Annotated in this window: 97 protein-coding genes and 1 pseudogene (1 of these 98 running past the window's edge); 47 read left to right on the top strand and 51 right to left on the bottom strand. The window is 74.2% G+C overall.

Annotation, left to right across the window (positions count from 1 at the left end; genetic code table 11):
• The 13 genes from betA to ACZ7MY_RS19730 all read left to right on the top strand — a co-directional run.
• On the top strand, positions 1 to 1,303 hold the 3' portion of the coding sequence (gene betA, locus ACZ7MY_RS19790) for a choline dehydrogenase (protein ID WP_499603254.1). Its footprint begins 362 nt before the window's first position; the window shows 1,303 of its 1,665 coding nt (coding positions 363-1,665); the start codon falls outside the window, past its left edge; it ends in the stop codon at positions 1,301 to 1,303.
• Between the two features lie 140 nt (positions 1,304 to 1,443).
• Positions 1,444 to 2,913: an aldehyde dehydrogenase family protein gene (locus tag ACZ7MY_RS19785; protein WP_499603253.1), complete on the top strand. Its 1,470-nt coding sequence runs from the start codon at positions 1,444 to 1,446 to the stop codon at positions 2,911 to 2,913.
• 20 nt (positions 2,914 to 2,933) lie between these two features.
• Positions 2,934 to 4,034, top strand: coding sequence for a quaternary amine ABC transporter ATP-binding protein (locus tag ACZ7MY_RS19780; protein ID WP_499603252.1), 1,101 nt, complete (start codon positions 2,934 to 2,936; stop codon positions 4,032 to 4,034).
• Complete coding sequence (locus ACZ7MY_RS19775) at positions 4,034 to 6,022, top strand: ABC transporter permease (RefSeq protein WP_499603251.1); 1,989 nt, start codon at positions 4,034 to 4,036, stop codon at positions 6,020 to 6,022. Before ACZ7MY_RS19780 ends, ACZ7MY_RS19775 begins: the two co-directional genes overlap by 1 nt.
• An 18-nt stretch (positions 6,023 to 6,040) precedes the next feature.
• Positions 6,041 to 7,036, top strand: a complete 996-nt coding sequence (locus ACZ7MY_RS19770) for an ABC transporter substrate-binding protein (protein WP_499603250.1) — start codon at positions 6,041 to 6,043, stop codon at positions 7,034 to 7,036.
• A gap of 235 nt (positions 7,037 to 7,271) precedes the next feature.
• Complete coding sequence (locus tag ACZ7MY_RS19765; protein ID WP_499603249.1) at positions 7,272 to 9,713, top strand: GcvT family protein; 2,442 nt, start codon at positions 7,272 to 7,274, stop codon at positions 9,711 to 9,713.
• Positions 9,714 to 9,773: 60 nt separating this feature from the next.
• Positions 9,774 to 11,060: a serine hydroxymethyltransferase gene (glyA, locus tag ACZ7MY_RS19760; RefSeq protein WP_499603248.1), complete on the top strand. Its 1,287-nt coding sequence runs from the start codon at positions 9,774 to 9,776 to the stop codon at positions 11,058 to 11,060.
• Entirely contained in the window at positions 11,057 to 12,289 is a 1,233-nt protein-coding gene (locus ACZ7MY_RS19755) for a sarcosine oxidase subunit beta family protein (protein ID WP_499603247.1), read from the top strand. The genes glyA and ACZ7MY_RS19755 overlap by 4 nt, the downstream gene beginning before the upstream one ends.
• Positions 12,290 to 12,301: 12 nt before the next feature.
• Positions 12,302 to 15,346, top strand: a complete 3,045-nt coding sequence (locus tag ACZ7MY_RS19750; RefSeq protein WP_499603246.1) for a sarcosine oxidase subunit delta — start codon at positions 12,302 to 12,304, stop codon at positions 15,344 to 15,346.
• Positions 15,339 to 15,932, top strand: coding sequence for a sarcosine oxidase subunit gamma (locus tag ACZ7MY_RS19745; protein ID WP_499603245.1), 594 nt, complete (start codon positions 15,339 to 15,341; stop codon positions 15,930 to 15,932). The genes ACZ7MY_RS19750 and ACZ7MY_RS19745 overlap by 8 nt, the downstream gene beginning before the upstream one ends.
• 74 nt (positions 15,933 to 16,006) lie before the next feature.
• Positions 16,007 to 16,456, top strand: coding sequence for an RrF2 family transcriptional regulator (locus ACZ7MY_RS19740; RefSeq protein WP_499603244.1), 450 nt, complete (start codon positions 16,007 to 16,009; stop codon positions 16,454 to 16,456).
• Between the two features lie 86 nt (positions 16,457 to 16,542).
• Positions 16,543 to 17,745 carry a globin domain-containing protein gene (locus ACZ7MY_RS19735; RefSeq protein ID WP_499603243.1) on the top strand — a complete coding sequence of 401 codons (1,203 nt, stop codon included), beginning with the start codon at positions 16,543 to 16,545 and terminating at the stop codon, positions 17,743 to 17,745.
• Positions 17,746 to 17,762: 17 nt separating this feature from the next.
• A complete protein-coding gene (locus ACZ7MY_RS19730; RefSeq protein ID WP_499603242.1) occupies positions 17,763 to 18,317 on the top strand; it encodes an NUDIX hydrolase in 555 nt (184 codons plus the stop codon).
• Here ACZ7MY_RS19730 and ACZ7MY_RS19725 read toward each other — a convergent pair.
• A complete protein-coding gene (locus ACZ7MY_RS19725) occupies positions 18,296 to 20,104 on the bottom strand; it encodes an AMP-dependent synthetase/ligase (protein ID WP_499603241.1) in 1,809 nt (602 codons plus the stop codon). The genes ACZ7MY_RS19730 and ACZ7MY_RS19725 overlap by 22 nt on opposite strands.
• A gap of 212 nt (positions 20,105 to 20,316) precedes the next feature.
• On the opposite strand from ACZ7MY_RS19725, the gene panD reads away from it, so the two are divergent.
• Positions 20,317 to 20,739, top strand: coding sequence for an aspartate 1-decarboxylase (gene panD / locus ACZ7MY_RS19720; protein WP_499603240.1), 423 nt, complete (start codon positions 20,317 to 20,319; stop codon positions 20,737 to 20,739).
• A gap of 272 nt (positions 20,740 to 21,011) precedes the next feature.
• Positions 21,012 to 22,118 (top strand): multiple monosaccharide ABC transporter substrate-binding protein, encoded by a 1,107-nt coding sequence (gene chvE, locus ACZ7MY_RS19715; protein ID WP_499603239.1) that lies wholly within the window; start codon positions 21,012 to 21,014, stop codon positions 22,116 to 22,118.
• A gap of 81 nt (positions 22,119 to 22,199) precedes the next feature.
• Here the strand turns inward: chvE and ACZ7MY_RS19710 are convergent, their stop codons facing one another.
• From ACZ7MY_RS19710 to ACZ7MY_RS19700, 3 genes are all read right to left on the bottom strand, one after another.
• Complete coding sequence (locus ACZ7MY_RS19710) at positions 22,200 to 23,282, bottom strand: hypothetical protein (protein WP_499603238.1); 1,083 nt, start codon at positions 23,280 to 23,282, stop codon at positions 22,200 to 22,202.
• Between the two features lie 152 nt (positions 23,283 to 23,434).
• Entirely contained in the window at positions 23,435 to 24,241 is an 807-nt protein-coding gene (dapB, locus tag ACZ7MY_RS19705; RefSeq protein WP_499603237.1) for a 4-hydroxy-tetrahydrodipicolinate reductase, read from the bottom strand.
• A 20-nt stretch (positions 24,242 to 24,261) separates the two neighbouring features.
• On the bottom strand, positions 24,262 to 25,521 hold the full coding sequence (locus ACZ7MY_RS19700) for an FUSC family protein (protein ID WP_499603236.1): 1,260 nt from the start codon (positions 25,519 to 25,521) through the stop codon (positions 24,262 to 24,264).
• Between the two features lie 168 nt (positions 25,522 to 25,689).
• Between ACZ7MY_RS19700 and ACZ7MY_RS19695 the strand changes: the two genes are divergently transcribed.
• The 5 genes from ACZ7MY_RS19695 to ACZ7MY_RS19675 are packed head-to-tail and all read left to right on the top strand — an operon-like array spanning position 25,690 to position 30,543.
• The gene (locus ACZ7MY_RS19695; RefSeq protein WP_499603235.1) at positions 25,690 to 26,961 is read left to right on the top strand and encodes an ABC transporter substrate-binding protein; all 1,272 of its coding nucleotides are present in this window, start codon (positions 25,690 to 25,692) and stop codon (positions 26,959 to 26,961) included.
• Positions 26,958 to 27,842 carry a carbohydrate ABC transporter permease gene (locus tag ACZ7MY_RS19690; protein ID WP_499603234.1) on the top strand — a complete coding sequence of 295 codons (885 nt, stop codon included), beginning with the start codon at positions 26,958 to 26,960 and terminating at the stop codon, positions 27,840 to 27,842. The genes ACZ7MY_RS19695 and ACZ7MY_RS19690 overlap by 4 nt, the downstream gene beginning before the upstream one ends.
• Positions 27,839 to 28,678 carry a carbohydrate ABC transporter permease gene (locus tag ACZ7MY_RS19685; RefSeq protein ID WP_499603233.1) on the top strand — a complete coding sequence of 280 codons (840 nt, stop codon included), beginning with the start codon at positions 27,839 to 27,841 and terminating at the stop codon, positions 28,676 to 28,678. The genes ACZ7MY_RS19690 and ACZ7MY_RS19685 overlap by 4 nt, the downstream gene beginning before the upstream one ends.
• 10 nt (positions 28,679 to 28,688) lie before the next feature.
• On the top strand, positions 28,689 to 29,888 hold the full coding sequence (locus ACZ7MY_RS19680) for an ABC transporter ATP-binding protein (protein ID WP_499603232.1): 1,200 nt from the start codon (positions 28,689 to 28,691) through the stop codon (positions 29,886 to 29,888).
• Positions 29,889 to 29,892: 4 nt separating this feature from the next.
• A complete protein-coding gene (locus ACZ7MY_RS19675) occupies positions 29,893 to 30,543 on the top strand; it encodes a DedA family protein (RefSeq protein WP_499603231.1) in 651 nt (216 codons plus the stop codon).
• 22 nt (positions 30,544 to 30,565) lie between these two features.
• Here ACZ7MY_RS19675 and ACZ7MY_RS19670 read toward each other — a convergent pair whose 3' ends face one another.
• The 7 genes from ACZ7MY_RS19670 to ACZ7MY_RS19640 all read right to left on the bottom strand — a co-directional run bounded on the left by ACZ7MY_RS19670 (position 30,566) and on the right by ACZ7MY_RS19640 (position 36,560).
• Positions 30,566 to 32,800 carry a xanthine dehydrogenase family protein molybdopterin-binding subunit gene (locus ACZ7MY_RS19670; RefSeq protein WP_499603230.1) on the bottom strand — a complete coding sequence of 745 codons (2,235 nt, stop codon included), beginning with the start codon at positions 32,798 to 32,800 and terminating at the stop codon, positions 30,566 to 30,568.
• A complete protein-coding gene (locus ACZ7MY_RS19665; RefSeq protein ID WP_499603229.1) occupies positions 32,797 to 33,786 on the bottom strand; it encodes an FAD binding domain-containing protein in 990 nt (329 codons plus the stop codon). Before ACZ7MY_RS19665 ends, ACZ7MY_RS19670 begins: the two co-directional genes overlap by 4 nt.
• A 4-nt stretch (positions 33,787 to 33,790) precedes the next feature.
• On the bottom strand, positions 33,791 to 34,351 hold the full coding sequence (locus ACZ7MY_RS19660; RefSeq protein ID WP_499603228.1) for a (2Fe-2S)-binding protein: 561 nt from the start codon (positions 34,349 to 34,351) through the stop codon (positions 33,791 to 33,793).
• An 84-nt stretch (positions 34,352 to 34,435) separates the two neighbouring features.
• Positions 34,436 to 34,594, bottom strand: coding sequence for a CGNR zinc finger domain-containing protein (locus ACZ7MY_RS19655; protein WP_499603227.1), 159 nt, complete (start codon positions 34,592 to 34,594; stop codon positions 34,436 to 34,438).
• Positions 34,595 to 34,982: 388 nt separating this feature from the next.
• The gene (locus ACZ7MY_RS19650; RefSeq protein ID WP_499603226.1) at positions 34,983 to 35,684 is read right to left on the bottom strand and encodes a type 1 glutamine amidotransferase domain-containing protein; all 702 of its coding nucleotides are present in this window, start codon (positions 35,682 to 35,684) and stop codon (positions 34,983 to 34,985) included.
• A 134-nt stretch (positions 35,685 to 35,818) separates the two neighbouring features.
• The gene (locus ACZ7MY_RS19645) at positions 35,819 to 36,268 is read right to left on the bottom strand and encodes a VOC family protein (protein WP_499603225.1); all 450 of its coding nucleotides are present in this window, start codon (positions 36,266 to 36,268) and stop codon (positions 35,819 to 35,821) included.
• 76 nt (positions 36,269 to 36,344) lie between these two features.
• The gene (locus ACZ7MY_RS19640; protein ID WP_499603224.1) at positions 36,345 to 36,560 is read right to left on the bottom strand and encodes a dodecin; all 216 of its coding nucleotides are present in this window, start codon (positions 36,558 to 36,560) and stop codon (positions 36,345 to 36,347) included.
• Positions 36,561 to 36,688: 128 nt separating this feature from the next.
• On the opposite strand from ACZ7MY_RS19640, the gene polX reads away from it, so the two are divergent.
• From polX to ACZ7MY_RS19620, 4 genes are all read left to right on the top strand, one after another.
• Positions 36,689 to 38,422: a DNA polymerase/3'-5' exonuclease PolX gene (gene polX, locus ACZ7MY_RS19635; RefSeq protein WP_499603223.1), complete on the top strand. Its 1,734-nt coding sequence runs from the start codon at positions 36,689 to 36,691 to the stop codon at positions 38,420 to 38,422.
• Between the two features lie 61 nt (positions 38,423 to 38,483).
• Entirely contained in the window at positions 38,484 to 38,888 is a 405-nt protein-coding gene (locus ACZ7MY_RS19630; RefSeq protein ID WP_499603222.1) for a hypothetical protein, read from the top strand.
• 117 nt (positions 38,889 to 39,005) lie between these two features.
• Positions 39,006 to 39,788 (top strand): VOC family protein, encoded by a 783-nt coding sequence (locus ACZ7MY_RS19625; protein WP_499515369.1) that lies wholly within the window; start codon positions 39,006 to 39,008, stop codon positions 39,786 to 39,788.
• A 149-nt stretch (positions 39,789 to 39,937) separates the two neighbouring features.
• Positions 39,938 to 41,368 (top strand): lipase maturation factor family protein, encoded by a 1,431-nt coding sequence (locus tag ACZ7MY_RS19620; protein WP_499603221.1) that lies wholly within the window; start codon positions 39,938 to 39,940, stop codon positions 41,366 to 41,368.
• 30 nt (positions 41,369 to 41,398) lie between these two features.
• Here ACZ7MY_RS19620 and ACZ7MY_RS19615 read toward each other — a convergent pair whose 3' ends face one another.
• Complete coding sequence (locus ACZ7MY_RS19615; RefSeq protein WP_499603220.1) at positions 41,399 to 41,683, bottom strand: acylphosphatase; 285 nt, start codon at positions 41,681 to 41,683, stop codon at positions 41,399 to 41,401.
• On the bottom strand, positions 41,680 to 42,417 hold the full coding sequence (locus tag ACZ7MY_RS19610; RefSeq protein ID WP_499603219.1) for a DUF72 domain-containing protein: 738 nt from the start codon (positions 42,415 to 42,417) through the stop codon (positions 41,680 to 41,682). The genes ACZ7MY_RS19615 and ACZ7MY_RS19610 overlap by 4 nt, the downstream gene beginning before the upstream one ends.
• 87 nt (positions 42,418 to 42,504) lie before the next feature.
• Here ACZ7MY_RS19610 and ACZ7MY_RS19605 point away from each other — a divergent pair, with 87 nt between their 5' ends.
• Both ACZ7MY_RS19605 and ACZ7MY_RS19600 read left to right on the top strand, forming a co-directional pair.
• Positions 42,505 to 43,794: a phosphoribosyltransferase family protein gene (locus ACZ7MY_RS19605; RefSeq protein ID WP_499603218.1), complete on the top strand. Its 1,290-nt coding sequence runs from the start codon at positions 42,505 to 42,507 to the stop codon at positions 43,792 to 43,794.
• Between the two features lie 48 nt (positions 43,795 to 43,842).
• Complete coding sequence (locus tag ACZ7MY_RS19600; protein ID WP_499603217.1) at positions 43,843 to 44,298, top strand: Crp/Fnr family transcriptional regulator; 456 nt, start codon at positions 43,843 to 43,845, stop codon at positions 44,296 to 44,298.
• Between the two features lie 18 nt (positions 44,299 to 44,316).
• Here ACZ7MY_RS19600 and ACZ7MY_RS19595 read toward each other — a convergent pair.
• Positions 44,317 to 45,089: pseudogene (locus ACZ7MY_RS19595) on the bottom strand (helix-turn-helix domain-containing protein).
• Between the two features lie 79 nt (positions 45,090 to 45,168).
• Positions 45,169 to 46,032, bottom strand: a complete 864-nt coding sequence (locus ACZ7MY_RS19590; protein WP_499603216.1) for a DUF6777 domain-containing protein — start codon at positions 46,030 to 46,032, stop codon at positions 45,169 to 45,171.
• 89 nt (positions 46,033 to 46,121) lie between these two features.
• Here ACZ7MY_RS19590 and ACZ7MY_RS19585 point away from each other — a divergent pair, with 89 nt between their 5' ends.
• Positions 46,122 to 47,432: a streptophobe family protein gene (locus ACZ7MY_RS19585; RefSeq protein ID WP_499603215.1), complete on the top strand. Its 1,311-nt coding sequence runs from the start codon at positions 46,122 to 46,124 to the stop codon at positions 47,430 to 47,432.
• Positions 47,433 to 47,728: 296 nt separating this feature from the next.
• Here the strand turns inward: ACZ7MY_RS19585 and ACZ7MY_RS19580 are convergent, their stop codons facing one another.
• The 4 genes from ACZ7MY_RS19580 to ACZ7MY_RS19565 form a co-directional block, all read right to left on the bottom strand.
• Complete coding sequence (locus tag ACZ7MY_RS19580) at positions 47,729 to 48,313, bottom strand: SH3 domain-containing protein (protein WP_499603214.1); 585 nt, start codon at positions 48,311 to 48,313, stop codon at positions 47,729 to 47,731.
• Positions 48,314 to 48,319: 6 nt separating this feature from the next.
• Positions 48,320 to 50,662, bottom strand: a complete 2,343-nt coding sequence (locus ACZ7MY_RS19575; RefSeq protein WP_499603213.1) for an FHA domain-containing protein — start codon at positions 50,660 to 50,662, stop codon at positions 48,320 to 48,322.
• Between the two features lie 92 nt (positions 50,663 to 50,754).
• A complete protein-coding gene (locus tag ACZ7MY_RS19570; RefSeq protein ID WP_499603212.1) occupies positions 50,755 to 52,230 on the bottom strand; it encodes an SDR family NAD(P)-dependent oxidoreductase in 1,476 nt (491 codons plus the stop codon).
• 174 nt (positions 52,231 to 52,404) lie between these two features.
• Positions 52,405 to 52,647, bottom strand: a complete 243-nt coding sequence (locus tag ACZ7MY_RS19565) for a hypothetical protein (protein ID WP_499603211.1) — start codon at positions 52,645 to 52,647, stop codon at positions 52,405 to 52,407.
• A gap of 144 nt (positions 52,648 to 52,791) precedes the next feature.
• On the opposite strand from ACZ7MY_RS19565, the gene ACZ7MY_RS19560 reads away from it, so the two are divergent.
• Positions 52,792 to 54,615, top strand: a complete 1,824-nt coding sequence (locus tag ACZ7MY_RS19560) for an AMP-dependent synthetase/ligase (RefSeq protein WP_499603210.1) — start codon at positions 52,792 to 52,794, stop codon at positions 54,613 to 54,615.
• A gap of 7 nt (positions 54,616 to 54,622) precedes the next feature.
• On the opposite strand, the gene ACZ7MY_RS19555 is transcribed toward ACZ7MY_RS19560, so the two are convergent.
• From ACZ7MY_RS19555 to trxA, 11 genes are all read right to left on the bottom strand, one after another.
• Complete coding sequence (locus tag ACZ7MY_RS19555) at positions 54,623 to 55,513, bottom strand: S1 family peptidase (protein WP_499603209.1); 891 nt, start codon at positions 55,511 to 55,513, stop codon at positions 54,623 to 54,625.
• A gap of 202 nt (positions 55,514 to 55,715) precedes the next feature.
• Complete coding sequence (locus ACZ7MY_RS19550; protein WP_499603208.1) at positions 55,716 to 56,633, bottom strand: lysophospholipid acyltransferase family protein; 918 nt, start codon at positions 56,631 to 56,633, stop codon at positions 55,716 to 55,718.
• A gap of 1 nt (position 56,634) precedes the next feature.
• On the bottom strand, positions 56,635 to 57,417 hold the full coding sequence (locus ACZ7MY_RS19545; protein ID WP_499603207.1) for a GNAT family N-acetyltransferase: 783 nt from the start codon (positions 57,415 to 57,417) through the stop codon (positions 56,635 to 56,637).
• A 136-nt stretch (positions 57,418 to 57,553) separates the two neighbouring features.
• Positions 57,554 to 58,105: a MarR family winged helix-turn-helix transcriptional regulator gene (locus tag ACZ7MY_RS19540; RefSeq protein WP_499603206.1), complete on the bottom strand. Its 552-nt coding sequence runs from the start codon at positions 58,103 to 58,105 to the stop codon at positions 57,554 to 57,556.
• A 14-nt stretch (positions 58,106 to 58,119) separates the two neighbouring features.
• Entirely contained in the window at positions 58,120 to 59,664 is a 1,545-nt protein-coding gene (locus ACZ7MY_RS19535; RefSeq protein ID WP_499603205.1) for an FUSC family protein, read from the bottom strand.
• 108 nt (positions 59,665 to 59,772) lie between these two features.
• Complete coding sequence (gene egtD, locus ACZ7MY_RS19530) at positions 59,773 to 60,735, bottom strand: L-histidine N(alpha)-methyltransferase (protein ID WP_499603204.1); 963 nt, start codon at positions 60,733 to 60,735, stop codon at positions 59,773 to 59,775.
• Positions 60,732 to 61,487 (bottom strand): ergothioneine biosynthesis protein EgtC, encoded by a 756-nt coding sequence (gene egtC / locus ACZ7MY_RS19525; protein ID WP_499603203.1) that lies wholly within the window; start codon positions 61,485 to 61,487, stop codon positions 60,732 to 60,734. The genes egtD and egtC overlap by 4 nt, the downstream gene beginning before the upstream one ends.
• 28 nt (positions 61,488 to 61,515) lie before the next feature.
• Positions 61,516 to 62,847 (bottom strand): ergothioneine biosynthesis protein EgtB, encoded by a 1,332-nt coding sequence (gene egtB / locus ACZ7MY_RS19520; RefSeq protein ID WP_499603202.1) that lies wholly within the window; start codon positions 62,845 to 62,847, stop codon positions 61,516 to 61,518.
• A complete protein-coding gene (gene egtA, locus ACZ7MY_RS19515; protein ID WP_499603201.1) occupies positions 62,844 to 64,121 on the bottom strand; it encodes an ergothioneine biosynthesis glutamate--cysteine ligase EgtA in 1,278 nt (425 codons plus the stop codon). The genes egtB and egtA overlap by 4 nt, the downstream gene beginning before the upstream one ends.
• 506 nt (positions 64,122 to 64,627) lie before the next feature.
• Positions 64,628 to 66,298, bottom strand: a complete 1,671-nt coding sequence (locus tag ACZ7MY_RS19510; protein ID WP_499603200.1) for an AMP-binding protein — start codon at positions 66,296 to 66,298, stop codon at positions 64,628 to 64,630.
• A gap of 33 nt (positions 66,299 to 66,331) precedes the next feature.
• Positions 66,332 to 66,715, bottom strand: a complete 384-nt coding sequence (gene trxA / locus ACZ7MY_RS19505; RefSeq protein ID WP_499515391.1) for a thioredoxin — start codon at positions 66,713 to 66,715, stop codon at positions 66,332 to 66,334.
• A 214-nt stretch (positions 66,716 to 66,929) separates the two neighbouring features.
• On the opposite strand from trxA, the gene ACZ7MY_RS19500 reads away from it, so the two are divergent.
• On the top strand, positions 66,930 to 67,889 hold the full coding sequence (locus tag ACZ7MY_RS19500) for an NADP-dependent oxidoreductase (RefSeq protein WP_499603199.1): 960 nt from the start codon (positions 66,930 to 66,932) through the stop codon (positions 67,887 to 67,889).
• 41 nt (positions 67,890 to 67,930) lie between these two features.
• Here the strand turns inward: ACZ7MY_RS19500 and ACZ7MY_RS19495 are convergent, their stop codons facing one another.
• The gene (locus ACZ7MY_RS19495) at positions 67,931 to 68,386 is read right to left on the bottom strand and encodes a universal stress protein (protein ID WP_499603198.1); all 456 of its coding nucleotides are present in this window, start codon (positions 68,384 to 68,386) and stop codon (positions 67,931 to 67,933) included.
• Between the two features lie 9 nt (positions 68,387 to 68,395).
• A complete protein-coding gene (locus tag ACZ7MY_RS19490) occupies positions 68,396 to 68,872 on the bottom strand; it encodes a MarR family winged helix-turn-helix transcriptional regulator (RefSeq protein WP_499603197.1) in 477 nt (158 codons plus the stop codon).
• A 106-nt stretch (positions 68,873 to 68,978) separates the two neighbouring features.
• On the opposite strand from ACZ7MY_RS19490, the gene valS reads away from it, so the two are divergent.
• Positions 68,979 to 71,540: a valine--tRNA ligase gene (valS, locus tag ACZ7MY_RS19485; protein ID WP_499603196.1), complete on the top strand. Its 2,562-nt coding sequence runs from the start codon at positions 68,979 to 68,981 to the stop codon at positions 71,538 to 71,540.
• Between the two features lie 651 nt (positions 71,541 to 72,191).
• On the opposite strand, the gene ACZ7MY_RS19480 is transcribed toward valS, so the two are convergent.
• Entirely contained in the window at positions 72,192 to 73,421 is a 1,230-nt protein-coding gene (locus ACZ7MY_RS19480) for a citrate synthase (protein ID WP_499603195.1), read from the bottom strand.
• 71 nt (positions 73,422 to 73,492) lie between these two features.
• Here ACZ7MY_RS19480 and ACZ7MY_RS19475 point away from each other — a divergent pair, with 71 nt between their 5' ends.
• A complete protein-coding gene (locus ACZ7MY_RS19475; RefSeq protein ID WP_499603194.1) occupies positions 73,493 to 74,683 on the top strand; it encodes a citrate synthase/methylcitrate synthase in 1,191 nt (396 codons plus the stop codon).
• 24 nt (positions 74,684 to 74,707) lie between these two features.
• Here ACZ7MY_RS19475 and ACZ7MY_RS19470 read toward each other — a convergent pair whose 3' ends face one another.
• The 3 genes from ACZ7MY_RS19470 to ACZ7MY_RS19460 form a co-directional block, all read right to left on the bottom strand.
• Complete coding sequence (locus ACZ7MY_RS19470; RefSeq protein WP_499603193.1) at positions 74,708 to 75,175, bottom strand: GNAT family N-acetyltransferase; 468 nt, start codon at positions 75,173 to 75,175, stop codon at positions 74,708 to 74,710.
• Positions 75,176 to 75,279: 104 nt separating this feature from the next.
• Positions 75,280 to 76,371, bottom strand: a complete 1,092-nt coding sequence (locus tag ACZ7MY_RS19465) for a hypothetical protein (RefSeq protein ID WP_499603192.1) — start codon at positions 76,369 to 76,371, stop codon at positions 75,280 to 75,282.
• Positions 76,372 to 76,393: 22 nt separating this feature from the next.
• Entirely contained in the window at positions 76,394 to 77,293 is a 900-nt protein-coding gene (locus ACZ7MY_RS19460) for a lysylphosphatidylglycerol synthase transmembrane domain-containing protein (protein WP_499603191.1), read from the bottom strand.
• A gap of 414 nt (positions 77,294 to 77,707) precedes the next feature.
• Here ACZ7MY_RS19460 and ACZ7MY_RS19455 point away from each other — a divergent pair, with 414 nt between their 5' ends.
• The 3 genes from ACZ7MY_RS19455 (at position 77,708) to pspAB (ending at position 80,267) form a co-directional block, all read left to right on the top strand.
• Positions 77,708 to 78,670 carry a quinone oxidoreductase family protein gene (locus ACZ7MY_RS19455; protein WP_499603190.1) on the top strand — a complete coding sequence of 321 codons (963 nt, stop codon included), beginning with the start codon at positions 77,708 to 77,710 and terminating at the stop codon, positions 78,668 to 78,670.
• Positions 78,671 to 78,780: 110 nt separating this feature from the next.
• Positions 78,781 to 79,683 carry a zinc metalloprotease HtpX gene (htpX, locus tag ACZ7MY_RS19450; RefSeq protein WP_499603189.1) on the top strand — a complete coding sequence of 301 codons (903 nt, stop codon included), beginning with the start codon at positions 78,781 to 78,783 and terminating at the stop codon, positions 79,681 to 79,683.
• Positions 79,683 to 80,267, top strand: a complete 585-nt coding sequence (gene pspAB, locus ACZ7MY_RS19445) for a PspA-associated protein PspAB (protein ID WP_499603188.1) — start codon at positions 79,683 to 79,685, stop codon at positions 80,265 to 80,267. Before htpX ends, pspAB begins: the two co-directional genes overlap by 1 nt.
• Positions 80,268 to 80,322: 55 nt before the next feature.
• Here pspAB and ACZ7MY_RS19440 read toward each other — a convergent pair whose 3' ends face one another.
• The 3 genes from ACZ7MY_RS19440 to ACZ7MY_RS19430 form a co-directional block, all read right to left on the bottom strand.
• Positions 80,323 to 80,670 (bottom strand): DUF952 domain-containing protein, encoded by a 348-nt coding sequence (locus tag ACZ7MY_RS19440; RefSeq protein WP_499603187.1) that lies wholly within the window; start codon positions 80,668 to 80,670, stop codon positions 80,323 to 80,325.
• 86 nt (positions 80,671 to 80,756) lie between these two features.
• Positions 80,757 to 81,998 carry a phosphodiester glycosidase family protein gene (locus ACZ7MY_RS19435; RefSeq protein ID WP_499603186.1) on the bottom strand — a complete coding sequence of 414 codons (1,242 nt, stop codon included), beginning with the start codon at positions 81,996 to 81,998 and terminating at the stop codon, positions 80,757 to 80,759.
• Between the two features lie 201 nt (positions 81,999 to 82,199).
• Entirely contained in the window at positions 82,200 to 82,613 is a 414-nt protein-coding gene (locus ACZ7MY_RS19430; protein ID WP_499603185.1) for a PaaI family thioesterase, read from the bottom strand.
• A 117-nt stretch (positions 82,614 to 82,730) separates the two neighbouring features.
• On the opposite strand from ACZ7MY_RS19430, the gene ACZ7MY_RS19425 reads away from it, so the two are divergent.
• Together ACZ7MY_RS19425 and ACZ7MY_RS19420 are read left to right on the top strand one after the other, a co-directional pair.
• On the top strand, positions 82,731 to 83,054 hold the full coding sequence (locus ACZ7MY_RS19425) for an ArsR/SmtB family transcription factor (protein ID WP_499603184.1): 324 nt from the start codon (positions 82,731 to 82,733) through the stop codon (positions 83,052 to 83,054).
• The gene (locus ACZ7MY_RS19420; protein WP_499603183.1) at positions 83,051 to 83,923 is read left to right on the top strand and encodes an SRPBCC family protein; all 873 of its coding nucleotides are present in this window, start codon (positions 83,051 to 83,053) and stop codon (positions 83,921 to 83,923) included. Before ACZ7MY_RS19425 ends, ACZ7MY_RS19420 begins: the two co-directional genes overlap by 4 nt.
• 30 nt (positions 83,924 to 83,953) lie before the next feature.
• Here ACZ7MY_RS19420 and ACZ7MY_RS19415 read toward each other — a convergent pair whose 3' ends face one another.
• A complete protein-coding gene (locus tag ACZ7MY_RS19415; protein ID WP_499603182.1) occupies positions 83,954 to 84,820 on the bottom strand; it encodes a Sco1979 family transcriptional regulator in 867 nt (288 codons plus the stop codon).
• A 130-nt stretch (positions 84,821 to 84,950) separates the two neighbouring features.
• Positions 84,951 to 86,486, bottom strand: coding sequence for an ADP-ribosylglycohydrolase family protein (locus tag ACZ7MY_RS19410; RefSeq protein WP_499603181.1), 1,536 nt, complete (start codon positions 86,484 to 86,486; stop codon positions 84,951 to 84,953).
• Between the two features lie 401 nt (positions 86,487 to 86,887).
• Here ACZ7MY_RS19410 and ACZ7MY_RS19405 point away from each other — a divergent pair, with 401 nt between their 5' ends.
• Both ACZ7MY_RS19405 and ACZ7MY_RS19400 read left to right on the top strand, forming a co-directional pair.
• Positions 86,888 to 88,168 (top strand): VWA domain-containing protein, encoded by a 1,281-nt coding sequence (locus ACZ7MY_RS19405; protein WP_499603180.1) that lies wholly within the window; start codon positions 86,888 to 86,890, stop codon positions 88,166 to 88,168.
• Positions 88,168 to 89,064, top strand: coding sequence for a hypothetical protein (locus ACZ7MY_RS19400; protein WP_499603179.1), 897 nt, complete (start codon positions 88,168 to 88,170; stop codon positions 89,062 to 89,064). Before ACZ7MY_RS19405 ends, ACZ7MY_RS19400 begins: the two co-directional genes overlap by 1 nt.
• A 61-nt stretch (positions 89,065 to 89,125) precedes the next feature.
• On the opposite strand, the gene ACZ7MY_RS19395 is transcribed toward ACZ7MY_RS19400, so the two are convergent.
• The 3 genes from ACZ7MY_RS19395 to ACZ7MY_RS19385 form a co-directional block, all read right to left on the bottom strand.
• Positions 89,126 to 89,560, bottom strand: coding sequence for an ankyrin repeat domain-containing protein (locus tag ACZ7MY_RS19395; RefSeq protein ID WP_499603178.1), 435 nt, complete (start codon positions 89,558 to 89,560; stop codon positions 89,126 to 89,128).
• Between the two features lie 10 nt (positions 89,561 to 89,570).
• Positions 89,571 to 90,662, bottom strand: coding sequence for a WD40/YVTN/BNR-like repeat-containing protein (locus tag ACZ7MY_RS19390; RefSeq protein ID WP_499603177.1), 1,092 nt, complete (start codon positions 90,660 to 90,662; stop codon positions 89,571 to 89,573).
• A 659-nt stretch (positions 90,663 to 91,321) separates the two neighbouring features.
• Positions 91,322 to 92,653: an NsdA family TPR-like regulatory protein gene (locus ACZ7MY_RS19385; protein WP_499603176.1), complete on the bottom strand. Its 1,332-nt coding sequence runs from the start codon at positions 92,651 to 92,653 to the stop codon at positions 91,322 to 91,324.
• Positions 92,654 to 92,935: 282 nt separating this feature from the next.
• Here ACZ7MY_RS19385 and ACZ7MY_RS19380 point away from each other — a divergent pair, with 282 nt between their 5' ends.
• The 3 genes from ACZ7MY_RS19380 to ACZ7MY_RS19370 all read left to right on the top strand — a co-directional run bounded on the left by ACZ7MY_RS19380 (position 92,936) and on the right by ACZ7MY_RS19370 (position 97,568).
• Positions 92,936 to 93,901, top strand: coding sequence for a hypothetical protein (locus tag ACZ7MY_RS19380; protein WP_499603175.1), 966 nt, complete (start codon positions 92,936 to 92,938; stop codon positions 93,899 to 93,901).
• 56 nt (positions 93,902 to 93,957) lie between these two features.
• On the top strand, positions 93,958 to 95,502 hold the full coding sequence (locus tag ACZ7MY_RS19375) for an APC family permease (RefSeq protein ID WP_499603174.1): 1,545 nt from the start codon (positions 93,958 to 93,960) through the stop codon (positions 95,500 to 95,502).
• Between the two features lie 107 nt (positions 95,503 to 95,609).
• Entirely contained in the window at positions 95,610 to 97,568 is a 1,959-nt protein-coding gene (locus tag ACZ7MY_RS19370; protein WP_499603173.1) for a primary-amine oxidase, read from the top strand.
• A 77-nt stretch (positions 97,569 to 97,645) separates the two neighbouring features.
• Here ACZ7MY_RS19370 and ACZ7MY_RS19365 read toward each other — a convergent pair whose 3' ends face one another.
• Positions 97,646 to 98,653, bottom strand: coding sequence for an aldo/keto reductase family protein (locus ACZ7MY_RS19365; RefSeq protein ID WP_499603172.1), 1,008 nt, complete (start codon positions 98,651 to 98,653; stop codon positions 97,646 to 97,648).
• Between the two features lie 204 nt (positions 98,654 to 98,857).
• A complete protein-coding gene (locus ACZ7MY_RS19360; protein ID WP_499603171.1) occupies positions 98,858 to 99,721 on the bottom strand; it encodes a DUF6528 family protein in 864 nt (287 codons plus the stop codon).
• Positions 99,722 to 99,790: 69 nt separating this feature from the next.
• On the opposite strand from ACZ7MY_RS19360, the gene ACZ7MY_RS19355 reads away from it, so the two are divergent.
• Together ACZ7MY_RS19355 and ACZ7MY_RS19350 are read left to right on the top strand one after the other, a co-directional pair.
• Entirely contained in the window at positions 99,791 to 100,333 is a 543-nt protein-coding gene (locus tag ACZ7MY_RS19355; protein ID WP_499603170.1) for a GNAT family N-acetyltransferase, read from the top strand.
• Between the two features lie 75 nt (positions 100,334 to 100,408).
• A complete protein-coding gene (locus tag ACZ7MY_RS19350; RefSeq protein ID WP_499603169.1) occupies positions 100,409 to 102,805 on the top strand; it encodes a Tex family protein in 2,397 nt (798 codons plus the stop codon).
• Between the two features lie 83 nt (positions 102,806 to 102,888).
• Here the strand turns inward: ACZ7MY_RS19350 and ACZ7MY_RS19345 are convergent, their stop codons facing one another.
• The 4 genes from ACZ7MY_RS19345 to ACZ7MY_RS19330 form a co-directional block, all read right to left on the bottom strand.
• Positions 102,889 to 104,454, bottom strand: coding sequence for an alpha/beta hydrolase (locus tag ACZ7MY_RS19345; protein WP_499603168.1), 1,566 nt, complete (start codon positions 104,452 to 104,454; stop codon positions 102,889 to 102,891).
• 63 nt (positions 104,455 to 104,517) lie between these two features.
• Entirely contained in the window at positions 104,518 to 106,098 is a 1,581-nt protein-coding gene (locus ACZ7MY_RS19340; RefSeq protein WP_499603167.1) for an alpha/beta hydrolase, read from the bottom strand.
• Between the two features lie 15 nt (positions 106,099 to 106,113).
• Positions 106,114 to 107,631: an alpha/beta hydrolase gene (locus ACZ7MY_RS19335; RefSeq protein ID WP_499603166.1), complete on the bottom strand. Its 1,518-nt coding sequence runs from the start codon at positions 107,629 to 107,631 to the stop codon at positions 106,114 to 106,116.
• 48 nt (positions 107,632 to 107,679) lie between these two features.
• Entirely contained in the window at positions 107,680 to 109,245 is a 1,566-nt protein-coding gene (locus ACZ7MY_RS19330) for an alpha/beta hydrolase (protein ID WP_499603165.1), read from the bottom strand.
• A gap of 295 nt (positions 109,246 to 109,540) precedes the next feature.
• On the opposite strand from ACZ7MY_RS19330, the gene ACZ7MY_RS19325 reads away from it, so the two are divergent.
• Both ACZ7MY_RS19325 and ACZ7MY_RS19320 read left to right on the top strand, forming a co-directional pair.
• Positions 109,541 to 111,541, top strand: coding sequence for a Xaa-Pro dipeptidyl-peptidase (locus ACZ7MY_RS19325; protein WP_499603164.1), 2,001 nt, complete (start codon positions 109,541 to 109,543; stop codon positions 111,539 to 111,541).
• 92 nt (positions 111,542 to 111,633) lie between these two features.
• A complete protein-coding gene (locus ACZ7MY_RS19320) occupies positions 111,634 to 112,971 on the top strand; it encodes an MFS transporter (protein ID WP_499603163.1) in 1,338 nt (445 codons plus the stop codon).
• Positions 112,972 to 113,175: 204 nt separating this feature from the next.
• Here ACZ7MY_RS19320 and ACZ7MY_RS19315 read toward each other — a convergent pair whose 3' ends face one another.
• Positions 113,176 to 113,907, bottom strand: coding sequence for a hypothetical protein (locus tag ACZ7MY_RS19315; RefSeq protein WP_499603162.1), 732 nt, complete (start codon positions 113,905 to 113,907; stop codon positions 113,176 to 113,178).
• Between the two features lie 385 nt (positions 113,908 to 114,292).
• Here ACZ7MY_RS19315 and ACZ7MY_RS19310 point away from each other — a divergent pair, with 385 nt between their 5' ends.
• Entirely contained in the window at positions 114,293 to 114,673 is a 381-nt protein-coding gene (locus ACZ7MY_RS19310) for a hypothetical protein (protein ID WP_499603161.1), read from the top strand.
• 78 nt (positions 114,674 to 114,751) lie between these two features.
• Complete coding sequence (locus ACZ7MY_RS19305; RefSeq protein WP_499603160.1) at positions 114,752 to 114,922, top strand: hypothetical protein; 171 nt, start codon at positions 114,752 to 114,754, stop codon at positions 114,920 to 114,922.
• Positions 114,923 to 115,035: the final 113 nt, after the last annotated feature.

Raw genomic sequence — 115,035 nt, 5'->3', positions numbered from 1 at the left:
CGCCCACTGCCTGCCGTACTTCCGGCGCATGGAGAACTGCCTCGCCGCCGACGCCGACGACGCGTTCCGCGGCCACGACGGCCCGCTCGTCCTGGAGCGCGGGCCCGCCTCCAGCCCGCTCTTCCCCGCCTTCCTGGAGGCCGTCCAGCAGGCGGGCCACCGGCTCACCGACGACGTCAACGGCTACCGCCAGGAGGGCTTCGCGCCCTTCGACCGCAACGTCCACCGCGGCCGCCGGCTCTCGGCCGCCCGGGCCTACCTGGACCCGGTGCGCCGCCGCCCCAACCTGACGGTACGGACCCGGACCCTGGTCACCCGGGTCCTGTTCGAGGGCAAGCGCGCCGTCGGCGTGGAGTACGAGCGGCGCAGGGGCGTCCGCGAGCAGGTGCGCGCCCGCGAGGTCGTGCTGTGCGGCGGCGCGGTCAACTCGCCCCAGCTGCTGCAGCTTTCCGGGGTCGGCGACGCCGCGCGGCTGTCGGCGCTCGGCATCGACGTCGTCCACGACCTGCCCGGCGTCGGCGAGAACCTCCAGGACCACCTGGAGGTCTACGTCCAGTACGCCTGCACCCGGCCGGTCTCCATGCAGCCGTACCTGGCCAAGTGGCGGTACCCCTTCATCGGGCTGCAGTGGCTCTTCCGCAGGGGCCCCGCCGCCACCAACCACTTCGAGGCCGGGGGCTTCGCGCGCAGCAACGGGGACGTGGACTACCCCAACCTGATGTTCCACTTCCTGCCCATCGCCGTGCGCTACGACGGCTCCGCCCCGGCCGGCGGCCACGGCTACCAGGTGCACGTGGGGCCTATGTACTCCGACGCCCGCGGCTCGGTGCGGATCAGGAGCACGGACCCGCGCGAGAAGCCCGCGCTGCGCTTCAACTACCTCTCCACCGAGCAGGACCGCCGCGAGTGGGTGGAGGCGGTGCGCGTCGCCCGGGACATCCTCGGACAGCCCGCGCTCGCCCCCTTCAACGGCGGCGAGGTCTCGCCCGGTCCCGGCGTCGAGACCGACGAGGAGATCCTGGCCTGGGTCGCCAAGGAGGGCGAGACCGCCCTCCACCCGTCCTGCACCTGCCGGATGGGCACCGACGAGATGGCCGTGGTCGACCCGGCGAGCATGCGGGTGCACGGCACGGAGGGGCTCCGGGTGGTCGACGCGTCCGTGATGCCCTACGTGACCAACGGCAACATCTACGCGCCCGTGATGATGATCGCCGAGAAGGCGGCCGATCTGATACTCGGCCGTGAACCGCTGCCGCCCTCGAGGACGCGGTACTACCGGCACCGCGACGTGCCCGCCAACTGACCGCGCGGGCCGCCCCGTTCACGTGGTCAGGTTGTGCCGTACACGCCGTGAGACCCCTTGACGGCCGGTGGCCGGTCGGACAGGGTGTTCCACCACAAGCAATTCGATGCGCTATGTGCAACGAAGCGAGGACTCCGCGCGTGGCAGACCTGTACCTGGACGGAGAGTGGCGCGAAGCGGCGGCCGGAGGCCGCCGGGAGATCCGATGCCCCGCCGACGGAACCCTCGTCGCCACGGTCTCCGAGGCGACCAGCGCCGACGCGGACGCCGCGGTCGCCGCCGCCCGCGCCGCCTTCGACCACGGCCCCTGGCCGCGCACCCCGGAACGCGAGCGCGGCGCCCTCCTGCTGCGCACCGCGGACATCCTGGAACGGGACGCCAAGGACGTCGCCCGCGCCGAGTCCCTGGACACCGGCAAGCGGCTCGTGGAGAGCGAGTACGACGTCGCCGACGTCGTCGCCTGCCTGCGCCACTACGGCGGCATCGCGGGGACCTCCGCCGGACGGGTGGTGGACACCGGCCGCGACGACGCCGTCAGCCGCGTGGAGTACGAGCCGGTCGGCGTCTGCGCCCTGATCACCCCCTGGAACTACCCGCTGCTGCAGGCCTCCTGGAAGGTCGCGCCCGCCCTCGTCGCCGGCAACACCTTCGTCCTCAAGCCCAGCGAGCTGACCCCCTCCACCTCCGTGCTGCTGATGCGGGCCCTGGAGGAGGCCGGACTCCCGGCGGGCGCCGGCAACCTGGTCCTCGGCGCGGGGCCCGGGGCCGGCGCCCCGCTCGCCGAACACCCCGGCGTCGACATGGTCTCCTTCACCGGCGGCCTGGCCACCGGCAGACGCGTGATGGCCGCGGCCGCCGCCACGGTCAAGAGGGTCGCCCTGGAACTCGGCGGCAAGAACCCCAACGTGGTCTTCGCCGACGCCGACTTCGAGACGGCCGTGGACTTCGCGCTCACGGCCGTCTTCCTGCACTCCGGCCAGGTCTGCTCCGCCGGGGCCCGGCTGATCGTGCAGGACACCCTGCACGACGCCTTCGTCGACGAGCTCGTACGGCGCGCCTCGGCCATCCGCCTGGGCGGCCCCTTCGACCCCGCGGCCGAGACCGGCCCGCTGATCTCCGCCGCGCACCGGGACAAGGTCGAGGCGTACGTCGCCGCCGGGATAGCCGAGGGCGCCGTGCTGCGCTGCGGCGGCACCCGACCGGCGGACCCGGCGCTCCGGGACGGCTTCTACTACCCGCCGACCGTGCTCGACGACTGCGACCAGGGCATGCGCGTCGTCCACGAGGAGTCCTTCGGGCCCGTGCTGACCGTCGAACGCTTCACGGACGAGGACGACGCCGTACGCATCGCCAACGACACCGAGTACGGCCTCGCCGGCGCGGTCTGGACGCAGGACGCCGGCCGCGCGCAGCGGGTCGCCCGCCGGCTGCGCCACGGCACCGTGTGGATCAACGACTACCACCCCTACGTGCCCCAGGCGGAATGGGGTGGCTTCGGGCACTCGGGCGTGGGCAGGGAACTGGGACCGACCGGCCTGGACGAGTACCGCGAGCCCAAGCACATCTGGCAGAACATCCGACCCAGGCCGCAGCACTGGTTCCGCGGCTGACCGCCGAAGAGAGGCCCACCGTGACCCCAGCACCGACCGACGTGCCGCAGCGGCGCGGCCCGTCCCACGACGAGGACCAGGGCCGGGACCGGGACGCGGTCATCTCCGTGCGCGGGCTGTGGAAGGTGTTCGGGCCGAAGGCCGACAGGGTCCCGGGGTCGCCGGAGCTGTGCGGGCTCGGCCGCCGCGAACTGATGGAACGCACCGGCTGCACCGCGGCCGTGCGCGAGGTCGGCTTCGACGTCGCGCCCGGCGAGGTCTTCGTCGTGATGGGCCTGTCCGGCTCCGGCAAGTCGACGCTGGTGCGCTGCCTGACCCGGCTCGTCGAACCCACCGCGGGCGACATCGTGCTGGAAGGCGAGGACATCCGCGCCGCCGACGCCGGACGGCTGCGCGAACTGCGGCGCAACCGGTTCTCCATGGTCTTCCAGCACTTCGGCCTGCTGCCGCACCGCCGGGTCGTCGACAACGTCGCGTACGGACTGGAGATCCGCGGCATGGGCCGGGCCGAGCGCACGAAGCGGGCCCTGGAGGTCGTCGAACTGGTGGGCCTGGCGGGCTACGAGGACTCCTACCCCGACCAGCTCTCCGGCGGCATGCAGCAGCGCGTCGGCCTGGCCCGGGCACTGGCCGGGGACCCCGGCATCCTCTTCTTCGACGAGCCGTTCTCCGCACTCGACCCGCTGATCCGCCGCGACATGCAGAACGAGGTCATCCGGCTGCACCGCGAGGTCGGCAAGACGATGGTCTTCATCACCCACGACCTGTCCGAGGCCCTCAAGCTCGGCGACCGCATCCTCATCATGCGCGACGGCCGGACGGTGCAGTGCGGCACGGGCGACGAACTGGTCGGCGCCCCCGCCGACGACTACGTGCGCGAGTTCGTCAAGGACGTGCCGCGGGCCGACGTCCTGACGCTCCGCTGGATCATGCGCGACCCCCGGCCCGACGACGCGCTCGACGGACCCGAGTTCGGCCCCGGCGTCGTCGTGCGCGAGGCGACACGGGCCGTGCTCGCCGCCGAGAAACCGGTCAGGGTGGTCGAGGACGGACGGCTGCTGGGCGTCGTCGGCGACGAGGAGATCCTCGCCGTCGTCGCGGGCGCGGAAGGCGGCGCGTGATGGCCGTCGTCGCCTCCGGGACGCGGGAGCGGCCCGCACCCGTGCGGCTGCGCCGGCCGGCCGTGGTGGCGGGCATCGTCGTGCTGTGGCTGGTGCTCTTCGCGCTGCTGCGCGGCCGGCACACGCTGGCCCTCGCGGCCGCCGACCTGACCTCGCTGCACCGCTGGTTCAACGACGTCAACGACACCATCGGCGCGGACCGCAACAGCAACCCGCTGTTCCTCTACTTCTTCAACGAGATCCGGCTGGTCATCGACACCCTGGTGACCTTCGTGCAGACCCTGGTCTCACAGCCGCCCGACGGCCGTCCGGTGCCGCAGATCGGCTGGCTCGGCGTCGTCGCGATCGCCGGCTACGTCTCCTGGGCGCTGGGCAACTGGCGGGTGGCGCTGCTTGCCGTGGCGGGCTTCACCTTCCTCGGGCTGCAGGGCCTGTGGCAGGAGAGCATGGACACCCTGGCGCTCACGCTGTCGGCGGTGCTGGTGGCGCTGCTGTTCGGCATCCCGCTGGGGGTGTGGGCCGGGCTGTCGTCGCGGGCCGCCCGGGTCGTGACACCGGTGCTCGACTTCATGCAGACCATGCCGACCTTCGTCTACCTGGCCCCGCTCACCCTCTTCTTCCTCATCGGGCCCGCCTCCGCCACCATCGCCACGCTGATCTACGCGGCGCCGCCCGCCGTCCGCATCACCGCGCACGCGATCCGCTCGGTCCCGGCGACCACCGTGGAGGCGGCCCAGTCGCTGGGGTCCACCGGGGCGCAGACGCTCACCAAGGTGCTGCTGCCGATGTCCCGGCGCACGGTGGTGATGGGCGTCAACCAGACCATCATGGCCGCCCTGTCCATGGTGACCATCGCGGCCCTCATCGACGCGCCCGGGCTCGGCAAGACCGTCGTCCAGGCCCTGCAGTCGCTCGACGTCGGCACCGCCTTCAACGCCGGGCTCGCCATCGTCGTCATGGCCATCGTCCTGGACCGGGTCACCACCGCGGCCGCCGCCGGGACGGAACGGGCCCAGCGCTCCGGCGGGACGCCGCGCCGGTGGCGGGGGCCGCTGCTCGGCGCGGGCGCGGTCGCCGCGGCCGTCGCGGCCTGGCTGTCCCACACCTACGTCTGGGCCGCGGAGTTCCCCGGCGAGGGCGGGACGGGCCGCGCCCTGGCGAGCGCCGCCGACACCGTGACCACCTGGGCGCAGGACCATCTGTCCGGGATCACGGGCGGCATCCGCGACGTGCTCACCACGGCCCTGCTCAACCCCTTCCAGACCCTGCTCACCGACTCGCCCTGGTGGCTCACCGGCCTGGTGCTGGTGGCGCTGGGCACCGTACTCGGCGGCTTCGGCGCCGGCGCCACCGCCGCGGTGTGCGTGGGGCTGCTGGTGGGCACCGGACTGTGGCAGGACGCGATGACCACGCTGGCCTCGACCGTCGTGGCGACGTTGCTGGTGATGCTGCTCGGCGTCACGGTGGGCGTGTGGATGGGCCGCAGCGCGCTCGCCGACCGGATCGTCCGGCCCGGCCTGGACGCGGCACAGGTCATGCCGCCCTTCGTCTACCTCGTGCCCTTCCTCGCGCTGTTCGGCGCGAGCCGCTTCACCGCGATCGTCGCGGCCGTCGTCTACGCCGCGCCCGTGACGATGAAGATCGTCGCCGACGGCGTGCGCGGCGTGCCGGAGACGACGGTGGAGGCGGCGACGGCCGCCGGGTCCGGCACCTGGCAGCTCGTCACCAAGGTCCAGCTGCCGATGTCGCGCGCCGCCCTGGTGCTCGCGACCAACCAGGGCCTGATCTACGTCCTGTCGATGGTCGTGGTGGGCGGCCTGGTCGGCGCGGGCGCCCTCGGCTACGACGTGGTGGCCGGCTTCTCGCAGGGCGAGCTCTACGGCAAGGGGCTGGCGGCGGGTCTCGCCATCGTCTTGCTCGGCGTGATGTTCGACCGGATCACCCAGGCCGCGGCCGGGCGCACCAGCAGGGTGCCCGGCGGGCGCTAGGCAGGAGGCGGAAGACACATGACAACACACCTGACGGTGGCCGGCCGGTCCACGCGCGGGCGGGCCGGGGCGGCGACGGCCACGGCCCTGGCGCTCGGCCTCGTCCTGGCCGGCTGCGGCGGAGCCAAGGTCGGCGAGTCGGAGGCCGGTTCCGGCGGCTCCTCCGGCGCGTGCGGCACCTTCAACCTGGCGGTCAACCCGTGGGTCGGCTACGAGGCGGACGCGGCCGTCGTGGCGTACGTCGCCGAGGAGGAGCTGGGCTGCACGGTCAAGAAGAAGGACCTCAAGGAGGAGATCGCCTGGCAGGGCTTCGGCACCGGCGAGGTCGACGCGATCCTGGAGAACTGGGGCCACGACGACCTGAAGAAGAAGTACGTCGAGCAGCAGAAGACCGCCGTCGAGGCCGGCCCGACCGGCAACAAGGGCGTGATCGGCTGGTACGTGCCGCCGTGGCTGGCGAAGGAGCACCCGGACATCACCAACTGGGAGAACCTCGACAAGTACGCCGACAAGTTCCGCACCTCGGAGTCCGGCGGCAAGGGCCAGCTCCTGGACGGCGACCCGTCGTACGTCACCAATGACGCGGCCCTGGTGAAGAACCTCAAGCTGGACTTCAAGGTCGTCTACGCGGGCAGCGAGACCGCGCTGATCCAGGCCTTCCGGCAGGCCGAGGCCAAGAAGCAGTGGCTGCTCGGCTACTTCTACGAGCCGCAGTGGTTCCTGTCGGAGGTCCCGCTCGCCAAGGTCGAGCTGCCGCCGTACGAGGCCGGCTGCGACGCCGACGCGGAGAAGGTGGCCTGCGACTACCCGGTCTACGACCTGGACAAGATCGTCAGCAAGAAGTTCGCGGCCTCCGGCAGTCCGGCCTACGACCTGGTGAAGAACTTCAACTGGACCAACGAGGACCAGAACCTCGTGGCCAAGTACATCGCCGTGGACAAGATGACGCCCGAGGCCGCCGCCGAGAAGTGGGTGAAGGCGAACCCCGGCAAGGTCGACGCCTGGATCAAGTAGCGCCGCGTCCCACCCCCTCGTCGTGCACCGACCCCGTGCCCGGCGGGCTGCTCCGACAGCCCGCCGGGCACCGTCGTTCCCCGGTCCCCGCCCTGCCCTCCGGGGGCCTGCGCGACGGCCTCCGTGCGGCCTTCTCCCGCCCCTGGCGGGCCTCTTGACACCCTCTCCGGCGCCCGGCACATTGAGTTGCGCAACCTGAATCATGTTGCGCTGACAGCAACTGGGAGGTGTGGCGATGACGGGACCCCGCGTGGTCATCATCGGAGCGGGCGTCGTGGGGGCGGCGCTGGCCGACGAACTGTCCTCGGCCGGCTGGACCGACGTCACGGTCGTCGACCAGGGACCGCTCCCCGCCACCGGCGGCTCCTCGTCCCACGCGCCGGGTCTGGTCTTCCAGGCCAACCCCTCCAAGACGATGACCGAACTCGCCCGGTACACCGTCGAGAAGCTGCGTTCCCTCGACGTCGACGGACGGCCCTGCTTCCTCCAGGTTGGCGGCGTGGAGGTGGCCACCACCCCCGAGCGCCTCGCCGAACTGCACCGCAGGCACGGCTGGCTGACGTCGTGGGGCGTCGAGGGCCGGGTCGTCGGACCCGAGGAGTGCGTCGCGCTCCACCCCCTGCTGGACCGCCGGCGCGTCCTCGGCGGGCTGTTCGTCCCCACCGACGGCCTGGCCAAGGCGGTCCTCGCCGTCGAGGCGCAGACCCGGCGCGCCGCCGCCCGCGGCGTCCGCTTCCTGGAACGCCACGAAGTCCTCGCCGTCACGCAGGACGAGGGCCGCGTCACCGGGGTCGTCACCGACCGCGGCGGCGAACTCGCGGCCGAGGTCGTCGTCTGCTGCGCCGGCATCTGGGGCCCCCGGATCGCCCGGATGGCGGGCATGGAGCTGCCGCTCACCCCGCTCGCCCACCAGTTCGCCTGGACCGGCCCCGTGCCCGCGCTGGCCGGCCAGGGCGCCGAGGCCGTCCGCCCGATCCTGCGCCACCAGGACGCCGACCTCTACTACCGCGACCGCCACGACCGGATCGGCATCGGCTCCTACGGCCACCGCCCCATGCCGGTCGCCGCCGACGAGATCGCCGCGTACGGCGAAACGGACGGGATGCCGTCCGTCCTGGCCTTCACCGAGGACGACTTCGCCGACGCCTGGACCGAGACCCGGTCCCTGCTCCCCGCCACCCGCGAGGCCAAGGTCGAGGAGGGCATCAACGGCCTGTTCTCCTTCACCACCGACGGCATGCCGCTGCTCGGCGAGTCACCGGGGGTGAAGGGGTTCTGGGTCGCCGAGGCCGTCTGGGTCACCCACTCGGCCGGCGTCGGCCGGGCGATGGCCGAATGGCTGGTGGACGGCCACTGCTCGTCCTTCGACCTCCACGAATGCGACGTCAACCGCTTCGAGCCGCACCAGCTCGCCCCGGAGTACGTGCTCGCCCGCGGCTGCCGTAACTTCGCCGAGGTCTACGACATCGTCCACCCGCTGCAGCCCACCGGCGCCCCCCGCCCGATCCGCACCAGCCCCTTCCACCCCCGCCAGCGGGAACTGGGGGCGTTCTTCCTGGAGGCGAACGGCTGGGAGCGTCCGCAGTGGTACGAGGCCAACGCCGCGCTTGTGGAGGGCCGTTCCCTCCCCACCCCGGACGACTGGGCGGCCCGCCACTGGTCGCCGGTCGTGGGCGCGGAGGCCCAGGCCACCCGGGAGGCCGTCGCCCTGTACGACATGACGGCGCTCAAGCGCCTGGAGGTCACCGGGCGCGGCGCCGCCGCCTTCCTGCAGCGTCTCACCACCGGCAATGTCGACAAGTCGGTGGGGTCGGTGACGTACACCCTGCTGCTGGACCACGACGGCGGCATCCGCAGCGACATCACGGTGGCCCGCCTCGGCCCCGACCTCTTCCAGGTCGGCGTCAACGGCGGCCTCGACCTGGACTGGTTCACCCGGCGGCTGCCCGGCGACGGCACCGCCGCGGTCCGCGACGTCACCGCGGGCACCTGCTGCATCGGCCTGTGGGGACCGCTCGCCCGCGAGGTCCTGCAGCCGCTCGCCGACGCCGACTTCTCCAACGAGGGACTGAAGTACTTCCGCGCCAAGCGGGCGCACGTCGGATCCGTGCCCGTCACGGCGATGCGGCTGTCCTACGTCGGCGAACTCGGCTGGGAGCTGTACACCACGGCGGACCTGGGCCTGAAGCTCTGGGACACCCTGCTGTCCGCGGCCCGGCCGCTGGGCGGCATCCCCGCCGGGCGCGGGGCCTTCAACAGCCTGCGCCTGGAGAAGGGCTACCGCTCCTTCGGCACCGACATGACCTTCGAGCACGACCCGTACGAGGCCGGCCTCGCCTTCGCCGTCAAGGAGGACAAGGACGACTTCACCGGCAAGGCCGCGCTCGCCCGGCGCCGGGAGCAGGTGCGGCGCAAGCTCACCTGCCTGACCGTCGACGACCCGCACGCGACGGTGATGGGCAAGGAACCGGTGTACGACGGCGACCGGCCCGTCGGCTACGTCACCAGCGCCGCCTACGGCTACACCATCGGCAAGGGCATCGCCTACGCGTGGCTGCCGGCGGAGCTCTCCGTGCCCGGGCGCGCCCTCGACATCGCGTACTTCGACCGGCGCGTGGCGGCGCGGGTCGCTGCGGAGCCGCTGTTCGACCCCGCCATGACCCGCCTCCGCGGCTGACGCCCCGCGGACGGCACCACGCGAGACCTCCGACGCCGCCGCTGAGAGGAAGCCCCGCGCATGAACCCGCTCACCGCCCGCCTGTCCGAGCTCGACCCCGAGGTGCACGCGGCGCTCCGCGCCGAGCTGGGCCGCCAGCGCTCCACCCTGGAGATGATCGCCTCGGAGAACTTCGCGCCCGCCGCCGTCATGGAGGCCCAGGGCTCCGTCCTCACCAACAAGTACGCCGAGGGCTACCCCGGCCGCCGCTACTACGGCGGCTGCGAGCACGTCGACGTCACCGAGCGGCTCGCCGTCGACCGCGTCAAGGCCCTCTTCGGCGCCGCGTACGCCAACGTCCAGCCGCACTCCGGCGCGCAGGCCAACACCGCGGTGCTCTTCGCCCTGCTGCGGCCCGGCGACACCGTGCTCGGGCTCGACCTCGCGCACGGCGGCCACCTCACCCACGGGATGCGGCTCAACTACTCCGGGAAGATGCTCGACGTCGTCCCGTACCACGTCTCGGCGACGGACCACCGGGTCGACATGGACGAGGTCGAGCGGCTCGCCAAGGAGCACCGACCGAAGATGATCATCGCGGGCTGGTCGGCGTACCCCCGGCAGCTGGACTTCGCGGCCTTCCGCCGCATCGCCGACGAGGTCGGGGCGCTGCTCCTGGTCGACATGGCGCACTTCGCGGGCCTGGTCGCCGCCGGGCTGCACCCGAACCCCGTCCCGTACGCCCACGTCACCACCACGACCACCCACAAGACGCTCGGCGGCCCGCGCGGGGGAGTGATCCTCACCGATGACGCGGACCTCGCCAGGAAGCTGAACTCGGCGGTCTTCCCCGGCATGCAGGGTGGTCCGCTGGAGCACGTGATCGCCGCCAAGGCGGTCTCCTTCAAGGTCGCCGCGGGGGAGGAGTTCAGGGAACGCCAGGCCCGCACCCTGGCCGGTGCCCGCATCCTCGCCGAGCGCCTGACGCGGGAGGACGCCGCCCGGGCGGGCGTCTCCTTGCTCACCGGGGGCACCGACGTGCACCTCGTCCTCGTCGACCTGCGGGCGTCCGCGCTCGACGGCCGGCAGGCCGAGGACCTGCTGCACTCCGTGGGCATCACCGTCAACCGCAACGCGGTCCCCTTCGACCCCCGCCCGCCCATGGTCACCTCGGGGCTGCGGATCGGCACGCCCGCGCTGGCCACCCGCGGCTTCACCGAGGACGACTTCGCCGAGGTCGCCGACGTCGTGGCGCTCGCCCTGCGCCCGGGGCCCGACCTGTCCGCGCTGCGTGCCCGTACCGAGGCCCTGGCCGCCGCGCACCCGCTCTACCCGCACCTGCCGCAGGACGGAGACGACGCCCGATGACCCCCCGCACCCCGGGTGCCGCGCTTCCCGAGCACCCGGACTTCCTCTGGCGCACGCCCGAACCCAGACGCGGCTACGAGGTGGTCGTCGTCGGGGCGGGCGGCCACGGCCTGGCCACCGCGCACTACCTGGCGCGCGAGCACGGCATCACCGATGTCGCCGTGCTGGAGAAGGGCTGGCTCGCGGGCGGCAACATGGCCCGCAACACCACGATCATCCGCTCCAACTACCTCTGGGACGAGAGCGCCGGCATCTACGAGCACGCCCTGAAGCTGTGGGAGGGCCTGGAGGAGGAACTGGACTACCCGATCCTCTTCTCCCAGCGCGGGGTCCTCAACCTCGCCCACAGCCTCCAGGACGTGCGTGAGGGCGTCCGCCGGGTCGAGGCCAACCTGCTGTGCGGCGTCGACGCGCAGTGGCTGGACCCCGGTCAGGTGACCGAGGTCTGCCCGATCGTCAACACCTCCCCGGACGTCCGCTACCCGGTGCTGGGCGCGACCTACCAGCCGCGGGCGGGCATCGCCAAGCACGACCACGTCGCCTGGGGCCTGGCCCGCTCGGCCGACGCGGCCGGCATCGACCTCGTCCAGAACTGCGAGGTGACCGGCATCGACGTCCATGACGGCCGGGTCACCGGCGTACGGACGAACCTCGGGCCCATCGCCGCAGGCAAGGTGGCGCTCTGCGCGGCAGGACACTCCTCGGTGCTCGCGCGGATGGCCGGATTCGACCTCCCCCTGCAGAGCCACCCGCTGCAGGCGCTGGTGAGCGAACTGCTGGAACCCGTGCACCCCACGGTCGTCATGTCCAACGCGGTGCACGTGTACGTGAGCCAGGCCCACAAGGGCGAACTCGTCATGGGCGCGGGCATCGACGCCTACAACTCCTACACCCAGCGGGGCGCGTTCCACGTCGTGGAGCGGCAGATGGCCGCCGCGCTGGAACTCTTCCCGGTCTTCGCCCGCGCCCACCTGCTGCGCACCTGGGGCGGCATCGTCGACGTCAGCCCGGACGCGTCGCCGATCGTCGGACTCACCCCGGTGCGCGGCCTCTACCTCAACTGCGGCTGGGGGACCGGGGGGTTCAAGGCCACACCGGGCGTGGGACAGGTCTACGCGCACACCATCGCCCACGACGCCCCGCACGCCCTGGCCGAGCCCTTCTCGCTCGAACGATTCACCACCGGCGCGCTCGTCGACGAGCACGGCGCGGCCGCGGTCGCCCACTGAGGAGCCCGATCGATGCTGCTCATCCCCTGCCCCTGGTGCGGTCCCCGCGACGAGGCCGAGTTCCACTACGGCGGTCAGGCGCACCTGGCCTACCCGCCGGACCCGGCGGCCCTGACGGACGAGGAGTGGGCCCGCCACCTCTTCTTCCGCGACAACCCCAAGGGCCCCTTCGCCGAGCGCTGGATGCACGCCGCGGGCTGCCGCCGCTGGTTCGACGCGGTGCGCGACACGGCGACCAACCGCTTCGTCACCGACGCGCCCGCCCCTTCCCCCTCCCGGTCCCGGCCGTCGCCGGCCGTGTCCCACGCGCGGACCGCCCCGGCCCCCGCCCTGCGGCCCGCGCGCGACCCCGGCCAGCCCTTCCGGCTCGCCGAGGGCGGGCGTGTCGACCGCGCCGCGCCCCTGACGTTCACCTTCGACGGCGTCACGTACACCGGCTACCGCGGGGACACCCTCGCGTCCGCGCTGCTCGCCAACGGGGTCATCGCCACCGGCACGGGCATCAGGCTGGGGCGTCCGCGCGGCATCTTCTCCGCCGGGGTGGAGGAGCCCAACGCCGTGGTGCAGATCGAGGAGCCCTTCCCCGAACCGATGCTGCCCGCGACGACCGTCGAGCTCCACGACGGGCTCGTCGCAAGAGGCCTGCCCGGTCAGGGCAGGCTCGCCCACGGTCCCGACCCGGCCCGCTACGACGCCGTCCACCACCACTGCGACCTGCTCGTCGTCGGCGCCGGCCCCACCGGGCTCGCCGCCGCCGCGACGGCGGCCGGCAGCGGGGCCCGGGTGATCGTCGTGGACGACCAGCCCGAAGCGGGCGGCAGCCTCCTCGGCAGCGGACACCACCTGGACTGGGTCGCCGGGGCCGAGGCGCTCCTCGCCGCGGAACCAGGGGTCCGCGTCCTGCGCCGTACGACGGTTTTCGGCCACTACGACGACAACCAGGTGCTCGCCCTGGAGCGCCGCACCCACCACCTCGGCGCCGCCGCCCCCGCGCACGTCGCCCGCGAACGCGTGCACCGCGTCCGCGCCCGACGGGTCGTCCTCGCCACCGGCGCGCACGAGCGTTCCCTGGCCTTCCCCGACAACGACCGCCCGGGCGTCATGCTGGCCGGCGCCGCCCGCGCCTACGTCCGCCGGTACGGCGTCGTCCCCGGCCGCAGGGCCGTGGTGTTCACGACCAACGACGGCACCGGGGCCGTCGTCCGCGACCTGGCCGCCGCGGGCGTGGAGATCGCGGCGGTCGCCGACGCGCGCGACGGCGCGTACGTCACGGGCACCGAGGGCACGGACCGCCTGTCGGCCGTGCTGCTCGGCGACCGCCGGATCGAGGCCGACCTGCTGCTGGTCTCCGGTGGCTGGAACCCCGTCGGCCACCTCTTCGGCCAGGCGGGCGGCGCCGTGCGCTACGACGAGGCCCGCGGCACCTTCGTCCCGGTGCCCGGATCGACCCACCAGGCCGTGGAGTTCGCCGCCACACCCTCCGAGGGGGTCGCGGCCGCCGGCCGGGCGCTCGCGGCCGAGGGCTTCGCACCGGGCCGGGTCGTCCTCCCGCCGCCGGACCGGGCCCCCGGGCGCGCGCCGCTCACGCTCTTCGACGTCCCCGTGACGGCCCCCGGCCCGCGCTTCGTCGACCTGCAGCGCGACGTCACCGTGGCCGACCTGCGGCGGGCCACCGAGGCCGGGATGCGCTCGGTGGAGCACACCAAGCGGTACACCACCGCGGGCACCGCGAACGACCAGGGGAAGACCTCCGGCGTCCTGGCCTCGGGCGTCGTCGCGGGACTGCTCGGCGTGGAGGTGTCCGCGCTCGGCACGACGACGTACCGCCCCCCGTACGCGCCGGTGTCCTTCGCCGCGCTCGCGGGCCGCGACCGCGGCGCGCTCCACGACCCGGTCCGGGTGACGGCGCTGCACGGCCTCCACGTCGCCGCCGGCGCCGTCTTCGAGGACGTCGGCCAGTGGAAGCGCCCGCGCTACTACCCGCTACCCGGCGAGGACATGACGGCCGCTGTGCTGCGCGAGTGCCGGGCCGCCCGCGAGGACGTGGCCGTCATGGACGCCTCGACCCTCGGCAAGATCGACCTGCAGGGCCCGGACGCCGCGGAGTTCCTGGACCGGCTCTACACCAACCTGATGTCGACCCTGCGCCCGGGCATGATCCGCTACGGCGTCATGTGCCGACAGGACGGCATGGTCTTCGACGACGGCACCGTCATCCGGCTCGCCGAGGACCGTTTCCTCGTCACGACGACCACGGGCAACGCCGCGGCGGTCCTGGACTGGATGGAGGAGTGGCTGCAGACCGAGTGGCCGGAACTGCGCGTCCACTGCACCTCGGTGACCGAGCAGTGGGTCACGGTCGCCCTCGTGGGCCCGCGCTCCCGCGCGGTGCTGGGGGCGCTCGCCCCCGGACTGGCCGTGGGCCGGGCCGAGTTCCCCTTCATGGCCTGGCGGGACGCCACGGTGGCGGGCCTGCCGGCCCGGGTGTGCCGGATCAGCTTCTCCGGGGAGCTCGCGTACGAGATCAACGTCCTGCCCTGGCGGGCGGCGGCCCTCTGGGAGGCGGTGCGGGCCGCCGGCGCCACCCCGTACGGCACCGAGACCATGCACGTGCTGCGTGCCGAGAAGGGCTACCCGATCGTCGGCCAGGACACCGACGGCACGGTCACCCCGCAGGACCTCGGCATGGGCTGGGTCGTGTCCAAGAAGAAGCGCGACTTCATCGGCAAGCGGTCGCACACCCGCGCCGACACCGCACGCCCCGACCGCAAGCACCTCGTCGGCCTGCTGCCCGAGGACCCGGGTCTGCTGCTCCCCGAGGGCACCCACCTGGTCGCCGGACCCACGCCGCCCGCGCCTCCCGTCAGGGCGCTGGGCCACGTCAGCTCCAGTTACCGCAGTGCCGCCCTCGGCCGTACCTTCGCGCTCGCCCTGGTCAAGGGCGGCCGGGAACGGGTGGGGCAGCGGCTGTACGCGCCCGTCGGCGGCCGTCTGGTGCCCGTGACCGTCGCCTCCCCCGTCCTCTACGACCCCGAGGGGGCCCGCCGCGATGGCTGACACCGTCACCCGCCTCAGTCCGCTGTCGGCCGCGGCCGGCCGTCTCGCCGCCGCGACCCGCGGCTCCGGCGGGGCACTGCGCCTGGCCGAACTGCCCTTCCTCGCCCAGGTCGACCTGCGCCTGGACCCCCGGGGCCCGGCCGCCGAGGCCGCCGGGACCGCTCTCGGCGCGCCGTTGCCCCTGGAGCCCTGCACGTCCGTCCGCGCCGGGGACCTGGCGGTGCTGTGGCTCGGTCCCGGCCAGTGGCTGGTGGTGGGGCCGCCCGGCGCCCAGGAGGAGCTGGAGGCCCGGCTGCGCAAGGCCGCGGGCGAGGCGCACGTCTCCGTCACCGACGTCTCCGCCCAGCGCACGACCCTGCTGGTCTCCGGCCCCCGCGCCCGCGACCTGCTGGCGCACGGCTGCTCGCTCGACCTGCACCCAGGGGTGTTCACCCCCGGCGGTTGCGCGCAGACCACGCTGGCCCGCACCCAGGTGGTGCTGGTGGCCAGGGCGGAGGCGCGGGCGGGCTTCTGGGTGCTGGTCCGCTCCTCCTTCGCCGGCTACCTCGCCGACTGGCTGCTGGACGCCGCCACGGAGTACGTGTGACGTGTACGTGTGACGTGGACCGCAGGACCCCGTCTTAACTTGAATCCTTGATTCGTATTATCTAGCCTCGAAGCATGCGCCTGACGAAGTCCACCGACCTCGCGCTCCGCGCGGTGATGGCCCTCGCCGTCAAGGACGAGCCGTCCACCGCCCGGGACGTGGCCGAGGCGATGCGGGTCCCGTACTCGCACCTCGCCAAGGTCGTCGCCCGGCTGCAGCACCTGGGGGTCGTCGAGACCCGCCGCGGGCGCGGCGGTGGCCTGGAGCTCACCGCCGCGGGGCGGACGGCCTCGGTCGGCCGGCTGGTGCGGGAGCTGGAAGGGGTCGGCGACGTCGTGGACTGCGAGGGCGAGACGCCCTGTCCGCTCGCCGGCGCCTGCCGCCTCCGCGGCGCGCTGCGCCGGGCGCAGGAGGCCTTCTACGCCTCCCTGGACCCGCTGACCGTCGCCGACCTGACCGCCGCGCCCACCGGACCCGTCCTGGTGGGGCTGGTCGGCTCCGGCCCGCCCCGTCCGCGCGGCTGATCCGGCCTTCGGGAACCACCGCCCGCCGGGGTGGGCGTCCGCACGTCCTTTAATACGAATTTCAGATACCAATTAGGGAGCCGTCCATGCTCAGCGAGAAGTCCGCAGCGACCGTCCGCGCCACCCTGCCCGCCGTCGGCGGCGCGATCTCCGAGATCAGCGGGCTCTTCTACGACCGGCTCTTCGCCGCCCACCCCGAGCTGCTGAGGGACCTGTTCAACCGCGGCAACCAGGCGGCCGGCACCCAGCGCGAGGCCCTCGCCGGAGCCATCGCCCACTTCGCCACCGTCCTGGTCGAGCAGCCCGGGCAGCGCCCCGACGCGATGCTCGCCCGGATCGCCAACAAGCACGCGTCGCTCGGCATCAGCCCCGGTCAGTACCACGTCGTCCAGAAGCACCTCTTCGCCGCCATCGCCGAAGTGCTGGGCGACGCCGTCACCGAGGAGGTCGCCGCCGCCTGGGACGAGGTCTACTGGCTGATGGCCAACGCCCTCATCGCCATCGAGCAGCGGCTGTACGCCGAGCGCGACGTCCTGACCGGCGACATCTGGCGCCCCTGGGAGGTCGCCGAGAAGGTGCGGGAGACCGAGGACGTCGCCTCCTTCCGGCTCCGCCCCGCGGACGGCCTGCCGCTGCCCGACTTCGGCCCCGGCCAGTACGTCTCGGTGCGCGTCGAACTCCCCGACGGCGCCCGGCAGATCCGCCAGTACAGCCTTTCCGGCGCACCCGGCGACACCACCCGCCAGATCAGCGTCAAGCGCGAGCGCGGTCTCGCCGGGAGCCCGGACGGAGAGGTCTCGGCCCACCTCCACGACCACGTGGGCGAGGGCGCCCGCGTCGAACTCTCCGCCCCCTACGGCGACATCGTCCTCGCCGACGACGGCGGACCCCTGCTGCTCGCCTCGGCCGGCATCGGCTGCACCCCGATGCTCGCGATGCTGCACCGGCTCGCCGGCGACGGCTACGCGGCGCCCGTGACCGTCGTCCACGGCGACCGCTCGCCGGGGCACCACGCCCACTCCGCCGACCACCGCGCCCTGGCCGAGAAGCTCCCCGCGGGCAGCGCCCACTTCTGGTACGAGGACCCGGGCACCGGCGCCGGCCCCGGCGACCGTGCCGGCCGGGTCGACCTGTCCGGCGTCGAACTGCCCGAGGGCCTGCGGGCCTACCTGTGCGGCCCGCTGCCCTTCATGCGCGCCGTGCGCGCCCAGCTCATCGAGCGCGGTGTGCCCGCCTCGGCCGTGCACTACGAGGTCTTCGGCCCCGACCTGTGGCTGGCCCGCGACTAACCGGCCACACTGGTCGGATGGCGGACAAGGCGGTCAAGCGCAGCGCGGGGATCCTGCTCTTCCGCGGCACGCCGGGCGGTGCGCCCGAGGTGCTGCTGGCCCACATGGGCGGCCCGTTCTGGTCGTCCAAGGACGACGGGGCGTGGACGATCCCCAAGGGCGAGTACGAGCCCGGCGAGACCGCAGAGGCGGCCGCCCGGCGCGAGTTCCTGGAGGAACTGGGCCTGCCGGTGCCCGCGGGCGAGCTGCTGCCGCTCGGCGAGAACCGGCAGCCCAACGGGAAGGTCGTGACCGTCTGGGCGCTGGAGGGCGACCTCGACACCGGCCTCGTGGTGCCCGGGACCTTCTCCATGGAGTGGCCCCGGGGCTCCGGCCGGGTCAGGGAGTTCCCCGAGGTGGACCGGGCCGCGTGGTTCCCGCTCGGCCCGGCCGCCCACGAGAAGATCCTCTCGGCCCAGCGGACCTTCCTGGACCGCCTGCGCGGGCTGCTCGACGGCAATGGCGGTGGCGGCGACGGCGGCGACGGCGGCGACGGGCGGAGCGGAGCGGGTCAGGAGGCCGGGGAGGCGTAGATCGACTCGATCTGCTCCGCGTACGCGCTGACGATCGCGTTCCTGCGGAGCTTCAGGGAGGGCGTCAGCATCCCGTTCTCCACCGAGAACTCGTGCGGCAGGATGCGGAAGGCCCGGATCGACTCGGCGCGGGAGACCGCCGAGTTGGCCATCGACACCGCGCGCCGGACCTCGGCGTCCACGTCCCGCCCGGTCATGGCGGTCCGCAGCTGGACCGCTTCCCGGTCCAGGGTGATCAGCGCCGCGACGAAGGGCCTGTTGTCGCCGATCACGATGCACTGCGAGACCAGCGGATGCCACCGCAGCCGCTCCTCCAGCACCAGGGGCGCCACGCTCTTGCCGCCGCTGGTGATGATGATGTCCTTCTTCCGGCCGGTGATCGTCAGGTACCCGTCAGGGTCGAGCGAGCCCGTGTCGCCGGTCGCCATCCAGCCGCCGCGGCGCCACACCTCGCGGTTCGCGACCGGATCGGCGTGGTAGCCGGCGAACACCGTCGTCCCCCGGACCAGTACCTCGCCGTCCGGCGCGATCCGCACCGCGCTGCCCGGCAGCGGCCGGCCCACTGTGCCGAAGCGCACCTTCCCCAGCGGCTGCGCGGTCACCGCTGCCGTCGTCTCGGTGAGCCCGTAGCCGTCGTAGATGGTGAGCCCGGCACCCGCGAACAGCAGCGCCAGCTCCCTGCTGAGCGGCGACCCGCCCGAGACCGTGTAGTTCACCCGCCCGCCCAGGACCTCCCGGATCCGCGCGTAGACCATCCGCTCGAAGGCCGAGTGCGCCGCCCGCAACAACGGCCCCGGTCCAGGCCCCGAGCCCAGGGCTTGCCGCTCCACGGCCTCCGCCCAGCGCACCGCCACGCCGGCGGCCCGGTCGAAGACATGGCCCTTGCCGCCCCGGGCGGCGGCGTTCCGGGCGCCCTGGATGATCTTCTCGTACACGTACGGGACGGCGAGCAGGATCGTCGGCCGGAAGGAACGGAAGGCCGGGAGGAGTTCCCCCGGCGCGAGGTCGGGCTGGTGGCCGAGCAGCACGCCCCCGCGCACCGCGCAGGTGGTCACCATCAGTCCGTAGATGTGCGACATGGGAAGGAACGCCAGCACCGACGGCCGCACCCCCGGCGGGGCGAAGATCGAGCCGTACCCGGCCAGCAGCGTGTCGCACTCGGCGGCGAGGTTGGCGTGGGTGATCAGACAGCCCCTGGGCGGTCCCGTGGTGCCCGAGGTGTAGGCGATCACCGCCACCGACTGCGGCTCGACCGCCCAGCGCAACTGCTCCACCACCACCGGGTGCACCTGCCGGCCGAGCGCCGCCAGCCACGGGACGCACCCCGCGTCGAGCTGCCAGATCCGGCGCAGCGCGGGCAGGGTGTCGCACACGGCGCCCACCGTCATGGCGTGGTCCTCGTGCTCGACGACGATCGCCACCGCCCCCGAGTCGGCGAGGATCCACCGCACCTGCTCGGCCGAGGAGGTCGGGTACACCGGGACGATCCGGGCGCCCACCGACCACAGCGCGTAGGAGAACAACGTCCACTCGTACCGGGTGCGGGCCATCACGGCCACCGGCTCGCCGAAGCGGATCCCCTCCGCCACCAGGCCGCGGGCCAGTTCGGCCACCTCGTCCCGGAAGGCCGCGGCGCCGACCTCCTGCCAGCGGTCGTCGCCCCCGTGCCCGTCCCGCCGGGCGAGTACGGCCGTGTCCGGGCGCTTGTCGGCCGTCTCGTACACCGAGTCGGCGAGTCCGCCCGACCGCAACTGCTCCGCCCGGGGCGGAAGGCTGAACTCGCGCACGGTGCCCCCTTCCCCGAGCCGGTGCCCGCCGCACCGTGACGGCAGGCAGGGAAGATATCCGGCTATTGAGCCACTTGCCTAGAGGTGGTGCGGAAACGGCAGAGGCTGACGCGAACGGGTGCCTCCGGGCCGTCGACCGGCGCCGACTACGATGGCCGTAACAGGCGCGTACCCCGACCGGGACGCGACCCTTCGCATCGGGAGTGTGAGCCGTGCTGCGCACCATGTTCAAGTCCAAGATCCACCGTGCCACCGTGACCGAGGCCGACCTCCACTACGTCGGGTCCGTCACCGTGGACGCCGACCTGATGGACGCCGCCGACCTGCTGCCCGGCGAACTGGTCCACATCGTCGACATCACCAACGGCGCCCGGCTGGAGACCTACGTCATCGAGGGCCGCCGCGGCTCCGGGGTGATCGGCATCAACGGCGCCGCCGCCCACCTGGTGCACCCCGGCGACCTCGTGATCCTGATCAGCTACGCGCAGTTCGAGGACGCGCAGGCCCGTGAGCTGCGCCCGCGCGTGGTGCACGTGGACGCGGACAACCGGATCGTCGCGCTGGGCGACGACGCCTCCGAGCCGGTCCCCGGAAGCGGCACCCAGGCGAGCCCCAACGCGGTGCCGGTCGGCTGAACGTCCGTACGATCGGCTGTGCTATTGTCCGGATCCATTCGAGGTATCCGTCCAGGTGGGGTTCGGTGATCACGGACCCCGTCGGGACCGGGAGCGCGGCGTGCTGCCGTCGGCCTCCCACAGCACTCCTCGGGCCTGACGCATCAGCAGTTCACCGGGCTCCGGCGGATCGCTGGGCTGCCACGGACTTCCGTGACGGGCCCGGACACTGTCGCTCTCGGGGGTGGGCGATGAGAGCACACCTTTGTTCGGCCCGAAAGGAACTGAGTCCCATGCACGCTGGCGGCGCTGCCAGACTGCGCACCGTGACCCTGGCGGTCCTCACGCTCTCCCTGACTGCCGCGGTCACCGGCTGCGGCAACGATTCGGGCGGCCAGGGCGGCGAGGTCACCGTGGGCATCGCCCTCCCCACCACGAAGCAGACGCGGTGGATCAACGACGGCGACAACATGGAAAAGCTGTTCAAGGAGCAGGGGTACAAGACAGACAAGCAGTACGCCGAGGACAGCGTCGACAAGCAGGTCGAGCAGGTCGAGGACATGATCGACCGGGGTGACAAGCTCCTGATCATCGGCGCCGTCGACGGTTTCGAGCTGGGTGACGCGCTCCAGAAGGCGGCCCGTGCCGGTGTCAAGGTCATCGCCTACGACCGCCTGCTGCTGGGCTCCAGCAACGTGGACTACTACGCGAGCTTCGACAACTACAAGGTCGGGAAGCTCCAGGCCGACTACATCGTCCAGAAGCTCGGGCTGAAGAAGGGCGGCAACGCCGGCCCGTACAACCTCGAGGTCTTCGCCGGCGACGCCAACGACAACAACGTCCAGGGCTTCTTCAACGGCGCGATGGACACGCTGGACGAGTTCATCAAGGACGGTCAGCTGGTCGTCAAGAGCGACCAGACCCGCCTGAGCCAGGTCACCATCTTCAAGTGGGAGGCGGACATCGCCACCGAGACGATGACGACCCGCCTCCGGGACCACTACAAGGGCGGTTCCACCGTCGACGCCGTCCTGGCCCCCAACGACGGCATCGCGCGCGGTGTCATCAAGTCCCTGAAGGCGGACGGCTACGGCAGCACCGCCAAGCCGATGCCGGTGATCACGGGGCAGGACGCCGAGGTCGACTCGGTCAAGGAGATCATCGCCGGCGAGCAGTCGATGACGGTCTACAAGGACACCCGCAAGCTCGCCGCCGTCGCGGTCAAGATGGCGCAGGACATCCTCAGCGGCAAGAAGCCCGAGGTGAACAACAACAAGGACAACGACAACGGCAACAAGGTCGTGCCGGCGTACCTCCTGCCCCCGGTGGGTGTCGACAAGTCCAACTACAAGAAGCTGCTCGTCGACAGCGGTTACATCAAGGCCTCCGACCTCGACTGAGGCCGGGGTCCGCACGTACGCGGGGCCGGGAGGAACACACCGTTCCTCCCGGCCCTCGTCGTACCCGGCGGCAGCCCCGCGTCAGATGAGCACGTTCATCAGACCGTTGTCGTACAGACCTCCGTATCCGCGGCCGGCCTTGTCGCCGAACCCGTAGCCGAAGTCGGCGTGGACGAAGCCCGCGCCCTTCCCGTTGCCCTTGCCGAGACCGAGGGCGTGGACACCGCTGCCGTACCCCATGCCATAGCCGTAGCTCACGCTGTACTTGTAGCTGAAGTTGAACCGGTAGCCGTGCTTGTTGCACTGCTTCTTGTGGTGCTTGCCGTGCTTCTTGCCGTGTCCCTTGTCGTGGCCCTTGCCGCCCTTGTTGCTCTTGCCCTTGCTGCCCTTGCCCCCCTTGTTGTTGCCCTTGTTGTTGCCCTTCCCGTTGCTGCTGCCCTTCCCGTTGTTGTCGTCCTTGTCCTTGTAGGTCGCGTTGTCGCCGTTGTCGTCGTTGTTGTTGTTCCCCTTGCCGCCGTTGCCGTTGTTGCCGTTGTTGCCGCCGCCGCCCTTCGAGCCCTTGCCGCCGTTGTCGTTGCCGTTGTCGCGGCCGCCGCCCCGGCCGTTGTCGTCGTCATCGCCGTTGTCGTTGCCGCCGCCGCGGCCGTTGTCGCGGGAGCTGCCGTTGTCGTTCCAGTCACTGCGGCCGCCGCCGCCACCGCCTCCGCCGCGGCCGTTGTCGCCGCCCCCGCCCCCGCCCCCGCCCCCGCCGCGGCCGTTGTCGCCGCCGTTGCCGTTCCCGCCGCCGCCGTTGCCGCGGCCGTTGTCGCTGCCGTCGTCGTTCCAGTCGCTGCGGCCGCCGCCCCCGCCACCGCCGCCGTTGCCTCCGCCCCCGCCACCATTGCCCCCGCCGCCTCCGCCGCCGCCCCCGCCGCCTCCGCGGCCGTTGTCGCCGTAGCCGTTGTCCCCGTTGCCCCCGCCGTAGCCGTTGTCGTCCCCGCCGTCGTCGCCGTATCCGTTGTCGTCGTCGCCGTAGTCGTCGCTGCCCTTGCTCTGGGAGCCGTTCCTGCCGTCGTCGCTGCCCGCCGTGGCGACGGCGCTGCCGGTCGAGGCGGCCAGGAGGCCGGTCGCAAGGAGTCCGGTCGCGACGCCGAGAGCGGTGCGGCGCATCAGACTGGTTCGCATGAGTGTCCTTCCTTCGGACGCGTGGCGGGCGGCGATCGCCGCCGCCCCTGCGATCCAGTCGTACGTCGCGCGGTAAACGGCCGCCCGTCGAGCGGAGCGTCCGGGCGACAGCGTGGCCAAGGAAGTGACGCAGTGCCACGAGGTACGGAACGTCAGTCCCCGCCCAGCAACAAGGTGTCGAGACCGCGCACCAGACCGGGGCGTGCCGCGGCCGCGCGAGCCGCGAGCAGGGTCCCCGCGACGTACGGGGCGGGGGAGTTGCCGGCCTCGTGCCGGATCACCAGACGCTCGTCCGGCAGCCCGAACTGCGCCTCCACGGCGAGGGTGTAGCCCGGCAGCCGCAGCGAGTGGACCTGCGTGCCCGCGATCGACGCGCCGCGGGCCTCCGGGTGCCCGGCCGTGTGTTCCGGGTCCACGGCGTACTCGGGGCGCCGTACGGCGGCCAGTTGTTCGGCGAGTTCACGTGCGGTGCCGCTGGGGGCGTCGGGCTTGGTCGCGGAGGCGTAGTCGACGATCTCCCAGTGCGGCAGGTGACGGGCCGCCAGCCTGGCGGCCGCCTGCGCCAGCGCCGCGGTCAGCGAGAAGTTCCCCGAGGCCACCACCCCGACCCCGTGCTCCTCGGCCAGCGCGGCGATCTCCTCGTAGTCGGCGCCGGACAGGCCCGACGATCCGACCACCACGTCGACCCCCCGGACCACGGCGGTGCGTACATGGCGCCCGACCGCGGTGTGCGAGGTGTAGTCGATCAGCACGTCCACGCCGTCCAGCGCGTCGTCGACCGTGCTGAAGACCGGGACCCCGAGCTCGGGGCCGCCCCACACCGCCCCGAGGTCCGCGCCGGCCGCGGACCGGGCCACCGCCGTCCGCAGCCGCAGGTCCGCGGAGTCCAGGACGGCGCGGGCGACCGCCTCCCCGGTCCAGCCGGTCGCCCCGGCGACACACACGTTCAGCAGGTCCATCCCACCAGCATGAGGCATGATCACCGACCGTCCCGTCCGGAAGCGGTCCCCCTGGGGGACCTCAGGCGCAGCCGGGCGGCGGCGGAGCGGGCCTGACGGCGCATCCGGCAGGTCAGCGTCGGCGGCCGCGGCGCGGCGGCGACCAGCTGCTCGGACAGCCACAGCGAGCGCTTCTCGAGGTCCAGCTCGTCCAGCAGCCGGTCGACGTTGGCCAGCAGCGCCCCGTACAGGTCCCAGCTCTCCCAGCGCCGTTCCGTCTCCGCCCGCAGCAGCACCGCGATCCGGTCCCGTTCCTCCCGGCCGCGCCGCAGGGCGTCCGCCAGCCGGGCCTCCGCATGGTCGGCGCCCTCCGTGACCTGGGCCGCGATCAGCCGGCCGAAACTGTCGGCGGCGTCGGCCATGTCGGCGAACAACTCGTCGATGCCGGCGGCGAGCTCGCCGGTGAACAGCGGCTCCCTCCCGCCGCGCTCGCGGTCCAGCTCCGTCAGCGAGCGGCACAGCGTCCGCAGCAGGACGGTCGACACCTCCAGGGTGTCCAGCCCGCTGCGCAGCAGCAGCCGGGTCATCGCGCCCTCCGCCGGCTTCACCCGCGGGTTGAGCCGGGTCCCCTCCTCCGCCCTGCGCAGCGAGGCGTCGAACCGCGCGATCTCGTTGTCCAGCCGGCGTGCGTCCATCAGCCAGGAGACGGCCTGTCCGGCCGTGGCGCCGGCGCGTACCTCCCGGCCCATCCGGAGCATCAGCGCCCGCATGTGCTCGGCGAGCTCGCGCACCGCGTCGCCGGCCGGCTCCACGAAGGCGGGGGGCGGCACCACGACGTTGAGCAGCACCCCGACGCCGGCCCCGACCAGGGTCTCCAGCACCCGGTCCAGCGCCTCGCCCGAGGGGGCGGGGACGGCCAGGATGAGCATCGCGCTGATCGCCACCTCGGCCACGAACTCGTCCACCCGGATGAAGTGACCGGTCACCAGCGACGCCAGGATGATCAGCCCGAGGCTCCACACCGTCAGCCCGATCAGCTCCGCGAAACCCACCGCGATGAGGACGCCCGCCACCACGCTGACCACCCGTCGGACGCCTGTGGTCACCGTCGTGTAGAGCGTCACCTGCACCACGAGCAGGGCCGTCAGCGGGGCCGTCAGCGGTGCCGGGTTGGGCAGCAGCCAGACCGCCACGGCGTACGACAGCACCGCGGCCACGGTGGAGCGCACCGTCTGCACGACGATCGGGTCGTTGTTGCGCCGCAGGAGGTCGGCGAGCGGGGCGGGAAGGACGCCGGGCACCCAGCCAGTCTCCCCGGACGCGGGACTCCCGCACCGGTCAGCGGGGACGGGTTGCGCCGACCGCGTGAATACCCGGCCCCGACACGCCCCTGAGGCACCGTCGGGGGCCGGCGCGGGGGCTTCATGGTCCGGGGCCGGAGTGTGTCCGAGCAGGGGAGCGAGGTGCCTATGGCGTGCGCGGTGCGGCGCTCCCGGGCCCTTGTCGCGGTGCTGGTCCTCGCGGCCGCCGCGGTCGCGTGCGGCGGCGCGTCGTCGCCGGCCCCCGGGCGGGCGACGCTCGACTGGTACAACTTCCCCGACGACTCCGGGGCGCTGCAGGAGGCCGCCGACCGGTGCGGCCGTGCCTCCGGCGGACGCTACGTCATCCGCTACAACAAACTCCCCCGGACGGCCGACGGCCAGCGGCAGCAGCTCGTACGCCGGCTGGCCGCACACGACCCCGCGCTCGACATCCTCGGCCTGGACGTCACCTGGGCCCCGGAATTCGCCGAGGCCGGCTGGATCCGCCCGTGGACGGGCACCCGGCGCGCCGAGGCCGTCCGGGACACCCTCGACGCCCCGCTGCGCACGGCCACGTGGAAGGACCGCCTCTACGCCGTCCCGTACAACACCAACGTCCAGCTGCTCTGGTACCGCGCGGACCTCGTGCCGGAGCCGCCCACGACGTGGGCCGCGATGCTCGACACGGCCCGTGACCTGGCGAAGGCCGGGAAACCGCACCGGATCGAGGTCCAGGGCGCCCAGTACGAGGGGCTCACGGTCTGGTTCAACACGCTCGTCTCCAGCGCCGGCGGCTCGATCCTCGACGCGGACGCGAGCGCCCCCTCGCTCGGGCCGCCCGCCGTACGGGCCGCGGGCATCATGCGCGACCTCGCGGTCTCGCCCGCCGCCGACCCCTCGCTGCCCAACCAGATGGAGGACCAGAACCGGCTGGCCATGGAGGCGGGAACCGCCGCCTTCGAGCTGAACTACCCCTTCGTGTATCCCGCGATGAAGGCCGACAACCCGCAGCTGTTCCGGCACTTCCGGTGGGCCCGCTACCCGCGGGTCGACGCCGGCCGTCCCGCCCGGGTCACCATCGGCGGCATCGACCTCGCCGTCGGCGCCCACAGCCGCCGGCCCGAGCTCGCCTTCGAGGCGGCGCTGTGCCTGCGCGACCGGGACAACCAGCGGAACGCCGCGCTGCGCGGCGGCCTGCCGCCGACCCTGCGCTCCCTCTACGACGATCCCCAGGTCCGGCGGAGCTACCCCTTCGCCCAGGACATCCTCGCCGAGCTGGAGAACGCCGCCCTGCGCCCGCAGACCCCCGCCTACCAGAACGTGTCCATCGCGGTGTCCCACACCCTGTCACCGCCCGCCGCGATCCGGCCGGCCGAGTCCGTCCGGGACCTGCAGGGGCAGATCGAGGACGCCCTGCAGTCCAAGGGGCTGGTCCCGTGACGCGCCTCTCGGAGGGCGCCCGGCAGGAGCGGCGGCTGGGCCTGCTGCTCTGCGCCCCCGCCGTGCTCGTCATGCTCGTCGTGACCGCCTACCCCGTGCTCTACGCCGTCTACCTCTCCCTGCACCGCTACGACCTGCGCTTCCCCCAGCTGGCCCGCTTCGTCGGCCTGGACAACTACGCCGCCGTCCTGAGCTCCGGGTTCTGGTGGCAGGCGTTCTGGGTGACCTGCCTGATCACCGCGGTCTCCGTCACGGTGGAACTGGCCCTCGGCATGGGGCTGGCCGTCGTCATGCACCGGGCGGTGATCGGCCGTTCGGGGGTGCGTACCGCGGTCCTGCTGCCGTACGGCATCGTGACCGTCGTCGCCGCCTTCTCCTGGCAGTACGCCTGGACCCCCGGCATCGGCTACCTCGTCGACGCTTCGGGCGCGGCCCCGCTGACCGACCAGTGGAAGGCCATCGGCCTCATCGTCCTGGCCGAGGTCTGGAAGACCACCCCCTTCATGGCGCTGCTGCTGCTCGCCGGACTGGCCCTGGTGCCGGAGGAGACGTTGCGCGCCGCCATGGTCGACGGCGCCACCCGGTGGCAGCGCTTCCGGCTCGTCACGCTGCCGCTGATGAAACCCGCCATCCTGGTGGCGCTGCTGTTCCGCACCCTGGACGCGTTCCGGATCTTCGACAACATCTACGTGCTCACCCAGGGCTCCAACGGCACCGGCTCCGTGTCGATCCTCGGCTACGACAACCTCTTCACCGCGCTGAACCTCGGCATCGGCTCGGCCATCTCGGTGCTGATCTTCCTGTGCGTCGCGGTCATCGCCTTCGCCTTCATCAGGCTGTTCGGCACGGCCGCCCCCGGATCGGAGGACACCGGACGATGAGCACGAGCCCGGCGCAGCGGCGGCGGATCGCCCGCTGGAGCGTCGTCAACACCGTCGTGGTGCTCTACGCGCTCTTCCCGGTGTGGTGGATCGTCGCCCTGTCCTTCAAGGACCCCGCCACGCTCTCCGACGGCAGCTTCGTCCCGCGCACCTGGACGCTGGAGAACTACCGCGGCATCTTCGCGACCTCCGAGTTCACCCGCGCCCTGGTCAACTCCATCGGGATCGCGCTGATCTCCACCGTCGTCGCCGTCACGCTGGGCACGATGGCCGCCTACGCGGTGGCCCGGCTGCGCTTCCCCGGCAAGGGACTGCTCATCGGCACCTCGCTGCTGATCGCGATGTTCCCGCCGATCTCCCTGGTGTCGCCGCTGTTCAACATCGAGCGCTTCCTCGGGCTGTTCGACACCTGGGCCGGGCTGATCATCCCGTACATGACCTTCTCGCTGCCGCTGGCGATCTACACGCTGTCGGCGTTCTTCCGTGAGATCCCCTGGGACCTGGAGAAGGCGGCCAAGGTCGACGGGGCGACCCCCGCCCAGGCGTTCCGGCTGGTCATCGCACCGCTCGCGGCGCCCGGGGTGTTCACCACGGCGATCCTGGTCTTCATCTTCTGCTGGAACGACTTCCTCTTCGCGATCTCGCTGACCTCCACCACCGCCGCGCGCACCGTCCCGGCGGCGATCGCCTTCTTCACCGGCAGCTCGCAGTTCCAGCAGCCCACCGGCTCGATCGCCGCGGCCGCCGTGGTGATCACCGTCCCGATCGTCGTCTTCGTGCTGCTGTTCCAGCGGCGCATCGTGGCCGGACTGACCTCCGGCGCAGTGAAGGGCTGAGGGACCGCACATGGCCGAGATCACCCTCGAAGGCGTCACCAAGCGCTACCCCGACGGCGCCGTCGCCGTCCGCGACGTCAGCCTCGCCATCGCGGACGGCGAGTTCGTGATCCTCGTGGGGCCGTCCGGCTGCGGGAAGTCCACCACCCTCAACATGATCGCCGGGCTGGAGGACATCACCGAGGGCACCCTCCGCATCGGCGGCCGGGTCGTCAACGACAAGGCCCCCAAGGACCGCGACATCGCCATGGTCTTCCAGAGCTACGCCCTCTACCCCCACATGACCGTCCGCCAGAACATGGGCTTCGCCCTGCGGCTGGCCGGCGTGGACAAGGCCGTCATCAGCGAGAAGGTCGAGGAGGCGGCCCGTGTCCTTGACCTCACCGGCCACCTCGACCGCAAGCCGGCCAACCTCTCCGGCGGGCAGCGCCAGCGCGTCGCGATGGGCCGCGCGATCGTCCGCGAACCCAAGGCCTTCCTGATGGACGAGCCGCTGTCCAACCTCGACGCCAAGCTGCGGGTCCAGATGCGCACCCAGATCGCCCGGCTGCAGCGGCGCCTCGGCACCACCACGGTGTACGTCACGCACGACCAGACCGAGGCCATGACCCTCGGCGACCGCGTGGTCGTGATGCGCGGCGGCGTCGTCCAGCAGACCGGTTCGCCGCAGGAGCTGTACGACCGGCCGCGCAACCTCTTCGTCGCGGGGTTCATCGGCTCGCCCGCGATGAACTTCCTGCCCGCCGCGGTGGAGGAGGACCGGCTGCGCACCCCGCTCGGCGACCTGCCGCTCGACGACCGCCTGCGCGCCGCCCTGGCACGCCGTGACGCACCGCGCGAGGTCGTCGCGGGCTTCCGGCCCGAGCACTTCGAGGACGCCGCGCTCGTCGGCCCGGACCGCGGCGGCGCCGTCCTCACCGTCACCGTCGACGTCCGGGAGTCCCTCGGCTCCGACGTCTACGTCCACCTCGCCCAGGAGGGCGGCGCGGCGGCCGCCGGGCAACTGGCCGAACTCGCCGCCGACTCCGGCCTCGCGGACACCGGAGCCGGCGGCCCCGAGATCGTCGCCCGGGTGTCCCCCAGGACCCGGGCCCGCGAGGGCGAGCGGCTGTCACTGTGGCTGGACACCGCTCAGGCCCAGCTCTTCGACCCGGTCACCGGAGACAACCTCACGCTCGCCGGCGGCCCGCGTGACCCGGCCGCGGGCTGAGCCCGTGGCCCCGGCCGACGTCCCGCCGCCCCTCCCCGGACCCCTCGCGCACCTGGCCCCCCTCCTCGACGACTGGGGCTACCTGGCGGTCGGCGTCCTCGTGCTCCTCGACAACGGCGGCATCCCCGTGCCCGGCCAGACCGTCCTGGTCGTCGCGGCCGCCTACGCGGGCACCGGGCGCATGGACATCGCCGGCGTCGTCGCGGTCGCCGTCGCCGCGGCCGTCGCGGGCGACTGCCTGGGCTACCTCATCGGCCGCAGCGGCGGTCGCGCCTTCGTCCACCGCTGGGGCCGCTACGTCCTGCTCACCCCCGAACGCTTCCTGCGCGGCGAGGAGTTCTTCGCCCGCCGCGGCGACCTCGTCGTCCTGCTCGCCCGCTTCGTCGACGTCCTGCGCCAGACCAACGGCATCATCGCCGGCACCGCGGGCATGCCCTGGTGGCGCTTCCTGCTCTGCAACACCCTCGGGGCGGTGCTCTGGGTCGGCGCATGGTCGGCCCTCGCCTACGCCGCCGGCACCCGCCTCGGCTCCCTCTACGCCTGGTTCACCCGCTTCCAGCTCTACGCCCTGATCGCCGCGGCCCTCCTCGCCGCCGCCCTGACCGCCCGCCACCTCCACCGCCGCCGTCTCCGCCGCCGCGCTCCGGGCCCCTGAGACGGCCCCGAGGGGGCGGTGCCTAGAGCAGGTCCTCGATGGTGATCGGCATCTTGCGGACGCGGCGGCCCATGGCGTGGTGGACGGCGTTGGCGATGGCGGCGCCGGCGCCGACCTGGCCGATCTCGCCGACGCCCTTGACGCCGAGGGGGTTGACGACGGTGTCCTCGACCTCGACGAGTTCGACGTCGACGTCCGGTACGTCCGCGTTGACGGCCACCAGGTAGTCGCCGAGGCTGGAGGCCGCCCAGCGGCCGGTGCGGGGCTCCATGTGGTTGGCCTCGAGGAGGGCCTGGCCCAGGCCCCAGATCATGCCGCCCATCAGCTGGCTGCGGGCGGTCTTGGGGTTGAGGACCCGCCCGGGCGCGAAGGCGCCGACCATGCGGCGGACCCGGACGAGGCCGAGGTCGGCGTCGACGGCGACCTCGGCGAACTGGGCGCCGAAGGTCATCAGGGCGTGGCCGTTCGCGCCGGCGTCGGGGGTCCAGGAGCCCAGTGCCTCGATGTCGGGCAGGAACTGACGGTGCATCATCTCGACGTAGGTCTCGCCGGTGTCCGGGTCGTCCCGGAGGACCATGCGCCCGTCCCGGAGTTCCACGGCCCCGGGGGCCGCCCCGCGCAGCGGCGACTCGGCGTCGGCGACCGCCCGGGCCACGAGCGCGTCGCGCAGGGCCGTGGCCGCCGTGTGGACGGCCGCGCTGATCATGCCGGCGCCGGAAGAGCCGACGGCGGCGGCGATCTGCGGGAAGGCCGTGTCACCGTTCTCGAAGCGGCACCGCTCGGCAGGCAGGCCGAGGGCGTCGGCGGCGACCTGCGTCATGGCCGTGGCCACGCCGGTTCCGAAGTCGGGGGTGGCCGCCTGCACCAGCGCCGTGCCGTCGGCGTACAGGCGGGCGCGGGCCCGCTGCGGCGTGACGGGCTGGGCGACGGGGTAGCCGGCGCTGGCCATGCCCGTACCGATCAGCCAGTGCCCCTCGCGACGGGAGCGCGGCCGCGGGTCACGGCCGGCCCAGCCGAAGCGCTCCGCGCCGCGGCGGTAGCACTCCTCCAGCCCCCAGCTCGACCACGGGTCACCCGTCGAGGGGTCGGTCGGCGTGATGTTGCGCAGCCGCAGTTCCAGCGGGTCGATCCCGAGGCGCTCGGCCAGCTCGTCCATCGCGCACTCCATGGCGAACATGCCCGAGGCCTCGCCGGGGGCGCGCATGAAGGTCGGCGTCATGGTGTTCGCGGGGAACACCCGGTACTCGCCCTCGTAGTGGGGGCATCCGTAGATCTGCGAGGCGACGCCGAGGGAGGGTTCGGCCCACTCGTCGAAGTGCGAGGTGGGGGAGAGCTTTTGGTGGCGCAGCGCGGTGAGCCGCCCGTCCCCGGTCGCGCCGAGCGTGATCGTCTGCTCCTGCTCCTCGCGGTGCCCCATCGAGGTGAACATCTGCTCGCGGGTCAGCGCCAGCTTCACCGGGCGGCCCACCAGCCGGGCCGCGATCGCGGCGAGCGCCGGATGGTGCCAGATCATCGCCTTGCCGCCGAAACTGCCGCCCGTGTAGTGCCCGATGACGCGCACACGGGAGACCGGCAGGCCGAGCAGCGCGGCGACCGTCTGCTGGGTGGAGGTGATGCCCTGCGTGGCGTCCCAGAGGGTGAGCCGGTCGCCCTCCCAGGAGGCGGTGGTCGCCGGCGGCTCGATGGGGTTGTGGTTGTTCGCGGCGTACGTGAAGGTGAGGTCCAGCCGTACGTCGGCCTCGTCGAGCCCCTGCCGCAGGTCGCCCCGGGCCATGCGCCCCGGCATGAAGCCGCCGAAGATCGTCTCGGGGACGTGGGCCAGGTCGCGGCCCTGGTCGAGGGTGGTGACCGGGGGCTCCTCCGCGTACCGCACGTGCAGCAGGCTCGCCGCGTGCTGGGCCCGCTCGTGGGTGTCGGCGACGACGACGGCGATGTGCTGGCCCGCGTAGTGGACGACGTCGTCCTGCAGCGGGAAGAAGGTCTGGCCGGGGGCCGCCGTCCCCGCCAGGGAGGGGATCAGCGGCGGCTGCGCCGCGATGGGCGGGGTGTTCTCGTGGGTGAGGACCGCGAGGACCCCCTCGGCGGCCTCGGCCTCGCCGGTGTCGATCGAGGTGATCCGCCCGCCGGCGATGTGGGCCCCTACGAGCGCGGCGTACGCCATGCCGGGCAGCGGGATCTCCGCCGAGTACCGGGCCGAGCCGGTGACCTTGGGGCGTCCGTCCACCCGGTCCATGGGCTGTCCGACGGCCGGGGTCACGACGGGCTCCCGGTGAGGGTCTCGAGCGCGCGGACCACGGTCCGGCAGGCGAGTTCGACCTTGAAGGCGTTCATCTGCGTGGGGCGTGCCGCCGCCATCTCGACCCGGGCCGCCTCGCGGAAGTTCTGCGGGATCGCCGGCGCCCCGAGCAGGAACTCCTCGGCGCGCTCCGCCCGCCAGGGCCGGGTGCCCACCCCGCCGAGCGCGAGGCGGACGTCCAGCACCAGCCCGTCCGCCAGCGCCAGCGCGGCCGCCACCGAGACCAGCGCGAACTCGTACGACTCGCGGTCGCGGACCTTCAGGTAGGTGGAGTGGCGGGCGATCGGCACCGAGGGCACCTCGATCACGGTGATCAGCTCGCCGTGCTCCAGCGGGTGCTCCCGGTCCGGGGCGTCACCGGGCAGCAGGAAGAACTCGTCGAAGGAGTAGGAGCGTTCACCGCCCGGCCCCTGGGTCCTGATCCGCGCGTCCAGCGCCGCGAGCGCCACGGCGACGTCCGAGGGGTGGGTGGCGATGCAGTGCGCGCTCGTGCCGAGGACGGCGTGCCCGCGGCTCGTCCCCTCGATCGCCGAGCAACCGCTGCCCGGCACGCGCTTGTTGCAGGGCGACGAGGCGTCGCGGAAGTAGCCGCACCGCACCCGCTGCATCATGTTGCCGCCCATGGAGGCCATGTTGCGCAGCTGGGCCGAGGCCCCGAGTTCCAGGGCCTGCGCGACGAGCGGGAAGCGCTCCCGTACGACGGCCGCTTCGGCGACCTGGCTCATCCGGGCCAGCGCGCCGATCCGCAGCGAGCCGTCGGGCATGCCCTCCACTCCGGTCAGGGGGAGGTCGTTGATGTCGACGAGCCGGCGCGGCGCGAGCACGTTCTGCCGCAGCAGGTCGACCTCCGTGGTGCCGCCGGCCAGGAAGTGGCTCTGCGGGTCCGCGGTGACGGCGGCGATCGCGTCCGCCGTGCCCGTGGCGCGGGTGTAGGTGATGGGCCGCACGATCTCACGCTCCGCTGCCGGTTCCGGGGGCGGCACCGGGGTCCGCGTCGCGGACCGCGCGGATCGCCGCACGGATGTTGGGGTACGCGGCACAGCGGCAGATGTTGCCGCTCATCCACTCCTTGATCTCCGCGTCGTCCGCGGCGTGCCCCTCCCGCAGCAGGGCCACCGCCGACATGATCTGGCCCGGGGTGCAGTAGCCGCACTGGAAGGCGTCGTGCGCGATGAACGCCTCCTGCATCGGGTCGAGCCGGCCCTCCCGGGCCAGGCCCTCGACGGTGGTGACCTCGTGGCCCTCGCACGTGACGGCGAGCGTCAGGCAGCCCAGCACGCGGCGCCCGTCCACCAGCACCGTGCAGGCCCCGCAGGTGCCCTGGTCGCAGCCCTTCTTGGCGCCGGTCAGACGGAGGTGCTCACGGAGCGCGTCGAGCAGGCTCACCCGGGGCTCGATGTCCACCGCCCGTCGCTCCCCGTTGACGTGCAGGGTGACCGGGCCGGGGCCGGGGCCGCGCTCCGGCAGCACGCCGGACTCGGCCGCGGTGTTCGCCGAAACATGTGAGGACACCGGTCCACCTCCAGATCGGTCTCCCTTTCATGCTGTTTCGCCCGTCAACGACCCGCAACCGGGATCATGCCGCGGCGGGCGCGGCTACCGCTGCCGTGCGGCGTACGCCCGTGCCCTGTTGCGGTTGCCGCACACGCGCATCGAGCACCAGCGCCGGCTGCGGTTCTTGGAGACGTCCCAGAAGACCCAGCCGCAGCTGTGCCCGGCGCAGCGCTTGAGGCGCGCGGCGTCGCCGGTGGTCACCAGCGCGCTCCGGGCCGGCGCCCCGGCCCGGGGGACAGGACGGGACCGTCCCCGCCGACCGAGACGAGCACGGGCAGCCCCCGCAGCACCTCGTCCGCGACCGCCCCGGGGCCGGGGATGTCGCCGCCGACGGGAGGAACGCCGGCGGCTGCGCCGGACGCACCCGGGGCGGCGCACGACCCTCATCGCGGCTGCGCCCCCACGCGCGGCCTCCCGCCGAGTGGCCGCGGGAGCAACGCAGCGGGTCGGGAACCCGGGCCGCGTTCCACGTCCCTCCCCGACCGCCGACCGGAGGTGCCCCCGAGGACGACTTCCCGCCCTGCGACACACCGCACTTGGCGTCGCCCGGGGGAACCGCTGTGACGAACAGCGGCCCGGGTCGACGACGCTAGGCGTTCGCCAGTTGCCGGACGACCGCCTCCGCCACCGCGCGGGCGCTGCCCGGGTTCTGGCCGGTGATCAGCCGGCCGTCCTCGACGACGTAGGTGTCGAACGGCCGCCTGGCCGTGGAGTAGTCGGCGCCGCGCTTGCGCAACTCGTCCTGGAGGCTGTACGGCACCGCCCCGGCCCGGTGCGCGAGTTCCTCCTCGGGCCAGGAGAAACCGGTCACCCGCCTGCCGCGGACCAGCGGTTCACCGCCGCTCAGCGTCACGTTGAGCAGCCCCGTCGCGCCGTGGCAGACCGAGGAGACGATCCGGCCCGACTCGTAGAACCGGGCCGTCAGCTCCTCCAGTTCCCGGCTCTGCGGGAAGTCGAACATCACGCCGTGGCCGCCGGTGAGGTAGATCGCGTCGTAGTCCTCGAGGTCCACCCGCGCGATCGGCAACGTGTCCTCGAGGAGGTCCATGTACGCGCGGTCGGCGTAGTGCCCGCCGGTGCCGAGCTCCTCCAGCACCTCGTGGGAGAGGCTCTCCGGGTCGAGGGGGACCTTGCCGCCGGCCGGGCTGGCGATGTCCATGGTGTAGCCGTCCTGCTCCACCACGTCCCAGAAGTGCGTGAGTTCCCCGAGCCACAACCCGGTCCGCATGCCGACCTTCTCGTACTCGTCGACGTTCGTCACGATGACCAGGATCTTCTTGGTCGCAGGCATGCCACTGCCCCTCTTCCCGGCGGGATCCGGTGCTGGTCGCGGCGGTCGGCGCCACGGTGCCACCCCGTCATTCCGAGCGTAAGTGGGCCATTTGGGGCAGGCAAGGCGATGTGCGGCGGACCGCGGACCGGCCGCTACGCCACGCAGAACTCGTTGCCCTCCGGGTCGCGCATCACCACGCCGTAGTGGTCCACGCCCGGTTGGGCGAGCACGCGCAGCCGTTCGGCGCCCGCCGCGACCAGCCGGCCGACCTCGGCCTCGACCCGTTCCCTGCGGGTCTCCAGGGGCACCTCGGCCCGCTCGCCGCCCACCTTGACGTCGAGGTGGAGCCGGTTCTTGACCACCTTGCCCTCGGGCACGTGCTGGAACCAGATCCGGGGGCCGCCGCCCTCCGGGTCCACGATGGAGTCGCAGCAGTCGCCCTCGCCGAGCTCCTCCTCGGGCACACCGACGGAGAGCCAGTACGCACGCCAGGTGGCGAAGCCGCCCGGCGCGTCCTCGAGGCGGTAGCGCAACGCGCCCGCCCAGAAGCGCGCCTGCGCCTCCGGATCCGCGCAGTCGATCGTGAGCTGGAACGCGACCATGTGTGCCTCCGTCGAAGTGGCCCGCCCGGTGCCCGCACCGGTGGGGCCCATGCTGCCCGACGGGTACGACAGTCGCTCAGCCGTTCTCCTCGATCCTGAAACCGACCTTCAGCCCGACCTGGTAGTGCCCGACCTGTCCGTCCTCCAGGTGGCCGCGGATCTGCGTCACCTCGAACCAGTCGAGGTTGCGCAGGGTCTCCGAGGCGCGGCTGAGCCCGTTGCGGATGGCGGCGTCCAGGCTCTCGCCGGACGAGCCGACGATCTCGGTCACCCGGTACGTGTGGTCGGTCATGGGGCCTCCCTGATCGGTGGGACCGGCGGTTCCGCCGCCCCTCCACGGTGCCCCATCGCCCGTCGGGCCGCGAGGGGAAGCACGGCCGGGGGCGTTAGGCCGCGGCGCGCCCCGGGAAGGGGCCGTACATGGCCAGGGCCAACGACGAGGTCGAAGCCCTGCTCCGCGAGTACGCCGACCTCATCCAGATCACCGGCGGCGACGCTTTCAAGGCGCGCGCCTACGAGAAGGCCGCCCGCGCCATCGGCGGCCACCACGAGGACGTCGCCCGGCTCGGCGACAAGGAGCTGCGGAAGATCCCCAACGTGGGGAAGTCCGTCGCCCAGAAGGTCACCGAGTACCTGCGCACCGGCACCGTCCCCGCCGTAGAGGAATTGCGCGCCCGCATCCCCGCGGGCGTGCGGGAGATGACCGCGATCCCGACCCTCGGCCCCAAGCGGGCCATGATGCTCTACGAGGAGCTGCACATCGCCTCGGTGCAGGAACTCGCCGATGCCATCCACGCCGAACGCCTGCGCGACCTGCCCGGATTCGGCGCCCGCACCGAGGAGAACATCCTGCACGGCATCGCCCTGCTGCAGTCCTCGGGCGGCCGGGTCCCGCTGGACGTCGCCACGCAGGTCGCAGAGGAGGTCGTCGCCGAGCTCGCCGCGCTCCCCGGCTGCGAGCGCTGCACGTACGCCGGCTCGCTGCGCCGCATGCGGGAGACGGTCGGGGACGTCGACGTCCTCCTCTCCGCCGAGCGCTCCGCGCGGTTCATGGACGCGTTCACCCGGATGCCCGCCACCGCCGAGGTCGTCGTGCGCGGCGCGAAGAAGACCTCGATCCGCACCACCAAGGGCCTCCAGGTCGACCTGCGTGTGGTGCCGCCCGACGCCTGGGGCGCGGCGCTGCAGTACTTCACCGGCTCCAAGGCCCACAACATCCGCACCCGTGAGATGGCCGTCCACCACGGCCTCAAGCTCTCCGAGTACGGGCTCTTCGACGCCGCGACCGGCGAGCTGGTCGTCTCCCGGACCGAGGAGGAGGTCTACGCCCGGCTCGGACTGCCCTGGATACCGCCCACCCTCCGCGAGGACCGGGGCGAGATCCAGGCCGGCCTCGCGGGGGAGCTCCCCGAGCCGCTGGCCCCCGGCGACGTCCGCGGCGACCTGCACACCCACACCGACCTCACGGACGGCCTCGCCGGCCTGGAGGAGATGGTGGCCGCGGCGGCCGCCCGCGGCTACGCCTACTACGCGGTCACCGACCACGCGCCCGACCTGTACATGCAGCGCATGACCGAGGCGAAGGTCCTCGCCCAGCGGGAGCAGGTCCGCCGCCTGGACCGCGCGCACCGGGGCATGCGCGTCCTGCACGGCACCGAACTCAACATCGGGCCCGACGGGGGTCTGGACTGGCCGGACGGGTTCCTGGCCGGGTTCGACCTGTGCGTCGCCTCGATCCACTCCCACTTCAACCAGGACCGCGACACCCTCACCCGGCGCCTGGTGCGCGCCGCGGAGAACCCGTACGTCAACATCATCGGCCACCCCACCACCCGGCTGCTCGGCAGGCGCCCGGGCGTCGACGCCGACCTCGACGAGGTCTTCGCCGCCTGCGCCCGCACCGGCACCGCGCTCGAGGTCAACGCCCAGCCCGACCGGCTCGACCTCGGCGACGAGCTGATCCTGCGGGCCCGCCGGCACGGCGTCCGGTTCGCCGTCGACAGCGACGCACACTCCACCGTCCACCTGGACTTCATGCGCTACGGCGTCGGCACCGCCCAGCGGGGCTGGCTCACCGCGGACGACGTCGTCAACGCCTGGCCGCTCACCCGGCTGCGGCGCTTCCTGCACAAGCGCGGCCGTACGCATCCGTGACCGTACCCGGGGTAGGCGCGGGACGAGGGCCCGTACCACGCCCGACATCGAGGAGGACACGATGCTGCTGCTGGGATTCGTGCTCATGGGCGCGACCGCCGCCTTCACCGGACTGCTGATCGCGGAGAACCTCGGGGGAGGCCCCGAGTACACCGTGACGCTGTTCGGCTCCGACATCGCCACCGTCAACACCCTCGGCGCGTTCCTCGCCGGTCTCGCGCTCGCCCTGGTCTTCTGCCTGGCCTCGGTCGTCGCCCTGGCCGGCGCCGGACGCGAACGCAGCCGCCGCGCGGAGCTGCGCCGGCTGCGCCGCCGGGCCCGCGCGGCCGAGAAGGCGCCCGACACCACCACCGCCGGCACCGCGGCCCCCGCCGCCGGCACCGCCAGGACCGACGACGAGACGGCGGCCGCCCAGACCCCCACCCCCTCCGCCCGCCGCCGGGGCATGCACCTGTTCGGTCACTGACCCACCGGGCCGCAGCACGTGGCGCCCGCCCACCGGTACGTACGACGGACCGCCGAAGATGCCTCCAGGACCCGCTGCCGCCATTCTGGGAACGGGGCAGGACAAGGAGGCCGGTACGTGTCCACCGCGAAGATCTGCTGTGTGGCGGGCGCCCCGTGCTGGGTCAGCCTGATGGCACGCGACCTGGACGTGGCGAAGGCGTTCTACGGACCACTGCTCGGCTGGGAGTTCGAACCCGGGCCCTCACGCTGGGGCCCGTACGAACGCGCGCTGGTGAACGGCACGGAGGTCGCCGGCATCGGGGCCATCGCCCGGGACTGGGAGACCTCGGTGTCCTGGACCACGTACTTCGGGGTGGAGAGCGCCGACGCCACGGCCTCCGACATCCGCGACCGCGGCGGCACGGTGGCCGTCGGCCCGCTCGACTTCGACGCGGGGCGGCTGGCCCTGGTCGCCGACTCCATGGGCGCCTCCTTCGGCATCTGGGAGGGCGAGCACGGCCCCGCCCGCAAGCTGCGGATGCACGGCGCCCCCTCGTGGATCGAGCTGCGCACCCGGGACGCCTTCGCCGCGGCCCTGTTCTACGGCGAGGTCTTCCACTGGGACCGGCGCGGCCCCCGCTACGTCGTGGAGTGGGAGAACGACCGCGTCGTGCTGTACGTCGACGGGCACAGCGTCGCGGGCATCCGCGGCGGGGGCGTCGAGGCCGCGGCCGACCCGAAGGTCCGGCCGCGGTGGCACGTCTTCTTCACCGTCGCCGACGTCGACGAGGCCGTCCGGCGCGCCAAGGACCTGGGCGGCGAGGTCACCGGCGAACCCCTGGACAGCGCTTACGGCAGGGTCGCGGGCATCCGCGACCCGGAGGGCGGGCTGCTCTCCCTCGTCGCCGACCACGAGTAGCGCACCACGAGCAGCGCACCACGAGCAGCGCACCACGCGTCGCGTGGCGCACGCGTGGCGCGTGCCCGCCGCGTCCCATCGGATGAACCTCGCCCCGCCATCGTCCCGCCGGGTCGCGGACACCCCGGCGGGGCACTAGAGAAGCGGCCATGGAGTGGTTCACGGCACCCGACTACTGGCTGAGCCGCGTCGTCGTCCAGCGCGGGCTGGGCGTGCTCTACTTGGTCGGCTTCCTCGCCGCCGCCAACCAGTTCCGCGCCCTTATGGGCGCGCACGGGCTGCTGCCCGTCCCGGACTTCCTGCGGCGCGTGCCGTTCCGCCACGCGCCCAGCCTGTTCCACCTGCGCTACTCCGACCGCCTCTTCGCCGCCGTCGCCTGGGGCGGCGTCGCGCTGTCCGCCGCCGTCGTGGCGGGCGTCACCGACCTCGTGCCGCTGTGGGCCGCCATGCTGGTCTGGGCGGCGCTGTGGCTGCTCTACCTGTCGATCGTCAACGTCGGCCAGACCTGGTACGCCTTCGGCTGGGAGTCCCTGCTGCTGGAGGCGGGCTTCCTGGCGGTGTTCCTCGGCAACGACGACACCGGGCCGCCCGTGCTGATCCTGTGGCTGATGCGCTGGCTGCTCTTCCGCGTCGAGTTCGGCGCCGGGCTGATCAAGATGCGCGGCGACGCCTGCTGGCGCGACCTGACCTGCCTGTACTACCACCACGAGACGCAACCCATGCCCGGCCCCCTCAGCTGGTACTTCCACCACCTGCCACGCGGGGCGCACCGGGCCGAGACCGCCGCCAACCACTTCGCCCAGCTGGTGGTCCCCGTCGCCCTGTTCACCCCGCAGCCGGTGGCGAGCGTCGCCGCCTGCGTCGTCATCGTCACCCAGCTGTGGCTGGTGCTCTCCGGCAACTTCGCCTGGCTGAACTGGCTGACGATCGTCCTCGCGGTCGCCGCCCTCGACGGCTCCCTGGTCGTCGCGCCACCGCCCGCGGCGTCCGTCCCGCCGCCCGCCTGGTACGCGGCGGTGGTGATCGCCGCGACCGCCCTGGTCGCCGTCCTCAGCTACTGGCCCGCCCGCAACCTGCTCTCCCGCGGCCAGATGATGAACGTCTCCTTCAACCGGCTGCACCTGGTCAACTCCTACGGCGCCTTCGGCAGCATCAACCGGATGCGCCTGGAGGTCGTCGTCGAGGGCACCGACGCTGCCGAGCCCGGGCCCGGCGCCGTGTGGAAGGAGTACGGCTTCAAGGGCAAGCCCACCGACCGCCACCGGCTGCCCCGCCAGTTCGCCCCGTACCACCTGCGGCTGGACTGGATGATGTGGTTCGCCGGGATCTCCTCGGCGTACGCGTGGAGCTGGTTCCTCCCGTTCGTCGGCAAGCTCCTGGAGAACGACCCCCGCACGCTCCGGCTGCTGCGCAGCAACCCCTTCCCGGACGCCCCACCGACGTACGTCCGCGCCCGCCTCTACCACTACCGCTTCACCGACCGGCGCACCCTGCGTGCCACCGGGGCCTGGTGGGAGCGGAGCCTCGTGCGCGAGTACCTGCCGCCGGTCGACCGCGAGGGCCTGCGGCACCTCGGCTGACGGCGCCGGCCGTACGCCCTCGTCGCGTGCTCAGTCGCGCCACGGGGTCGGGCGGACCTCGAAGCCGGTGAGCCCCTCGGGCTCCTCCTCGACGACCTCCACACGGTCCACCACGGACAGCGGGGAGCCCTCGTGCGACCACGCCACCATCTCGTCCACCGCCCCGGACGGCCCCTCGAAGACCGCCTCGACGGTGCCGTCCGGCCGGTTGCGGACCCACCCGGCGACACCGGTGCCGGCCGCGGTCATGCGGCAGGTGTCCCGGAAGTACACCCCCTGGACGTCACCCGACACCACGACCCGGCGCCGGATCACGACGACCGCACCCGGCCGACCGCGTCACGGAAGGCGTCGGCGTCCAGGACGGCCGCCCCGCCGGGGTCGTTGTTGAAGTACACAAACACGTCGGAGCCCTCCGGCCAGGTGTCCGCGATGCGGTGCGCCCAGGTGGTCAGCGCCCGGGACCCGTAGCGGGGCCACGGCCGGGCGATGCCCTCATGGAAGCGTACGTAGCCCCAGTCCGCGGTGCGCCACAACGGTGTCACGGGGCGCGCCCGCCGGTCGGCCCAGCACAGCGCCGCCCCGCGGCGCCTGAGGAGCGCGCGGATCTCGGGGGTCCACCAGGAGGCGTGCCGCGGTTCCACGGCCACCCGCACGTCCGCGGGGAAGCAGCGCAGGCACGTCTCCAGGACCCGGGCGTCGGCCCGCAGGTTCGGCGGCAGCTGCAGCAGCACCGGGCCCAGCCGGTCCCCGAGCCCCTCCGCGTGTGTCAGCAGTCGCCGCACCGGCTCCTCCGGATCGCGCAGCCGCTTCATGTGGGTCAGGTAGCGGCTGGCCTTGACCGCCATCACGAAGCCCTCGGGCGTGTGCTCGCGCCAGCCGGCGAAGGTCTCCCTCGACGGCAGACGGTAGAAGGCGTTGTTGCTCTCGACCGTGCCGAAACGGCGCGCGTACTCCTCCAGCCACAGCCGCTGCGGCACCTGGGGCGGGTACAGCACGCCGCGCCAGTCCCGGTACTGCCATCCCGACGTTCCCACGAGCACGGACATCGCGCGGTCCCTGGCCGGTTGCTTGCTGCTCCCCATTCAGGGTAGGTCGTAAGGAGTCCCGCATCTCCCGCTCGCGGGGGTTTAACCATGCACTTCACAGACCGCGCGGATGCCGGACGGCAGCTCGCCGAGCGGCTGCGGCATCTGGACTTCGACAACCCCGTCGTGCTCGGCCTGCCACGAGGTGGTGTGGTCGTCGCCTATGAGGTGGCGCAGGCCCTGCACGCCCCCCTGGACGTGATCGTCGTCCGCAAACTCGGCGTGCCGTACCACCGGGAGCTGGGCTTCGGCGCCATCGGCGAGGGCGGCGCCAAGGTGCTCAGCGACGACATCGTCCGCATGAGCCACGTCTCCCGCGCCGACATCGACACCGTCGAGCACCACGAGGAGGCCGAGCTGGCCCGGCAGGCGCACCGCTTCCGCGAGGGGCGCCCGCGTACGCCGCTGGCCGGCCGCACGGTGCTCCTCGTCGACGACGGCGTCGCCACCGGCGCCACCGCCCTCGCCGCCTGCGAGGTGGCCCGCGCCCAGGGCGCGGCCCGGATCGTGCTCGCCGTGCCCGTGTCCTCGCCGCAGTCGCTGCCGGCGCTGCGGCGGGCCGCCGACGACGTCGTGTGCCTGTCGGCGCCGAACGCCTTCTTCGCGGTGGGGGAGTGGTACCACGACTTCTCCCAGACCGGCGACGACGAGGTGTCCGGGCTGCTCAAGCAGGCCGCCGCCCGGGGACCGCGGACCACCGAGGTGGACCTCGCCGTCGGCGACGCCTCCGGGACGCGGCTCGCGGGGACGCTCACCAGGCCCGCCGACGCGCGGGCCCTGGTGATCTTCGCCCACGGCACGGGCAGCAGCCGGCACAGCCCGCGCAACCGCGCCGTGGCCGCCGTCCTCCACCAGGCCGGCCTCGGCACCCTGCTGTTCGACCTCCTCACCTCCGCCGAGGAGGCGGACCGCGCCAACGTCTTCGACATCGGACTGCTCGCCGGCCGCCTGGCCGACGTCACCGAGTGGGCCCGCGGGGAGAACCTGCCGCTCGCCTACTTCGGGGCCAGCACGGGCGCCGCCGCCGCGCTGTGGGCGGCGGCCGACCCCCGGGCCGCCCCGTACGTCTCCTCCGTGGTGTCCCGCGGCGGCCGCCCGGACCTGGCCATGCCCCGGCTCGGCGAGGTCAGGGCGCCCACCCTGCTCGTCGTCGGCGGCCGGGACACCACCGTCCTGGAGCTGAACCAGCGTGCCCAGGAGGCGCTGGGCTGCCCCAACCTGCTCCACGTGGTGCCCGGCGCGACCCACCTGTTCGAGGAGCCGGGAGCGCTCGACGAGGTGGCGCACCTGGCCCGCGACTGGTTGGCCGGTCACCTGCCTGCGACCCCGGGTCCGTGACCGTACCCTGAGGTCAGGGGGCGTGGAAGGGAGCAGGAGGATGCGCCGATGAGCAGCACGGTGACCATGCTGGACTCACTCCCGCCGGCCCACCGGCGGGCCTTCCTCGAACACGCCAGGAGGGTCAGCTTCCCGCAGAGCTGGCGCATCTGCGACGAGGGCAGATTCGCCGACCGGTTCTGGGTGGTCGAGTCGGGTGCCGTCTCCATCGACATGGACGTGCCCGGCCGCGGCTCGGTCTCCGTGGAGACCCTCGGCCCCGGTGAACTCGTCGGCTGGTCCTGGCTGTTCCCTCCCTACCGCTGGCAGGTCGGCGCCCACGCGCTGGGCTCCGTGGGCGCGTACGAGTTCAGCGGGGCCGAGATCCGCGACCTGTGCCGGGAGAGCCCGGTGCTGGGCCAGGCCATCGTGCTGGCCGCCGCCCAGACCATCGCCCAGCGGCTGGGCTCCGCCCGGGCCAGGATGCTCGACATGTACGGCCCGCGCCTGCAAGAGCACTCCTAGGGCGACCCTGGACCTTCCCTAAGGCGCGTCCGGCCTCCGGGGATGCGCCCTGAGGGCCTCGGCCAGCCAGCGGAATTCGGCCACGTGCGTGGGACGCGGCGGCTCACCGGCGAGCACCGCCAGCAACTGCCGGTAGCGCTCCGCACGGTCGTCCAGGCCCGCCTCCAGCCGGGCCGGCACCGCGGCCCGGTCGGCGTCCGCGCCCAGGAGCGCGGTCAGCACGGGCTCGGCATTCGGCGCGCCGGGTGCCACGCCGCTCTCCCGGGCCGGCCCCACGAGGCCGACGACCTTGCGCGCGAACCACACGGACGCGCCCGGCGCCGGGTGCTGCGCCGCGTTGTTCTCGACGACGGTGCGCATGTGGCGGCGGAAGTCCGGGTCGCGGACGAGTTCGGCGAGTTCCACCCAGGCGTCCACCTGCTCGGGCTCAACAGGGTCATCTCCTCGGTGTCCGACTGCCGCTTCGCCACGGTGCCGAGCACCGCGCGGCGCAGCCGCAGCGTTCTGATCTGCGCGTCCAGCGCCTCCACATGGACGGCGGCGACGGCCGCGACCGTGGTCTCCCGTTCCAGGACCCGGCGTACGTCCTCCAGGCCCAGGCCCAGTTCCCGCAGTGTGCGGATCAACTCCAGCCCTGCGACGGAGGCGGCGTCGTACAGCCGGTAGCCGCCGCCGCTGCGCCCGGTCGGCGGCAGCGCGCCGATGTCGGACCAGTAGCGGATGGTGCGCACCGGCATTCCGGTACGGCGTGAGAGCCGCCCGATGGTGAGCAGCTTCTGGTCGTCGCTCATGCGGCCGAGTCTGGACCTTCCAGCGGCTGGAGGCTCAAGCCCCGTTCCCGGCCCCTGGTCCCGGCCGCGACGGCCCGGCTCACCGCACCCAGGTGTCGTCACCGCCCCTGGTGCCCACAAGGCGGCGGAAAAGCTCGTCGCGGCCCGCGTCGTAGAGGACGAACGATCGGTGGGCCCGTGGCGCGGCGCGCACCGCGACCACCTCCGACGACCGGTAGCCGGGCCACGACTGCCCGGTCCGGGCGGCGCCCTTGACCGCCTTCGGGGCCGACAGCGGATTGCCGCCCGCGCAGCGCACCCGGGGCAGGCCGCGGTCGTCGACCAGCACCGCCGTCCCGGTCTCCAGCACGGCGGCGAAGGAGGTCGCGGAGCCGTCCGCGAAACCGTGGGCGGTGACCCGGGTGTCGGCCCGCAGCAGCGCGGGGGTCAGCGACTCCAGGTACCGCCCGATGCCGTCCGCGCCGACGCCCGCCACCCCGGCGAAGGCGTCCGCCTTGGCGGGGTCCTCGGTCAGGTACCTGGTCTGCCGCGCGACGTCGCACGCGGACGCGCCCTTGGTGCCGCCGTACAGGGCGCGCGTACCGCCGGAGACGCTGGGCGCCCCGTATGCGGCGGACGGCTCGGGGGTCAGGGTGGGCTCCGGGGCGTCACCGGGCGGCGACTCCTCGGCCGTGCCCGCGGTGAAGGCGTCGGGCCCCGCCTCCCGCGCGGGCTGCAGCACGATCCGCGGCCCGGTGGGCGTCGGGCCCGCCCCCGGGGCGCCGTCGTCGTCGCCCCGGGTGGCCAGGAAGACCGCCAGGACGAGCACCGCCGCGCCCAGCGCCGCGAGTGCCGACAGCCCGGCGCTCGACGTCCACCACTTGCGGCGCGCGTGCGCGGGCTGCTCCTGACGGGGGCCGGGCGTGGGGGCGCCGGGCGGCTCCCCGGGCGGGGGTGAGGTCACTCCCGCATTCTCCGTCCCTCCTCCGACCGGGCCGCAAGCCGGGGCATTCCGGACGGGCGGGCGGCCGCCGGGCTGCTTAGCCTGACACCGTGACCCGGCACCCGCCCTCCGCCCCGCCCACCGCGCCACCCCTCACCTCGGGGTTCACCCACGGCTGGCTCCACGCGCTCGCGGCCGTCGTTGCCGGGTACGCCGTCATGGTGGTCGTGGCGGCCCTGGGCCTGTGGCTCGCCGGGGCCTCCGAACTGCCGCAGGGCGCGTTCCTGCCCGTCATCGCGGCCACCGTGGTCATGGCCGTCGGGGGGCGCGTCGGCCTCGAGGGCGGCGCCGGCACCATCGCCCGGTCGGACGCCGCGGTCACCGTCTTCCCGCTGTCCGTCGCCCTCGCCGGGGCCCTGGTCACCGCCTACGTGGTCGTACGGCCGCTGCGGCGGCACGCGGTGGTCCCCGGGCACCGGATGCTGTGGCTCTTCGTCCGGACGGGCGTGCTGTGGGCCCTCGTCACGCTGCTGATCGCCCTCGGCGCGCACCACACGTTCACCATCTCCACCGGCGAGGACTTCCTGGGCGACCTGAGCGACCTGCTCGGCGTCACGCCCACCGTCGGTTTCCGCGCCGACGTCCCGGTCACGGTCGTCGCCGGGCTGCTGTGGCTGGCCGTCGTCCTCGTCCTGGCGTTCGCCGTGTCGCGGAGGGCGCCGCTGCCCTCCCGGCTGGTGCCCGCGCACACCGTCGTCCGGCCGGCCGCCCGCGCCATGGTGGGCGTCCTGCTCGCCTACGTGGTCGCCGGCGCCGTGATCGCGGTGGTCACCGCCTTCACCCGCGCGGAGCCCGCCGACGGCTTCGCCGTCGTCTTCCTCGGCCTGCCGAACGTCGCCTGGCTCGCCTTCGGCCTCGGCATGGGCGCCTCGTGGCACGGCGACGTGCAGGGGGCACTCGGCGTGCCCGTGCCGGAGGCGCTGGCCTCCGTGCTGAGCGGTGGGGACGGGGACGTCACGCTCGACCTCGGGGCCCTGTCCGAGTACGACGGCCGCGCGTGGTGGCTGGTGGTCGCCGCCGCCGTCGCCATGCTGGGCGCCGGCTGGGCCACGGCCCGGCGCGCCCCACCCGGCACCGGGCACGTGCGCAACGCCGTCCACCTGGCGCTGGCGTCCGCGGTGGCCATGCTGCTGATCGGCGTGCTCACCCGGATCGACGCCCACTACGGACTGTCACTGTTCGGCATCGGCGACCCCTCCGACACCGGCGGCCTGGGCGGTTCGATCGTGCTGCTCCCGAACCTGCTCCCCGCGATCGGCATCGCCGCGCTGTGGGGCTTCGCGGCCGGCCTCCTCGGCAGCATGGCCGCCCGCCTGCTGCCCCCCGCCCGCCCCGCCCGCGGGGGCGTCCCGGCCCGGTGAGGCGGCGGCGCACTCCGGGCGCGGTTGCCGGGGCCGGTTCGGCGGGGTGGCGATCCGACGGCGTCCTGCGGGTGGGATCAGCGGGCCGGCGGCCGTGCTTCGCCCGGAACCACGACGGTGATCGCGGGCGAGGTCCCGGCGCGGGTCCGCGCGTTCTGTACGGACCGGATCGGTGGGCCTCGCGGCCGGCTCCCTTCGTGAGCGGTACGGCCGGCCATCTCGGGACCCTGCCGGTCCCGCCCGGTGAGATGTGCCGGCCCCGCCGGCGCCCGTGCCCGGACCGCCCCGCGTAGGCGTCACGGTTCGCCCGGCCACGTGACGGGGCGGGTCTCGGTCGGGGACGAGGCGTTGCCCGGGGGCGGCTCCGCCGGTGGGGCGGGGGCGTCCGGGGCCGCCGTCGGAGGTGTGGCGGAGGCGTACGTGGCCATGCGGGAGCCGTCGCAGTAGCACCAGCGGTCGTGCTCGGCGTCGAAGAGCCACACCGCGTCGCCGTCGACGACGGCGCCGATCCGGATGCCGCTCGTGCCGCGGTCGAAGGACTCCAGGTCCATCCGGCCCGCCGCGAGGTCCTGCACCATGGCGCGGTACGAGCCGAGCGCGTCCACCAGCCGTCCCAGCAGGGGCCGGGCGTCCGCCGTGCGGGCCGGGGAGCCACCGGCCACCGGGGGGCCCTGCGGGACCGTGATCAGCAGCCGCCCGTCCACCCACGCGGACCAGCCGTTGGAGCACACGATCCGCGCCCAGTCGCCCCGGTGCTCGGTCACCCGCACCGGCAGCAGCGGGTCCAGCCCGGCGGAGGGGCTGGAGTCGTCCGGCGCCCGCCAGGTGGGGAGGCCCGCGGCCGGGGCGACGTGGGTCGGGACGAACTCCGGCTCGTGCATCGGGGCCTACCTCCGCATGACGGCCGGCTCCTGGCGCCGCAGCAGCCTGGTGACGACGAACCCGAAGGCCGCCGACAGCACCACGAGCATGCCCATGTCCAGGAGCCACATCGAGGGGACGGACCGGAACAGCGGGTCCGACGTCACGGTGCTGGGCGTGATGGCATGCAGGTCCAGCGTCGCGGCCATCGCCCCCAGCGCCCAGCGCGACGGCACCAGCCAGGCCACCTCCTCCAGGCCCGGGACCCCGTGCAGAGGGAGCAGTGCACCGCAGAAGACGACCTGCACGATGGCGAGCAGCACCAGCAGCGGCATGGTCACCTCCTCCTTGCGCACCAGGGCGGAGATCAGCAGCCCGAGCATCATCGAGGTGAACGCCAGCAGCGCCACCGCGATCGTGATCTCCAGCAGCGGCGGCATCAGGACCCCGCTCCCGCCCTGGGGTCTCAGGCGGACACCGACGAGGGCGACCATCGTCAGGACCACCGCCTGGGCGACGGTGACCAGCCCCAGGACCACGACCTTGGACGCGAGGTATGCCGAGCGGGACAGGCCCACGGCCCGCTCCCGCTGGTAGATCACGCGTTCCTTGACCAGCTCGCGGACCGCGTTGGCGGCCCCGGTGAGCACCGAGCCGACGCACAGGATCAGCAGCACGTTGAGCGCGTTGTTCCGGCCCAGCGAACCGCCGGCGAGGGCTCGTGCCATCCCGCCCATGACGAAGGGCAGCGCCACCATGATCGCCAGGAAGGTGCGGTCGGCGGCCAGCGACGCCGTGTAGCGGCGCACCAGCGTCCACAACTGGCCGCCCCAGCCCTGGGGCTTGGGCGGCTCGAGGGGTTCGAGCTCCGCGGGGGTCCCGGGACCGGCGGGCTCCAGCGCCGGCGCGATGTACTCGTCGTAGAGCGGGGACGCCTCGTACTGGCCGGCCCAGTCGCGGTTCTCCTCGTGCTCGAACGCCTCGAAGGCCTCGGGCCACTGCCGGAAGCCGAAGAAGGGCAGCGTCTTGGAGGGCGGCCCGTAGTAGGCCATGCGCCCGCCGGGGGCCATCACCAGCAGGCGGTCGCAGACCTCCAGGCTGAGCACGCTGTGCGTCACCACGATGACCGTGCGGCCGTCGTCGGCGAGTTCGCGCAGCATCGTCATCACCGAACGGTCCATCCCCGGGTCCAGGCCCGAGGTCGGCTCGTCCAGGAAGAGCAGCGAGGGCTTGGTCAGCAGCTCCAGGGCGACGCTCACCCGCTTGCGCTGGCCGCCGGAGAGCGTGTGCACCGGCTGCCGCACCCGCGCCTCCAGGCCCAGTTCGGCGATCACCTCGTCCACCCTGGCCTGCCGCTCCTCCTTGGCGGTGTCGCCGGGGAAGCGGAGTTCCGCGGCGTAGGAGAGGGCGCGGCCCACCGGCAGCTGCTGGTGCAGGATGTCGTCCTGCGGGACGAGCCCGATGCGCTGGCGCAGGTCCGCGTACTCCCGGTAGAGGTCCCGGCCGTCGTAGAGCACCGTGCCCTGGTCGGCGGGGCGCAGCCCGGTCAGCGCGTTCAGCAGCGTCGACTTGCCCGAGCCGCTCGGCCCGACCACCGCCAGCAGGCACTTCTCGCCGACGGGGAAGCTGATGTCGTCCAGCAGCACCTTGCCGCCGTCGTCCACCCGCACCGACAGGTCGCGGACGTTGAGCGAGACCTCGCCGGTGTCGGTGAACTCCTGGAGCTCGTCGCCGATGAGCCGGAACACCGCGTGGCCGACGTCGATGATGTCGCCCTGGTGCACCGTCGCCCGGTCGACGCGCTGGCCGTCCAGGTAGGTGCCGTTGTGGCTGTGCAGGTCAACGATCTCGTAGCCGCCGTCCGGCAGCGACCGCAGCTCGGCGTGGTGCCGGGAGACCAGCAGGTCCGAGACGACCAGGTCATTGTCGGAGGCCCGCCCGATGTGGATCGTGCGGTGCGGCAGCGACCGCACCGAGGTCGGGTGACGGAAGGTGCCGGTCGCCGCGGGGGAGGCCGCGGGCGGCGCCCGGTAGACGCCGGTGGGGGCCTCGGCGCTGCTCAGCCGGGCGCACGGCCCCTGCTCGGCGTGGCCGAAGCGGATGACGCTGCCCGGGCCGACCCCCCACTGCCGCACCGGCCGGCCGTTGACGAAGGTGCCGTTGGTGCTGTCCATGTCGTGCAGCATCCAGCTGTCGCCCGCGGGGCTGATCACCGCGTGGTGCCACGACACCCGGGGGTCGTCGAGGACGACGTCGCCGTCGGGGTCGCGACCGACGTGGTAGTCCCGACCCGGGACCAGGATCCGGGTGTCCCCGTCGGTCTCGAGCACGAGCTTGGGCGCGGTGGGCGCGGAACCTCGCTCGGCCACGCTTCGATCGTAGCCGCGGACCGGCCGCCCCGCCTGTCCCCCCTGTCCCGCAACGGGCCGTCACATGGCCCTGGGGGACGGTGCCGGGGCCCTCACCATTCGGTCGGCGCGTAGTCCTTGAGGAACACCCCGAACAGGTCCTCGCCCTGCTCGCCGCGGACGATCGGGTCGTACACCCGGGCGGCGCCGTCGATCAGGTCCAGCGGGGCGTGGAAGCCCTCCTCCGCCATGCGGACCTTGTCCGGGTGCGGGCGCTCGTCGGTGATCCAGCCGGTGTCGACGCTGGTCATCAGGATGCCGTCGGTCTCCAGCATCTCCCGGGCGCTGGTGCGGGTCAGCATGTTGAGCGCGGCCTTGGCCATGTTGGTGTGCGGATGGCCCGCGCCCTTGTAGCCGCGGGTGAACTTGCCCTCCATCGCGGAGACGTTCACCACGTACTTGCGGCGGGCCGCGGCGGCGGCCATCGCCGGGCGCAGCCTGCTGACCAGGATGAAGGGCGCGGTCTCGTTGCACAGCTGCACTTCGAGCATCTCGACCGGGTCGACCTCGCCCACGGCGCGGCTCCAGCTGTTCTCCGCGTCCAGGTCGGGGATCAGCCCGCCGGCGTCGATCGCGGTGCCGGCCTCGATCCGGGCGAGCGAGGCAGAACCGCTCACCAGGGCCAGGTCCGTGACCTCCCGGGCCCGGGCGGCCAGCTCCGCGCGCGGGGCGGGCAGCGCGGGCTGGGCGCCGCTGCCGAAGGCGCCGAAGACCTCCGAGGCGGGCAGGGCACCGGCCGGGAGCGGGGCGGACTCGGCGGCCACCAGCTCCGCGTACGCGGCGGGGGAGCGGCGTACGGTCTGCGCCGCGTTGTTGATCAGGATGTCCAGCGGGCCCTCGGCGGCCACCGAGTCGGCGAGCGCCACCACCTGGGCCGGGTCGCGGAGGTCGACCCCGACGATCTTGAGGCGGTGGATCCACTCGTCGCTGTCCGGCATCGCCTTGAAGCGCCGGATCGCGTCCGCGGGGAAGCGCGTGGTGACGGTGGTGTGGGCACCGTCGCGCAGCAGCCGCAGCGCGATGTACATGCCGATCTTGGCCCGGCCGCCGGTGAGCAGGGCGCGCCGGCCGCTCAGGTCGGCCCGCGCGTCGCGCCGGGCGCGGTTGGAGGCCGCGCAGTCCTGGCACAGCTGGTGGTAGAAGGCGTCGACCTCGACGTAGCGGCCCTTGCACACGTAGCAGGAGCGCGGCCGCTGCAGGATGCCGGCGATCTCACCGATGGTCGAGGAGGACGGCAGCAGCCCCTGGGTCTCGTCGTCGATGCGTTCCGCGGAACCGGTGGCCGTGGCCTCGGTGACGGCCTTGTCGTGGGCCGTCTTGGCGGAACGCCGCTCCTGGCGGCGCCGCTGCTTCACCGTCCGGTAGATGCCGGCCGTCGCCCTGCGCACGGTGATCGCGTCGGGGTGGTCCAGCGGCAGCTCGTCGAGTTCCCTCAGCACGCTGAGGCACAGTTCCAGGCGTACCGGGTCGATGCCGGGGACGCCGTCCCGGGCCGTGGCCGTGCTCTGCTCGTTCTCGGTCGCCGTCATGCCCGCCGTCGTTCCCTGGATCGTGTGTTCCCACTGGTGTCCTGCGGAACTCTACGGAGGCCGCGGGCCCCGGCCAAAACGGCGGCTTTCGCCCGTGCCCCGTCCGGTGGCCGCGGGCGGCGGCCCGGAGCGGTCGCGGGGGCGGTCCCGGGGCGGTCGGCGGCGGCCGGCGGGTCACTCCAGGGGAGCGGTGGCCTCGCTCTCGTACGCGTAGTCCCAGGGCTCGTCGGCCATGTGCTCGAGGCGCTTGTAGTACGCGGCGCTGTCGGGCCACGCCTGGTGAACCCCGGCGTCCTGCACGCTGATGGCCAGCGGGTCGTACAGGATGCCCTCGGGGGGCTGCCCCCCGGCTCCCAGGACGATGCCGAGGGTGAGACCGTCCCCGGGGCCGCCGTGGAGTCGGATCCTGGTGGTCATGGAGGTCACCTCCTGCATCCATGATCTCTCGCCGGGGGAGGTTTGGTGAAGAAGCCGGACGGCGACCGGCCCCGGGCCGACAGTGCGTGAGAGATCCGTTACGTTACGTTTCTCCGCCCGCTCCGACCCCCACGAGGTGCCCGCGTGCGCGAATTCAGTCTTCCCGCGCTGGTCCCGGCCACCCTCGCCGGCGGCCTCGCCGACGTGGTGTTCGAGACCGCGGCGCAGGCCCCCGACGAGGTGCGGCTCGGCCGCAAGGAGGACGGCCGCTGGCACGTCGTGACCGCGGCGGAGTTCCGCGACGAGGTGCTGGCCCTGGCCAAGGGCCTGCTCGCGCACGGGGTGCGGTTCGGGGACCGGGTGGGGATCATGTCGCGCACCCGCTACGAGTGGACGCTGTTCGACTTCGCGCTGTGGACCGTCGGGGCCCAGCCGGTGCCCGTCTACCCGACCTCCTCCGCCGACCAGCTGCGCTGGATCCTCCACGACACCGGCGCCGTCGGCTGCGTGCTGGAGAACGAGGACCACGCCATGACGCTGGGCTCGGTGATCGACCGGCTGCCCGCCGTGACCCGGGTGTGGCAGCTGGACTCCGGGGCGGTGAAGCAACTGGTGGCGGACGGCGAGCGGATCTCGGAGGACGTGGTCCACCGGCACCGGCTCGCGGTCACCCCCGACGCCGTCGCCACCGTGATCTACACCTCGGGCACCACCGGGCGCCCCCGCGGCTGCGTCCTGACCCACGGCAACTTCATGTGCCAGACCGACAACCTCATCGCGGGCTGGCGGCCGGTCTTCGACACCGGCACCTCAGCGCAGCCGTCCGTGCTGCTCTTCCTGCCGCTGGCCCACGTCTTCGGCCGCATGATCCAGGTGGCGACGGTACGGGCCGGGGCGCGGCTGGGCCACCAGCCGGAGATGACGGCCACCGAACTCCTGCCCGACCTGGCGCTGTTCCGGCCGACCTTCGTGCTCGCCGTGCCGTACGTCTTCGAGAAGGTCTTCAACTCCGCGCGCGACAAGGCGGAGGAGGCCGGCCACCTCGGGGTGTTCGACAAGGCCGTCGACGTGGCGGTGCGCTTCGCCGAGGCCCGCGAGCGCCGCGCGCTGGGCACCGGCCCGGGCCCGAGCGCCGCGCTGCGGGTGCTGCACCGGTTCTACGACCGGATGGTGTACGCCAGGGTCCGCGAGGCACTGGGCGGCCGGGTCCGCAACGCGGTGAGCGGCGGTTCCACGATGGGGCGGCGGCTCGGGCTGTTCCTGGAGGGCGCGGGGGTCACGGTGTACGAGGGGTACGGACTCACCGAGTCCACCTCGGCGGCCACCGCCAACCCGCCCGGCCGGGTGCGCTACGGAACGGTCGGCCACCCCGTGCCGGGGACGGCGGTCAGGATCTCGGACGAGGGTGAGATCCTGCTGCGCGGCCCGGCCGTGTTCTCCGGCTACCTCGGTGATCCCGAGGCCACGGCGCAGGCCCTGCGCGACGGCTGGCTGCACACCGGAGACCTCGGCTCCCTCGACGAGCACGGCTACCTGACGATCACCGGCCGCAAGAAGGAGATCATCGTCACCACCAGCGGCAAGAACCTCTCCCCGGCCGTCCTGGAGGAACGGGTCCGCGAGCACCCGCTGATCGAGCACTGCCTGGTCATCGGCAACGACCGGCCGTACGTGACGGCCCTGGTGACCCTGGACGCCGAGGCGACGGCCCAGTGGCTGCGGCTGCGCGGGAAGGAGCGGGCCGGGCTGCAGGAGCTGGTGCGCGACCCGGACCTGGAGACGGAGGTGCGGCGGGCGGTGTCGGCGGCCAACACACGGGTGTCGAAAGCGGAGTCGATCCGCTCGTTCCGCGTGCTGGCCGCCTCCTTCACCGAGGAACGGGGGCTGGTCACTCCCTCCCGCAAGCTCAGGCGCCGGGCGGTCGAGGAGGCCTACGCCGCCGAGATCGACGCCATGTACCGGCGCTGAACCGCGGTCACGGCTTGGGGAGCCCGCAGCCCGGCAGGGTGAGGTCGAAGCGGTTGCCCGTGGTGACGCAGGCGCCGATGCCGTAGGTCTGCTCGGCGTAGTTGATGCCCTGGCGGACGGTGACGGTGCCGTTCGCGGCCACCTCGCAGGGGTTGTTGAGGGTGCAGCGGCCCCCGTCCTCGTTGCCCGTGTTGTTGATGGCGACGACCTTGCCGGTGGCGGTGTCGATGACCGGCGAACCCGAGGTGCCGCCGATGGTGTTGCACGAGGGGGTGTAGCGGACCGAGTCCTTCCAGGTCCAGTCGCCCTCCTTGAGGAGGTGGACGAAGCCGTCGATGGAGCAGCTGTAGATGGTCTTCCAGTACCCGGAGACCACCTTGATGGCCGTGCCCTGCACCGGGTGCGTGCCGGAGACCTCCAGCGCGGAGATCCCGTAGGAGGACTGGATCTGCGCGTAGGTGCGGTTCAGCTGGTACACCGAGATGTCGGTGTCGGTCATGGTCGCGTACGCCAGCTTGGTGGCGCGCAGCGTGGCGACCGAGCGGCCCGAGGCGTTGAGCAGGCCGAAGGTGCGCGTGGACGCCTGGTTCACCAGCACTTCGCCGGCGTCGAGGAAGCCGCTGGTCAGGCAGTGCCCGTTGGAGAGCACCAGGGCGGGGTCGGTGGACGCGGAGGACGGGAAGCGGATGAGCGACCCGGAGCAGTTGCTGAGCGACACCGTCCCGGCGAAGTCGACGGTGACGGCGGCCGGGGCGGGGGCCGGGGCCGCGGCCGTGTGCGGTGCTGCCGCGGCGTCACGGCCGGCCGCCGAGGCGGGGGCGCCGGACAGGCCGAGGGTCGCGACCGCGGCGAGGGCCGCGAGGGCGGCCGCGAGGAATCCTCTGAGAGGTCGTTTCATGTGGGGGGTCCTCTCGAGACCGAAGTTCTTTCGGTTTTGGCATGCACATTGTCATGAACCGAAAGAGCGGTCACAAGAGGGCCCCGAACCGCCGGACCGCACCCGCCCGGTGCCGTGGAGGCGGCAGCCGGTGGGCGCGGTCCGGTGACGGGACGTCAGCCTGCGCGTTCGTCGGGAGCGGGCCCGGACGCCGGCCCGGACGTCAGCCGGGAAGTCCCACGACCTGGTCGCCGGGACGGAGGGCCGGCGCGCCGACCCGGACGCCCGTCCCGCGCCCGTGGGGACCGGCCTGGACCGGTATGACCGGACGCGGCGCGGGGGCGACGGCGGAGTGGCGGGCAGCGGCCGCCAGCGCACGCCGGTCGGGCAGCGATTCCGCGGTGATGCGGGGGAACGCCGTCACCTCCGCCGTGAGGCCGCGGGCCGCGACCACCCGTCGCACCGAGTCCATCAGGGTGTCCTCGCCGAGGAACGCCGCCGCGGTGCTGGGCCGCCCGTCGGCGTACCGGTAGCGGACGAGCAGCGGCTGCACGTCGGCGCCCGCGTCCAGCGCGGCCTGGAACAGCGCCCGGCGGTAGTGGCCTTCCTCGCCGCCGCACCAGGTGCTGCCCTCCGGGAACGCCACGACCGTGGCGCCCGAGCGCAGCGCCTGCGCGACCTCCGCCACCGTGTCCGGCAGGGTGCGGATCCGCTCCCGGTCGATGAAGATCGTGCGGCCGCGCACGCACAGCCGCCCGATCACCGGCCAGTCGCGGATCTCCCGCTTGGCGACGTTGCGCCCCGGGAAGACCGCGGCGATCAGCACGATGTCCAGCCAGGACACGTGGTTGGAGACCACCAGCAGACCGGTGCCCGGCTCCCGCGGCGCCCCCTCGGGCAGCCGTACCCGGATGCCGAAGGCCGCCACCGCGGTGCGGGTCCAGCGCCGGATCAGCCGCTCGCGCCCGGCCGGACCGCACAGCGCGCCGAGCGGCACCGACAGCACGACGCCGACGAGCAGCACCGTCACCGCGGCGAGGTAACGCAGCAGCCGCCGGAGGAGGCCCACCTTCGGGCCGTCACCGGTCACGCACGCCTGCGGGGTGCAGGTCGAGACCGGCGACCACCACGCCGCGGCCATCTCAGACCGACCCGAGCGAACCGAGGGCGCCGAAGTGCCGCAGGTAGCGCTCGTCGGTGCGCTCCAGGGAGAGCAGGATGAACAGGTCGGCGACGCCGAAGTCCGGGTCGTGGGCGGGCTCGCCGCACACCCAGGCACCCAGCCGCAGGTAGCCGCGGAGCAGCGCCGGCAGCGTGGCGCGGGCCGGGCGGGCGATGCCCGTCGGGTCCCAGGGGCGGAGCGGGGAGACCCGGTACTCCTCGGGGGCCAGGTTCTTGGCCGAGACCCGGTCCCACACGCCGGCCGCCAGCGAGCCGCCGTCGGCCAGCTCCACCGAGCAGCAGCCGGCCAGCCAGTTGTGACCGGTGGTCGCCATGTAGCGGGTGATGCCGCCCCACATCAGCGCGACGACGGCGCCGTCCCGGTGGGCGGGGTGCACGCACGAGCGGCCGACCTCGACCATGTCGTGCTGGATCGGCGCGAGCCGGGACAGGTCGAACTCGGACTCTGAGTAGGTGCGGCCCGCGCGGCGGGCGTTGGCGGGGGTCAGCAGCCGGTAGGTGCCGACGACCTCACCGGTCGCGTCCTCCTTCACCAGCAGGTGGTCGCAGTAGGCGTCGAGGGCGTCGACGTCCAGGCCCGGCTCGGGGGTGTCCAGCACGGCCCCCATCTCCCCGGCGAACACCTGGTGCCGCAGACGCTGCGCGGCCCGCACCTCCGCCTCGTCCTGGGCGAGGCTCACCGAGTAGCGGGGCCGGTCGGTCGGGGTGTCGACGACGGGTGCGAGTTCGTACGAAGCGGTCATGGCGCGATTCCCTGGTCAGGGGGACGGGGACACCCTTATCTGTCCCGTCGCGGCCTTGCCTTGGCGTGTCCTTGACGGAGCGCGCAGATGTGCGCTCGCTGAAGTGCCGGTGCCGTGGCCCCGCGGACCGCCCGCTTCACCCGGAAAGCGCTCCCAAGCGGCCTTCGAGCAGCAGCAGGAGTTCACCCAGGATGCCCGCCAGATCCTCGCGGCGGCCCTCCGGAAGACCGGACAGCAGTCCCGTCTCGTAGGCGAGCTGCTCGGGCAGCAGGCGGTCGACGAGCGTCAGTCCCTCGTCGGTCAGCCGCAGGTGGGAGACCCGGCGGTCGCGGCCGTCCGGGCGGCGGGCCACCAGGCCGCGCTCCTCCAGCAGCTTGATCCGCTTGGTGACCGCGGCGCCCGAGGCGAAGGTCTCCCGGGCCAGCCGGCCGGGTGTGAGCTCGCCGCCGACGCGGCGCAGGGCGAGGAGGATGTCGTACTCCGGACGGGTGAGGCCCTCGCGGCCCAGGGGCGTCTCGGTGACCTGCTGCAGCAGCGCCGCGCAGCGGTTGAGCCTGCCGATCACGGCGACCGGACCGAAGTCCAGGTCGGGGTAGACGTCCTGCCACTGGCGCAGCACCGTCGCGACGGCGTCCTCCACGCGAGTCGTCCTCCCTCCGTACGCCGGCGGCTCCGGCGGCGTCCGCATGATCGTACGCGTCGTCAGGTCACGGTGACGGACCGGCCTTCGCGGCGCCGACCTGCCAGCATCAGGTGCCCGCGCTCCTCCGCGGCGGCGATGCGCCGTTCGGGCAGGGCCCGGCCCCACCACTCGCCGGAGGCGGTGTCGGCGGCCTCGCGCAGTTCCAGGAGCGCCGCCGCCAGCCGGGCCTCGCGGGCGACGGGCGCGGTGAGCTCGTGCTCCAGGCGCCGCAGTGCGGCCGCCACCCGGTGGCCCACCCGGCGGTTCGGTACGGCGAAGCAGGCCAGCAGCCCGGCCGCGGCGCCGACGAGGGTGTCCAGCCAGCGGTCGGCCACCAGGTGGCCGGCGGGCTGCGCGCTCGCGAACTCGGTCATGACCATCGCCATCGGCGTCACGAAGGCGCTGGCGATCCAGTAGTTGCGCGCGATCGTCGCCTCGGCCGCGACGTTGCACGCCAGGGCGGTCGCGATGAGCGCCGCGGCCCCGGTGGCCGTGACCGGCACCAGCGCCGTGAACAGCAGCACCCCCAGGAGGTTGCCGAGCACCCGCTGCAGCGCCCGGTGCCAGGACAGGGTGGTGTTGGCCGCGAAGACGGCCGCGGCGGTCACCACGGCCCAGGAGGGCCGGTCCACGCCCAGCGCCGTCGATCCCCACCCCGCCAGGGCGCTGCCCAGCAGGACGCGCAGCCCGACCGGGAGCAGGTGCCGCAGGGCGGGCCGGTGCGGCCGCCGGCCCGCCCGGCCGGTCCGGGTGCCGACCGAGGGGGCGGGGGTGCGTGCGGCGGGGCCCGGGTCGGGCAGGGCGCGGGTCCGGCGCAGGGCACGGGCCCACGCGGTGAGCCGGTCCCCGTCGGCCGGGTCCGCGGCCTCGGCGCGCGCCAGCAGCCGCTCCAGGCCCGCCAGGTGGGCGGTGGTCCGGGCGCCGCGCAGGGTGTGCCAGGCGGTGTGCACGGCGACGGTGGCCTCGTGCCGGCTGCCGGGGGTGCCCCCGTCGGCCAGGGCGCGGGCCCGGGCCTCCAGGGCCCGGGCGACGGCGGCACGCTCGGGGGCGTACGGCCGTACGAGCGCGGGGGCCATGCACACCAGCCAGGCGACGGCCCCGCCGAGCAGCGTCAGCCCGGTATGGGCCGGCACCTGCCCGAGTGTCTGCGGGACGAAGGCGGCGCTCGCCGCCACGAAGGTGAAGATCACGTTCCCGGGCGGCCCGATCCGCGTCGCGTCGCACACCACCTTGTGCACGGCGGCGAGGAGGGCGGCCACCGCCACCCGCAGCGGCGTCGACTGCGTCAGCGCGGCGGTGGTCAGCGCGAGCCCGGTCCCGGCCGCCATGCCCAGGACGACCAGGGCGAGCACCCTGGCCCGGGCCGCGTAGGGCAGCCCGTGCGCGTACAGGGCGCACAGCCCGCCGCCCGCGGCGTACAGCACCAGGTCCAGCCGCCCGAGGGTCAGCAGCGTCACCTCGACCGGGCCCACGGCGGCGACGACGCTGAGCGCCCGGTGGTGCCAGAGGTCCTTCACGGAACGGAGCCGGAGGACACCGCGGACGGGCAGGGGGAAAGCGGACATACTTAAAAGCTTAGCAGGTGTTTTACTCGTGAAACATCTGCCGACGCGGAAAGGACGCGGTGGCCGGCCCCGTCCCCGGGACCGGCCACCGCGTCCTTGCCGCCCGGGTCAGGCCGGGAACGCCAGCGACAGCGCGAAGCGGTCCCCGGCGTCGGTCCACCAGTGGCGCAGGGCGAGGCCGGCGGCAGCCAGCTCCGCCCGCACGCCCTCCTCGCGGAACTTCGCGGAGACCTCGGTGCGCATCGTCTCCCCGCGCGCGAAGTCCACGGTCAGGTCGAGCGCCGGTACCTTCACGGTCACGTCGGCGCGCGCCCGCAGGCGCATCTCGATCCACTCCTCCTCGCGGTCCCACACGGCGACGTGGTCGAAGTCGTCCGGGTGGAAGTCCGCGCCGAGCTCGCGGTCGATGACCGACAGGACGTTCTTGTTGAAGGCGGCCGTGACGCCCTGCGCGTCGTCGTACGCCGCCACCAGCGTCTGTTCGTCCTTGACCAGGTCGGTGCCGAGCAGCAGCGCGTCGCCCGGGGAGAGCAGCGCGCGGACCGAGGAGAGGAAGTGCGCCCGCTCCTGCGGCAGCAGGTTGCCGATCGTGCCGCCCAGGAAGGCGACCAGCCGGGGGCCGGGCGTCCCGGGCAGGGCCAGGCCGTGCTGGAAGTCGGCGACGAGCGCGTGCACGGACAGGTCCCGGTGGTCGGCGAGCAGGGCCTCGCCCGCGCCGGTGAGCGCGGACTCGCTGACGTCGATCGGCACGTACGTCAGCGGCCCTCCCAGCGCGCCGATCAGCAGCCGGGTCTTCTCCGAGGAACCGGAACCCAGCTCGACCAGGGTGCGGGCACCGGTCGCCGCGGCGATCTCCGGCGCACGCGCGTGCAGGATCTCCCGCTCGGCGCGGGTCGGGTAGTACTCGGGCAGCCGGGTGATCTCCTCGAACAGCTCGCTGCCGCGCGCGTCGTAGAACCACTTGGGCGGGAGCTGCTTGGGGCTGCGGGTCAGTCCGTACGCGACGTCGGCGCGCAGCGCGGCCGCGGTGGCGTCGGCGGGCAGGGTGCGGGTGAGGGTGAACGGGCTCACAGGTGCGGCTCCTTGAGCGGGATCAGCAGGACCTCGGTGGGATCGCCGTACAGCAGGTGGCGGTCCGGGACCTCGGTCCAGCGCGGACTGTCGTCGTACGGCTCGGAGGCCACGACGAGGGAGCGGCCGGGCACGTCCAGGTACCAGAGCGTGTCGCCCCAGGCGGTGCCGGCGATCGCCCGGCCGTCGGTCAGCAGGAAGTTGAGCCGTGAGTCGGGGGTGAGCGCGGCCAGTCGGCCGACGGTGTCGGCGAGCGCCTCGTCCGCCGGGGCGCCGGCCCGCAGCCGGTGCAGGGTCAGTGCCCAGGCCAGGGCCGAGTCGCAGCGCGCCTCCAGGGTCAGCAGCTCGTGCGGGGGCAGCGCGGCGGCGGCCTCGGCGACCGAGTGCGGCCAGCCGCGCAGCGCCCCGTTGTGGCTGAACAGCCAGCGGTCCGCCGTGTACGGGGCCGCGGCGGACTCGTCGGCCACCGAGCCCTCGGTGATGTCGCGGACCGCGCCGAGCAGCGCACCGGAGCGCGTCACCCGGCACACGTCCGCGAAGGACGGGTCGTCCCAGATCGGCCCGGCGCGCCGGTAGCGCGCGGGCAGCGGATCGCCGTCCGCGTACCAGCCGAGCCCGAAGCCGTCGGCGTTGACCGTGCCGTACTTCTGCCGGCGCGGCGCCCACGACTGGCGGTACAGCGAGTGCGGCGGGTCGATGACGAGTTCGCGGAGTGCGACGGGCGGACCCACGTACGCCAGGTGCCGGCACATCAGCCGCGCCCCCGTCTGCCCGGGGCCCTCACACCTGCTCCGGACGGGCGTCGCGGGCGGTGCGGAAGCCGGCGAAGATCTGCCGCCGGACCGGGTAGTCCCAGTTGCGGAACGTGCCCCGGCAGGCCACCTCGTCCACGGCGAAGGAGCCGCCGCGCAGCACCTTGTGGTCGGGGCCGAAGAAGACCTCCGAGTACTCCTTGTACGGGAACGGCGCGAAGCCCGGGTAGGGCAGGAAGTCGCTCGCCGTCCACTCCCACACGTCGCCGATCAGCTGCCGTACGCCCAGCGCCGAGGCACCCGCCGGGTAGCTGCCCACCGGGGCCGGCTGCAGGTGCCGCTGGCCGAGGTTGGCGTGCTCGGGACCGGGGTCGGCGTCGCCCCACGGGTAGCGGCGGGAACGCCCCGTCGCCGGGTCGTGCCGGGCCGCCTTCTCCCACTCCGTCTCGGTGGGCAGCCGGCGCCCGGCCCAGCGGGCGTACGCGTCGGCCTCGTACCAGGACACGTGCAGCACCGGCTCCTCGCGCGGCACCGGCTCGGTCACCCCGAAGCGGCGGCGCAGCCACGCACCGCCCTCCCGGTGCCAGAACAGCGGGGCGGCCAGGCCGTGTTCGCGGACGAGCGCCCAGCCGGCCGGGGTCCACCAGCGCTCGTCCTCGTAGCCGCCGTCCTCGACGAAGGCCAGGTACGCGCCGTTGCTCACCGGCACCGTGTCGATGAAGAACGGCGCCACCTCGCGCACGTGCGAAGGACGTTCGTTGTCCAGCGACCACGGCTCGGTCGAGGTGCCCATGGTGAACAGACCGCCGGGGACCAGGACCTCGGCCGGCAGCAGCGCCGTGTCCGCGGGAGCGGGCGGCGGCGGGGGAGCGGTGAGGGCCACCGGGCCACGCCGAAGCTGATGCGTGATCAGCATCGTCTCGTCGTGCTGCTGTTCGTGCTGGGCGATCATGCCGAAGGCGAAGGCCGCGTCGGTCAGCGGGGTGCCGCGCAGTGGTGCCCGCTCCAGGATGTCCAGCACCCTGCCGCGCACCTCGGCCGCGTAGGCGTGCGCCTCCGCGGGCGGCAGCAGCGGCAGCGTGGGACGCTCCGAACGCGGGTGCTCGAAGGCGTCGTAGATCGGGTCGATGTCGGGGCGCAGGGCCTCACGGCCGCCGACGTTCCGCAGCAGCCACTGCTCCTCCTGGTTGCCGATGTGGGCCAGGTCCCAGACCAGGGGGGACATCAACGGGGAGTGCTGGGCGGTGAGTTCACGGTCGTCCACGCAGGTGGTGAGCGCCCGGGTGCGCTCGCGCGCGGTGGTCAGGGCGTCCAGCGCCCGCCGGCGCAGGGCTTCGGGGTCGAGCGCGGGTGCGGTCACGTGCGGCTCTCCTTGCGTAGGAATGCGTCGAGCATGTCGTCGGCGGGACAGCGGCCGCGTTCGACGTAGCGCTCGGTGAAGTCGTCCACCGCCCGCCGCACGGCCCGGTCCGCCCCGAGCCGGGGCAGGGCCTCGCGGGCCGCGGCGAAGCAGGTCACGGCGATGGCGTGGAGCTCGGGGTCGGCCAGACCGTGCCGGGCGGCGCGCCGCCACAGCGGGTTGCGGGGCGCCGGGTCCCGGCCCGCCGCGTCGGCGAGCGGCTTCACCGCCCGGTAGGCGACCTCGGAGGCGGCGGCGTCGTCGAAGAGCGCCACGGCCACCGCCAGCGGCACGATCCAGCCGTCCCGTCCCGGCTGCGCGTCGATCATGCGCAGCTCCAGGTAGCCGCGCGGCCGCACCGGTGGGAAGAGCGTCGACAGGTGGTAGTCCAGGTCGGCGAGGGTCGGCCGGCGGTGCGAGCCGTCACGGATCCAGTCGCGGAAGGTGAGCCCGTGCGGCACCGTCCACGGTCCCTCGTCGCCGCGGATGCACAGCACCGGGGCGTCCAGGGCGTAGGCCGTCCAGGCCGCACGCGGGTCGCCCCCGCCGGGCGGGGCGAGGGTGCGCCCGGGGTCCAGCGCCGCCCACACCGCCTGCCGGGTGGAGCGCCAGCCGGTCGGGCGGCCGGTGCTGAGCGGCGAGTTGGCGAACGCCGCCACCAGGACCGCGCCCAGCAGGTGCGCCAGCAGCCAGCGTCTGCCGAGGCCGAAGGGGCCCGGCTCCTCGGTGCCCGAGTCCAGGCAGACCTGGACCGAGGCCGTGGAGCACATCATGGCCCGGCCCGCGGGTCCGGACCGGTCGAAGTACGCCTCCATGGCGGCGTACCGGGGCTCGTCCAGCAGCCGGCGGGGCCGTCGCCAGGGGTCGTGGCCGTGGCCCGCCAGGACGAGGCCGTCCCGGCGGAGCCGGTGGCGTACGGAGTGGAGTTCGGCTGCCGCGGCGTTGACGCACGCGGTCAGCGAGGGGGCGGGCAGCGAGCTGAGCTCCAGCTGTCCGCCGGGCTCGGTCGTGAGCCGGGAGCGGAGGTGCAGGTCGTGCAGTCCGGCGACGGCGGCGCCGAGCCGGGCGGGGCCCACCGGGCGGGCCGGGTCGTGCGGGTCGTGGAGGAACCATTCCAGTTCCACGCCTATGCGGCGCGGCGGGCCGGTCTTGAAGCAGATGCCCTGGATATGGTCCTCCGCTGTCGTCTCGCTGATCGGTTCGGATGTCTCCATCCGCTGACTGGTGCCGGGCATGGCCGGGACCTCCCGTCGAAGGCGGTTCTCCGTGTCCGCCCGGCCGGGGCCGGACGGTGTCCGTACCACCTAATCCCTTCGGTCCGGGCCGCTCAAGAGCGCCCCGGACGAACGGCCGAGGGACGGCAGGTGACACCCGTGTCGAGGGCGGCCTCTGCCGTCCGGTCCGAATCAAGAGTGGACCGCCACCCGGCGGCCCGCATCCCCAGAACGTATCTGCGCAGGTCAGACGGTTCATGTCGGAATCTCCCCCGAGAGCGGCGCGCTGCACGCCCCGGTGTTCCGCCCCGCCGGTCGCCCGCGCGTGCGGGGTGTTCCGTCGCGCGGGCCCTGCGCGGGTCCCGACGCACCGGTACGGCCGGGAACAGCTCGCGCGCCTCGGCGACCGCCCCCGTACGAAGCGGGTGCGGTCGCCCGAACCGGTCGTGGCACATGGGCTGCGTCTGCCCGGACGGACCGGCACGAAACGACCGTCTGCGGGCCGGGCGGGACGCCGGGCCGCGGGCTCAGCGGTCCAGGAGCCCCGCCCGGTCCTGGGCGCGGTAGCGCTCCAGCAGGGCGGCGAGGTCGGCGGCGTCGAGGCGGCGGTACGCCGTCCCGCAGGGCCCCTCGCCGGGCGGGGACCACCACACGGCGTCGGGGCAGCGGAAGCCCTCGCGGCGCAGCGCGGCCCGCCGCACCTTGTTGGTGGCGGTGACCGGCATGCGCGGTACGACCCGTACGAAACGGGGCGCCGACTTGGTGCCGAGGTCCGGCTGCGCGGCCAGGAAGGCCGCGAAGGCGCCGGGGTCGAAGGCGGCACCGTCGCGGAGGGCCAGGGCCGCCATGACCTGGTCGCCCGAGACGGGGTCGGGCACGGCGTACACGGCGACGGCCGCGGCGGCGTCGAAGCGGGCCAGGACGTTCTCGACGACCGCGGCGGCAAGGTTCTCGCCGTCCACGCGCAGCCTGTCGTCGGCGCGGCCCGCGAAGTGGAACCAGCCGTCGGCGTCGCGGAAGAAGAGGTCGCCGGTCCAGTACCAGCCGTCGCGGGTACGGGCGGCGACCGCCTCCGGGTTGCGCCAGTAGCCCTCGAAGCGGGAGGGCCCGCGGTTGACGAGCTCGCCGATCGCCTCGTCGCCGTTGAGCAGCCGGCCCGCCGCGTCGAGGACGGCGCGGGGCCGCTCGGTACCGGTCGCCGGGTCCACCACGGCCAGGTCCGTACCGGGCGCGGCACGCCCGACCGCGCCGGGCGGCGTGCCCGGTGAGCGCTGCAGGGCGGCCCCGCCCTCGGACGAGCCGTAGCCCTCGGTGAGGGTCACGCCGAAGCGCTCCGCGAACCGGGCCGCGTCCACGGCCCCGGCCTCGGTGCCGAAGCCCCGGCGCAGCCGGTGCCGGCGGTCGTCGGGCGTTTCGGGGGTGGCGAGCACGTACTGCACGGCGCGTCCGACGTAGGTGAAGTACGTGGCCCCGTAGGCGCGTACGTCCGGCAGGAAGCGGGAGGCGGAGAAGGTCCGGCGCAGCGCCACCGCGCCGCCGCCCGCGAGGGCGGGCGCCCAGCCCGCCATCACGGCGTTGCCGTGGAAGAGCGGCATGCACAGGTAGTGGACGTCGTCGGGACCGAGGTCCAGGAAGCCGCTGAGGGAGGCGCCCGCGTCGGCGAGCCTGCCCTGGGACACGACCACCGCCTTCGGGGCGCCCGTCGAGCCGGAGGTGAAGCAGAGCATGAGCCGGGTGCCGGGGCGTATCCGCCCGCCGCGCGGCGGAGCGGCGCCTTCGTACGGGCGCAGCAGGGCCGGGTACGCCGGGTCGTCCACGACCAGGAGGCGTTCCGGTGGGAGGGGGAGGGCGAGCCCGCGCAGCGCCGGCAGGTGCGCGCGTTCGGTGACCAGCAGCGCACATTCCGTGTGGGTGATGTCGCGGGCGAGTTCCGCACCGCGCCGGGTGGGGTTGATCCCCACGACGGTGGCCCCCGCGCACGCCGCGGCGCCGAGCCACAGCGGGAACTCCGGGACGTTGCCCAGGAGCACCCCCACGTGCGGTTCGGCGCCGTGCGGCAGCAGGTCGGCCAGGAGCGCCGCGCGGGCGGCGGAGGCGGCCGCGACATCATGGCGGCTGAGCCGGTGCTCCCCGTACAGCAGCCCGGGACGCGGATCGCCCCACTGGCCCTCGACGAACTCCGCCATGGTGCGCCTCATACGGCCGCACCATAGCTGACACTCCGTCAGGTGTCAGGCCTTCGGGGCCTCCTGGTCGGCACCCTGCTCGGCGATGGACTTGCGGACCTCGTCCATGTCCAGGTCGCGGGCCTGCTTGATCAGGTCCTCGAACGCGGGCGCGGGCAGCGCGCCGGGCTGGGAGAAGATGGCGACCTTGTCACGGATGATCATCAGCGTCGGGATGGACTGGATCTGGAACGCGGCGGCCAGCTCGGGCTGCGCCTCCGTGTCGACCTTGCCGAACACGAGGTCGGTGTTCTTCTCCGCGGCCGACTCGTAGACGGGGGCGAACATCCGGCACGGGCCGCACCAGGACGCCCAGAAGTCGATCAGGACGAAGTCGTTGTTGCCGACGACCTCGTCGAAGTTGTCCTTGGTGAGCTCAACAGTGCTCATGCTTCCCTTACCTGCTTCCGGGTGCCGTCGGTCGGGACCCACTGACCGTAACCGAAGGCAGCGCTGCGCTATTCCGAACGCCGCCCCCCGGGCGCGTCCCCCGCCGCCCCTCGCGGAAGGGGATGCCGAGAGCCGGGCGTGGCCGGATCCTGGAGGGGCGGGGACGTCCGCCGCCCCCGCCGGGCAGGCGCGCGAGCGACCACGGGAGCGGCCGATGGTGACGACGATGCATGCCGTACGCGCCCACCGGCGCGGCGGCCCCGAACAGCTCCGCTACGAGACCGCGCCCCGCCCCGAGCCGGACCCGGGCGAGGCCCTCGTCGCCGTGCGGGCCGCCTCCGTGACCCCGGGGGAGCTCGACTGGGACGCGACCTGGACCGACAGCTTCGACGGCTCGGGCCGCGACCGTACCCCCACCATCCCCTCGCACGAGGTCTCCGGCGTGGTCGCCGACGTGGGGCCCGGGGTGATCACCCCGCGGGTCGGGGACGCCGTCTACGCGCTGATCCCCTTCGTCCACGACGGAGCCGCCGCCGAGTACGTCACCCTCCCCGCAGGCATCCTCGCCCCCAAGCCCCGGCGGATCGGCCACGACGCGGCCGCCTCGGTCCCGCTCGCCGCCCTCACCGTCTGGCAGGCGCTCGCCCGGCACGCGGGGGTCACCCCGGGTCGGCACGTCCTCGTCCACGGGGCGGCGGGCGGCGTCGGCTCCTTCGCCGTCCAGATCGCCGCCGCGCTCGGCGCGCAGGTCACGGCGACCGCCGCCGCCCGCGACGCCGGATTCGTCGCGGGACTGGGCGCGCGGCGCGTCGTCGACTACGCCGGCAGCCGCTTCGAGGACGAGGTGGCCGACGTGGACGTGGTCTTCGACGCCGTCGGCGGCGACACGCAGGACCGCTCCTGGTCGGTGCTGCGCCCGGGAGGCCTGCTGGTGAGCATCGTGTCCCCGCCCGACCCCGAGGCCGCCCGCGCGCACGGGGCCCGCGGTGTCTTCTTCGTCGTCGAGCCGGACCGGGCGGGCCTGGAGGCGGTCTCCCGGCTCATCGACGGGGGCAAACTCACGCCACGGGTCGACCGGGTGGTGCCGCTCACCGAGACGCGCGCCGCCTACGAGGCACTGGAGCACGAGCACCGCCGCGGCAAGGTCGTCATCCACGTCACCGACGGGGCCTGACATCCCTGCGCCGCCGTCCTGCCCGGGACGGCGTGCGGACCCTACGGGACGACCGTGACCGGCCAGCGGCCCGCCTTGACCAGCCGCACCGCTACCGAGCCCACGATCCGGTGTCCGGCCTTCTCGGACGCGCCGACCACGACCGCGTCGGCCTTGAGCTCGTCCGAGGCCTGCGACAGCCCGCTGAACGGGTCGCCGACGAAGGTGTGGAACTCCCAGCGCAGGCTCGACACCGCCTGGAAGCGCGCGGCGGCCTTCTCTATCTCCGCCTTCAGCTGGTCGGCGATCTCGGCGGTCGCCTCCGCGACCGGGGCGCCGAAGGCCGCCCCCGCCGCCAGGACCGGCTGCACGTACACGATCGCCAGCAGCGCGTTCTGGCGCCGCGCCAGCCCCGCCGCGTACGCCACGGCGCGCCACGACGACTCCGATCCGTCCAGTCCCGCCACGATCACCTTGGGACCGTCGGTGCCCCGCTCGAAAGCCGCCTTGTCGCTCACGTTCCGAGCCTACTTGCGCGACTGCCGCGCGCGCCGTACCGGACGCGGGGAATCCGCGGCCGCGGCGAGATGACCGTCCACCAGCCGCTGCAGCGCGGAGGCGAAGACCGCACGTTCGTCCTCGGGGAGGGCCGCCAGCAGGTCGCCGTGGACACGGGCGGTGATCTCCGCGCCGCGGGCGACGAGCTCCCGGCCCGGCCCGGTGACGGTGATGACGCGGGCCCGGCGGTCCGTGGGGGCGGGGTGCCGCTCGGCGAGGCCGGCCCGCTCCAGCTCGTCCATGGTGACCACCATCGTGGTCTTGTCCTGCTGGGAGATCTCCGCGAGTTGAGCCTGCGTCAGCTCGCCGGGGAGCGCGTGCAGCAGCACGCAGTACCCGCGGGGGGTGAGCCCGACCTCGGCCAGCGCGGCCGCCAGCCGGTTCGTCATGGCGTGGCTGGCGAACTGCAGCAGCCCGGTGAAGTCGGGTGCGGATGCCGTGGACATGGTCCGAGCCTAGCAAAAAGGTCCGTTGGCGAATCATCGGTGAGACGGATGATCCCGTGGACAAATCGTTCGGCGGCGGACGCCCGGCTGCCTACCATGGGACGGCATGAACCCCCCGTCTCGTCATCACGACGTCCCCGGCAAGCCCTCCCTCGACGGGCTCGAAGAGAAATGGTCGCGGCGCTGGGACGAGTCGGGCGTACACCGCTTCGACCGGTCGCGGCCGCGCGAGGAGATCTTCTCGATCGACACCCCGCCGCCCACGGCCAGCGGATCGCTCCACATCGGCCACGTCTTCTCCTACACCCACACCGACACCGTCGCCCGCTACCGGCGCATGCGCGGGCAGACCGTCTTCTACCCCATGGGCTGGGACGACAACGGCCTGCCCACCGAGCGCCGGGTCCAGAACCACTACGGGGTCAGCTGCGACCCCTCGCTCCCGTACGACCCCGCATTCACCCCGCCCGAGCCCGCCGGCCCCCACCGGCGACCCGTCTCCCGGCGGAACTTCATCGAACTGTGCGAGCTCCTCACCGCCGAGGACGAGCGGATCTTCGAGCAACTGTGGCGCCGGCTCGGCCTGTCGGTCGACTGGACGCTCACCTACCGGACCGTCGGCGCCCGTTCACGCGCCGCGTCCCAGCGCGCGTTCCTGCGCAACCTGGCGCGCGGCGAGGCCTACTCGGCCGAGGCGCCCACCCTGTGGGACACCACCTTCCGCACCGCCGTCGCCCAGGCGGAACTGGAGGACCGCGAACGGCCCGGCGCCTACCACCGGCTCGCCTTCCACCGCCCGGACGGCGGCCGGGTCGTCGTCGCCACCACCCGGCCCGAACTCCTGCCCGCCTGCGTCGCCCTGGTCGCGCACCCCGACGACGAGCGCTACCGGGAGCTGATCGGGACCACCGTCACGACCCCGGTCCTCGGCGTCGAGGTCCCCGTCCACGCGCACCGGCTGGCCGACCCGGACAAGGGCACCGGAATCGCCATGGTCTGCACCTTCGGCGACACCACCGACGTCACCTGGTGGCGCGAACTGCGGCTGCCCACCCGGCCGGTCCTCGGCCGCGACGGGCGCTTCCTGCCGGTGCCGCCGGCCGCCCTGCGGACGGCGCGGGCCCGCGAGGCGTACGCGGCCCTGGCCGGCGCCACCGCGCACACCGGCCGCGAACGGCTGGTGGGGATGCTGCGCGAGCGCGGCGAACTGGAGGGCGAGCCCGAACCGGTCGTCCACGCCGTCAAGTTCTACGAGAAGGGCGACCGGCCGCTGGAGATCGTCACCACCCGCCAGTGGTACCTGCGCAACGGCGGACGCGACGAAGCCCTCCGCGAGCGGTTGCTGGCGCGCGGCCGTGAACTGCGCTGGCACCCCGGGCACATGCGGGTCCGCTACGACAGCTGGGTCGAAGGGCTCAACGGCGACTGGCTGGTCAGCCGCCAGCGGTACTTCGGCGTCCCCGTCCCCGTCTGGTACCCCCTCGACGACGCCGGCGAGCCCGTCCACGACAGGCCGCTGGTCCCCGGCGAGCCGGCGCTGCCCGTCGACCCCGGCACCGACGTCCCCGACGGCTACCGCGAGGAGCAGCGGGGCGTCCCCGGCGGCTTCACCGGCGACCCGGACGTCATGGACACCTGGGCGACCTCCTCGCTCACCCCGCAGATCGCCGCCGGATGGGGCACCGACGACGAGCTGTTCGCCAAGGTCTTCCCGATGGACCTGCGACCGCAGGCCCACGAGATCATCCGCACCTGGCTGTTCGGCACGGTCGTCCGCGCCCACGCCGAGCAGGACGTGCTGCCGTGGCGGCACGCCGCGATCTCCGGCTGGATCCTCGACCCGGACCGCAAGAAGATGTCCAAGTCCCGGGGCAAGGCGGTCACCCCGGGCGACCTGCTGGAGCAGTACGGCTCCGACGCCGTCCGCTACTGGGCCGCCGCCGCCCGGCCCGGCACGGACACCGCCTTCGACACCGGGCAGATGAGGATCGGCCGCCGGCTCGCCGTCAAGGTCCTCAACGTCGGCCGCTTCGTGCTCACCTCCGGCGCACTGCCCGAGGCAGGCGCCGGGGCGGTCACCGCGCCGCTGGACCGCGCCCTCCTGGCGGCCCTGGCGTCGACCGTCGGCGCCGCCACGGACGCCCTGGAGGACTTCGACCACGCCCGCGCCCTGGAACGGGTGGAGTCGTTCTTCTGGGACTTCTGCGACGACTACGTCGAGCTGGTCAAGGCCCGTGCGTACGAGGGCGACACCTCCGCCCTCGCCACGCTGGCCACCGCCCTGTCCGTCCTGCTGCGGCTGTTCGCGCCCTTCCTCCCCTTCGCCACCGAGGAGGTCTGGTCGTGGTGGCGGGAGGGCTCCGTGCACCGCGCCGAGTGGCCCGACGCGGCCGCGCTGCGGGCCCTCGCCGGGGACGGCGACCCGCACGTCCTGGCCACCGCGCGAGAGGCGATCACCGCCGTCCGCAGGGCGAAGTCCGAAGCGCGGCTGTCGATGAGGGCCGAGGTCGGCGGGCTCCTCGTCACCGGCCCCGCCCCCGCGCTGGCGCACTTCGCCCTCGCCGAGGCCGACGTCCGCGCCGCGGCCCGCGCGGCGTCCGTGGAACGCCGCACGGCACCGGGCGACGGCCTGACGTACGAGGTGCGCCTCCCGGAGGCGGTCTCCTGACCGGTCCCGCCTTGCCGGCCCGATGATTGTGTGCGGATGGGTGGTTCGGCTGTCGCGCCGTCTCGCGCCCTGCGGGCGCAAAGATGCCGGCTGCGGAGGGGAGGGTGGGGGCCCTCGTCTTCGGCGGTGTGCGGGTGGGTGGGCGGCGCGGGTTCAGGCGCCGGAGCGGGTTGCCTTTCCGGTGGCCTGGAGTCTCGTTGCCGTCCGCGGGTATAGATGGTCGCTTCCACGCCTACTGCCGGTGGTGGGCGCGCCCGCCGTAACCCGCGTCTGCGGGTGGTTCGGGGTGCTGCCTGGGCGGTCGGCGGGAGATCGGGCTCTGTCTCGACGGTATATCCGGCGGAACAGAGCCCGATGTCGGGTCGGGGTAGCACCCGCAGACGCCGGTTACGGCGGGCGCGCCACCCACGGACAGCTGGCGTGGTCACCGGCCGTCTGCACCCGCGGACGGCAACGAGACCCGAGCCAGACGAACAACCCACTCCGCTCCGGCGCCTGAACCCGCGCCGCCCACCCACCCGCACACCGCACACAAGGCAGGCCCCCCACCCTCCCCGTCCGCAGCCGGCGCTGTGCGCCCGCAGGGCGCGAGACGGCGGGACAGCCGAAGAACCGGCGCCGCCCCGAGTCGCACCCGCCCGGCCGGAACGGCTACGGCACCGGCTGTGGGGGACGCGGTCCCACGTAGTGGCCGTTCGGGCGCATGCGGAGCGGGGGTTCCTCGTACTCCTCCAGGGCGTGGGCGATCCAGCCGGCCGTCCGGGCGACGGAGAAGACCGTCTCGCCCGCCTCCGGGACCATGCCCGCGGAGACGGAGAGCACGGCCAGGGCGAGGTCGACGTTGGGGTGGGCCGGGGCGTGACGGGCCGTCGTGGCGGCCACCTCGTGGGCGGCGGCAAGTGCCCGGGCCGCGTACGGGACGTCCTCGAGCAGCCGCAGGAGCACGACCGCGCGGGGGTCCTCGGCCCGGTAGAGGCGGTGGCCCAGACCCGGGACGGGGCGGCCCTCGCGCAGGTGGCCGGCGACGACGGGCGCCGCGCCGCCGCGGTCGAGGACCTCGGCCAGCATGCGGTGGGCGAGGCCGCTGGCGGCGCCGTGCAGCGGGCCGTCGAGGGCCCCGAGGCCGGCCGAGACCACGGCGTACGGGTGGGCGCGTGCCGAGGCGGCGATGCGCACCGCGAGGGTCGAGGCGGCCAGGTCGTGGTCGACGAGCAGCACGAGTGCCGCGTCCAGCACCCGTAGTGACGCCTCGTCGGCCGCCCGGTCGGTCAGCCGGGACCACAGTTCCCGGGCGAGCCCGTCCTCACCCCGGTGCGCGGTCCCGGCCGCCGGGAGGGCGCCCACCAGCGTGGGGACGAGGCCGCGGGCGGCGCCGAGCACGGCCTCGGGGGAGAGGTCGAAGCGCAGCGGGTCCGCCACGGCGGCCGCGACGGCGGTGGCCCGCAGCCGGTCCATCGGCCCGCTGTGCCCGGGCAGCGCCGCGACCGCCCGCCGGGCGGCGGCCAAGGCCTCCGGCGGCGCGGTGAAGCGCACTCCGCGGCGCAGGACGCCGGTCCACAGCCACTCGGCGACCTCCTCGTAGGCGTACCGCTCCGCCAGGGCCGTCGCGTCGACCCCGCGGAAGTAGTAGCGGTCCCCGTCGATGAGGGTGACGGCGGTGCGCACCGCGCCGGTGCCGTCGTCGGCGGGGGACTGCTGAGCCGCGCGCCGGTTCCGGCGCGCCAGGGCGTCGACCTCGCCGGGGTCGAAGGTGCTGCCCCGGCCGCCGGGGGCGCGCGTGCTGCCCAGCAGGCCGCGGCTGACGTAGGCGTACACCGTCTCCGGTTTGACCCCGAGCCGCTCGGCCGCCTCGCGCGTGCTCAGCCGTTCCTCCGTCGTCATGACTCCATCCCATCACATATTGATTCGATCAATATTGACGAGGATTGAATCAATGATGGAGGGTCTGGTCAATGTCGAGTCGCACGCAGCAGGACCGGAGGACCACCGTGACCGCCACCCCCGTCACCCCCGACGTACCCCGCGGCCTGAAGGGAGTCGTCGTCACCGAGACCGCGCTCGGCGACGTCCGAGGCGCCGAGGGCTTCTACCACTACCGCCAGTACTCGGCCGTGGACCTCGCGCAGAGCCGCACCTTCGAGGACGTCTGGCACCTGATGCTGCTCGGCACGCTGCCCGACGCCGCCGGGCGGGCCGCGTTCGCCCGGCGCGTCGCCCCGCTGCGCCGGCTGCCCGGGGCGGTCCGCGACGCGCTGCCGGCCGTCGCCCGCGCCGGCGCGCACGGCGGCCCCCTGGCCGGACTGCGCTCGGCGCTCTCCCTGCTGGGGGCAGCCGGCGGCTTCCGCCCGCTGTACGACGAGGGCCCCGAGCAGCGGCTTTCGGACGCCCTCGCCGCGACCGCCGCCGTGCCCACCCTGCTCACCGCCCTGTACCGGCTCGGCCAGGGCCTGGAGCCGGTCGAACCGCGCGACGACCTGCCGTACGCGGCGAACTACCTGCACATGCTCACCGGCCACGAGCCCGACCCGGCGCACGCCCGGGCCGTCGAGCGCTACCTGATCTCCACCGTGGACCACGGCTTCAACGCGTCCACGTTCACCGCCCGCGTCATCGCCTCGACCGGTGCCGACCTCGCGGCCTGCCTCACCGGCGCGGTCGGCGCGCTGTCCGGCCCGCTCCACGGTGGCGCCCCGAGCCGCGCGCTGGACACCCTGGACGCCATCGGCACCCCGGACCGCATCGACCCGTGGATCCGTGAGCGCGTCCTGGCCGGCGACCGGATCATGGGGTTCGGCCACCCCGTCTACCGCACCGAGGACCCCCGGTCCCGGATGCTCAAGGGGATCGCCCGCTCCTTCGGCGGCCCGCTCGTCGACCTCGCCGTCCAGGTCGAGGCGCGGGTCGAGGCGATACTCGCGGAACTGAAGCCGGGCCGCGAACTCCACACCAACGTCGAGTTCTACGCCGGCGTCGTCATGGAGCTGTGCGGCCTGCCGCGCGAGATGTTCACCCCCACCTTCGCCTGCGCCCGCGTCGTCGGCTGGTGCGCCAACGTCCTGGAGCAGGCCGCGGACAGCAAGATCATCCGCCCGGCCGCGCGCTACGTCGGCCCGGTCCCGCCCCAGCCGGTGCCGACGGCCTGACGTGGCGGACCGCCGAGCGACCCGTCAGGGCGTCGCGGGCCGTTCCATCAGGACGTAGTCGCCCTCCTCGCCCGTGCGCCGGTAGCCGGCGCCCTCGTAGAGGGGGAGGGCAGGATTGGCGCGGTGGACGCCGAGCGTCAGAGTCCCGTGGCCGGCCGCCCGGGCCTGCGCGGCGAACGCGTCGAGCAGGAGGCGGCCGAAGCCGCGGCGCCGCAGGGCGGGTACCACGTGCAGGCCGACCAGCAGGGCCTTGCCGTCGGCCTCCGGCATCCACATCATCGAGCCGCACGGTTCCCCGTCGGCCTCCAGGAGCAGGGTGCGGTCCAGGCAGTCCACCCACAAGGCCAGGTTGCGGTCGATCGCCGCCGTCCAGGCCGCCTCGGCGGCCGGTTCGACGGTGCGCATGTAGTCGCGTTCCCACCGCAGCAGATGCGGCAGGTCCGCGGGTCGCGCGGGGCGGGTGACGGCCGTCTGCCCGGGGTCGCTGATCATGCGGACCACCGTAACGCCCCCGCCGTGCAGGCCGGGGACCGGGCCTGGCGCGACGAGGACGGGCCTTGCCGCCGCGCGGTGCGCCGCGGCGGCAAGGCGGGGCCCTAACCCCCGGCAGCCGGCTTGCGGTCGACCGGCGTGACGGGCGTCAGCGTCTCCTCTTGGGTGCGGCGGGGGCCCGACCAGGGGGCCGGGACCGCGTCGAAGAGGTAGGCGAACCGGTAGGCGAGGTCCTCGTAGTTGACCCGCCAGCCGCGGAAGTGCGGCCACGCCTCCTCGGGGGTGCGCTCCAGCGGGTAGCCGTTGGCCGCCGCGTGGGCGACGGCGGCGGCGAACTCCTCGTACGGCAGCCGGATGGTCGCGTCCGGCGAGGGGTCGGTGTCGTACGGGATCCGCCAGATCCCGGCGATGTCGCGCAGGCAGACGAAGCCCGCCCGCAGGGCCAGCCGGGCCTCGGCCTGCGGGCGGCCGGGGTTGAGGGCGAGCTGCATGGCGGCGGCGTCCATGACGGCGAGCAGCGCGATCAGCCAGCTGCGGTCGGGCTGCGGGGAGCGGAACCGGCTGAGCACCGTGTAGCTGGTGTGGCTCTCGCTCACCTCGGCCGACCACCGCTCCCAGTTGCGGAACAGCTCGGTGAGGCTGTCCGTGAGACCGATCTGGGCGTACCGGGCGAGGATCTCCGGCCCCCACGGCGGGTTGCCCGCCCGGGCCTGCAGCAGGGTCACCTCCGCCTCGCGGCGGGAGTAGGCGGCGTACAGGGTCGGGAGGTAGCCGATCTGCAGGCCGATGGTGATCGGGCCGGTCGCCGCGGCGACGAAGTCGATGACCGTGAGGTCGACGTGGTGGCTGCTGGCGAAGCCCAGGGTGAACAGCGAGGAACCGGCCTCCCGCAGCGCGTCGACCGGCTCCAGGTCGCTGACCGCGGACTGCAGCATGGCGTAGCCCGCCCAGAACGCGACCAGCCAGCCGATCAGGTTGGCGAGGATGGACACCGCGGCCACCGGGGCGAGGACGCGGTCCTTGGCCTCGGGCGTGCGGCAGCGGTCGGCGACGAACTGGAAGGGCAGGTGGACCGCCGCGTGCACCAGGCGCGTGAAGCTCGACCGGGTCGGCCGTGGGATCACCAGTGTGCGGAGCACCGAGGAGAAGGTCCCGGCGACGACCAGCGCGCCGAGGAGACCGGTCAGGACACGCACGGGACTTCCCTTTCCGGACGGTTCACAGCACCCGCCGGCGGACCAGCGCGGCCAGCACCAGCACACCAGGGAGCAGAGGCAACCATACGGTGACGATGCGGTACGCCAGCACCGCGGAGGTCGCCGCCACCCCGGTGGCGCCCGCGGTGACCAGTGCCAGGACCAGCGCCACGTCCAGCGAGCCGAGCCCGCCCGGGGTCGGCAGCAGCGCCGCCGCCGCGCTGCCCGCCAGGTACGCCACGGCCACGTGCGCGGCCGGCACCGGCGCGTGCAGCGAGCGCACGACGGCGACCAGCACCGCGGCGTGCATCACCGGGAAGGCGAAGGAGCCGGCCCACAGCGCCGCCACCCGCGCCGAACGGCCGTGCACCGCGCGGACGTCGGTGGCGACGGTGCCGAGGAACGAGCGGACCGTGCGCCGGACGTGGCGCACCGAGAGCAGGACGGCCAGGACCAGGCAGAGCGCCGCGCCGGCCGCCAGCGCCAGGGTGAGCCCGGGCCGCCCGGGTACGACCCTGCGCATGTCCAGGGCGTGCGGGAAGGCCGCGAGCAGGACGGCCAGCAGTCCGACCCGCACCACACAGGCCGCCAGCGCCCGCACGGTCAGCGCGGCCGCGGAACGGCTGGGGGACAGACCGCAGCGCAGCAGGAAGCGCAGGTTGACGGCGTTGCCGCCGACGCCCGCCGGGAGGATGTGGTTGGCCGCCGAGGCGGCGAACTGGGTGGCCAGCAGGCGCCCCGCCGGCAGTTGCTCCAGCACCGCGCCCTGCTGCGCGGCCGCCGAGCACACCCAGGCGAGCAGCGTCGCGGCCCCGGCCGCCAGCAGCCACTCGGCGTCGGCGGAACCCAGCCGGTCGGTGCCGGCGTCCACCGTCGGCCACTGCCGCAGGACGATCAGGGCCACCAGCAACAGCGGTGCCACACCGACGATCTGACGCACTGGGAGGCGCCGCCACATGCGTTCGTGCCCTTCCGGTCGCCGCGGTCGCCCGCGCTGCCGTGAGGCGCTCCCCGGCGCTGCCCCGGCCGTACCTACGCACGACCATACGGTGCGGCGACCCGTACCGCTCATCCGTCGGCGCGTCCGGCCGTCCCGTGGTACGGGGCGGGACCGGACGCGCCCGGCGGGAGGATCACCGACACCGTACGGGTGCCGTCTCCTGGCGGTGGTGCCCCGGGCGAGGGACGCATGACGGCGTGGGACGGTGTGCGGTGCCCGGGTGCCCGGTGCGCACCCTGCCCTTCCGGCGCTTCGGGGAGGTCACATACCGACTGGTCGGTGTTACGGGATATCGTGGCGCCGGACGACACAGGTACGTACGCGGAGGGAGTCGCGGTGCGCGCGATCCAGATCACCGAGTTCGGCGGGCCGGAGGTACTGCGGCAGGTGGAGCTGCCCGAACCCGTGCCGGGGCCGGGACAGCTGCTCGTGGAGGTCTCCTCGTCGGGCGTCAACTACGCCGACACGCACCTGGTGGAGAACTCCTACCTCTCCAAGGCCACCCTGCCCCTCGTGCCCGGCGCCGAGGTGGTCGGCCGCACCGTCGGCGGCCGCCGCGTCGTGGCCCTCACCGACAACGGCGGCTACGCCGAGCGGGCCGTCGTCGAGGAGTACCTCGCCCACGACGTGCCCGACGGCGTCACCGACGGCCAGGCGCTCGCCCTGGTCGTCCAGGGCCTCACCGCGTGGCACCTGCTGCGTACCTCCGCGCGCATGGCCGAGGGCGAGTCGGTGGTCGTGCACGCGGCCGCGGGCGGCACCGGCTCGCTCGCCGTACAGCTCGCCAAGGAGTTCGGCGCGGGACGGGTCATCGCCACCGCGTCGTCCAAGGAGAAGCGTGACCTGGCGCTGGAGCTCGGCGCGGACGTCGCGATCGAGGCGGACTCCACGGACGCGGCGGGGCTGAAGGAGCGGCTCGTCGAGGCCAACGGCGGCAAGAAGGTCGACATCGTGCTGGAGATGACCGGCGGCCCGGTCTTCGACGCCTCGCTGGCCGCGCTCGCCCCCTTCGGCCGCCTGGTGACGTACGGACTCGCCTCCCGCGTACCCCCGACCCCGGTCCAGGCGGCGCAGCTGATGGGCCGCTCCCGGGCCGTCGTCGGCTTCTGGCTGATGCACTGCCTCGGACGCCCCGGCATGTACCGCGAGCCGATGGCCGAGCTGCTGGCCATGACCGCCGACGGCCGGCTGAAGCCGCAGGAGGGCGGCAGGTACCCGCTGTCCGAGGTCACCCGGGCCCACGAGGACCTGCGGGCCCGGCGCACTTACGGCAAGCTCACCCTCGACCCGGCAGGCTGAGCACCACGGGCCGGCCGCGCTTCCGCCCCCGCCGTTCGCGTCCGCGCGGAGGCACAATCGACAGCGGAGCACGAAGCCGCGGCCGGCGGCCCGAAGGAACGGGAGGGGCCATGGACAGGACCCGCTTCGCCCCCGACCGGGGGCTGACCACCCGCATGGTGGTCACCATGTTCATGATCGGGCTGCTCTACGTCGTGTTCGTGGGCGTCCTGCTGGCGCTGCTGCGCGGCGCGTGGCCGCTGATCCTGATCGTCGCGGGCGGGCTGTTCGTCGCCCAGTTCTGGTTCAGCGACCGGATCGCCGCCTTCAGCATGGGCGCCCGCGAGGTCACGCCCGAGCAGGCCCCGGAACTGCACGGTGTCGTCGACCGCATCTGCGCCCTGGCCGACATGCCCAAACCCCGCGTCGCGATCGCCGACAGCGACGTCCCCAACGCCTTCGCCACCGGACGCAACGAGAAGGCGGCCCTGGTGTGCGCCACGACCGGGCTGCTGCGCCGGCTGGAGCCCGAGGAGCTGGAAGGCGTCATCGCCCACGAACTCTCCCACGTCGCCCACCGGGACGTGGCGGTCATGACGATCGCCTCCTTCCTGGGCGTCCTGGCCGGAGTGGTCACCCGCGTCGGCCTGTGGGGCGGCCTCGGCCGCAGCAGCCGCGATCCCGGTACGGCGCTCGTGGTCATCCTCATCCCGCTGGTCAGCGCGCTCGTCTACTGCGTCAGCTTCCTGCTGACCCGGATGCTGTCCCGCTACCGCGAGCTGTCCGCCGACCGCTCCGCCGCGCTGCTCACCGGGCGGCCCTCCGTCCTGGCCTCGGCGCTCACCAAGGTCTCCGGCCAGATGGCCCGCATCCCCACCGAGGACCTGCGCAAGGCCGAGCCCTTCAACGCCTTCTACTTCGTCCCCGCCTTCGCCGGCGGCCAGAGCCTGGCCCAGCTGCTGTCCACGCACCCCACCCTGGAGCAGCGGCTGCAGCAGCTCGGCCGGATCTCCGTCGAGCTGGGGCGGCGCTGATGGGGATCCTGGACGCGCTGCTCGGCCGCAGCAAGCCCGTCAGGCCCGACCTGGACCGGCTCTTCGGGCTCCCCTCGGCGGCCGTGACCCTCGAGGCCGCGGCCGGCTTCCGGCCCACCGGCGTGGGGTCGGTGTGCTTCGCCGCCGTGGAGGGCGGCGCCTTCGCCGAGGTCCAGCAGGACGTACGGGCGCTCCTCGACATGGACGAGGGCCAGGGCGCCGTCCCGGTGGAGTCGGTGCGTGACGCGTACGGATACACCTGGCTGGTCGTCCGGCGCCCGGCCGAGGACCTGCCGGCCCTGGTCGGCGACCTCCACGCGGTCAACTCGGCCCTGGAGGGCCACGGCTTCGGCCCCCAGCTGCTCTGCTCCCTGGCCGCCTTCCGCGACGACGAGGGACGCTCCCTGGCGCTGGTCTACCTCTACAAACGGGGCTCGTTCTACCCCTTCGCCCCGCTTCCCGGGGAGAAGCGCGACAACCCCCTGGAACTCCAGGTCAAGGCCCTGCTAGGCGACGACCTGCGTCTCGAGGAGGACCTCTCCCGCTGGTTCCCCGTCTGGGGCGCGCCGGGCCTCGGCGGCTGAGGCCCGGCAGCGGAAGCAGGCCGGGCGCGCCGGACCCGGGGGTCGCGGCCGCGGATCACCCCCAGGGCTCGACGTCCACCACGGCGCCGACCGGAACGGGCCCGTACACGTGCGGGAACTCCTCCCCGTGCGGCGGCATGGCCTCGTACCTCAGCGGGACGTCGAGCCGGGCGGGGTCGACGACCAGCACCACGAGTTCGTCGGGGCCCTCGTAGCCGCCGTACAGGAAGGCGGCGACGCGGGGGAGCTGGTCGCGGGTCGAGAAGTGGACGAACCCCTCCTGCCGCAGGGTGCGGCCGCGGGTCGAGATCTCGTAGCTGCCCGAGGCGAGGGCCGCCTCCCACAGGGAGCGCTCCGTGAGGTGCAGGATGTGCGGAACGTCGGTCACGCGGTCACCGGTCATGCGGTCACGCTACGGAAGCGGCCGTGCCGTGCGCATCCGCTTTCCGCGCCGTCCCGGGCGGAGGCCGGGGCGGGCGCGGAAGGGCCTCAGCCGGTGGTGAAGACGCCGATGCCGTTGGCGACGAGCCGTTCGGTGCCGCCCGCCGGGTGGTTGCGGACCTTGACGCGGGGTGCGCCCGGGGCGCGGGTGACGAGGGTGGAGGAGCCGCCGCCGTCGAGGTTGACCGCGGCCTGCGCGCCGATGCCGGACATCAGGGAGGCGAGTTCGCGGACCGTGAGCCCGGTGCCGGACTCCGCCTTGCCGTCCAGCGCCAGCAGGTACATCACGTGCCCGCCCTCGCCGTAGCCGGCCGCCGTGCGGGTCGCCGCGACGCCGTTCTCCAGGCCGGTCAGCGGCACGCCGTCGCCCAGGATCGGGTAGCCCCCGACGGCGAAGCGGTACCCGCCGCCGTACACGGAGGCCACCAGCCGCTGCCGCACGTCGACCGCGTCGCCGGGCTCCAGCAGGCGCAGCGCCTCCGCGCCCGCCTCCCGGCCGACGAGGACCACCGCGTCGGGCGGGATCTCGCCCTCGCCCGGGTACTCGGCGGCGTCCACGACCTCGCCCTGGCTGACGGTGACCTCGTAGGTGTCGTCGCTGCAGGGTGCCCCGCGCCTGGTGTCGTCGCCGCAGGCGGCGCGGAGCCGGGAGGCGCTGCCCCAGTCCGAGGTGTACGCGCCCACGCCGCCGACCGGGAGCGCGTACTGGTTCAGGCCGCCGAGCGGCACCGCGCCCCCGTCGAAGGCGACCGTGCCGGCCAGCCGGAGCCGGTCGAGCCGGGCGACGCCGTCGGTGCCGACCCCGAGCACGTCCTCGGTCGAGGTGCCGGGCGGCAGCTTCGGCCCGAAGCGCTGGGCCGGGGGCACCGCCGACTTCAGGACCCGTCCGGCGGCGATCGCCGGGCCGACCGGCGCGCTGGTCGCGGGCACACCGGGGTGCTGGGTCTCGCTCATGTTGAAGAAGTCGGCGTTGATGCCGCCCACCGCGCCCGCGGCGTTCGCGAGCCCCGAGACCGAGCCGCGGCCGGCGACGACGCCGGGGTGCAGCAGGTCCACGGTGACGCCAGGATCGCGCAGGTCCACCGTCAGCAGGTGCCCGCGGGCCGTGCCGTGGGCTCCCCGGTAGGTGAAGGTGCGGTAGTCCACGCCCGGCGCGAGCAGGGTGGTCGCGCCGTAGCGCAGTCCGTCGCCGGCGACCGCGGCGGCGGCGCCGCTCGTGCCGCCGAGCAGGGCGCTCCACGCCAGCGCCGCCGAGATCGCCAGGCGCACCCGGCGGGGTCGTCGAGTCACGTCGCTCCAGCCCGAAAAAACCGATTACCTGACGAGAGGTCAATGGTTTCCCGGGATGGCGGGGTTGTCGCACCACCACGCCGCAGGTGACGGGAATCCGACACGATACGGTGAAAAGCCGGAGGGAAGGGGGGCCTTACGGGCGGGACGCGGTCGCCCGGCCGCCCCGGGTTCCCCGCGTTCGCCGTCTTCCCCCGCGGCTCAGCCGGGGAAGGCGTAGACCGTGGTCGCGTGCGCCGCGGGCTCGTCGGCGCCTTCCGGGGTGAGCTCGACGTCGATGAACGCCAGCCTCCGGCCGAGCTTGGTGACCCGCGCCGTGACCAGGACGTCGGTGCCCATGACCGCCCGCTGGAAGGTGGTGGACTGCTGGACGGTCGTCATCGGGCCGTAGCCGCCGCGGGCCGCGGACACCGCGATCACCGTCGCCGTGTCGGCGGCGGCCATCAGGGCCTGGCCCGAGAGCGCGCCGCCCTCCCGGGCCAGCCGGTCCGACCACGGCAGCCGCAGCACCGCGTGCCGTTCCCCGGTCTCCTCGACGAAGAGCCCCAGATCCCGCACCCAGGGCGCGAAGTTGTCGGCCAGGACCTTGTCCGCCTCTGCGGTGGTGATCGTCACGGCGGACATTCTGACCCACCGTCGGGGGCGCGCACCAGGGCGCGAGGGCGACCGGCCGGCGCCCGTTCGCGCGTACATGCCGTTGCGGGTATATATCCCCTGGAGTATGTTGGAACCGTGTCCATACCCTTCGACGTGCTGGCCGAGCCGACGCGGCGGCGGATCCTCGACCTGCTCCTGGAGCGCCCCCGTCTCGTCGGCGAGCTCACCGAGCAGCTCGGCCTCAGCCAGCCCGGTACGTCCAAGCACCTGCGGGTGCTCCGCGAGGCGGGCCTGGTCCGGGTCCGCGCCGAGGCGCAGCGCCGCTGGTACGAGCTGCGCCCCGAGCCGCTGCGGGAGGTCGACGCCTGGCTCGCGCCGTACCGCAGGCTGTGGGGCGCCGGACTGGACGCGCTGGAGCGGCACCTGGACACCATGCCCGACGAGATGGAGGAGCCATGACCACGGACAGCGGCGAGACGCTGACCACCGCGGACGGCCGCACCGCGCTGCGGATGGAGCGGCGGCTCGCCCACCCGCCGGAGAAGGTGTGGCGGGCCCTGACCGAGCCCGGGCACCTGTCGAAGTGGTTCCCCTCCGACGTGGAGATGGAGCCGCGGGTGGGCGGCAAGGTGCGCTTCCCGTTCCGGCACGGCGAGGGGGAGACGATGGAGGGCGAGGTCACCGAGTGGGACCCGCCGCACGTCGTCGCCTACACCTGGGACGAGGACCTGCTGCGCTGGGAGGTGGTGCCGGAGTCCCTGGGCTCCGTGCTGATCCTGACCCACACCTTCGGCGACCGCCCCGGCGCCGCCAGCTTCGCCGCCGGCTGGGACGCCTGCATCGCCGGCATCGACCCCGAGCTGGCCGGCGAGCCCGTGCCCGCGCCGGGCGACATGAAGGCGGCCCACGAGCGGTACGTCAAGGAGTTCGGCCTCGACCGGGGCAGCGCGGAGGAACTGCCCGTCGGCTGGCTGGTCCGCTTCGAGCGGCAGCTGACCCAGCCCGTGGCGACCGTGTGGAAGACCCTGCTCGGCGGGGTGACCGCGCCCGAGGTCGGCGGACCGGTGCCGCGCGGGTTCGTCGTGGGCGACTTCGCCGCCGGGCCGGTGAGCGAGCTGCGCCCGCGGGAGGCGCTCGCCTATCCGTGGAGCCTGCACGGCCGCCACGAGGGCACCGTGCGCTGGGAGCTGAGCCGGGGCACGGGGCACGGCGCGCGGCTGGTCCTCACCCAGACCGGGGTCCCCGACGTGCCGGCCGCCCTGGCGCTGGACGTCTGGCGGGACCGTGTGGAGGGCCTCGCGGCGAAGCTGGCCGCGATGCCCCGCTGACGGGACGGCCGCAGAGCGGGGCCCGGCACCTCACAGCCGGGCCCGCGCCTCCTCCAGGAACTCCCGGGTGGGCCCGGCGGGCAGCGCCTGGGCGCTCATCCGGTCCAGGGCCTCGCGGAACTGCGAGACGTCCTCGCGCTCGTCGAGGTAGACGGCGCCGATCAGGCTCTCCGCGTAGGCGATGTCCGGCAGCTCGGGCAGCGGGAAGCGGAAGATGTGGAACGGCCCGTACATCGCGGGGTGCGGCCCCGAGGCGAAGGGCATCAACTGCAGCCGCACCTGGGGCATCCCGCACGCCTCGATCAGCCGGTCGATCTGCGCGCGCATCACCTCGGGCCCGCCGATGGGGCGGCGCAGCACCGTCTCGTCCATCACGACCCACAGCAGCGGCGGGTTGTCGCGGGAGAGCAGCCGCTGCCGCTCCATGCGCAGCGCGACGCCGCGCTCGATCTCCTCCCGCGTCGCGTGCGGCCGGCCCGCGCGCAGCACGGCCTCCGCGTATTGCGGCGTCTGCAGCAGCCCGGGCACGTAGTGCGGCTCGTAGGCGCGGATCAGCTCGGCGGAGCCCTCCAGGCTGACGAAGGCGCTGAACCACTCCGGGAGCACGTCGCGGAAGCGGTGCCACCAGCCGGGGCGGTTGGCCTCACGGGCCAGCTCCAGGAAGTTGGCGATCTCGGCGGGCTCGGTGACGCCGTAGGTGAGGAGCAGCTTCTCCACGTACGGGATCCGCAGGCCCACCTCGGCCTTCTCGATGCGGCGCACCGTGGCGTGGGTGACGTCCAGGGCGCGGGCCGCCTGCTCGTAGGAGAGCCCGGCCCTCTCACGGAGGTCCTGCAGGCGTCTGCCGAGTACCACCCGCAGCACGGTGGGAGCGCTTGCCGCCCGCGCTTCAGTCACGGTCAATCTCCTCCAACACCGCTGATCTCCGCGTAGTTTGTCATGACGTCAGGCCGCCGCACAGCATGTTCGCGACGCTTTGCAAAGTACAGAACGCGCCATGCCGAGCCGTCCCGCCGCCGGGCGCCGCTCACGCGTCGGGCCGGCGATCCCGCCCCGGGGTGGCCAGATCGTGGACCGCGGAGCGGAGTTCGGGGTGCGCGTGGAGGTCCCGGCCACCGGTCAGCACCCGGTGCAGGTCCCGCAGCGTGCTCCGCGCGTCGGTGCCCTCGGCCAGGTGGCTGTAGACGGCGGCCACGGCCGGGGTGCGGCTCTGCCCGGCATGGCAGTGGAGCAGGACCCGCTTGCCCTCCCGGCGCAGCCGCAGCACCTGGCGGGCGGCCTGGTCCACGACGTGGTGGAGGTTGGCGTTCGCCCCCTCGCTGTCGACCAGCCAGACGCGGACCTGTTCGACGCCGGGTGTGCCGGGCAGGAGCGGGTCCGTACCGACGCGGCAGAGCGAGACCACGGCGTCGACGTCGACCGGTCCGGTGCCCTGGGCCAGGGCGAGGTTGCCCAGGATCACCCCGTCGTCGTGCGGGTGGGGTACGGCGAAGCCGGAGTGACCGCCGGTCGGCAAGCGCGGCGCCGACGGCCAGCCGGCGTCGTCGTCGTTCCCGCCCCGGGCGGTGAGGACGGCCAGCCGGACCAGGTCGGCACCCGTGAGGCCCGGCCAGCCGTTGACGGCCTGCTGCCACTCCAGCGGGATGCCGGAGCAGCCCCAGCGCGCGCCGAGCAGGGCGCCCGCGATCGCCGCGACGGTGTCGGTGTCCGTTCCGGCGCGTACCGCCGCCTCCAGGGCGAGGCGCAGGTGCCCGGCGGGGAAGGCGCCTTCGGCGGGCCGCAGTTCGGGGACGGCGGTGCGGGTGACGGCCGACCAGGCGGCCTGGAGCGCGTGGACGACCCAGCCGTTGTTGGCGAAGTGGTGCGGCGGGTGGGCCTCCGCCTCGTCCAGCCGCTCCGCCCACGTCTGCCGGCGTTCGGGCGGGAGCAGGGCCAGGCCGTCGCGCACGCCGTCGAAGGTGCCGTGCAGCACCGCGGTGCGGATGCCGGAGCACCACAGCACGCAGGCGTCGGCGCAGTCGGGGTCGGGGTGGGTGAGCGCGCTGACGGCGACGGCGGCCTCGGCCATCGCGGAGGCGTCGCCCAGGTGCGCGAGGGCCACGATCCCGGTCCGCATCAACGAGCCGTTCCCCGCGCTGCGCGCGTGGGCGGCGGTGTACTCGCGGGCGGCCTCCCGCAGCGCCGTGCCCGCCGACCCGGGTGCGCGGGCGGCGGTGCTCAGGACCAGGCTGGTCTGGTTGCCGACGTCGCTGGCGCCCTCGCCCAGCCACTCCTGGAAGTTGATGGCGACCGCGTCGAGGGCCGCCTGCTCGCGCAGGTCCGCTCCGGTCGCCGCCACCTCGGCGACGCAGACCTGCATCTGGGTGTCGTCCGAGTACTCGCCCGGCTCGTACGGTCCCAGGCCGCCGCCGATCATCCGCGGCTGCTGGTCCTCGCGCAGCGTCGCCTTGAACTCGTACGGCACACCCAGCGCGTCACCCACGGCCGCACCGAGCAACACCCCGGCGGCCCGGTCGGTGGCCCGCGCGTCGAGGTGCGGACGGGGTACGGGGGCGTGGGCCACGGGTGTCCTCCTGGTGGCGCGGCGGCACGTGCGGGACGGGCCGGAGGGCGGGTGCCGGGGCGAACGCCGTCCTGGCCGGACGCGGCGGTCCCGGGGGTCGAAAGGGAATCCCGGCGTGATGCCGCGTCAGCCTCGCACGAGGACCCCCTTATCGTCAATGGGACACTATGGATGTCGCGGGCGGCCGGCAGGCTACCGCGGGTGCGGCGGCCGGAGGGGCGGTGATCGGAATTGACGGACCGTCAGTACGGTGCGTCGAGCCGTACGAGAGAGGTGACCGCGGGCCGCCGCTGGTCAGCGCCGTGTGCCGGGGCCGGGGCGCGGTCCGCTCCCGAGAAGGCCGGAGCGGCGCGGTCCGGGCCGAGTTGGGGGCGGAGGAGGATCTTCCATAGGATCCGCCAATGATCATAAGCAAACGGCTGGCGGTGGGGCTGTGCGGCCTCGCGGCCACCCTCGCCACCGCGCTCTTCCCGGCCGCGGCGCCGGCCGCCGCGGACGACGGGCCCGAGACCGCCCACGAGCCCCCCAAGGTCGAGCTCGTGCTCGACGTCAGCGGCTCGATGCGGGCCGACGACATCGACGGCAGGTCCCGCATGTCGGCGGCCAAGCAGGCGTTCAACGAGGTCATCGACGCGGTGCCGGACGAGGTGCGGCTCGGCATACGCACCCTCGGCGCCAACTACCCCGGCAAGGACAAGAAGGTCGGCTGCCGCGACACCGAGGCCCTCTACCCGGTCGGCTCCGTCGACCGCACCGAGGCCAAGACCGCGGTCGCCACCCTCGCCCCCACCGGATGGACGCCGATCGGGCCCGCCCTCCTGGCCGCCGGCAAGGACCTCGCGGGCGGCGAAGGCACCCGCCGCATCGTGCTCATCACCGACGGCGAGGACACCTGCCAGCCGCTCGACCCGTGCGAGGTCGCGCGCCAGCTCGCCGCCGAGGGCACCCACCTGGTCGTCGACACCCTCGGCCTGGTGCCCAACACCAAGATCCGCGAGCAGCTCAGCTGCATCGCCGAGGCCACCGGCGGCACCTACACCGCCGTCGACCACGCCGACCAGCTCTCCGACCGCATCAAGCAACTCGTCGACCGCTCGGCCGACAACGTGGTCGTCACCCCCACCGTCACCCAGGGCGCCGACCGTTGCGCCGACGCCCCGCTGCTCGGGGCCGGCGTCTACAGCGACCGCGAGGAGTTCACCGAGCACCGCTGGTACCGGGTGAGCGTCACCGACGGCCAGGAACTGCGCGCCTCCGTCAGCGTCGGCGCCGACCGCGCCGTCAACCGCGACTACGGCGTCCTCGTACGGGCCGTCACCACCGGGGGCCGGGAACTCGTCCGCGGCTCCGACGCGAGCAGCGGACGCACCGACGTCATCTCCTCCGGACTGCGCTACGCCTGGCCGGAAGCCGACGACGACGCCGCCGCGACCGCCCGCACCGTGTGCATCGAGGTCAGCAACTCCTTCTCCGCCCCCGACGCCGTGAAGCGCACCCCGGGCCTGCCGCTCGAACTCAGCGTCGACCTGGTCTCCTCGCCCGACGAGCCGTCCGACGTCGCCTCCTTCGGCCTGGGCCGCGGCTGGTGGCTGCTGGCCCTGCTGGTCGTCACCGGCCTGGTCGCCGGTGTGCTGTGGGGCTGGATCTCGCGCTGGCGCGTCGCCGTCTGGAGGACCAACTGATGCGTACCATCCGAACGGCGCGCCGGGCGGCCGCCGTACTGCTCGCCGGCGCGGCCCTGTTCGCCGCCGGGACGGGCACCGCTGCCGCTGACGACGCCACACCCAGCCCGTCCCCGAGCGGCACCGGGGCCACCGAGGAGACCGTCCAGCCCGGTACCGGGTTCCGCACCGCGGGCAACCTCCGGCCGGGGGTGCGGACCGCCCCGTCCAGCGCCTCCACCGGTGACTACCTCTACTGGGTCTTCCCCGCCGCCGCGGGCGAGGTGCCCACGGTCTCCGCGACCGTCACCCTGCCGGAGTCCGCGTCCCGGCACGGCGGCCAGACCTGGCAGCTCGACGTCTACGACGGTCTGCGCCGCCGTCAGGCGTGCACCTCGGGCAAGCCCACCAGGACGGCGTCCGCGCAGGACACCCAGCTGGAGCTGAGCTGCCGGCTGCGCACCGTCCGCGCGTGGTCCGAGGCGTGGGCCGACGACCCGCTGCCGGGCGCGTACTACATCCGCCTGACCGTGCTGCGGCTCCCGGACCAGGACCTCGGCCTGCCGGTCCAGGCACAGGTCGGCACCACCTCGACGGACGCGGGCGGCTCCAAGGCCGTCGACGGCGAACTCGCCGCCCCGCTCACCCCCGTCGCCAAGGCCGGGGCCACCCTCGACCCCAACGCCGTGCCGTCCGTGTCCGCCACGGAGGAGTCCGACGAGGCCGCGGACGACGAGGCCGACCCCAGCGCCTCCCCGGTGCCGGCCGGTCTGGCCCAGCCCGAGGACGGCTGGGGCGGCGGCTGGTGGTCCGACCGCTGGATCTGGACCGCGGCCGGCGGCGTGCTCGGCGCGCTCGCGGGCATCGCCGGCTACAGCCTCACCCGTGGACGGGGACGCGGCCGCCCGGTCGCCTGACCACGGACCCGGTCACGCGCCGGTACGGTGCCCCGGCGGCACCGTACCGGCGCGTCCGCGTTCACCGCTCCGTGGGGGCCGTCCCCCGCGCTGCCGCCGCGCGCAGCAGTTCGGCCGTCTCCGGGTGCGGACCGCGTTCCGCCCATTCCAGCGGGGTGAGCCCGGTGCCGTGGTCCTCGCGCAGCCCTGGGTCGGCGCCGTGGGCCAGGAGCTGACGCACCGTCTCCACGTGGCCCCAGCAGGCGGCGGCGCACAACGGGGTGCCCTCGTCGCCGTGGCCGCTCTCGGTGTCCGGCCGCGCCCCGGCCGCCAGGAGCAGCGCGGCCACGGCGGGCGCGCCATTGACCGACGCCGCGTAGAGCGGGGTCGTCCCGACCGGGTCGGCGTGCTCGGGAGACGCCCCCCGGCGCAGCAACTCCCCGGCCGCGCGCAGGGAACCGGACCCCGCCGCGGCCACCAGGGCCCGGCTCAGCTTCTTGCGACGTCTGCGGTTCACCGGGCGAAGGCTACGGGAGTACCGCCCCGCCCCGGCCGATCCCCAGGCGGGCGACGCGGCCCTGCTCACCGGCGGCCCAGCAGCCCAGGTCCGGGGCGCAGTCCACGGTGTCGTACGACCCGGTGTCGAACGTCCGCCAGCTCCGGCCGCCGTCCAGGCTCAGGTCGCTGCCCGACGGGCCCACCGCGATCGCCACGCGCGAGGAGTACGGCAGCCAGGTCACCCCCGAACGGTACGCGGCCGGGGGACGCCCGGAACGCGTCCAGGTGGCGCCGCCGTCCCGGGACACCGCGGCGGCCTCGGGGGAGGCCTGGTCGGGCCGGTAGTCCCCGCCCACGGCGATGCCGTGCCGCGCGTCGCGGAACGCCAGCGCGAACACCCCCTTCGCCGGGTCGCCCGCCGGCACCGTCGACGCCGCGGCCGTCCAGGTCAGCCCCCGGTCACGGGAGTGCAGCACGCGGGCCTGCGACGCCCCGCCGGTCGCCAGCCACACGTCGCGCGGGCCGCGGCTCACCAGGCACTGACCGCTCGCCGCGAAGGACGCCTCGCCCACGAGCGCGGGCGGCCTGCCGGCCGAGGGCAGCACCCGCCAACTGCGGCCGCCGTCACCGGTGGACAGCATCCGGTACCTGCCGTCGACGGGGTCGCTGACGGCGAGGCCGTGCCGGTCGTCGAAGAAGGTCACGCAGTCGTAGAACGCCCGGGGGTCGGTGTTGCGGAAGGCCTCCGTCCAGGTAGCGCCGCCGTCCTGGGTGCGCAGCACCCGGGAGGCCTCGCCCTCGCCGATCGCCAGCACCACCGCGCGCCGCGCGTCGAACGCCTCGACATCGCGGAACTGCAACTCGGCGGCGCCCGGCGGCGACACGTCCGCCCAGCGGCGCCCGCCGTCCACCGTCCGCAGCACCTTCCCCTCGGAACCGGCCACCCAGGCGGTGCTCGCGCTGACCGCCGCCAGCCCGCGGAACCGGGCCGTGCTGCCGGTCTCCTTCAGCTCCCAGCGCGGACCGGGCCGTTCACCCGCCGCGCGGGCCGGGACCGCCGTCAGCGCGGCGAGCGCCGCCCCGCACAGCAGCGCCGTCCACACCCGTCTCATCGTCCCCATCGGCATCATGGCGCGGCAACCTAGCCGACCCCACGGCCCCGCACCAGACCGCCCGCCGCCGCGGCCCGTGCCCCGTGGCCCCGATACTCGTGTGGCGGCCGTGGCCCGAACCGCCGCCCTGCCGGCGGGCGGTGGGACGGGGGCGGCTGCGCGGGGCTGCGTGGGGGCGGCGGGGGCTCGTGGTTGCTGCTGGTGCCGTGCGCTCGTGTCGTAGGCGTTGGGCACGTGGGTTGCGTCGTCGGGTTGCGAGGCGGTCGGCGGAGGCGCGTGGCCGGCCCGTTGCCGTTGTTGGCGCCGGTCGCTCGGCGTGGGGTGCGGCGCTCGGCGCGCGGAGTTGCGTTGCGGCGCTGGGAGTTGCTTGGTCACCGCTCGTGCCGTGCGCTCGGGTTGCGCCGCCTGGCCGCCAGGCCGGGCCCGGCGGTGGTCACGTGGGCCGTGTCGTCACATGAGCTCCCCCAGCGCTGCTGGGTGGGGCACCCCTGGCCGGAGGCTGGGGGAGAGCATGTGACGACACGGCCCGCGGCCTGGTGGCGCACATCGGGTTGCCACGACCCGCGGGACGCAACCGCGCCGCGCGGCGGCCCGGCGTGCGCGGGCCCGCCGGCGTGCGGGGCGCGGGGCGCGGGGCGGCATCGCCACCGGGCGGCGCCCGGGGGACGTCAACGGGTCTGCGTCAGTGCCGTCCTGGCCTGCTCGAGCGCGATGGCCACCCGGGGCGACCCGCAGTCCCGGGCCAGGTCCACGGCGTCACCGGTGAGGGCGTGGGCCGTGTCGAGATCGCCGGTCCGGGCGCGGGCGAGGGCGGCGCGCGCGGTGTAGAGCGTGCGGTCGCGCCGGTAGAGGGGGTCCTGGATCGCCAGCGCCTTCTCCAGCAGCGGGGCCGCCTCCTCCGCCCGGCCGAGGTCCAGCAGCGCGATCCCGCTCTGCGCGGACAGCTCCGCCTCGTCGAACCAGTAGATCCACGACGGGTCGTCGTCCCCGGGCGCGGTGTCCAGCAGCCGCCCCGCCTCCTCCAGCGACCGCCGGCACGCCGCGTCCTCGCCGAGCCCCGCGTACGCCCGGGCACGGCGGGTGGCGAGCATCGCGCGGGTGCGCGAGGTCGCGCCCGCCGCCGCGGACTCCGCGGCCCGGGACGCCGCGAGCGCGTCGTCGTGACGGCCCGCGAACACCGCCTGGAGGCTCAGCCCCGCCCACAGGTTGGCGGCCTGCGGCCGGTCCTGCGCGCCGTGCGCGAGGCGCAGCCCGGTCAGGTAGTGCCGTTGCGCCGCCCCGTGCCGTCCGCAGTCCGTGGCCGCCCAGCCGCCCAGTTGAGCCAGGCCGGCGGCGACGCGCAGCAGGCGGGCGTCGAGCACGCCCCGGTACGGGCCCCGGCGCAGCAGCTCCAGGGCGATCCGCAGATCGGCCTCGACCCGGTGCCGGACGGCCTCGCCGCCGAGCCGGTCGTCGAGCCGGCGCAGCCCGAGCACTCCGCGCTCAAGCCAGGCCACGGTCTCCTCGTCGGCGACGGAACCCTCCCGCCCGGCGGCCGCACCCGCGCCGCCCTGCGGCGGCGCGCTCCGCTCGCCGTCCGTCCCCGCCGTCCAGTCGGCGACGGCGTCGCGGAACTCCGCCCCCTCGAGCACGGGGTGGCCGCGCGGGTCGCGTCCGCCGCCGTCCAGCAGGGCGTCCAGCGCGTCGAGACCGCCCGTCCGGGTCCACGGCAGCCCGTCGGGGATGCCGTCGAACGACGGTAACCAGCCGGGCCAGGGGCGGGCGTCGACCTCGCGCAGTGGTACGCCCAGCGCCCGCGCCAGGGCGCGCTGGCTGTCCCTCTCCGGCACCACGCCCCAGTGCTCCCAGCGCCACACCTTCTCCCGCCGGGCCGCCATGGGCACGCCGAGGGCACGGGCGTTGTCGGCGACGACCCGGGCGAGGTCCTGGTAGCTCCAGCCGTGGCTGCGCCGTACGGACGCCAGGGGATGGGACGGCGCCGACGCGGTGTCGTCCGCCACGGCATTGCTCCTTCGTCTGATGTTCGTAGGTTCGAATATCAGGCGGGACCCGTGCCGCGCAGGCGATCGCCGCGATCCGTCCCCGATCCGCCCTCCGTCCTTCAGGGGGGCGTACGCCCGCGCTCGGACACGCGTGCGGGACTACATCGAGACAACAGGCCCGGGCTTGAAGTGGACCTGCTCATACCGGTTGGCTTTGTGTGATCAAGCGATCACCGGACGCCGAACGGGAACCCCGCCCCGGGCCGGACATCACGTGCGCGCCGTGGAGGCACCCCGAGGATGACTCCTCCTCCACCCCCGTTCGGTTTCTCCCGCTCCCGGGACGACCTGCGGTTCGACCCTGCCCTGGACGACGAGCCCCTGGCCGACGCCCGCGCCGCGCTCGCCCAGGGACGCTGGCCCGCCGTACGCAGCCTGCTCGCCGAGACCGGCGACGACTGGGACCGCCGGGGCCACCGCATGGTCGTCCTCGGCGAGGGCGGCGCCAGCGCCATCTGGGCCCGCGAGTGGCAGCTCGCCGAACCCGGCAGCTCCGACGCGGCCGCGCTGCTGGCCTGCGCCACGGTGTTCCGCGTCGTCGCGGGCAAGGAGAAGCCCGAACGGGCCCGCGAGGCCTGCCTCGCCGCCGCCGCGCTCACCCCGGCCGACCCCACCCCGTGGCTCTGCCTGCTGATCCTGGCCCGCCACACCGGCAGCGACGACGAGCAGATACGCGCCTTCGACCAGGTCCGCGGCCGGCACCGCAGCCACCACCACGGGCACCACCTGATGGCCGCCTGCCTCGCCGAACGCCCCCAGGCGGCAGCCGACGGCGAGGCCTTCCACGAGGTGTACGAGTTCGCCGACTGGGCTGCGGGCGAGGCACCTGCCGGCTCACCGCTGGCGGTCCTCCCGGTCGTCGCCCACGCCGAGCTGTACCGCGTCCTCGCCACCGCCGGGACCCTGCCCGCCGACCCCGCCACCTCCGGGCACTGGGACGGCTGGCGCGCCCGGCAGGCGCTCAAGCGGGGCTTCGACTGGTGGCTGGAGTTCGACGACGACGGGCACGACCACCCGCGCCTCCAACTCGACCTCAACTTCCTCGTCCACGCGCAGTTCCTGCAGGGCCGCAGTGCCGAGGCCGCGGCCCTGTTCAACCGGATCGGCGCCCACGCCACCCGCATCCCGTGGGCCTATCCGGACCGTGACCCCAAGAAGGCCTTCCGCGCCGCGCGGGAGGCCGTCCTCGGCCCCGGCTCCGCTTAGGGCCCGCCCCACATGACGCACCAGCACCACCCAACCCCTCCCAGGAAGGAACCGCCATGCTGACGGGCAACAGCGGGATCAGCACGTTCAAAGGCGAGGAGAGAGCCCTGCGGGCCGACCGCCTCGGCATGTCAGGCCTGCTGCTGTCGGTGGTCGCGGCCAGCGCGCCGCTGATGGTGGTGGCGGGCGTCATGCCCACCACGTACGGCGTGATGGGCATCGTCGGACAGCCGCTGCTGTTCGTCATCCTCGGCGTGGTGCTGCTCCTCTTCAGCGTCGGTTACGCCGAGATGAGCCGCCACGTCCACAACGCGGGCGCCTTCTACGCCTACATCGCCCGCGGGCTCGGCGGCACCGCGGGCGCCGCAGCGTCGCTCGTCGCCCTGGTGTCGTACAGCGCCATGCAGTTCGCGGTCTTCGGCCTCTTCGGCTTCGAGATCTCCGGTCTCTTCCAGACCTACCTCGACACCACGATCGCCTGGTGGATCCCGGCCGTCCTGGGCGTCCTCCTGGTCGGCGCGCTCGGCTGGCTCAAGATCGACGTCAACGCCAAGGTGCTCGGCGTCCTCCTGCTCATCGAGATCGCCCTCGTCGTCATCTTCGACGTCGCCGCCGTCGGCAGCCCCGCCAAGGAGGGCCTGTCGCTGCACGCCTTCGACCCGAGCACGCTCAGCGGCGCGGGCCTCGGCACCGCCCTGTGCTTCTGCATCGCCAGCTTCGTCGGCTTCGAGCAGTCGCCGGTCTACGCCGAGGAGACCAGCCGGCCGCAGGTCGTGGTCGCCCGGGTCACCTTCCTGGCCGTCACCTTCGTCGCGGTCTTCTTCGCCCTCAGCTCCTGGGCGCTGAGCATCGCGGCCGGCCCGTCCCAGATCGTCGAGGAGTCGCAGAAGCAGGGCCCGGGGCTGCTCTTCGGCCTCAGCGAGTCGATCATCGGGACGGCCTTCACCGACATCCTGCACGTCCTCTATGTGACGGGCATGTTCGCCTGCCTGCTCAGCTTCCACAACGTGGTCGCCCGCTACGCCTTCGCCATGGGCCGTGAGGGCCTGCTGCCCTCCGCCTTCGGCCGCACCAACCCCACCAGCGGCGCACCCGCGTTCGGCTCGCTGCTGCAGACGCTGGTGTCCCTCGGCTTCGTGGTCGCCTTCGCCGTCACGGACGGCAGCGCGGCGGCCGACCACGACCCGACCGCTCCGGTGCTGAAGCTCTTCACCTGGTTCGGCAACGTCGGCGCCCTCGGCGTCATCGTGCTGCTGGCGACCGCGTCCTTCGCCGTCATCGGCTACTTCGTGCGCCGCGGCGCGCTGCGCACCCAGGCGCCGCGCATCGTCGCCTCCGCCCTCGCGGGCGTCGCGCTCGTCGTCATCGCCGTCTACGCCGTCAAGGACTTCGACGTCCTGGTCGCCGGCGACGGCTCCGCCGTCTCCTGGGTGCTGCCCGGCATCATCGGTGCCGCCGTCGTGGCCGGCCTGGTCTACGGGGCGGTGCTGCGCGCCACGCGTCCCGAGGTGCACGCCCGCATCGGCCTCGGCAACGAGGCGTTCCGGATCGAGCAGGCCCGGGAGACCTCGGGCGCCGACGCGGAGACCGCCGCCTCCTGACCGTGCCCGGCCCGCCGCCACCCTCCGGGGGGCGGCGGGCCGCAGCCAGGTCCGCAGTGCCGTCCGCCCCGTAGCGCAACGACTCACATCCACAAGAGGGTTGTCCCATGTCCTCCTGCTGCCACACCGACGCCGACGCCGCGCCCGCCGCGCCCCACCCCCTCGACCCGCTGACCGCCGACGAGATATCCGCCGCCCGCCGCATCCTCGCCGAGGACGGCCGGGTCACCGACACGACCCGCTTCCCGCTCGTCCTGCTCGACGAGCCCGACCGGCACACCGCCGACGCCCACCGCGACGGCGACCCCGTGGTGCGCCGGCTGCGCGTCACCCTGCTGGACTCGGCCACCGGCGCCGCCGCCGAGGCACTGGTCGACGTCACGGCGGGCGCCGTCGTCGCGCACCGCGCGCTGGACACCGCGGAGGAGGGCCAGCCCCCGGTCACCTTCGAGGAGTACGAGATCGTCGAGCAGGTCGTCAAGGCCGATCCCGGCTGGCGCAAGGCCATGGCCGAACGCGGCGTCACCGACCTCGACCTCGCCGTCGCCGCGCCCCTCGGCGCCGGCCCGCTGCGCTTGGCGGACCGCCCCGGCGCGCGCCTGATGCGCTCCCTGACCTGGCTGCGCTGCGACGCCTCCGACAGTCCCTGGGCGCACCCGGTGGCCGGGCTCGTCGCCGACGTCGACGTCATCGAGCGCAAGGTCGTCCGCCTGATCGACACCGGGGCCCTGCCCGTCCCCACCGAATGCGGCCGCTACGAGGCCGAGTTCAACGGCCCGGCCCGTACCGACCTGCGCCCGCTGGAGATCGCCCAGCCCGAGGGGCCGTCCTTCTCCCTCAGCGGCCGACTGCTGACCTGGCAGAAGTGGCGCCTGCGCATCGACTTCAACGGCCGTGAGGGCCTCGTCCTCCACCAGATCGGCTACGAGGACGGCGACCGCGTCCGCCCCGTCCTGCACCGCGCGTCACTGGCCGAGATGGCCGTCGCCTACGCGGAGCCCGGCGACGACCGCAACTGGGTCGCCTTCCTCGACGCCGGCGAGTACTCCCTCGGCCGCAACGCCAACGCCCTGAAGCTGGGCTGCGACTGCCTCGGCGAGATCACCTACCTCGACGCCGTCCTCTCCGACGACCTCGGCAACCCCGAGACGCTGCCCAACGCGATCTGCATCCACGAGGAGGACTACGGCCTCCTGTGGAAGCACACCGACATCTTCAACGACATGGCCGCCGACAGCCGCCGCGCGCGCCGCCTGGTGGTCTCCTACATCGCCACCGTCGGCAACTACGACTACGGCTTCTACTGGTACTTCCACCAGGACGGCACGATCGGCTTCGAGGCCAAGTCCACCGGCATCGTGCAGACCTCCGCCGTCGAGCCCGGCACGGCCGACGCGGTCGGCACGGAGGTCGCCCCCGGCCTGCTCGCCCCGTTCCACCAGCACCTTTTCTGCGTACGGCTGGACGCGGCGGTCGACGGCCACGCCAACACCGTGGAGGAGGTGGACGTCGTCCCGGTGCCCGGCGGCCCGGACAACCCCAACGGCAACGTCTTCACCACCCGGGTCACCCCGCTCGCCGACAGCGCCGAGGGCGGCCGTCTCGCGGACCCGCTGGCCGGTCGCCGCTGGCGGATCACCAACCCCGGCTCCCTCAACCGCATGGGCAAGCCCGTGGCGTACACGCTCGTGCCGCAGCCCGGCCCCGTCGTCCTCGCCCAGCCCGGCTCGGCGGTCGCCCGGCGCATGGCCTACGGCACCAAGCACGTGTGGGTCACCCGCCACCGCCCGGAGCGGCGCTTCCCCGCGGGCGACTACCCCAACCAGAACGCGGGCGGCGCCGGACTGCCCCGCTGGACGGCGGCGGGGGAGTCGCTGGAGGACACCGAGCTGACCGTCTGGCACACCTTCGGCCCCACCCACCTGCCGCGGCTGGAGGAGTGGCCGGTCATGCCCGTCGACCACAGCGGGTTCACCCTCAAGCCGACCGGCTTCTTCGACCGCAACCCCTCGCTGGACCTCCCCAAGGAGACGCCGCGCGGCGAGGGCCACTGCCACACCGCCTGACGCGCGCCCCGGCCCCCGCGACGGCACCCGTCCCGGCCCCGCGACCCGAACGGATCGCGGGGCCGGGACGCACCGGCTCAGGAACGGCGCGAGGCGGGAACGTTGTCGTGGACCCGCTTGGGGTCGGTGACGGCGACCGGCGCCAGGATCTCCTCGATCCGGGCCAGCAGGTCCTTCTCCAGGACGACGCCCGCCGCCTTGGCGTTCTCCGCGACCTGCTCGGGGCGGGACGCACCGACGATGGCCGCCGAGACGTTGGAGTTCTGCAGCACCCACGCCACCGCCAGCTGGGCGAGCGAGAGCCCGGCCTCGGCGGCGAGCGGCTGGAGCCGCTGCACCGCGTCGAGCACGTCGTCGCCCATCCAGCGCGAGATCATGTTCGCGCCGCCCTTGTCGTCGGTGGCCCGCGAGCCCGCCGGCGGCTCCTGCCCCCGCCGGTACTTGCCGGTCAGCACACCCTGCGCGATCGGCGAGAAGACGATCTGGCCCATGCCCAGCTCCTCGCAGGCCGGGACGACCTCGCCCTCGATGACCCGCCACAGGGCGTTGTACTGCGGCTGGTTCGACACCAGCGGGACGTGCAGTTCCCGGGCCATCGCGTGGGCACGCCGGATCTGCTCCGCCGGCCACTCCGAGACGCCGATGTAGAGGGCCTTGCCCGAGTGCACGACGTCGGCGAAAGCCTCCATCGTCTCCTCGAGCGGGGTGTCCACGTCGAAGCGGTGCGCCTGGTACAGGTCGACGTAGTCGGTCTGCAGGCGGCGCAGCGAGCCGGCGATCGACTCCATGATGTGCTTGCGCGACAGCCCGCGGTCGTTGCGGCCCGGGCCGGTCGGCCAGTACACCTTGGTGAAGATCTCGATGCCCTCGCGGCGCTCGCCCTTCAGCGCCTCGCCGAGGACGGACTCGGCACGCGTGCCCGCGTAGACGTCGGCCGTGTCGAAGCTGGTGATCCCGGCCTCGAGCGCCGCGTGCACGCACGCCGTGGCGGCGTCCGCCTCCACCTGCGAGCCGTGGGTGAGCCAGTTGCCGTACGCGATCTCGCTGATGACCAGGCCGCTACGGCCGAGATGGCGGTATTCCATGGGAGCGAAGCCTCCGTTGGCGTGTCCGTGAATGCCGGCCGGCCCGGGTGCGGGCGCACCGGGGCATGCCGGCGGCTCGGCGCCCGGGCGGGCGTCGGCCGCAGAAAAGGTGGCAGGGGCAAATACATCTGATCATTGCACGTTCCCCGGCCGGCGTGGGGGCCGGTCCCCCCGGTCGCCCCGGTGGCCCGTCCGCGCCCCGGTTCAGCAGAAGTCCGGGGTCCACAAGCGCACCGTGGCGAACTCCGCGCCGGGACGGGTCCTGGCGTACGCGGGCGTCCCGTCCGCTTCGAGGAACTCGATCGTCGGGCCGCCCCAGCCCCGGGGGCTGGACGCCCGCGAACGGGCCCGGATGCGGGTCCCCGTCGGCTGGCTGGTGTACGCGCTCACCCCGCTCGCCCCGTCCACCTGCCGGTACCTGCGCGTCGCGACGTCCAGCCGGTACACCCCGTAGGTGTCGGTGAACCACAGCGCCCCCGGCTCGCCGTACACCGGCTGCAGGTCACGGCCCTCGCCCTCGAAGCCGACGGCGCTGTGCTCGGTCAGCGTCGTCGCCGTACCCCGGCCCGACACCGCGTACCGCACCAGCCGCTCGGCACCGATCGCCCACAGCGCCGCGTGCGCCGGGTCGTACAGCACCCCGCGCGCCCTCGGCAGCGGCACGGTGCGGAACGGCGCGGCCTGCTGCGTGTCCGCGTACAGCCGCAGCCGCCCGGGCGCCCCCGAGGCCACGACGATCACCCCGCCCGGGATGCGCTCGATGGCGTGCGGGCTGTCGGCCGGGGTCACCGTCTGCCACACGATCGCCCCGGTGTCCTCGCGCACCATGGCCGCCCGCCCGCCGGACGCGGCGACCAGCACCACCCGCCCGTACGCCTGCGTCCTGCGCAGCCGCACGTCCGACAGGTGCTGCCAGCTCGTGCCGGCCCCGCCCGGCGCGCTCCAGCGCCAGGTCACGGCGTCGGGCCCCGACCAGTCGCGGGCCTCGGGGTCGAAGACCAGGACGCCGTTGCAGGACTGGTCGGCCGTGGCGATGGGATGGCTCTTCCGCGCGGCGTGCCGCGTCATGTCGTGCCCCCGTACGTCGTTGACGTGCCAACGAATATTCGGAGGATAGCGACGGCGGGTGCTGCCACGATGGGCCGCGTGACCGTACCGCGACCGAACGTCCACGCTTCGCCCGTATGGGAGATCGCCCCGCTCGCCGTTGACGACCCGGTGTCGAGGGACCTGCTGTGGAGGTACTACGACGACATCGTCAGCCGCTACTACGGCAGGCCGATGACCCCGCGGGAGATCGACGACCTGCTCGCCGAGCACACCAGCGACGACCTCGCCGGTCCCCGCGGGCACTTCCTCGTCGGCCGCCACGGAGGTGTACCGGCCGGCTGCGCGGGCGTCCGCCTCCTCGCCCCCGGCGTCGCCGAACTCCGCCGCGTCTGGGTCGTCCCCGCCGCCCGGCGCACGGGCGGCGCCGCGCGGCTGGTCGGGGCCGCCGAACACGCGGCCCGCGAACACCTGGGCGCCGCCGTGATCCGCCTCGACACACGGGCCGACCTGGTGGAGGCACGGACCCTGTACGCGAAGCTCGGGTACCGGGAGATCGACGACTACAACGGCGAACGGTACGCCGACCACTGGTTCGAGAAGCGTCTCGGCCCGCCCTCCGGCGCGGCATAGGCCCAGGCTCGCGGCCGGGCGGCCGGGCTCCGCAATAATGCACCGGTAGTCCAGCCAGAAAGCAGGTCGCACATCGTGACGACAACGGTCTCGGTCGAGCGCAGGATCGCCGAGGAACTCGGCGTACGGGAAGGTCAGGTCACAGCGGCCGTCGGGCTGCTCGACGGCGGCGCGACCGTGCCGTTCGTGGCCCGGTACCGCAAGGAGGCGACGGACGGCCTCGACGACGCCCAGCTGCGCACCCTGGAGGAGCGCCTGCGGTACCTGCGCGAACTGGACGAGCGGCGGGCCGCGATCCTGGAGTCCGTCGAGTCACAGGGCAAGCTCGACGACGCCCTGAAGGCGCAGATCCTCGCCGCGGACTCCAAGGCCCGCCTCGAGGACATCTACCTGCCCTACAAGCCCAAGCGGCGCACCAAGGCGCAGATCGCCCGTGAGGCCGGCCTGGAGCCGCTCGCCGACCGCCTCGTCGGCGACCCGTCGCTGGACCCGCAGGCCGAGGCCGCCGGCTTTGTCGACGCCGACAAGGGCGTCGCCGACGCCGCGGCGGCACTGGAGGGCGCCCGCGCGATCCTCACCGAGCGGTGGTCCGAGGACGCCGACCTCGTCGGCGAACTCCGTACCCGGATGTGGGAGCGGGGCCGGCTCGTCGCCAGGGTGCGCGAGGGCAAGGAGGAGGCGGGCGCGAAGTTCGCGGACTACTTCGACTTCGCCGAGCCGTTCACCAAGCTCCCCTCGCACCGTGTGCTCGCCATGCTGCGGGGTGAGAAGGAGGAGATCCTCGACCTCACCATGGAGCCGGAGGAGCCCGTCGAGGAGGGCCCCTCCACCTTCGAGCGCAAGATCGCCCACCACTTCGGCATCACCGACCGCGGCCGCCCCGCCGACAAGTGGCTCGCCGACGGCGTGCGCTGGGCCTGGCGCACCCGCTTCCTCGTCCGGCTCGGCCTCGACCTGCGCGTGCAGCTGCGCCAGGACGCCGAGGACGAGGCGGTGCGGGTCTTCGCCGCCAACCTGCGCGACCTGCTGCTCGCCGCCCCCGCGGGCACACGCGCCACCATGGGCCTGGACCCGGGCTTCCGCACCGGCGTCAAGGTGGCCGTGGTCGACGCCACGGGCAAGGTCGTCGCCACCGACACCATCTACCCGCACGTGCCGCGCAACCAGTGGGACGCCTCCATTGCGACGCTCGCCCGGCTCGCCGCCGCCCACGACGTCGACCTCGTCGCCATCGGCAACGGCACCGCCTCCCGCGAGACCGACAGGCTCGCCGCGGACCTCGTCAAGCGCCACCCGGAACTGCGGCTCACCAAGGCCGTGGTGTCCGAGGCCGGCGCCTCGGTCTACTCCGCCTCCGCCTACGCCTCCGCGGAACTCCCCGAGCTGGACGTGTCCCTGCGCGGTGCCGTCTCCATCGCCCGCCGGCTCCAGGACCCGCTCGCCGAACTCGTCAAGATCGACCCCAAGTCGATCGGCGTCGGCCAGTACCAGCACGACCTGTCCGAGGTGAAGCTCTCGCGCTCCCTGGACGCGGTCGTCGAGGACTGCGTGAACGGCGTCGGCGTGGACGTCAACACCGCCTCCGTACCGCTGCTGCGCCGCGTGTCCGGCATCACCGAGGGCCTGGCCGCCAACATCGTCGCGCACCGCGACACCAACGGCCCGTTCCGGCGGCGCACCGCGCTGAAGGACGTGGCCCGGCTCGGACCCAAGGCGTACGAGCAGTGCGCCGGCTTCCTGCGCATCCCTGACGGCGACGACCCGCTGGACGCCTCCAGCGTGCACCCCGAGTCCTACCCGGTGGTGCGGCGCATGAGCACGGCGGCGGGCACCGACATCAAGGCGCTCATCGGCAATGCCACGGTGCTGCGCGGGCTGCGGCCGCAGGAGTTCGTCGACGACACCTTCGGTCTGCCGACGGTTACCGACATCCTCTCGGAACTGGAGAAGCCCGGGCGCGACCCGCGGCCCGCCTTCAAGACCGCCGCCTTCAAGGAGGGCGTCGAGGAACTCAAGGACCTCAAGCCCGGCATGGTCCTGGAGGGCGTCGTCACCAATGTGGCGGCCTTCGGCGCCTTCGTCGACGTCGGCGTCCACCAGGACGGGCTGGTGCACGTCTCGGCCATGTCGAGGAACTTCGTGAGCGACCCGCGCGAGGTCGTCAAGCCCGGTGACATCGTCCGCGTCAAGGTGCTCGACGTCGACATCCCGCGCAAGCGCATCTCCCTCACCCTGCGCCTGGAGGACGAGGCCGGCACGCCCAAGGGCGCCGTCGGCGCGCCCCAGGGCGCCGGCGGCGGCCGCCAGGACCGCGGCCCCCGTCCCGACCGGCGGGGCGGCGGCAACCCGCCCCGCCAGTCGCGCGGCGACCGCGACCGTGACCGTCCGGCCCCCGGCGGCGCCATGGCCGACGCCCTGCGTCGCGCCGGCCTCGACAAGGGCCTCGGCGGGGGCAACGGCCGCCGCGGCTGAGCCCGCACGCCGAAGGCGCGCTCTCCCGGCGGACCGGGGAGCGCGCCTTCGGCGTCCGTCCGGCGGCGGTCTCGCCGGCAGCCTCAGCGGCAGACCGTGCCGGCCGGCGGGAGCCGGCCGCTCAGCAGGTACCGGTCCACCGCGACGTCGACGCACCCGCTGCCGGGCTGCAGGTAGGCGGTGTGCCCGTCCCCGTCCCAGGTGAGCAGGCGGGCGGAGGGCAGGAGCCGGGTGAGCGAGCGGGCCCAGGCGTACGGGGTGGCCGGGTCGCGCAGGGTGCCGACGACCAGGATCGGCGCGGTGCGGGGCGCTGCGCCGGCCCGCACCGCGCGGTCCGGGCCGACCGGCCAGTGGGCGCAGGTGGTGAGCAGCGCGGAGTAGTACGCCCCGAACTGGGGCGAGGCACGCCGGAACGCGGGGAGCAGCGCCTCGGCCTGCGCGGGGGTGAACACCGGCCCGAGCGCCGCGCTCAGACAGCTGACCGCCGTGAACCCCACGTCGGCGACTGCCTCCTCCTGCGCCGCGGAGAGCCGCTGGAGCGTGGAGGTGCCGCCGGCCGCGGAGACCACCTCGCCCAGCGTCCGGCGCAGTTCGTCCCACGCGGGCTGCTTCAGCGCCGCCAGGACGGTGCGGAGCAGGTCGTCCCCGGTGACGGTGAGGTCCTTGCCCTCCCGCCGCGGGCTGCGGTCGAGACGGGCCACCAGGGCGTCCAGGACGCGTCCTGCCTCCTCGACGGACCGGCCGACGGGGCAGCCGGGCCGGGCGACGCAGTCGGCGGCGAAGGCGTCCCAGGCCACCTGGTAGCCGTGCGCGGGGTCCAGGAAACGGCGGTAGTCGTCGATGGCGGGGTCGACGGCGCCGTCGAGGACCATGCGGCCGACGCGGGAGGGGAAGAGCTCCGCATAGGTGGCGCCGAGATAGGTGCCGTAGGAGAAGCCGAGGTAGTGCAGCCGCTCGTCGCCGACGAGAGCGCGCACCAGGTCCAGGTCGCGGGCGGCGTCCGGGGTGCCGACGTGCGGCAGCAGCCACCCCGCGCGCCGCTCGCACGCGTCGGCGGTCCGCGCGCGGGCCTCGTCCAGGGCCTCGAAGTCGGGCGCCCCGGCACTGACCGGACGGGAGTCCGCTCCGGTTTCCGGCGCCATGGTGCCGCAGTCCAGCGGGGTGCTGGCACCGACGCCGCGCGGGTCGACGGCGACCAGGTCGTAGGCGGCGCGCATCGCGGGGGAGAAGCCGCCGGCGAGGTCGCGCAGGCCGCCGATCGCGGAGTCGCCGGGACCACCGGGGTTGTACAGCAGCGAGCCGATGCGTTGTGAGGCGTTCCCCGTGGCCCTCAGCCGGGTGACGGCCAGGGTGATGTCGCCCGCCTCGGGGCGGGCGTAGTCCAGCGGCGCCCTGACGGTCGTGCACTCATAGGACGGCTCGTCCTCGCACGGCCTCCACACGGGCCGCTGCGCGGCATGGCGGGCCCGCTCCGGCGGCGCGTCCCCGGAGTGCGTCGCGCCGGCCGGTGCCAGGCGGGCCGCGCCGGGCGAGCCGCCCCCGTGGAGGGCGGAACAGGCGGTGGCCAGCAGGGCGCAGACCCCCAGCACCGCGACCGCACGGTGTCGTCGCCTCCCGCGTACGCGGCCGGTGTGCCGGACGGCGTCCATCGCCCTGCCCTTCTGATGACGTGGTGGGTCGGCGGCCTGGCGAACGCCGCGACGTGGAGCCCTTCAGCGGCAGATGGTGCTGTCGGGCGGGAGCCGGCCGTGCAACAGGTAGTCGTCGACGGCCGTGTCGACGCAGGTGCTGCCCTGCCGGTAGGCGGTGTGCCCGTCGCCGTCCCAGGTGAGCAGCCGGCCCGAGGAGAGTTGGGTGGCCAGCGCCCGGGCCTGGTCGTAGGGGGTGGCGGGATCACGGGTGGTGCCGACGACGAGGATGGGCGGCGCGCCGCGCGCCGTGATGCGGTGCGGCACCTGGGTCGGCCTGGCCGGCCAGTGGGCGCACATCGGGAGGAACCCCGCGTAGTACGCGCCGAACTGGGGTGCCACGCGCCGGAACTCGGGCAGCGCCGCCCTCGTCCGGGCGGCGGTCGACCGCGGACCCAGCGCGGAGCTGAGGCAGTTGACCGCCACGAGGGACTGCTCACCCGGCCCCTGGGCGCCGTCGGCGCCCAAGAGCTGCCGCCGGGTGGCGGCGTCGGCCGCCCGCACCTCGCGGAGCAGGGAACGCAGTTCGCCCCACGACGGAGCCGCGAGCGCGGCCGTGACCGCGTTGAGCAGATCGTCCCCGGTGGCGGAACCGCCGTGGTCGTCGCCTTCCCGGGAGGCCTCGTCGAGTTCCGCGACCAGTGCGTCCAGGCCGCGGCCCGCGTCCTTGAGCGAGTGGCCGACCGGGCAGCCGGGCCGGGCGACGCAGTCCGCGGCGAAGGCGTCCCAGGCGACCTGGTAGCCGCGCGCCATGCCGAGGGTGGCGCGGAAGGCATCCATGCCGGGGTCGATCGCGCCGTCCAGGACCATGCGGCCGACGTGCGAGGGGAAGAGCTCCGCATAGGTGGCGCCCAGGTAACTGCCGTAGGAGAGGCCGAGGAAGCCCAGCCGGTCGTCGCCGAGCAGCGCCCGTACGACGTCCATGTCCCGGGCCGCGTCCACGGTGCCGACGTGGGGCAGGAGCCGGCCCACGTGCCGTGCGCATGCGTCGGCGATCAGGGCGAAGCCCGACTCGGGCGTCCCGGCCCCGCCTCCGGCCCCGGGGCCGGGGCCGGGGACGGGCGGCGAGGTGTCGCTCCCGCAGTCGACGGGGGAGCTGCGCCCTACCCCCCTGGGGTCGACGCCGACCAGGTCGTACGCGGCGCGCATCCGGGGGGAGAAGCCGCCGGCGACGGCCGGCAGGTCGTCCACCACCGAGATGCCGGGGCCGCCCGGATTGATCAGCAGCGATCCGACGCGGGCGGCGCGCGGACCGGTGGCGCGGTGGCGGACGACCGCCAGCCGGATGTCACCCGCCTCCGGACGGGCGTAGTCCAGGGGCACCCGCACCGAGGTGCACTGGAACGACTCAGCCGCCCGGCAGGACCGCCACTCCAGGCGCTGCCGGTAGTAGCCGGAGAGATCCGGTGCCGCGGCCGCGGACGCCGCGGCGGACGCCGCCGCCGAGGTGGCGGAGCGGACCGGTTCGGCCCCGTTCGCCGACGGTTCGGCGCCCGCCGGCCGGTGCGGGCGCTGGGGCGAACAGGCGGTCAGCACCAGGCAGGCGCTCAGCAGCCCGGCGCCGAGGCGCCTGGCCCGGCCGGACAGGACATTCGCGGCCCGCACGGCGGCCACCGCCCGTCAGACGCAGACCGTGCCGGCGGAAGGCAGACGACCCTGTGTCAGGTAGTCGTCGACGGCGCTCTCGACGCAGGTGCTGCCCCGGTGGTAGGCGGTGTGCCCGTCGCCGTCCCAGGTGAGCAGCCGTCCGGAGGAGAGCTGCCCGGCCAGCGCCCGCGCCCAGGGGTACGGGGTCGCCGGGTCGCGGAGGGTGCCCACGACGAGGATCGGCGCCGCGCCCGCCGCGGCGATCGGGTGCGCGGACTGGTCCGGACGGACCGGCCACCGGGTGCACATCGGCAGGGTCCCGGCGTAGTACGCGCCGAACCGCGGCGCGGCGCGCCGGAACTCGGGCAGCGCCGCCCGCGCCTGCGCGGCGGTCGACCAGGTTCCCAGCGCCGCACTCAGACAGGACACGGCGTAGTACGACTGGTCGCCCGGGTCGGTCTCCTCCCCCGCGCCCAGGAGCACCTGCACCGCCGTGGTGTCACCGGCCCGCAGCTCCGCGAGCGCGGCGCGCAGCGCCTCCCAGGCCGGGGTCCTGAGCGCGAGGACGACCGCTCCGAGGAGCGAGTCCCCGGTGACGGTGACGTCCTTGCCCTGCCGCAGCGGGGTGCGGTTCAGCTTCGCCACCAGGGAGTCCAGGACGCGCCCGGCCTCCTGGACCGAGCGGCCCACGGGGCAGTCGGGCCGGGTGACGCAGTCGGCGGCGAAGGACTCCCACGCGACCTCGTAGCCCCGGGCCTGGCCGATCGTGAAGTCGTAGCCGTCCAGGGCGGGATCGACGGCCCCGTCGAGGACCATGCGGCCGACGCGGGAGGGGAAGAGCTCCGCATAGGTGGCGCCGAGGTAGGTGCCGTAGGAGAAGCCGACGTAATGGAGCCGCTCGTCGCCCAGCACGGCGCGGACGACGTCCATGTCGCGGGCGGCGTCCAGGGTGCCCACGTGCGGCAGCAACCCTCCCGCGTGCCGGGCGCATTCGGCCGCGACCTGCGCGTAGGCCGCGGCCGAGGCGTCGATGTCGGCCCGGCGCGCGCCCGGGTCCGGGGCGGCCGCCGGGGTGTCCGCGGCGCAGTCCACCAGGGTGCTGGCGCCGACGCCGCGCGGGTCGACCGCGACCAGGTCGTACGCGGCGCGCACCGCGGGGGAGAAGGAGCCGGCGTTGCCCAGGAGGTAGGCGATCGCGGACGAACCGGGCCCACCGGGGTTCATCTGCAGCGAGCCGACGCGCGCGGCGCCGTTGCCGGTGGCCCGCTGACGTATCGCGGCCAGGGTGATGTCACCCCCCTGGGGGCGCCCGTAGTCCAGCGGCACCTTGATGGTGGCGCACTGGAACGACGGCACCTCGTCGCAGGGCTTCCAGCCCGGCTTCTGCCCGTAGTAACGGGCGAGTTCCGCCGGTGCCGCGGTGGCCGCGCCCGGCGCGGGCGCCCCCGCCGGCCTCTGCCGGAGGTCGCCCGCCGCACAAGCGGTGAGCAGCAGCCCGCAACTGCCGAGCACGGCGACGAAGCCGTGGAGCCTGCGTCGGGGTGCGTTCATGGCCACGCCTTTCTGTGCGCCGCGCGGAGCGCGCGGCGGGTGGTCGCGTCAGCGGCAGACCGCGCCGTCGGGCGGGAGCAGACCGCGCAACAGGTAGTCGTCGACGGCCGTGTCGACGCAGCGGCTGCCCCGCTGGTAGGCGGTGTGCCCGTCGCCGTCCCAGGTGAGGAGCCGGCCCTCGTCTAGCTGGGTGGCCAGCGCCCGGGCCTGGTCGTAGGGGGTGGCCGGATCGCGGGTGGTGCCGACGACGAGGATGGGCGGCGCGCCGCGGGCGCTGACCCGGCGCGGCAACTGCGTGGGCCGCGCCGGCCAGTGCGCGCACGTCGACAGGTCCTCGTTGTAGAACGCCCCGAACTGGGGCGAGGCCCGCAGGAACTCGGGCAGCGCGGCGAGGGTCTGGGCGGGGGTCGAGCGCGACTCCAGCGCGGAGCTCAGGCAGTTGACCGCCGTCATGGAGGCGTCGCCGGGCGCCGTCTCGTCCTCGTCGCCGACGAGCTCCCCGAGCACGGTGGTGTCCCCGGTCCGCGCTTCGTCCAGCACCGCGCGCAGCGTCTCCCAGTCGGGTGCGCGCAGCGCGCTGACGACCGCGCCGAGCAGGTCCTCGCCGTCGAGGTGCTCGTCCTTGCCCCGCCGTACGGGCGCCCGGTCGAGGTCGGCCACCAGCGCGTCCAGGGTGCGGCCCGCCTCCTCGACGGAGCGGCCGACCGGGCAGTGCCGGCGGCGGGCGCAGTCCGCCGCGAAGGACTCCCAGGCGATCTGGTAACCGCGGGCCTGGTTGAGGTAGGCGTGGTAGCCGTCCATCGCCGGGTCGACGGCGCCGTCCAGGACGACTCGGCCGACCCGGTCGGGGAAGAGCTCCGCATAGGTGGCGCCCAGGTAGGTGCCGTAGGAGAAGCCGAGGAAGTGCAGGCGCTCCTCGCCCAGCGCGGCGCGGACGACGTCCATGTCCCGGGCCGCGTCGAGGGTGCCCACGTACGGCAGGAGCCGCCCGGCGTGCCGGGCGCAGTCCGCGGCGACCTCCGCGTGGTAGGCGGCCCACGTGTCGATGACCGTGGCCTCGTCCCGAGGCGGCGTCCCGCGGGTCCGTGCGCCCGGGGCCCTGGCGGCGCCGCAGTCCACCGGCGTGCTGTGGCCGACCCCGCGCGGGTCGACCGCGACCAGGTCGTACGCGGCCCGCAGCGACGCGGAGTAGGTGTCGGCGTAGTCCCGCAGGTCGTCGACCGCGGAGATGCCGGGCCCGCCCGGGTTGATCTGCAGCGCGCCGATGCGCGCGGCGCCGCGGCCGGAGGCGGGCCTGCGGATCACGGTCAGGGAGATGTCGCCGGCCCGGGGGTGCGCGTAGTCCCGCGGCACCCGCAGGCTCGTGCACTGGAACGAGCTGTCGGGGCAGGGCCGCCAGCGCAGGTCCTGTGTGTAGTAGCGCCGCAGGTCCAGCCGGATCGTGCCGGAGGCCGGGCTCGGGGAGGCGGCCCCCGAGGGAGCGGGCCCCGCGGTCCTGCGGGTGTGCGTCACCGCCGTGCACGTGGCGAGCAGCGCCCCGAAGACGATCAGCACGGCGATCACGCAGAGCAGGCCGCGCCCGGGTATTCGGCCGGTGGCCGGGACAGCTTTCATCGCCACGCCTTCGTTTCCGCCCGTTGCGAGGCGCGGGGCTGGTCGGCATCGGTGAGCGGCCGCGGGGGCGGGTCCGGGCGCCGTGTCCCGGCAGGGAACGGTCACGCCGTCGCCCCACTCCCAGCTGCGTAACCAGGTCATCACAGATCGTGTTCGCGGGATCGCCGGGATGCGCCGAACGCGTGAAGCGGGCGCTCCGCCCCGTGCCGTGACCCGCCACAAGTGGCCGTCCAGCCGCACAAGTTGACCGGTATCGCTCTGGCTGCGCGAGCGGGGCCGCGACTACCGTCCGCGCGTGCCCACACCCACGCGCACCACCCGCCCCCGTACCGACCACGACCGCATACGGACGACCTCACTGGTGGCGGCCGTGATCGCCGCGCTCGCCGCCGTCCTCCTCCCGGTGACCACCGCGCAGGCCGTCTCGGCCGCGGGCACCGTCCGGAACGGACTGAGCCGGCCCGACTACTCGTACGCCGACGCCGTCCGCGAGGCGGTCTGGGTCGAGACAGGCCGTGACGACGACGGCGACGGCCGCACCGACCGGGTCGCCGCCGACATCGTGCGGCCACGCGAGCCCGCGGCAGCCGGCCGCAAGATACCGGTGATCATGGACGCGAGCCCCTACTACTCCTGCTGCGGACGCGGCAACGAGGGCCAGGCGAAGACCTACGACGACCAGGGCCGGATGGTCCAGGCCCCGTTGTACTACGACAACTACTTCGTGCCGCGCGGCTACGCCGTCGTCCTGGTCGACCTGGCCGGCACCAACCGCTCCGACGGCTGCGTGGACGTCGGCGGCCCCTCCGACATCGGCTCGGCCAAGGCCGTGATCGACTGGCTGGGCGGCCGGGCCGAGGGCTACACCTCCCGCACGGGCTCCCGGCGCGCGAACGCCCGCTGGGCCACCGGCGACGTCGGCATGATCGGCAAGAGCTGGGACGGGACGATCGCCAACGGCGTCGCGGCGACCGGGGTGCGCGGCCTGCGCACGATCGTGCCGATCAGCGCCATCAGTTCCTGGTACGACTACTACTTCCAGCAGGGCGCCGCCCTCTACGACTCCGGCCCCGACTGGCTGTCGGACTACGTCGAGAGCGCACCCGCCCGCGCCCGCTGCGCCGCCGTGCAGCAGCGCATCGTCGACGGGGCCCCGCGCAGCGGTGACCTGACCGCCTTCTGGCGCGAACGCGACTACACCAAGGACGCCGGGAAGGTCCGCGCCAGCGTCTTCGCCGTCCAAGGCATGCAGGACCTCAACGTCCGCACCAAGCACTTCGGCCAGTGGTGGAGCGCGCTCGCCGCGCACGGCGTGGAGCGCAAGGTGTGGCTGTCCCAGACCGGCCACGTCGACCCCTTCGACTTCCGGCGCGGGGCCTGGGTGTCCACCCTCCACCGCTGGTTCGACCACTACCTGCTGGGCGTCCGCAACGGCGTGGAGCGCGAGCCCGGCGCGGACGTCGAACGCGCCCCCGGCCACTGGACGACCGACCGCTCCTGGCCGCCCGCCGGCACCCGGAACACCGGGCTGAGCCTGCGGCCCGGCACCGTCCCCGGCCAGGGCACCCTGAGCACCGCCCCCGCCGTGCCCGGCAGCACGGCGGTCTTCACCGACGCGCCGCAGGAGTGGGAGGAGGACTGGGCCGCCGGGGCGGACACCCCGAGCGCGTCCAGGGCCGTCTTCACCACCGGCACCCTCACCCGCGACCTGCGGCTGTCCGGCAGCGGCTCGGTCACCGTCACCGCGTCCTCCTCCACGACCAGCGCCCACCTCTCCGCGGTCCTCGTCGACCTCGGGCCGGCCACCGTCCGGGACTTCCTGGGCGCCAAGGAGGGCATCGTCGACCTGACCACCCGCTCCTGCTGGGGCGAGAGCACGGCGGGCGACAGCGCCTGCTTCACGGACACCGCCGCCGACACCGCCGACGTCACCCACACCGTGGTGAGCCGCGGCTGGGCCGACCTCGGGCACGCCGACTCCGCGTGGCACGGCCGCCCCCTCGTCCCGGGCCGGTCCTACGCGGTCACCGTCACACTCGGCGCCACGGACCACGTCGTCCCGGCCGGGCACCGGCTCGCACTGATCGTGGCCGGCACCGACGCGGGGATGATCGATCCCCCCGACACCACCCCCACCGTCACCCTCGACCTGGCCCGCTCACGTGCCCTGCTGCCGCTCGTCGGCGGAGCGCACGGCCTGGCCGCCGCGGCCCCGCACACGCCCGCCGCACAGCGCGCCGCGGACCTCCCGCCCGCCCCGCGCCACACCGCCCGCACCGTCCCCGCGGGACGCTGACCCGGCCCTGCCCGTCCGCCCTCACACCCGGCGAGGGCGGGCGGGTAGTGTCAGCGGGTCAGCGATAGTTGTACGAGGAAGCAACAGCACCCGTGGACAGCACCAAGAAGACCGCCGACGACGCCCCCGCCGACGAACCCACTGCGGACCGCGTCACGGCGCCCGGCACCCAGGACGAGCGCGGCACCCGCCGGAGCCGCTGGCTCATGGACACCCGTCCCCTGCGCCACCCCGCCTACCGGCGCCTGTGGAGTTCCACCACCGTGACCGCGGTGGGCAGCCAGCTCACCGCCGTCGCCGTGCCCAAGCAGATCTACGACATCACCGGCTCGTCCGCGTGGGTCGGCTACTCCAGCATCGCCGGGCTGGTCCCGCTGGTGGTCTTCGCCCTGTGGGGCGGGGCCGTCGCCGACAGCGTGGACCGGCGCAAGCTGATGCTGTACACCAACATCGCCATCGCCGTGACCTCGCTGCTCTTCTGGGTGCAGGCCTTCGCGGGAGCGCACTCCGTCTGGCTGCTCATGGTGCTGCTCGCCGCCCAGCAGGCCGCGGCCGGCATGAACGCCCCCGCGCGCAGCGCCGCCATCGCCCGCCTGGTGCCCGTCGAGGAACTGCCCGCCGCCATCGCGCTCGGCTCGACCGTCATGCAGACCGGTCTGGTCGTCGGCCCGCTCCTCGCCGGCGTGCTGATACCCGTGATCGGCCTGCCCGACCTCTACCTCATCGACGCGATCGCCCTCACCGTCACCGTGTGGGCGGTGTGGCGGCTGCCCGCCCTGCCGCCCCTGGAGGCGAACGGCGCGCCCGTCGCCCGCCGCGGCGGCTGGCGGGAGGTGGGCGCCGGCTTCCGCTACATCACCGCGCAGCGCATCCTCCTGCTGTCCTTCCTCGCCGACATCGTCGCCATGGTCTTCGGCATGCCGCGCGCGTTGTTCCCGCAGCTCGCCGACACCACCTACGCCTCCTGGCACGAGGGCTTCGCCCTCGGCCTGCTGTTCGCGGCCATCCCCATCGGCGCGGTCGCCGGCGGGCTCTTCTCGGGCACCTTCTCCCGCTCCAAGCGGCACGGTCTGATGGTCGTCATCGCCGTCTGCGGCTGGGGCGCGGCCATCGCCGGACTCGGGCTGAGCGGCAGCCTGTGGTGGGCGGCGGCCTTCCTGGCACTGGCCGGATTCGCCGACATGGTCTCGATGGTGTTCCGCAGCGCGATCCTGCAGTCGGTCGCCACGGACGACATGCGCGGGCGCATGCAGGGTGTGTTCACGGTCGTCGTGGCGGGCGGTCCCCGCGTGGCCGACCTGCTGCACGGTACGGCCGGCTCCGCGTTCGGCACGCGCACCGCGGTCACCGCGGGCGGTGTGCTCGTCGTGGTCGCGATGCTGGGCCTGGCGGCGGCGTTCCCCGCGTTCACCCGGTACCGGGGAGCCTGAGCGGGGGAGAGGTGCCGAGCGCCCCGTCCTCCGCTGTGGCGGTACCCGGCGGCGACCCGGCCGCCGCCCCGTCCCGGTCGGGCACACGGGGGGCGGGGGCACGGCCGCGAGGTTCCGGGCGGCGTGCCGCGCTCGATCGTACCGGTTGCTCCGGGTACGGCCCCTGAGGGCCCGTCCCGGCGCGTTGCCGCTGCGGTCGTCCGCTCACGCGTCCGGCAGGAGCAGCCAGACCTCGGAGAACCTGAGGCCGTGCTCCCCGGTCACCACGCCGCACGGGCAGCCCAGTGCGATCCGGCGCCAGTCGCAGGCCACGCTCCAAGGGCCGTCCGCACGCGCACACCCGGGGCAGTGGAAGGTGTCGGCCGTCCACACGTCACGGGCAGGTCTGCCGTAATGCCGGAACCGACCCGCGTACCGGGCCTCCCACGGCACGGCGGGGGGCGTCAGGGCAGCCGTCCCCGGCGAGCGCGGGGCGGCAAGGGCGGCGAAGAGCGCGGTGAGGCCGGGGAGCAGGTCTTCGCCCGCCTCGGTCGGCGGGACCGCCTGATGAGACGGATAGCGCGGAGCCGCCGCGGCGGTCGGCGGGGTGGGGGACGCGTACCAGGGCAGATAGGCGCGAGCGACGGCGGCCAGCAGGGCGGCGGCCTGCGGGCTGACCGCGCCCGCGTCGAGGTGGTGGACCGCACTGCGCCAGATCCGCTGGAGCCGACGGTCCCGGTCCTCGGCCCGGGCCCGCGCGCCGGCCGCCCCGCGAACGGGGAGCGGGGCGGTGAGGCGGGCCAGGACCCCGGCCGCGGCGTCGGCATCCGCATCGGTGGGCCGCCACTCCCCACCGGCCAGGAACCGCTGGGCCCCGTCCGACTCCCGCTCCAGGGCGCGCGTCGACAGCGGCCCGCTGCGGGAGCCCGTCACCTGAGTGCTGTGCCCGCCCTTCATGATGGCGCCCCCTTGTCGGTCCCCTGCGCCGATCGTGCCGTGAGCGGCAGGAGCCATCACAGCACGGACACCGACCAAGGCGCAGCAGCCACCGGCACACCGGCGGGCGCGGTGCCCCCGCACTGCCTTCTGACCACTCACCGGCCGTTTGTGCGCTCATACGAGAGGAGTGGGCTGTGCCGGGGTGGGTGCTCCCCCCGCCGAAGGCTGGGGGAGGGCGGGGAAAAGCCACGACATCAACCACAACGGCGCCGCACGCAACCACCGCGCAGCCCCCCGCATTGCGCCCACCGGGTGAACGCGTGCGCCGAACGGCGTAGTGACCCACGGGGTCCGGGTGCGTGCCCGGTTAAGAGTGAGGGGTACGCATCCGGAGGAGCCGCGCATGCCGCATGCCGCAGCGGGACGTCCCCGCCGGGTCCCGGCAGGGGCCGCGGTCGGGCTTTTCGCCGCACTGGTGTGCCTCCTCCACGCGCTGTGCGCACCAGGGGTCGCGGCCCTTCAGCCGCTGGAGCCCACGGCGGCCGTCGCCGTCGCCACGGACGACCGGGGCAAGCAGACGCACCACCCCCCGGCGAGCGTCGGGCGACGGACCGTTCCGCAGGCCGGCCCCCAGCAACGTGCAGGAACCGTGCAGGGGCACGCGGCGGACGTCGTCCACGACACCTGCCCCCCGGACCCCGTGGGCGCCGCGCTCCGCGGTCCGGCCCGGCACGTCGCCCCCGCGGGCAGACCCGAGCACCTTCACCTCGTCCTGCGCTGCTGACGGCGCCCTGCGGCCGCCGCCCGTGCGGCGGACCGTACCGCTGCCATGCCCGTCAGCAGACCACAGGAGGAACCGATCATGCCCGTGGACATCTACGCAGCCGTGGGCGCGCTCGTGCGCGCCGAGGCGGCCCGGGACCGGGAGCGGCGAGCCGTCGCCGACCGGCCGGAGACCGCCCCCGAGCGCGCGAAGGCGCCGGAGACGCCCCCGCAGGAACCCAGGGAACTGACCGAACGCCACCACGAGTGAGACGCCACGAGTGAGGCCCCGCGGTCGCGGGAGGGGCCGGGGCCGGGGGGGGGGGGAGCCGAGGGGGGGAGGATACGGGGGTGGGGGGGTTTTCCCCCTCCACGCGGGTCGCG

This window comes from Streptomyces sp. NPDC111520 (genome assembly GCF_055635295.1).
This window is presented reverse-complemented; position numbering and strand designations above follow the sequence as displayed.

Coding starts and splice junctions, on each gene's coding strand:
- ACZ7MY_RS19620 (WP_499603221.1), top strand. CDS start 39,938: ATGGAGTGGTTCACGGCACCCGACTACTGGCTGAGCCGCGTCGTCGTC.
- ACZ7MY_RS19330 (WP_499603165.1), bottom strand. CDS start 109,245: ATGAAAGCTGTCCCGGCCACCGGCCGAATACCCGGGCGCGGCCTGCTC.
- ACZ7MY_RS19555 (WP_499603209.1), bottom strand. CDS start 55,513: ATGAAACGACCTCTCAGAGGATTCCTCGCGGCCGCCCTCGCGGCCCTC.
- chvE (WP_499603239.1), top strand. CDS start 21,012: ATGCACGCTGGCGGCGCTGCCAGACTGCGCACCGTGACCCTGGCGGTC.
- ACZ7MY_RS19510 (WP_499603200.1), bottom strand. CDS start 66,298: ATGAGGCGCACCATGGCGGAGTTCGTCGAGGGCCAGTGGGGCGATCCG.
- ACZ7MY_RS19640 (WP_499603224.1), bottom strand. CDS start 36,560: ATGACCGACCACACGTACCGGGTGACCGAGATCGTCGGCTCGTCCGGC.
- ACZ7MY_RS19370 (WP_499603173.1), top strand. CDS start 95,610: ATGTCCTCCTGCTGCCACACCGACGCCGACGCCGCGCCCGCCGCGCCC.
- ACZ7MY_RS19420 (WP_499603183.1), top strand. CDS start 83,051: ATGACCACGGACAGCGGCGAGACGCTGACCACCGCGGACGGCCGCACC.
- ACZ7MY_RS19680 (WP_499603232.1), top strand. CDS start 28,689: ATGGCCGAGATCACCCTCGAAGGCGTCACCAAGCGCTACCCCGACGGC.
- ACZ7MY_RS19550 (WP_499603208.1), bottom strand. CDS start 56,633: ATGGCCGCGGCGTGGTGGTCGCCGGTCTCGACCTGCACCCCGCAGGCG.
- ACZ7MY_RS19650 (WP_499603226.1), bottom strand. CDS start 35,684: ATGCCTGCGACCAAGAAGATCCTGGTCATCGTGACGAACGTCGACGAG.
- ACZ7MY_RS19735 (WP_499603243.1), top strand. CDS start 16,543: ATGCTCAGCGAGAAGTCCGCAGCGACCGTCCGCGCCACCCTGCCCGCC.
- ACZ7MY_RS19580 (WP_499603214.1), bottom strand. CDS start 48,313: ATGCACGAGCCGGAGTTCGTCCCGACCCACGTCGCCCCGGCCGCGGGC.
- trxA (WP_499515391.1), bottom strand. CDS start 66,715: ATGAGCACTGTTGAGCTCACCAAGGACAACTTCGACGAGGTCGTCGGC.
- ACZ7MY_RS19500 (WP_499603199.1), top strand. CDS start 66,930: ATGGTGACGACGATGCATGCCGTACGCGCCCACCGGCGCGGCGGCCCC.
- ACZ7MY_RS19755 (WP_499603247.1), top strand. CDS start 11,057: ATGACCCCCCGCACCCCGGGTGCCGCGCTTCCCGAGCACCCGGACTTC.
- ACZ7MY_RS19305 (WP_499603160.1), top strand. CDS start 114,752: ATGCCCGTGGACATCTACGCAGCCGTGGGCGCGCTCGTGCGCGCCGAG.
- ACZ7MY_RS19645 (WP_499603225.1), bottom strand. CDS start 36,268: ATGGTCGCGTTCCAGCTCACGATCGACTGCGCGGATCCGGAGGCGCAG.
- ACZ7MY_RS19630 (WP_499603222.1), top strand. CDS start 38,484: ATGCTGCTGCTGGGATTCGTGCTCATGGGCGCGACCGCCGCCTTCACC.
- ACZ7MY_RS19710 (WP_499603238.1), bottom strand. CDS start 23,282: ATGCGAACCAGTCTGATGCGCCGCACCGCTCTCGGCGTCGCGACCGGA.
- ACZ7MY_RS19365 (WP_499603172.1), bottom strand. CDS start 98,653: ATGGAATACCGCCATCTCGGCCGTAGCGGCCTGGTCATCAGCGAGATC.
- egtC (WP_499603203.1), bottom strand. CDS start 61,487: ATGTGCCGGCACCTGGCGTACGTGGGTCCGCCCGTCGCACTCCGCGAA.
- ACZ7MY_RS19440 (WP_499603187.1), bottom strand. CDS start 80,670: ATGACCGGTGACCGCGTGACCGACGTTCCGCACATCCTGCACCTCACG.
- ACZ7MY_RS19310 (WP_499603161.1), top strand. CDS start 114,293: ATGCCGCATGCCGCAGCGGGACGTCCCCGCCGGGTCCCGGCAGGGGCC.
- ACZ7MY_RS19695 (WP_499603235.1), top strand. CDS start 25,690: ATGGCGTGCGCGGTGCGGCGCTCCCGGGCCCTTGTCGCGGTGCTGGTC.
- ACZ7MY_RS19775 (WP_499603251.1), top strand. CDS start 4,034: ATGGCCGTCGTCGCCTCCGGGACGCGGGAGCGGCCCGCACCCGTGCGG.
- ACZ7MY_RS19315 (WP_499603162.1), bottom strand. CDS start 113,907: ATGAAGGGCGGGCACAGCACTCAGGTGACGGGCTCCCGCAGCGGGCCG.
- ACZ7MY_RS19610 (WP_499603219.1), bottom strand. CDS start 42,417: ATGTCCGTGCTCGTGGGAACGTCGGGATGGCAGTACCGGGACTGGCGC.
- valS (WP_499603196.1), top strand. CDS start 68,979: ATGAACCCCCCGTCTCGTCATCACGACGTCCCCGGCAAGCCCTCCCTC.
- ACZ7MY_RS19335 (WP_499603166.1), bottom strand. CDS start 107,631: ATGAACGCACCCCGACGCAGGCTCCACGGCTTCGTCGCCGTGCTCGGC.
- ACZ7MY_RS19400 (WP_499603179.1), top strand. CDS start 88,168: ATGCGTACCATCCGAACGGCGCGCCGGGCGGCCGCCGTACTGCTCGCC.
- ACZ7MY_RS19765 (WP_499603249.1), top strand. CDS start 7,272: ATGACGGGACCCCGCGTGGTCATCATCGGAGCGGGCGTCGTGGGGGCG.
- ACZ7MY_RS19545 (WP_499603207.1), bottom strand. CDS start 57,417: ATGACCGCTTCGTACGAACTCGCACCCGTCGTCGACACCCCGACCGAC.
- ACZ7MY_RS19390 (WP_499603177.1), bottom strand. CDS start 90,662: ATGGGGACGATGAGACGGGTGTGGACGGCGCTGCTGTGCGGGGCGGCG.
- dapB (WP_499603237.1), bottom strand. CDS start 24,241: ATGGACCTGCTGAACGTGTGTGTCGCCGGGGCGACCGGCTGGACCGGG.
- ACZ7MY_RS19345 (WP_499603168.1), bottom strand. CDS start 104,454: ATGGACGCCGTCCGGCACACCGGCCGCGTACGCGGGAGGCGACGACAC.
- ACZ7MY_RS19470 (WP_499603193.1), bottom strand. CDS start 75,175: ATGATCAGCGACCCCGGGCAGACGGCCGTCACCCGCCCCGCGCGACCC.
- ACZ7MY_RS19745 (WP_499603245.1), top strand. CDS start 15,339: ATGGCTGACACCGTCACCCGCCTCAGTCCGCTGTCGGCCGCGGCCGGC.
- htpX (WP_499603189.1), top strand. CDS start 78,781: ATGGACAGGACCCGCTTCGCCCCCGACCGGGGGCTGACCACCCGCATG.
- ACZ7MY_RS19475 (WP_499603194.1), top strand. CDS start 73,493: ATGTCGAGTCGCACGCAGCAGGACCGGAGGACCACCGTGACCGCCACC.
- ACZ7MY_RS19405 (WP_499603180.1), top strand. CDS start 86,888: ATGATCATAAGCAAACGGCTGGCGGTGGGGCTGTGCGGCCTCGCGGCC.
- ACZ7MY_RS19490 (WP_499603197.1), bottom strand. CDS start 68,872: ATGTCCACGGCATCCGCACCCGACTTCACCGGGCTGCTGCAGTTCGCC.
- ACZ7MY_RS19565 (WP_499603211.1), bottom strand. CDS start 52,647: ATGACCACCAGGATCCGACTCCACGGCGGCCCCGGGGACGGTCTCACC.
- ACZ7MY_RS19685 (WP_499603233.1), top strand. CDS start 27,839: ATGAGCACGAGCCCGGCGCAGCGGCGGCGGATCGCCCGCTGGAGCGTC.
- ACZ7MY_RS19605 (WP_499603218.1), top strand. CDS start 42,505: ATGCACTTCACAGACCGCGCGGATGCCGGACGGCAGCTCGCCGAGCGG.
- ACZ7MY_RS19770 (WP_499603250.1), top strand. CDS start 6,041: ATGACAACACACCTGACGGTGGCCGGCCGGTCCACGCGCGGGCGGGCC.
- ACZ7MY_RS19375 (WP_499603174.1), top strand. CDS start 93,958: ATGCTGACGGGCAACAGCGGGATCAGCACGTTCAAAGGCGAGGAGAGA.
- egtA (WP_499603201.1), bottom strand. CDS start 64,121: ATGCCCGGCACCAGTCAGCGGATGGAGACATCCGAACCGATCAGCGAG.
- ACZ7MY_RS19600 (WP_499603217.1), top strand. CDS start 43,843: ATGAGCAGCACGGTGACCATGCTGGACTCACTCCCGCCGGCCCACCGG.
- ACZ7MY_RS19730 (WP_499603242.1), top strand. CDS start 17,763: ATGGCGGACAAGGCGGTCAAGCGCAGCGCGGGGATCCTGCTCTTCCGC.
- ACZ7MY_RS19740 (WP_499603244.1), top strand. CDS start 16,007: ATGCGCCTGACGAAGTCCACCGACCTCGCGCTCCGCGCGGTGATGGCC.
- ACZ7MY_RS19570 (WP_499603212.1), bottom strand. CDS start 52,230: ATGACGGCGACCGAGAACGAGCAGAGCACGGCCACGGCCCGGGACGGC.
- glyA (WP_499603248.1), top strand. CDS start 9,774: ATGAACCCGCTCACCGCCCGCCTGTCCGAGCTCGACCCCGAGGTGCAC.
- ACZ7MY_RS19360 (WP_499603171.1), bottom strand. CDS start 99,721: ATGACGCGGCACGCCGCGCGGAAGAGCCATCCCATCGCCACGGCCGAC.
- polX (WP_499603223.1), top strand. CDS start 36,689: ATGGCCAGGGCCAACGACGAGGTCGAAGCCCTGCTCCGCGAGTACGCC.
- ACZ7MY_RS19535 (WP_499603205.1), bottom strand. CDS start 59,664: ATGTCCGCTTTCCCCCTGCCCGTCCGCGGTGTCCTCCGGCTCCGTTCC.
- pspAB (WP_499603188.1), top strand. CDS start 79,683: ATGGGGATCCTGGACGCGCTGCTCGGCCGCAGCAAGCCCGTCAGGCCC.
- ACZ7MY_RS19750 (WP_499603246.1), top strand. CDS start 12,302: ATGCTGCTCATCCCCTGCCCCTGGTGCGGTCCCCGCGACGAGGCCGAG.
- ACZ7MY_RS19540 (WP_499603206.1), bottom strand. CDS start 58,105: ATGCGGACGCCGCCGGAGCCGCCGGCGTACGGAGGGAGGACGACTCGC.
- ACZ7MY_RS19480 (WP_499603195.1), bottom strand. CDS start 73,421: ATGACGACGGAGGAACGGCTGAGCACGCGCGAGGCGGCCGAGCGGCTC.
- ACZ7MY_RS19355 (WP_499603170.1), top strand. CDS start 99,791: ATGGGCCGCGTGACCGTACCGCGACCGAACGTCCACGCTTCGCCCGTA.
- ACZ7MY_RS19380 (WP_499603175.1), top strand. CDS start 92,936: ATGACTCCTCCTCCACCCCCGTTCGGTTTCTCCCGCTCCCGGGACGAC.